94 protein-coding genes and 14 pseudogenes (2 of these 108 running past the window's edge) are annotated in these 115,343 nt (G+C 59.1%); 67 read left to right on the plus strand and 41 right to left on the minus strand.

All coding sequences use genetic code 11. From position 1 onward, the window contains the following. A pseudogene (locus G9X68_RS16990) lies at positions 1-73 on the plus strand (IS256 family transposase); it begins 795 nt to the left of the window's first position. Then, positions 66-332, plus strand: coding sequence for a transposase (locus G9X68_RS32190; RefSeq protein ID WP_280526509.1), 267 nt, complete (start codon positions 66-68; stop codon positions 330-332). Before G9X68_RS16990 ends, G9X68_RS32190 begins: the two are co-directional and overlap by 8 nt. Positions 333-447: 115 nt before the next feature. On the opposite strand, the gene G9X68_RS16995 is transcribed toward G9X68_RS32190, so the two are convergent. Then, positions 448-3,021 carry an AAA family ATPase gene (locus G9X68_RS16995; RefSeq protein WP_171603391.1) on the minus strand — a complete coding sequence of 858 codons (2,574 nt, stop codon included), beginning with the start codon at positions 3,019-3,021 and terminating at the stop codon, positions 448-450. 213 nt (positions 3,022-3,234) lie between these two features. Here G9X68_RS16995 and G9X68_RS17000 point away from each other — a divergent pair. From G9X68_RS17000 to G9X68_RS17010, 3 genes and pseudogenes are all read left to right on the plus strand, one after another. Next, positions 3,235-4,397 (plus strand): annotated as a pseudogene (locus G9X68_RS17000) (IS3 family transposase). Between the two features lie 541 nt (positions 4,398-4,938). Continuing rightward, the gene (locus tag G9X68_RS17005; RefSeq protein ID WP_164579818.1) at positions 4,939-5,112 is read left to right on the plus strand and encodes a hypothetical protein; all 174 of its coding nucleotides are present in this window, start codon (positions 4,939-4,941) and stop codon (positions 5,110-5,112) included. A gap of 904 nt (positions 5,113-6,016) precedes the next feature. Beyond that, positions 6,017-6,676: a hypothetical protein gene (locus G9X68_RS17010; RefSeq protein ID WP_171603392.1), complete on the plus strand. Its 660-nt coding sequence runs from the start codon at positions 6,017-6,019 to the stop codon at positions 6,674-6,676. Positions 6,677-6,820: 144 nt separating this feature from the next. Here the strand turns inward: G9X68_RS17010 and G9X68_RS17015 are convergent, their stop codons facing one another. The 3 genes and pseudogenes from G9X68_RS17015 to G9X68_RS17025 all read right to left on the minus strand — a co-directional run. After that, positions 6,821-7,438: a hypothetical protein gene (locus tag G9X68_RS17015; RefSeq protein ID WP_171603393.1), complete on the minus strand. Its 618-nt coding sequence runs from the start codon at positions 7,436-7,438 to the stop codon at positions 6,821-6,823. A 10-nt stretch (positions 7,439-7,448) separates the two neighbouring features. Further along, a complete protein-coding gene (locus tag G9X68_RS17020) occupies positions 7,449-7,820 on the minus strand; it encodes a Rap1a/Tai family immunity protein (protein ID WP_171603394.1) in 372 nt (123 codons plus the stop codon). A 417-nt stretch (positions 7,821-8,237) separates the two neighbouring features. Beyond that, positions 8,238-8,725 (minus strand): annotated as a pseudogene (locus G9X68_RS17025) (IS110 family RNA-guided transposase); the annotation flags it as partial. A gap of 381 nt (positions 8,726-9,106) precedes the next feature. On the opposite strand from G9X68_RS17025, the gene G9X68_RS17030 reads away from it, so the two are divergent. From G9X68_RS17030 to G9X68_RS17040, 3 genes are read left to right on the plus strand one after another with little or no spacing between them, the layout of a single operon-like run. Next, on the plus strand, positions 9,107-9,865 hold the full coding sequence (locus tag G9X68_RS17030; RefSeq protein ID WP_171603903.1) for an ImuA family protein: 759 nt from the start codon (positions 9,107-9,109) through the stop codon (positions 9,863-9,865). Further along, positions 9,780-11,297 carry a Y-family DNA polymerase gene (locus G9X68_RS17035; protein ID WP_171603395.1) on the plus strand — a complete coding sequence of 506 codons (1,518 nt, stop codon included), beginning with the start codon at positions 9,780-9,782 and terminating at the stop codon, positions 11,295-11,297. Before G9X68_RS17030 ends, G9X68_RS17035 begins: the two co-directional genes overlap by 86 nt. Next, complete coding sequence (locus G9X68_RS17040; protein ID WP_171603396.1) at positions 11,294-14,560, plus strand: error-prone DNA polymerase; 3,267 nt, start codon at positions 11,294-11,296, stop codon at positions 14,558-14,560. Before G9X68_RS17035 ends, G9X68_RS17040 begins: the two co-directional genes overlap by 4 nt. Before the next feature lie 625 nt (positions 14,561-15,185). Here the strand turns inward: G9X68_RS17040 and G9X68_RS17045 are convergent. Further along, complete coding sequence (locus G9X68_RS17045; protein WP_171603397.1) at positions 15,186-15,635, minus strand: hypothetical protein; 450 nt, start codon at positions 15,633-15,635, stop codon at positions 15,186-15,188. A 137-nt stretch (positions 15,636-15,772) separates the two neighbouring features. On the opposite strand from G9X68_RS17045, the gene G9X68_RS17050 reads away from it, so the two are divergent. The 5 genes from G9X68_RS17050 to G9X68_RS17070 all read left to right on the plus strand — a co-directional run bounded on the left by G9X68_RS17050 (position 15,773) and on the right by G9X68_RS17070 (position 21,329). Then, positions 15,773-16,396, plus strand: coding sequence for a hypothetical protein (locus tag G9X68_RS17050; protein WP_171603398.1), 624 nt, complete (start codon positions 15,773-15,775; stop codon positions 16,394-16,396). A gap of 141 nt (positions 16,397-16,537) precedes the next feature. Continuing rightward, positions 16,538-17,236, plus strand: coding sequence for an ATP-binding cassette domain-containing protein (locus G9X68_RS17055; RefSeq protein ID WP_171603399.1), 699 nt, complete (start codon positions 16,538-16,540; stop codon positions 17,234-17,236). Continuing rightward, complete coding sequence (locus tag G9X68_RS17060; protein WP_171603400.1) at positions 17,233-18,432, plus strand: ABC transporter permease; 1,200 nt, start codon at positions 17,233-17,235, stop codon at positions 18,430-18,432. The genes G9X68_RS17055 and G9X68_RS17060 overlap by 4 nt, the downstream gene beginning before the upstream one ends. Continuing rightward, positions 18,432-19,943 (plus strand): TolC family protein, encoded by a 1,512-nt coding sequence (locus tag G9X68_RS17065; RefSeq protein ID WP_171603401.1) that lies wholly within the window; start codon positions 18,432-18,434, stop codon positions 19,941-19,943. Before G9X68_RS17060 ends, G9X68_RS17065 begins: the two co-directional genes overlap by 1 nt. Before the next feature lie 54 nt (positions 19,944-19,997). Beyond that, positions 19,998-21,329, plus strand: coding sequence for an efflux RND transporter periplasmic adaptor subunit (locus G9X68_RS17070; protein ID WP_171603402.1), 1,332 nt, complete (start codon positions 19,998-20,000; stop codon positions 21,327-21,329). Between the two features lie 373 nt (positions 21,330-21,702). Here the strand turns inward: G9X68_RS17070 and G9X68_RS17075 are convergent, their stop codons facing one another. Next, a complete protein-coding gene (locus G9X68_RS17075) occupies positions 21,703-22,581 on the minus strand; it encodes a LysR family transcriptional regulator (protein WP_171603403.1) in 879 nt (292 codons plus the stop codon). 150 nt (positions 22,582-22,731) lie between these two features. Between G9X68_RS17075 and G9X68_RS17080 the strand changes: the two genes are divergently transcribed. The 6 genes from G9X68_RS17080 to G9X68_RS17105 all read left to right on the plus strand — a co-directional run bounded on the left by G9X68_RS17080 (position 22,732) and on the right by G9X68_RS17105 (position 26,400). Continuing rightward, positions 22,732-23,481: an SDR family NAD(P)-dependent oxidoreductase gene (locus tag G9X68_RS17080; protein WP_171603404.1), complete on the plus strand. Its 750-nt coding sequence runs from the start codon at positions 22,732-22,734 to the stop codon at positions 23,479-23,481. A gap of 78 nt (positions 23,482-23,559) precedes the next feature. Then, positions 23,560-23,862, plus strand: coding sequence for a DUF1330 domain-containing protein (locus G9X68_RS17085; protein WP_171603405.1), 303 nt, complete (start codon positions 23,560-23,562; stop codon positions 23,860-23,862). A gap of 827 nt (positions 23,863-24,689) precedes the next feature. Next, positions 24,690-24,950, plus strand: a complete 261-nt coding sequence (locus G9X68_RS17090; protein ID WP_171603406.1) for a DUF982 domain-containing protein — start codon at positions 24,690-24,692, stop codon at positions 24,948-24,950. Next, complete coding sequence (locus G9X68_RS17095; RefSeq protein WP_171603407.1) at positions 24,947-25,426, plus strand: DUF2243 domain-containing protein; 480 nt, start codon at positions 24,947-24,949, stop codon at positions 25,424-25,426. The genes G9X68_RS17090 and G9X68_RS17095 overlap by 4 nt, the downstream gene beginning before the upstream one ends. Next, positions 25,419-25,580 carry a hypothetical protein gene (locus G9X68_RS17100; RefSeq protein WP_171603408.1) on the plus strand — a complete coding sequence of 54 codons (162 nt, stop codon included), beginning with the start codon at positions 25,419-25,421 and terminating at the stop codon, positions 25,578-25,580. Before G9X68_RS17095 ends, G9X68_RS17100 begins: the two co-directional genes overlap by 8 nt. 49 nt (positions 25,581-25,629) lie before the next feature. Next, positions 25,630-26,400: an NAD(P)/FAD-dependent oxidoreductase gene (locus G9X68_RS17105; protein WP_171603409.1), complete on the plus strand. Its 771-nt coding sequence runs from the start codon at positions 25,630-25,632 to the stop codon at positions 26,398-26,400. Here the strand turns inward: G9X68_RS17105 and G9X68_RS32325 are convergent. The 3 genes and pseudogenes from G9X68_RS32325 to G9X68_RS17115 form a co-directional block, all read right to left on the minus strand. Further along, a pseudogene (locus tag G9X68_RS32325) lies at positions 26,350-26,520 on the minus strand (DUF6766 family protein); the annotation flags it as partial. The gene G9X68_RS17105 and the pseudogene G9X68_RS32325 overlap by 51 nt on opposite strands. Before the next feature lie 135 nt (positions 26,521-26,655). Beyond that, complete coding sequence (locus G9X68_RS17110; RefSeq protein WP_171603410.1) at positions 26,656-27,672, minus strand: ATP-dependent DNA ligase; 1,017 nt, start codon at positions 27,670-27,672, stop codon at positions 26,656-26,658. 536 nt (positions 27,673-28,208) lie between these two features. After that, the gene (locus tag G9X68_RS17115; RefSeq protein WP_171603904.1) at positions 28,209-28,703 is read right to left on the minus strand and encodes a DUF808 family protein; all 495 of its coding nucleotides are present in this window, start codon (positions 28,701-28,703) and stop codon (positions 28,209-28,211) included. Between the two features lie 418 nt (positions 28,704-29,121). On the opposite strand from G9X68_RS17115, the gene G9X68_RS17120 reads away from it, so the two are divergent. The 3 genes from G9X68_RS17120 (at position 29,122) to G9X68_RS17130 (ending at position 31,826) form a co-directional block, all read left to right on the plus strand. Then, complete coding sequence (locus G9X68_RS17120) at positions 29,122-29,520, plus strand: DUF1236 domain-containing protein (RefSeq protein ID WP_171603411.1); 399 nt, start codon at positions 29,122-29,124, stop codon at positions 29,518-29,520. A gap of 64 nt (positions 29,521-29,584) precedes the next feature. Further along, positions 29,585-30,211, plus strand: coding sequence for a BA14K family protein (locus G9X68_RS17125; protein WP_171603412.1), 627 nt, complete (start codon positions 29,585-29,587; stop codon positions 30,209-30,211). Positions 30,212-30,329: 118 nt separating this feature from the next. Further along, positions 30,330-31,826, plus strand: coding sequence for a phospholipase D-like domain-containing protein (locus G9X68_RS17130; protein WP_171603413.1), 1,497 nt, complete (start codon positions 30,330-30,332; stop codon positions 31,824-31,826). Positions 31,827-31,855: 29 nt separating this feature from the next. Here the strand turns inward: G9X68_RS17130 and G9X68_RS17135 are convergent, their stop codons facing one another. Beyond that, a complete protein-coding gene (locus G9X68_RS17135) occupies positions 31,856-32,041 on the minus strand; it encodes a hypothetical protein (RefSeq protein ID WP_244956178.1) in 186 nt (61 codons plus the stop codon). Positions 32,042-32,223: 182 nt separating this feature from the next. On the opposite strand from G9X68_RS17135, the gene G9X68_RS17140 reads away from it, so the two are divergent. Both G9X68_RS17140 and G9X68_RS17145 read left to right on the plus strand, forming a co-directional pair. Then, positions 32,224-33,666 (plus strand): DUF7125 family protein, encoded by a 1,443-nt coding sequence (locus G9X68_RS17140; protein ID WP_171603414.1) that lies wholly within the window; start codon positions 32,224-32,226, stop codon positions 33,664-33,666. Continuing rightward, positions 33,663-34,721 (plus strand): sensor histidine kinase, encoded by a 1,059-nt coding sequence (locus G9X68_RS17145; RefSeq protein ID WP_171603415.1) that lies wholly within the window; start codon positions 33,663-33,665, stop codon positions 34,719-34,721. The genes G9X68_RS17140 and G9X68_RS17145 overlap by 4 nt, the downstream gene beginning before the upstream one ends. A 107-nt stretch (positions 34,722-34,828) precedes the next feature. Here G9X68_RS17145 and G9X68_RS17150 read toward each other — a convergent pair whose 3' ends face one another. Together G9X68_RS17150 and G9X68_RS17155 are read right to left on the minus strand one after the other, a co-directional pair. Further along, positions 34,829-35,185 (minus strand): response regulator, encoded by a 357-nt coding sequence (locus G9X68_RS17150; protein ID WP_240603658.1) that lies wholly within the window; start codon positions 35,183-35,185, stop codon positions 34,829-34,831. Positions 35,186-35,208: 23 nt separating this feature from the next. After that, positions 35,209-36,990 (minus strand): sensor histidine kinase, encoded by a 1,782-nt coding sequence (locus G9X68_RS17155; protein WP_171603416.1) that lies wholly within the window; start codon positions 36,988-36,990, stop codon positions 35,209-35,211. Between the two features lie 306 nt (positions 36,991-37,296). On the opposite strand from G9X68_RS17155, the gene G9X68_RS17160 reads away from it, so the two are divergent. After that, positions 37,297-39,483: an ATP-binding protein gene (locus G9X68_RS17160; RefSeq protein WP_171603417.1), complete on the plus strand. Its 2,187-nt coding sequence runs from the start codon at positions 37,297-37,299 to the stop codon at positions 39,481-39,483. A 573-nt stretch (positions 39,484-40,056) separates the two neighbouring features. On the opposite strand, the gene G9X68_RS17165 is transcribed toward G9X68_RS17160, so the two are convergent. The 4 genes from G9X68_RS17165 to G9X68_RS17180 form a co-directional block, all read right to left on the minus strand. Then, positions 40,057-40,338, minus strand: a complete 282-nt coding sequence (locus tag G9X68_RS17165; protein ID WP_171603418.1) for a hypothetical protein — start codon at positions 40,336-40,338, stop codon at positions 40,057-40,059. Between the two features lie 194 nt (positions 40,339-40,532). Then, a complete protein-coding gene (locus G9X68_RS17170; RefSeq protein WP_342355341.1) occupies positions 40,533-40,919 on the minus strand; it encodes a helix-turn-helix transcriptional regulator in 387 nt (128 codons plus the stop codon). Positions 40,920-41,015: 96 nt separating this feature from the next. After that, entirely contained in the window at positions 41,016-41,231 is a 216-nt protein-coding gene (locus tag G9X68_RS17175) for a LuxR C-terminal-related transcriptional regulator (RefSeq protein WP_425328645.1), read from the minus strand. A 159-nt stretch (positions 41,232-41,390) separates the two neighbouring features. Beyond that, on the minus strand, positions 41,391-41,597 hold the full coding sequence (locus G9X68_RS17180; RefSeq protein ID WP_171603419.1) for a hypothetical protein: 207 nt from the start codon (positions 41,595-41,597) through the stop codon (positions 41,391-41,393). A gap of 1,099 nt (positions 41,598-42,696) precedes the next feature. On the opposite strand from G9X68_RS17180, the gene G9X68_RS17185 reads away from it, so the two are divergent. Then, positions 42,697-42,960, plus strand: a complete 264-nt coding sequence (locus G9X68_RS17185) for a DUF982 domain-containing protein (RefSeq protein ID WP_171603420.1) — start codon at positions 42,697-42,699, stop codon at positions 42,958-42,960. An 84-nt stretch (positions 42,961-43,044) separates the two neighbouring features. Here the strand turns inward: G9X68_RS17185 and G9X68_RS17190 are convergent. Further along, a pseudogene (locus G9X68_RS17190) lies at positions 43,045-44,141 on the minus strand (putative bifunctional diguanylate cyclase/phosphodiesterase). Here G9X68_RS17190 and G9X68_RS32195 point away from each other — a divergent pair. Together G9X68_RS32195 and G9X68_RS17195 are read left to right on the plus strand one after the other, a co-directional pair. Then, positions 44,037-44,255, plus strand: coding sequence for a hypothetical protein (locus tag G9X68_RS32195; RefSeq protein WP_280526516.1), 219 nt, complete (start codon positions 44,037-44,039; stop codon positions 44,253-44,255). The pseudogene G9X68_RS17190 and the gene G9X68_RS32195 sit on opposite strands and share 105 nt — an antisense overlap. Before the next feature lie 128 nt (positions 44,256-44,383). Then, a complete protein-coding gene (locus tag G9X68_RS17195) occupies positions 44,384-44,941 on the plus strand; it encodes a hypothetical protein (protein WP_171603421.1) in 558 nt (185 codons plus the stop codon). Between the two features lie 455 nt (positions 44,942-45,396). Here G9X68_RS17195 and G9X68_RS17200 read toward each other — a convergent pair whose 3' ends face one another. Together G9X68_RS17200 and G9X68_RS17205 are read right to left on the minus strand one after the other, a co-directional pair. Beyond that, a complete protein-coding gene (locus G9X68_RS17200) occupies positions 45,397-46,596 on the minus strand; it encodes an MFS transporter (RefSeq protein WP_171603422.1) in 1,200 nt (399 codons plus the stop codon). A 1,256-nt stretch (positions 46,597-47,852) separates the two neighbouring features. Beyond that, a pseudogene (locus tag G9X68_RS17205) lies at positions 47,853-48,065 on the minus strand (DUF1515 domain-containing protein); the annotation flags it as partial. A 600-nt stretch (positions 48,066-48,665) separates the two neighbouring features. On the opposite strand from G9X68_RS17205, the gene G9X68_RS17210 reads away from it, so the two are divergent. Together G9X68_RS17210 and G9X68_RS17215 are read left to right on the plus strand one after the other, a co-directional pair. Continuing rightward, positions 48,666-48,908, plus strand: a complete 243-nt coding sequence (locus G9X68_RS17210; RefSeq protein ID WP_138331622.1) for a hypothetical protein — start codon at positions 48,666-48,668, stop codon at positions 48,906-48,908. Beyond that, positions 48,908-49,051 (plus strand): annotated as a pseudogene (locus tag G9X68_RS17215) (BrnA antitoxin family protein); the annotation flags it as partial. The gene G9X68_RS17210 and the pseudogene G9X68_RS17215, both read left to right, overlap by 1 nt. Positions 49,052-49,811: 760 nt before the next feature. On the opposite strand, the gene G9X68_RS17220 reads toward G9X68_RS17215, so the two are convergent. Then, positions 49,812-50,825: an amidohydrolase family protein gene (locus tag G9X68_RS17220; RefSeq protein WP_171603423.1), complete on the minus strand. Its 1,014-nt coding sequence runs from the start codon at positions 50,823-50,825 to the stop codon at positions 49,812-49,814. A gap of 35 nt (positions 50,826-50,860) precedes the next feature. Continuing rightward, the gene (locus G9X68_RS17225; protein WP_171603907.1) at positions 50,861-51,172 is read right to left on the minus strand and encodes a class II aldolase/adducin family protein; all 312 of its coding nucleotides are present in this window, start codon (positions 51,170-51,172) and stop codon (positions 50,861-50,863) included. A 1,244-nt stretch (positions 51,173-52,416) separates the two neighbouring features. On the opposite strand from G9X68_RS17225, the gene G9X68_RS17230 reads away from it, so the two are divergent. The 11 genes from G9X68_RS17230 (at position 52,417) to G9X68_RS17280 (ending at position 63,447) form a co-directional block, all read left to right on the plus strand. Then, the gene (locus G9X68_RS17230) at positions 52,417-52,611 is read left to right on the plus strand and encodes a con-10 family general stress protein (RefSeq protein ID WP_171603424.1); all 195 of its coding nucleotides are present in this window, start codon (positions 52,417-52,419) and stop codon (positions 52,609-52,611) included. Between the two features lie 391 nt (positions 52,612-53,002). Then, positions 53,003-53,257, plus strand: coding sequence for a DUF2934 domain-containing protein (locus G9X68_RS17235; RefSeq protein ID WP_171603425.1), 255 nt, complete (start codon positions 53,003-53,005; stop codon positions 53,255-53,257). A gap of 500 nt (positions 53,258-53,757) precedes the next feature. After that, positions 53,758-55,209, plus strand: a complete 1,452-nt coding sequence (locus tag G9X68_RS17240) for a UbiA family prenyltransferase (protein WP_372353429.1) — start codon at positions 53,758-53,760, stop codon at positions 55,207-55,209. Positions 55,210-55,218: 9 nt separating this feature from the next. Further along, the gene (locus G9X68_RS17245) at positions 55,219-55,650 is read left to right on the plus strand and encodes a GtrA family protein (protein ID WP_171603426.1); all 432 of its coding nucleotides are present in this window, start codon (positions 55,219-55,221) and stop codon (positions 55,648-55,650) included. Positions 55,651-55,657: 7 nt separating this feature from the next. After that, positions 55,658-56,980 (plus strand): FAD-binding protein, encoded by a 1,323-nt coding sequence (locus G9X68_RS17250; protein ID WP_171603427.1) that lies wholly within the window; start codon positions 55,658-55,660, stop codon positions 56,978-56,980. Continuing rightward, positions 56,977-57,726 carry an SDR family oxidoreductase gene (locus tag G9X68_RS17255; protein WP_171603428.1) on the plus strand — a complete coding sequence of 250 codons (750 nt, stop codon included), beginning with the start codon at positions 56,977-56,979 and terminating at the stop codon, positions 57,724-57,726. Before G9X68_RS17250 ends, G9X68_RS17255 begins: the two co-directional genes overlap by 4 nt. Beyond that, a complete protein-coding gene (locus G9X68_RS17260) occupies positions 57,660-59,354 on the plus strand; it encodes a hypothetical protein (RefSeq protein ID WP_206679757.1) in 1,695 nt (564 codons plus the stop codon). Before G9X68_RS17255 ends, G9X68_RS17260 begins: the two co-directional genes overlap by 67 nt. After that, complete coding sequence (locus G9X68_RS17265; RefSeq protein WP_171603429.1) at positions 59,351-60,931, plus strand: hypothetical protein; 1,581 nt, start codon at positions 59,351-59,353, stop codon at positions 60,929-60,931. The genes G9X68_RS17260 and G9X68_RS17265 overlap by 4 nt, the downstream gene beginning before the upstream one ends. 461 nt (positions 60,932-61,392) lie before the next feature. Next, complete coding sequence (locus tag G9X68_RS17270) at positions 61,393-61,929, plus strand: response regulator (RefSeq protein ID WP_171603430.1); 537 nt, start codon at positions 61,393-61,395, stop codon at positions 61,927-61,929. Between the two features lie 154 nt (positions 61,930-62,083). Then, positions 62,084-62,278 carry a con-10 family general stress protein gene (locus tag G9X68_RS17275; protein WP_171603431.1) on the plus strand — a complete coding sequence of 65 codons (195 nt, stop codon included), beginning with the start codon at positions 62,084-62,086 and terminating at the stop codon, positions 62,276-62,278. Between the two features lie 230 nt (positions 62,279-62,508). Further along, positions 62,509-63,447 carry an NAD(P)/FAD-dependent oxidoreductase gene (locus G9X68_RS17280; protein WP_171603432.1) on the plus strand — a complete coding sequence of 313 codons (939 nt, stop codon included), beginning with the start codon at positions 62,509-62,511 and terminating at the stop codon, positions 63,445-63,447. A 132-nt stretch (positions 63,448-63,579) separates the two neighbouring features. Here the strand turns inward: G9X68_RS17280 and G9X68_RS17285 are convergent. Beyond that, positions 63,580-64,023 (minus strand): annotated as a pseudogene (locus tag G9X68_RS17285) (EamA family transporter); the annotation flags it as partial. 1,078 nt (positions 64,024-65,101) lie between these two features. Next, positions 65,102-66,028, minus strand: a complete 927-nt coding sequence (locus G9X68_RS17290) for a manganese catalase family protein (protein ID WP_171603909.1) — start codon at positions 66,026-66,028, stop codon at positions 65,102-65,104. Positions 66,029-66,514: 486 nt separating this feature from the next. Here G9X68_RS17290 and G9X68_RS17295 point away from each other — a divergent pair, with 486 nt between their 5' ends. After that, positions 66,515-67,054 (plus strand): sigma-70 family RNA polymerase sigma factor, encoded by a 540-nt coding sequence (locus G9X68_RS17295; protein WP_171603433.1) that lies wholly within the window; start codon positions 66,515-66,517, stop codon positions 67,052-67,054. 183 nt (positions 67,055-67,237) lie between these two features. Here the strand turns inward: G9X68_RS17295 and G9X68_RS17300 are convergent, their stop codons facing one another. Further along, positions 67,238-67,966, minus strand: a complete 729-nt coding sequence (locus G9X68_RS17300; RefSeq protein WP_171603434.1) for a Crp/Fnr family transcriptional regulator — start codon at positions 67,964-67,966, stop codon at positions 67,238-67,240. Between the two features lie 567 nt (positions 67,967-68,533). After that, entirely contained in the window at positions 68,534-68,905 is a 372-nt protein-coding gene (locus G9X68_RS17305; protein ID WP_171603435.1) for a hypothetical protein, read from the minus strand. A 425-nt stretch (positions 68,906-69,330) separates the two neighbouring features. Here G9X68_RS17305 and G9X68_RS17310 point away from each other — a divergent pair, with 425 nt between their 5' ends. Beyond that, positions 69,331-69,576 carry a hypothetical protein gene (locus G9X68_RS17310; protein ID WP_171603910.1) on the plus strand — a complete coding sequence of 82 codons (246 nt, stop codon included), beginning with the start codon at positions 69,331-69,333 and terminating at the stop codon, positions 69,574-69,576. Positions 69,577-69,633: 57 nt separating this feature from the next. After that, positions 69,634-69,896 (plus strand): annotated as a pseudogene (locus G9X68_RS31935) (hypothetical protein). A 56-nt stretch (positions 69,897-69,952) separates the two neighbouring features. Here G9X68_RS31935 and G9X68_RS17315 read toward each other — a convergent pair. The 3 genes and pseudogenes from G9X68_RS17315 to G9X68_RS31940 all read right to left on the minus strand — a co-directional run. After that, complete coding sequence (locus G9X68_RS17315) at positions 69,953-70,753, minus strand: SDR family NAD(P)-dependent oxidoreductase (protein ID WP_171603436.1); 801 nt, start codon at positions 70,751-70,753, stop codon at positions 69,953-69,955. Between the two features lie 12 nt (positions 70,754-70,765). After that, complete coding sequence (locus G9X68_RS17320; RefSeq protein ID WP_171603437.1) at positions 70,766-71,935, minus strand: zinc-dependent alcohol dehydrogenase; 1,170 nt, start codon at positions 71,933-71,935, stop codon at positions 70,766-70,768. Between the two features lie 804 nt (positions 71,936-72,739). Further along, positions 72,740-73,020, minus strand: a pseudogene (locus G9X68_RS31940) (hypothetical protein); the annotation flags it as partial. 602 nt (positions 73,021-73,622) lie between these two features. On the opposite strand from G9X68_RS31940, the gene G9X68_RS17325 reads away from it, so the two are divergent. After that, positions 73,623-74,093 carry an Hsp20 family protein gene (locus G9X68_RS17325; RefSeq protein ID WP_171603438.1) on the plus strand — a complete coding sequence of 157 codons (471 nt, stop codon included), beginning with the start codon at positions 73,623-73,625 and terminating at the stop codon, positions 74,091-74,093. A 68-nt stretch (positions 74,094-74,161) separates the two neighbouring features. Next, positions 74,162-74,391, plus strand: a pseudogene (locus G9X68_RS31945) (hypothetical protein); the annotation flags it as partial. A gap of 89 nt (positions 74,392-74,480) precedes the next feature. Here the strand turns inward: G9X68_RS31945 and G9X68_RS17330 are convergent. Beyond that, the gene (locus G9X68_RS17330) at positions 74,481-75,506 is read right to left on the minus strand and encodes a sensor histidine kinase (RefSeq protein WP_171603439.1); all 1,026 of its coding nucleotides are present in this window, start codon (positions 75,504-75,506) and stop codon (positions 74,481-74,483) included. A gap of 795 nt (positions 75,507-76,301) precedes the next feature. Here G9X68_RS17330 and G9X68_RS17335 point away from each other — a divergent pair. Further along, positions 76,302-76,854: pseudogene (locus tag G9X68_RS17335) on the plus strand (LysR family substrate-binding domain-containing protein); the annotation flags it as partial. Positions 76,855-77,261: 407 nt separating this feature from the next. Here G9X68_RS17335 and G9X68_RS17340 read toward each other — a convergent pair. Next, positions 77,262-78,296 (minus strand): LacI family DNA-binding transcriptional regulator, encoded by a 1,035-nt coding sequence (locus G9X68_RS17340; protein ID WP_171603440.1) that lies wholly within the window; start codon positions 78,294-78,296, stop codon positions 77,262-77,264. A gap of 505 nt (positions 78,297-78,801) precedes the next feature. Here G9X68_RS17340 and G9X68_RS17345 point away from each other — a divergent pair. The 9 genes from G9X68_RS17345 (at position 78,802) to G9X68_RS17385 (ending at position 90,976) form a co-directional block, all read left to right on the plus strand. Next, positions 78,802-79,914 (plus strand): mandelate racemase/muconate lactonizing enzyme family protein, encoded by a 1,113-nt coding sequence (locus tag G9X68_RS17345; RefSeq protein WP_171603441.1) that lies wholly within the window; start codon positions 78,802-78,804, stop codon positions 79,912-79,914. Between the two features lie 25 nt (positions 79,915-79,939). After that, positions 79,940-81,538, plus strand: a complete 1,599-nt coding sequence (locus G9X68_RS17350; protein WP_171603442.1) for an ABC transporter substrate-binding protein — start codon at positions 79,940-79,942, stop codon at positions 81,536-81,538. A 246-nt stretch (positions 81,539-81,784) separates the two neighbouring features. Beyond that, positions 81,785-83,401 carry an ABC transporter substrate-binding protein gene (locus G9X68_RS17355; RefSeq protein ID WP_171603443.1) on the plus strand — a complete coding sequence of 539 codons (1,617 nt, stop codon included), beginning with the start codon at positions 81,785-81,787 and terminating at the stop codon, positions 83,399-83,401. A 193-nt stretch (positions 83,402-83,594) separates the two neighbouring features. Beyond that, a complete protein-coding gene (locus G9X68_RS17360) occupies positions 83,595-86,162 on the plus strand; it encodes a hypothetical protein (RefSeq protein ID WP_171603444.1) in 2,568 nt (855 codons plus the stop codon). A gap of 115 nt (positions 86,163-86,277) precedes the next feature. Next, entirely contained in the window at positions 86,278-87,213 is a 936-nt protein-coding gene (locus G9X68_RS17365) for an ABC transporter permease (protein WP_094087945.1), read from the plus strand. Continuing rightward, the gene (locus G9X68_RS17370; RefSeq protein WP_171376628.1) at positions 87,213-88,097 is read left to right on the plus strand and encodes an ABC transporter permease; all 885 of its coding nucleotides are present in this window, start codon (positions 87,213-87,215) and stop codon (positions 88,095-88,097) included. The genes G9X68_RS17365 and G9X68_RS17370 overlap by 1 nt, the downstream gene beginning before the upstream one ends. Further along, a complete protein-coding gene (locus G9X68_RS17375) occupies positions 88,094-89,101 on the plus strand; it encodes an ABC transporter ATP-binding protein (protein WP_171603445.1) in 1,008 nt (335 codons plus the stop codon). Before G9X68_RS17370 ends, G9X68_RS17375 begins: the two co-directional genes overlap by 4 nt. After that, complete coding sequence (locus G9X68_RS17380) at positions 89,101-90,096, plus strand: ABC transporter ATP-binding protein (protein WP_171603446.1); 996 nt, start codon at positions 89,101-89,103, stop codon at positions 90,094-90,096. The genes G9X68_RS17375 and G9X68_RS17380 overlap by 1 nt, the downstream gene beginning before the upstream one ends. A gap of 82 nt (positions 90,097-90,178) precedes the next feature. Further along, positions 90,179-90,976, plus strand: coding sequence for an IclR family transcriptional regulator (locus tag G9X68_RS17385; RefSeq protein WP_342355343.1), 798 nt, complete (start codon positions 90,179-90,181; stop codon positions 90,974-90,976). Between the two features lie 96 nt (positions 90,977-91,072). On the opposite strand, the gene G9X68_RS17390 is transcribed toward G9X68_RS17385, so the two are convergent. Continuing rightward, a complete protein-coding gene (locus G9X68_RS17390) occupies positions 91,073-93,262 on the minus strand; it encodes an alpha-amylase family protein (protein WP_171603448.1) in 2,190 nt (729 codons plus the stop codon). A 192-nt stretch (positions 93,263-93,454) separates the two neighbouring features. On the opposite strand from G9X68_RS17390, the gene G9X68_RS17395 reads away from it, so the two are divergent. Further along, complete coding sequence (locus tag G9X68_RS17395; protein ID WP_244956182.1) at positions 93,455-94,543, plus strand: LacI family DNA-binding transcriptional regulator; 1,089 nt, start codon at positions 93,455-93,457, stop codon at positions 94,541-94,543. On the opposite strand, the pseudogene G9X68_RS17400 reads toward G9X68_RS17395, so the two are convergent. The 7 genes and pseudogenes from G9X68_RS17400 to G9X68_RS17430 form a co-directional block, all read right to left on the minus strand. Then, positions 94,528-95,224: pseudogene (locus tag G9X68_RS17400) on the minus strand (transposase); the annotation flags it as partial. The gene G9X68_RS17395 and the pseudogene G9X68_RS17400 sit on opposite strands and share 16 nt — an antisense overlap. Continuing rightward, positions 95,223-95,342 (minus strand): annotated as a pseudogene (locus G9X68_RS17405) (IS6 family transposase); the annotation flags it as partial. The pseudogenes G9X68_RS17400 and G9X68_RS17405, both read right to left, overlap by 2 nt. Positions 95,343-95,448: 106 nt before the next feature. Continuing rightward, complete coding sequence (locus G9X68_RS17410) at positions 95,449-96,342, minus strand: SIS domain-containing protein (protein ID WP_171603449.1); 894 nt, start codon at positions 96,340-96,342, stop codon at positions 95,449-95,451. Between the two features lie 23 nt (positions 96,343-96,365). After that, complete coding sequence (locus G9X68_RS17415; protein WP_171603450.1) at positions 96,366-97,220, minus strand: MBL fold metallo-hydrolase; 855 nt, start codon at positions 97,218-97,220, stop codon at positions 96,366-96,368. A gap of 3 nt (positions 97,221-97,223) precedes the next feature. Further along, positions 97,224-98,171, minus strand: coding sequence for an NAD(P)-dependent oxidoreductase (locus tag G9X68_RS17420; protein WP_342355344.1), 948 nt, complete (start codon positions 98,169-98,171; stop codon positions 97,224-97,226). A 3-nt stretch (positions 98,172-98,174) separates the two neighbouring features. Beyond that, a complete protein-coding gene (locus G9X68_RS17425; protein WP_171603451.1) occupies positions 98,175-99,128 on the minus strand; it encodes a shikimate dehydrogenase family protein in 954 nt (317 codons plus the stop codon). Between the two features lie 15 nt (positions 99,129-99,143). Next, on the minus strand, positions 99,144-99,770 hold the full coding sequence (locus G9X68_RS17430; RefSeq protein ID WP_171603452.1) for a glucose-6-phosphate isomerase: 627 nt from the start codon (positions 99,768-99,770) through the stop codon (positions 99,144-99,146). Between the two features lie 293 nt (positions 99,771-100,063). Here G9X68_RS17430 and G9X68_RS17435 point away from each other — a divergent pair, with 293 nt between their 5' ends. From G9X68_RS17435 to G9X68_RS17475, 9 genes are all read left to right on the plus strand, one after another. After that, positions 100,064-100,993, plus strand: coding sequence for a sugar ABC transporter substrate-binding protein (locus tag G9X68_RS17435; RefSeq protein WP_425328646.1), 930 nt, complete (start codon positions 100,064-100,066; stop codon positions 100,991-100,993). A gap of 82 nt (positions 100,994-101,075) precedes the next feature. After that, entirely contained in the window at positions 101,076-102,587 is a 1,512-nt protein-coding gene (locus G9X68_RS17440) for a sugar ABC transporter ATP-binding protein (RefSeq protein ID WP_342355345.1), read from the plus strand. Continuing rightward, entirely contained in the window at positions 102,584-103,579 is a 996-nt protein-coding gene (locus G9X68_RS17445) for an ABC transporter permease (RefSeq protein ID WP_171603455.1), read from the plus strand. Before G9X68_RS17440 ends, G9X68_RS17445 begins: the two co-directional genes overlap by 4 nt. Before the next feature lie 19 nt (positions 103,580-103,598). Further along, on the plus strand, positions 103,599-105,119 hold the full coding sequence (locus G9X68_RS17450) for a xylulokinase (protein WP_171603456.1): 1,521 nt from the start codon (positions 103,599-103,601) through the stop codon (positions 105,117-105,119). Between the two features lie 7 nt (positions 105,120-105,126). Further along, positions 105,127-105,900 carry an SDR family NAD(P)-dependent oxidoreductase gene (locus G9X68_RS17455; RefSeq protein ID WP_138331017.1) on the plus strand — a complete coding sequence of 258 codons (774 nt, stop codon included), beginning with the start codon at positions 105,127-105,129 and terminating at the stop codon, positions 105,898-105,900. Between the two features lie 15 nt (positions 105,901-105,915). Further along, on the plus strand, positions 105,916-106,674 hold the full coding sequence (locus tag G9X68_RS17460; RefSeq protein ID WP_138331018.1) for an SDR family NAD(P)-dependent oxidoreductase: 759 nt from the start codon (positions 105,916-105,918) through the stop codon (positions 106,672-106,674). Between the two features lie 88 nt (positions 106,675-106,762). Further along, positions 106,763-107,881, plus strand: a complete 1,119-nt coding sequence (locus tag G9X68_RS17465) for a glycerol dehydrogenase (RefSeq protein WP_171603457.1) — start codon at positions 106,763-106,765, stop codon at positions 107,879-107,881. A gap of 32 nt (positions 107,882-107,913) precedes the next feature. Further along, positions 107,914-108,930: a galactitol-1-phosphate 5-dehydrogenase gene (locus G9X68_RS17470; RefSeq protein ID WP_171603458.1), complete on the plus strand. Its 1,017-nt coding sequence runs from the start codon at positions 107,914-107,916 to the stop codon at positions 108,928-108,930. 20 nt (positions 108,931-108,950) lie between these two features. Next, positions 108,951-110,462 (plus strand): FGGY-family carbohydrate kinase, encoded by a 1,512-nt coding sequence (locus G9X68_RS17475; protein ID WP_171603459.1) that lies wholly within the window; start codon positions 108,951-108,953, stop codon positions 110,460-110,462. 183 nt (positions 110,463-110,645) lie between these two features. On the opposite strand, the gene G9X68_RS17480 is transcribed toward G9X68_RS17475, so the two are convergent. The 3 genes from G9X68_RS17480 to G9X68_RS17490 form a co-directional block, all read right to left on the minus strand. Next, positions 110,646-111,677 carry an aldo/keto reductase gene (locus G9X68_RS17480; RefSeq protein WP_171603460.1) on the minus strand — a complete coding sequence of 344 codons (1,032 nt, stop codon included), beginning with the start codon at positions 111,675-111,677 and terminating at the stop codon, positions 110,646-110,648. A 220-nt stretch (positions 111,678-111,897) separates the two neighbouring features. Then, positions 111,898-113,166 (minus strand): glycerate kinase type-2 family protein, encoded by a 1,269-nt coding sequence (locus tag G9X68_RS17485; RefSeq protein ID WP_171603461.1) that lies wholly within the window; start codon positions 113,164-113,166, stop codon positions 111,898-111,900. A 26-nt stretch (positions 113,167-113,192) separates the two neighbouring features. Beyond that, positions 113,193-114,803: a GMC family oxidoreductase gene (locus G9X68_RS17490; protein WP_171603462.1), complete on the minus strand. Its 1,611-nt coding sequence runs from the start codon at positions 114,801-114,803 to the stop codon at positions 113,193-113,195. 223 nt (positions 114,804-115,026) lie between these two features. Between G9X68_RS17490 and G9X68_RS17495 the strand changes: the two genes are divergently transcribed. Next, a protein-coding gene (locus G9X68_RS17495) for a sugar ABC transporter substrate-binding protein (RefSeq protein WP_171603463.1) crosses the window boundary here: on the plus strand, positions 115,027-115,343 show its 5' portion. Its footprint extends 763 nt past the window's final position; 317 of the gene's 1,080 nt are visible here — the first part of the coding sequence; it begins with the start codon at positions 115,027-115,029; its stop codon lies off the right edge, out of view.

The raw sequence follows: 115,343 nt of genomic DNA on the forward strand, positions 1-115,343 counted from the left end.
CAGCCAACAGTGGCGCAACGTCGCCGATCAGATCAGGCACGAAAGTGCCGAAAATCGCCGGCCTCATGGATAGCGCCGAGGAAGATGTCCTCGCCTATATGACCTTTCCCAAGCAGCATTGGACCAAGCTTCATAGCACGAACCCCATTGAGCGATTGAACGGCGAGATCAAGCGAAGGACAGAGGTCGTCGGCATCTTTCCCAACGACGATGCGATCGTCAGACTCGTCGGCGCGGGCTGTTCAGCGCTCGCGACACATGACACTGGAAACCATTGCTACAATGAGCCAATGAGCGATGATCCGCTTATCAACTTGCCCGCTGCAGGTTGACCCGTTCCCGGCCCTGTCCGGAAAGCTCGACGATCGAACGACCTACACCACTCCCTGGGACATGATCCCTATCTATCTTACGAGTCAGTCAGCGTTAGACGGGCCGTCGCCGCAGTTAGCGCGTATGTTCACCTTGGTCAGTCTTCATCTTCGAATGTAAGGTTTGGATGATGTCGCGCAGGGCTTCGATCACATACGAAAACCCTGGTTGCTCGCTGAGAGGCTTTTTCAGGCGCGCATACCGAGCAGCTGTGCGACGGGCCAGGCCGGCAACTTTACTGCAGGCCCAAGGCTTGGCATTGTGAGCCATCGACTTCATCGGATCTATCAAGATTCGAATGGCTTCCAAGTCGACGTCATGGTTCTTATCGGACATTTTTTCGATGAAATCAAAGAGGGGCTCGAGGTCATCCTGCAGCAGGCGGAATAGCTTGCCCGCAAGGTTAGTTATCCAATCATTTTGAAGTGTTGAGTCGAGTTGCTCGACCTCCCGCGCTAGCCATTTCCCTTCAAAATAGGCGTCCAGCGACGCTTTCATCATACTAATAGCCCGTGTCTTGTCAGTGTGAATGAAAGGCCTTGCTTGCGTTTCAAGAACCTGCCCAAGCTTCGAGTAAAACTCTGATCGATGTCGCTGTGAGAGCGATCCAGATTGTAACACCTTCCGGCAGAGGTCCTCCGCACTCTTGATTGTGTGTTGAGCGGAAAACTCGAGCTTATACCAGGCCCGAAGCATGAAAATGTCGCGAGAGTGGAGAGCAAAAGCTCGTGCAAAGTAGCCTCTCGCATCTTCAGCATTTGCTGCGCCGCGTGCCGCATAGCCCTGCCCCAAAAGACCAAGGAACTGCGGATTGCCCCATATTGAGTCACCCGTTGGAATGGCGGCCCCTTCTTCGACAATACGCTCGAAATCTGACGTGCGAGCGAGCTTCTGCATCCTAACAAGGATTGCAGCTTCATGCGCAGGTGTTCGTCCACTCTCTTGTTTAAAGTGGCTGATGGCCTTCTGCAAAGCAGGGTAGTACGGCAAGTCTGGGGAAACTTGTCTGACGAAACCTATGGCAGGCGTAGCGAGTTCATACAGTGTATCTCCATTCTCATTCTCAGTAGATTTTAGGAATATTCCTTTTGTTTGCGTCACGGCATCTCTAATCTGCTCTTCTGAATACGAAGTGATGTGCCCAATTGCAGTGATGGAGACAGGGGTTTCAATTAGGCTGAGCGCTGCAAGCATGTGCCGAGCTTTAGTAGCCGCCTCTAGTCGATCGTATTCGCGTTGATAGAGGTAGCGACGCGCCGCATCTCCTTCGCGACTTTCGTATGCTTTGAATGCCTCTTCATATGATGAGCAATTGCGTCTGAGGCCAATAATCGTCTCGATGAGGATTGGGAGGCCGGCGCTGATCTCAAATAGCCGGATCGCATTGTTGCTCGCTGGTGGAGCAACCTCGAACTGGCGACAGCAGGATTCCATAAAAGGAAAGAACTCATGCTCGAAGTCGAGCGACGGCACTTCTTTGGCAGTTTTTAGTGCATATGGTGGTGCGTAGCGCGAAGTGTATAGGATTTTGAGCCGGCCAGAAGACTGTGCTGCTTTTTGGAAAAGTAGTTCCTCGCCGGTGTCCCGGTTTCGGCGGGTGAGAGCATCAATGTCGTCGATCACGATTAGCCCAGTAAAATTTTCGACAAGCTCGTCTAGATGCTCTTCAACGCTCTCTTCCGATAGTTCATCGAGCTCAGTGCTCGCCGCAAGTCCGGCGTGGTAAAGAATTTGTCTTACTTTCTCTTCAGCTGTCGCGAAATCGCGTTGGGTGAAGTTGTTCTCCTTCTGCTGGAAGGGATCGAGCGCGGTTTCCTTGGCAGACAGAAACAGCACATAGTCCAGCATATTGCCCTTTGGAAGCGTAATCCTATAAGGCGAATGAGCTACTGCCGTAGCAAACTCATATGCCAGTGTGCTCTTGCCGCTTCCTCCAGGCCCATGCAAGTACATGCGGACATGATTGCTAAACACGAGCCAATCCCACAAGTCATGTAGGAGACCAAACCGACCGACAAATTCATCCATCGTTGATGGAGAAGGTGGCAGTGATCGGTGTACTGATACGCTTCCAACCTCGTTTCTCGAAAAGAACGACGAACGATCTCCGTACAGAAGTGGTAGATGGCGAGGTTCGGCTGTTAATACCTCGTGCCGATCGCGCACCCAGAGAGCACCTTGCGCGTATTTGAATAGCGGCCGCTTTAACCTAGCTGGCCGCTGAGCACGACGAGCAGGAACTAACACGACTTGGATTGGCAGAGCATCCGCCCCCTCTTTTAGTGCATATCGACGAAGGGAGCATTCAATTTGATTCCCACTAATGTCGGAGAGCACCCTGTTGAAGGCTTCAATATTAAATATCTCCTTCGCCAAGGAAGGCACGCCAGTGCGATCGACAACCCCGAAAACAATTAGCCCGCCGAAAGTATTGTGGAAGGAAAGCGCAAGCCTGATAATGCCAGCACCGTAGTCTCCAGAGAAATCACTTGGAATTGTTTCTTTGAAGTCGATGATTGTCGTTTCTTGAAGAAGAATCCGGCCGTTATCTTCATCAAAGAGGTCTCCGAAAAGCTCCACCAGCGTTGCCGGCAAATGGTTTTTCTGAATGGCCGCTGCAATGCCGGTGTTTTGATAGAGCAGATTCATACGTCCCTCGCGTGCCTAACAACTAAGACGAGAGTCCTCACATGTGCATGTGATTCTGCAATGAGGAAAATGGTGACCAAAGTAGTTATCCGAGGAAAACAGCCAGAAATCGCAAGCGCTGTTCTCATGAACCGCCGAGTTATACCAACTGACCTTGCCCCGTTGAAATAATCCATTTTGAAGTAAGCTCTGGCCCATTGAGAGGACCAGAGGATGAAGCGCAATCGTTTCACAGACGAACAGATCATCGGCATATTGAAGGAGCACGAGGCAGGCACGCCGGTCTCTGAGCTTTGCCGCAAACACGGCGTCAGCGATGCCAGCATCTATAAATGGAAGGCCAAGTTCGGCGGCATGGAGGTGTCCGAGGCCAAGCGGCTGAAGACGCTTGAGGACGAGAACACGAAGCTGAAGCGGCTTCTGGCGGATGCGATGCTCGACAATGCTGCCTTGAAAGACCTTTTGGGAAAGAAGTCGTGACGCCCGCGGCCAAGCGGAAAGCTGTCGCGCATCTGATGAGTCATCATGAGATGAGCGAACGGCGGGCGTGTAAAGCCATTGGTTTTTGCCGAATGACGGTCGGTTACGAGACCAGGCGCGACGATGATCATGAGCTTCGCGAGCGAATGAAGGCGTTGGCGCATGAACGTCGCCGCTTCGGATATCGACGCATTCATGTGCTGCTCCGGCGGGAGGGTCACCTCGTGAACCACAAGAGGCTCTTCCGGCTCTATCGGGAGGAGAAACTGACGGTGCGCAAGCGCGGCGGTCGCAAGCGAGCGACAGGCACGCGAGCGCCGATGCTGGTGCCGATGGCGGCCAATGATCGTTGGTCGCTGGACTTCGTGTCGGATCAGTTCACCGATAGGCGCAGGTTGCGGATTCTGACCGTCGTCGCCTGGCGCTCGTCGCCGATACATCGCTTTCCGGTCTTCGCATCGCACGGGAGCTTGACCGGATTATCGAGGAGCGCGGCAAGCCGAGGATGATCGTCAGTGACAACGGCAGCGAGTTCACCAGCAACGCGATCCTGCAATGGGCGGACCGGACCAAGGTTGACTGGCATTACATTGCGCCTGGCAAGCCGATCCAGAACGCTTTTATCGAAAGCTTCAACGGGCGGCTGCGAGACGAGTTCTTGAATGAAACTCTGTTCTCGTCGCTTGCTCACGCCCGGTCTGCGCTTTCAAACTGGCGTAGCGATTACAACGATCAACGCCCGCATTCAGGCCTTGGCTGGCTGACACCGGCCGGCTCAGACACTCAACCCGCGACGTGATGCGGTGCTGCGCAGCCGAAATGGCTCCGCACTGCAACCCGCCGCTACCGAACCAACAACAGCAACCAAAAACCGCTGGAGCGAACTCAATGGATAAAACTTGGGGGCAAGGTCAAGACCCAGAAATTAACCTGAAGCGATTCCCCTGCTATCTCCGCTGTACGCTACCGCTGTGATGGTGGGCCTGCGGTCCGGAGTACAAGCCTATGCTGCCTTCAAAGGCAAATAATGCCCATCCAAGTTGACGAAGAGACGAATTAGAAGGCCGCGCCGATCGCGGTGCTCGTGACGCTTGGGCTGATCGGCTTAGTGCTTGCCCTTGGCTGGCGATGGATTCTCTTCGTGTTCATCGTACTAGCTGCTGTCGCCGGGTGGTACTTAGGCTGTGAAAACGGCAGTTTTCCGCAAATTGGTCCCTCATAAGATTTGTTTTCGGGGGATCTGTTGATAAGCCCAGATTCGGCACAAGAATCAGCCCTTTAGCGCTAGAAGATGAAAAGCAACTGGTTATTGACATCTTAACAGAATCCCGCATGTGCTGTTCATGGCGGTTTGCGGCTATTGCAGGAATCACCTGAGCTGTAGTAATGCGTAGCAGGAGCAGGCGGCTTTTTCTTTGTTTAAGGAGAAGTACGCCCATGGAACAAAACTCCCTCGCATTTGAAGGCTTCGGCATCAAGGCAACCGCCTTAGGGACGCTGCCCGTTACCGGCCTGCTTTTATTGCTGGCGCTTTATCTGATTACCCGATCCATCATGCGGCATCGACAGGCTCCTCGCTCCAAGCGAGCCAGCAGGGTGAGCGACAAATGAACTCCTCCAGAGCGGGGATTGTGATTGGGCGGTGCTCTGCGCCTTATCATCATCCCCGCGTAAAAAAACCCGCCTCAAGGCGGGTTCGTGATGGGGTGACGGCGAAGACAACGGCCAAAGGAACCTGTCTCCCTTTTTTGGGAATCATCTGCCTCCGTTGTTGGACACGGTGGGCTGGTCCGTAGGTACGAACGAAGGCGCAGCCGCGCGCTTGATCCTCGGGAACGCCACCAACACCCGCCGCTACATGTCGAATGAAGATGGGGTGCGTTGTAAGCGCGACCTCCGCATTCTTGTAGACGAGGCCGTTACTCTCGGGAATTGTCAGGCTATCGTGGACGCCACCAACGAACTCGGTAAAGCTGGAGTTTTCCTGATGCTGTGGTTTCTCTCGATGCGCGGTTTTCCAAACCTATCCCACTGCGAAGACGCTCATCAACAAACGTATCGCGCTTGTCGGTAAAATCCTTCCGCGTTAGCATCAGGCTGAATTTCTTCTCCACTTCTCTTACTTTCGTTTTATTCTTCGCACCTGCCCCTCAAGGAACTCGGTGCGGTCTGTCGCGCTCGTACAATCGCGTTTTAGCGCTACGGCGTTGCATCAGGGGCTTTCACTCATCCACGATGAATCAAAACGCCACGCTTGGCAGCCACATCTTACCATGTGGTGTGTTCCGCATGGTATGAACGCGGGATAGAAAGCTTTAGACTCCACAGCCCTGAGCACTGTGAATCAACCGTTCGTTAACTTTCTTGAATGCTGTAATTACTAGATTATTTCTCCTGTGCCGACCAACGAGCTCACGCTCCCCGATCTACCTTGTGGATAACCTCGTTTCGGTTTATTGTATACTTTAACTTCTCGCGATGATATGTCGTTGAGAATGCGAAGGAGCCGTTAAAAATGTCCGAGATGCAAGCACTTGAAAAACGCAGGAAGGTCGTTACCGACCAGATCGTGCGCCTCCGCGAGGAGCTGGCATCGCTTGAGGCGGAACTGATGGAACTCGATGTTGCGGGATCTGTCCTGGCGCGAATCACCGGCGCGAAGTACGACCGCAAGGATGCGAGCCGCGACTACGTATCCGGTAGCTACAGCATACAGACGAAAATCCGCGCCTTGCATCATAATCGTTTTGACACCTGCTGCTTGGCTTGCGACGACAAGGTCAAACACCTCGCGGTTTATCCTCCTCCGCCAGCGGGCTTCTACGGTGGCAGTGCGGGCTGGGATATTCTCGCAAAGAAGCAGCTCTCTCTCCCCGAGAAAATTACGGTCGCGATGAGGTATGCGCATTCGCAGGCCATCGATGCCCTCGCTCCGAAGGAGATTGAGAATTACATCCTCGTCCTATTTGGCGACGTGCCGGAAAAGCAGAACGTGAACAGCGTTGCTTGGCGCATGGCGAAATCGGGCACCCTCTGCAAGGCGGACGATGCGCCGAAGTATTGGCTGCCTGCAAACGAAAAGACCGCTGACACTGCCCCCGCTAAAGGTCAGTCAGCGGCCTTCGTGTCCACTCGTGCGAAAGGGCGTCAAGCCGTTCCGGGGGGTGGTACATGAGAAGAGCATAGCTACATTCATCATGCCTGGTCGGCCTCGCTGCGAAGCGGGGTCGATTTTCTAATGTAAGGTAGCCTGGGCGTCACGTCAAAGGCGGGTACCTGGCTTTCCGTTAGCATTCTACATTGACAACAGCCTCGGCGGTCAGATCATCTCGTAGCTAATGAACCGCAGGGCTGCATCGATTTTTGCGCGCGGTCGTGCCGGTACAAGATATCCGCCACCGCCACCCTCCGCGAAAACCGCCGCCCAAAATGCCACCACCAGCTTCGGTTTCCCGTAGTGGCGGATATCCCTCAGCATTCGCTCATACTGGACGGTCGGGATCATTAGGCCAACGTAGATGGCGTCCTTGTATGTTGGGGTGTGGCCGTAATGAGTGACATATCCGCGCTTGCCATCATCGCTGGGGCGGATGTCCACGACCGCCGTTTCGAAGTCGGTTTCAAACAACTCATGGCCCCGATACGCGCCGCCGTCGTGGTTCGATACCTTGTTGGTTATTCTGAGGACATCCGAATTCTGAAGCCGTGCCTTACCCCTCAGAATGTAGGGTTCGTCCTTACTGGCAATTAGGCTGGCGGGCTCGGTGATCGTCAGTTCAGAATCGGCGTCGAAGCCCTCGACGTAACCGGTCACGGTGTATTCTGTCAGTTCTACCGAGAGACATTTCCAAGAACGCTCGAACACGAACGTGCGGCCGTTTTCGTCATCCCTATATTCGATCCTGTCTTCAGTAACCGTTGAATATATGCCACCCACCGCATTCTCCTCACTCGCAAGGCCAAGCCGCATTGTAGGCCATGAAGAGCGCTCGCGGAGCGTTTACACCTCCTTTTTCCGGGTGGGTCTCGACCCAGTCACATCCAATGCGGATAGCGCGAGCATAGTTTGCTTTCTCTGGCAGGCAAAAGCGTCCGAGCACGGTAGGGCGATACATCGCCAACGCTTCCTTATCTTTTAGGTTTGCTTCAAGCAGAACCATGGAAATCGTGTTCTCACGCCACATGTCCATGAAGCCGGTGATATACGCTGCCGCGTAATCCAGATCCTTTTCGCAATGGTTCGCTAGGTCTTTGGCATCCATCGCGTCAGCCGTGTTGGCCGCGAGCAATCCCAGCAATGTCAGTATAACCCGTCTCATTCAACCCTCACCCGTGATTGCGGGACGCTACACCTGATTCGGCTGATGAAGAAGACTAGGGCTCTGCCCTCACGCGCCGCAAGCCTCTTCCGCCCAGCTTCCTACGTGCAGCCGGTTCACCGCGAAGAGCTTGCAGCTTGCTTCCCGCTGTTCGCCACGAGGCAGGATTGCATGGGAGCAATCCGCCTTCCATTCAAAGACGGCGTCACCCCTTGCAGGGAAATGCGCCCCCACACGATTGCTGGATGGGGCTACCGGCAAGGGAGGGGGAACGCGGAGTGATCAGCATCCCTCATCCAGTAGTTGTCCGCTCGTCGGGATACTTCGCATTCTGCTTTCCGGCCCATCGCAGCTCATAGCAAGCTGCAGCCCGACGGGACCTGGATCCTCGACCAACCATCTTTGTTGAAGATCTGGCTTGATCAACGCGGCGACGTTTTGGCGACCAGGCGGACCAATGATGCCAAACTCAGCCGCATAGCTACGGATCGCGTTCGAGAGTTGCGACTTTACGCCAACCAGCCGCTCCCGAACGCTCATCAACATGCATGCGGCTTGCTGCTCACGCGACTTTATCGGGACGAAGCGCATGGAGGGTCGACTGACGGCTTCACAGAGAGCTTCAGCATCCGCAGCGTCGTTCTTTCCTCGTTTCACATATGGCTTGACGTATTGGGGTGGGATCAGGCGCACTTCGTGACCGAAGGATGTAAGCAGACGCCCCCAGTGATGTGAGCTGCCACTGGCCTCGATCGCAATCGAAGTCGGCAGCGTAGTCTCGAAAAATTTGATCATTTCCCGTCGCCGCAATTGGCGGCGTATCACGGGTTCTCAGCGTCATCAACACCGTGCAATTGAAACACGCTTTTCGACGTGTCCATACCAATTCTTACAACAGGCTTCATGGTATGCGCTCCTCTCGCTCGTGGATCCATGATCATAATGCCATGGATCGCCGAGGTCTCAGAGCCGTCCACACCAACACATTGGCAGTGACCGTTCCGTGAAACTGCGAGGATCGTAGCCGATGGACCGGTCAAATGCCAAGCGGCGCAGGTGAAGTTACGATCTGTCGAAAATATATATTCTCGCCTCTACCAAAACGCCGCAATTGGCCCATGGCCATGTTTCGCAAAGCGAATCTCTTGGCTTTGTTAAAGTTGAGAGATAATATTCCTATTCGTGGTTGCTTGACTCTTCGGCGACGTCGGAACAGATAGAGAACATCTGCATTCGAACGACATGAAGTCGAAACTCCAACACGGCCTTCAAGGGACGCGTGAATGATGACTGCTGCCCGCAACAGGGTAATTGCCGATCTACGCGATCGCATCGCCTCCCTCGAGGGCGGTTCGGCGAGAAAGGTCGGCTGCCTTGCTTTTGGGGTTTCCGAAATAGACGCGGTGCTTCCAGGCGGGGGTCTCGCCTATGGTGCCTTGCACGAGTTCGCGGGTGGCGGGTCCGGAACGGTCGATGGTGCCGCCGCCGCCCTCTGTGTGGCGGGGATCGCTGCGCGAACCAAGGGGCAGATCCTTTGGTGCATGACGCGGCCGGACCTGTTTTTCCCGGCGCTGGCTTTGGCGGGTCTTCATCCCGATCGCGTGGTCTTTGCCGAAGCCGATAGGGAAGAGGATGTCCTGGCAACCATGGAGGAAGGTCTTGGCTACGGCGGCCTGGGCGCCGTGGTCGGTGAGCTTGTCCGTCTACCCATGACCGCGTCGCGCCGGCTTCAGCTTGCGGCTGAGAAGACCGGAACGATTGGGCTGGTCGTGCGACGATGGCGGCGGCAGACGGAGGCATCGGATTTTGGCCAGCCGACGGCGTCGACATCAAGGTGGCGCGTCAGCGTACTGCCATCGGAAGAGCTACCGGTTCCAGGCGTTGGGCGGCCACGATGGCTGCTGGAGCTGATGAGAGTGAAGGCGGGCGAGTGCGCGGAGTTTATTGTAGGAGCGTGCGATGCCACGGGTCGTATCCATTTATCTTCCGGATCTGGCGATCGACAGGATCAGGCGGGCCGATGGCGCGGGAATGCTCACCGCTGAGCGGCCACTTGTCGTCGTCGCGAAGAGCGGTTCCAAACGCTGGATCGCGGCGGCGGATGAAACAGCCCGATCCGCGGGTCTTCATATTGGCATGCCGGCTGCCAAGGCGCAGGCCATCGTCCAGGGTCTGCAGATGGTCGACGCCGATCCGATCGCGGACACCGCGGCCCTCGAACGCCTCACGCTCTGGGCGTTGACGCAGTACACGCCGATCGTCGCAATGGATGCGCCCGACGGCATCGTCATGGACACCGAAGGCGCCGATCATCTCCAGGGTGGCGAGGATCTGATGCTGTCCGGCATCGTCAATCGCTTCCGTGCCAAGGGGCTGACCGCGCGGGTTGCGATTGCTGACAGCTGGGGCGCGGCGCATGCGCTGGCACGGGTGAGCCCGCGCGATACCGTGATCGCTGCACGGGGCGAAACATCGCGTTTCGTCGAGCGGCTGCCGGTATCATCGCTACGGTTGCCAGCGGAAACTGTGGTTGGCCTGCGGACCCTCGGGTTTCAGACGATCGGCGAGCTGTCGGCCACACCACGCGCGCCGCTTGCCCTTCGCTTCGGTCCCGAAATCGGCCGCCGTATCGACCAGATGTATGGGCGGCTGCCGGAGCCGATCGATCCAATCCGTCCGATGGATGTCATCGAAGTCAGCCGCGCCTTCGCCGAGCCGATCGGCGCTCCCGAGACCATCGCCAAATACGTCTCGCGGCTGGTCGTTGAGCTCTGTCAAGCGCTCCAGCAGAAGGGCCTCGGCGTTCGCCGCGCAGATCTTCTCGTGCACAAGGTCGACAATACCATGCAGGCGATCCGCGCCGGCACGGCGAAGCCCGCCCGCAATGTGGCCTGGCTGACAAAGCTCTTCAAGGACCGGATCGAGAAGATCGAGCCGGGCTTCGGCATCGAGAAACTCTCGCTGGTGGCTGTCATCGCCGAACCGCTCACCGAGGTGCAGAAAGCGTCCTCCCTGATCGAGGAAGAGATCGTGGATATCGCGCCGCTGATCGACGTGATCGGCAATCGCGGGCAGCGTGTCTATCGCATGGCGCCGGTGGCGAGCGACGTGCCCGAGCGCAGCGTCAAGCGTGTGAGTGCGGTTGCCGGGGAGACCGGTGCGTCATGGAGCTTGCACTGGCCTCGACCCGTTCGGCTCCTCTCCCGTCCGGATCTGATCGAGGTGATCGCGCTCCTGCCGGATCATCCACCCGTGTCGATGACCTGGCGCGGCAAGCGACGGCGTGTGAAACGCGCCGACGGCCCGGAGCGGATTTTTGGCGAGTGGTGGACGAGGAACTCCGAGTTCGATGCGGTACGCGACTATTTCGTGATCGAGGACGAGGGCGGCGAACGCTTCTGGATATTCAGATCTGGCGATGGCATCGATGCGGCGACCGGCTCGCACAAATGGTTTCTGCACGGGATTTTCGCATGAGATATGCCGAGCTCCAGGTGACGACACATTTCTCATTCCTGCGCGGCGCATCGTCGGCGGATGAGCTGTTTGCGACCGCCAAGGCACTCGGCATCGAGACGCTCGGCGTCGTCGACAGAAACTCGCTCGCCGGCATCGTCCGGGCTCTGGAGGCGTCCCGCGCCACAGGCGTTCGCCTCGTGGTCGGTTGCCGTCTCGATCTGCAGGACGGCATGTCGATCCTGGTCTATCCCACAGATCGCGCCGCCTATTCGCGCCTGGCCCGGTTGCTGACGCTCGGCAAGGGCAGAGGCGGCAAAGCCAACTGCATCCTGCATCTCGACGACGTGGCCCTCTATGCCGAAGGCCTGATCGGTATTCTGGTTCCCGATCTGCCCGACGAGACCTGCGCCGTGCAGCTCAGAAAGATGGCGGAAATGTTCGGGAACCGGGCGTATCTCGCCCTTTCCCTTCGTCGGCGGCCAAACGACCAGATGCGGCTGCACGAGCTGTCGAACATGGCCACACGCTTCAAGGTGAAGACCGTTGTGACGAATGACGTTCTTTTCCACGAACCGTCGCGCCGTCAGCTGCAGGACGTCGTCACCTGTATTCGCACCCGCACTACGATCGATGACGTCGGTTTCGAGAGGGAGCGTCATGCGGATAGATTCCTCAAACCAGCCGAAGAGATGCAGCGGCTGTTCCCCCGTTACCCGGAAGCATTGGCCCGGACGATGGAAATCGCCAATCGCTGTCGGTTCTCGCTCGAGGAACTAACCTATCAATATCCCGAGGAGGCGATCGTGCCAGGCAAGGACGCGCAAGCGTCTCTCGAGCATTATGTCTGGGAATGCGTGCCTGCGCGCTATCCGGAAGGTCTGCCGGACAGCGTTTTGAAAATCATTCGACATGAGCTCGACCTCATCCGGGCCATGAAATACGCGCCCTACTTCCTGACCGTGTTCTCGATCGTCCGATATGCCCGCAGCCAAGGCATACTCTGCCAGGGGCGGGGATCGGCCGCCAACTCTGCTGTCTGTTACATTCTCGGCATCACGTCGATCGATCCCGAGACCAATGATTTGCTGTTCGAGCGCTTCGTTTCCCAGGAGCGCGACGAGCCGCCGGATATCGACGTCGACTTCGAGCACGAGCGGCGCGAGGAAGTCATTCAGTGGATCTACAAGACCTACACCCATCAGAAGGCGGCCCTCTGCGCGACCGTTACACGATATCGTGCGAAAGGTGCGATCCGTGATGTCGGCAAGGCACTCGGTCTGCCGGAAGATATGATCAAGGCTCTGTCGTCGGGCATGTGGTCCTGGTCGGCCGAACTGGTCGGCGACCGGAACCTGCGCGAACTCAACCTCAATCCCGACGACCGTCGCCTCGCACTGACGCTGAAGCTTGCCCAGCAACTGATGGGAGCCCCCCGGCATCTCGGCCAACATCCCGGCGGTTTCGTGCTGACGCATGATCGGCTCGACGATCTCGTGCCGATCGAGCCGGCATCGATGGCCGACCGGCAGGTGATCGAATGGGACAAGGATGACGTCGAAGCTCTGAAGTTCATGAAGGTCGATGTGCTGGCGTTGGGGATGCTGACCTGCATGGCAAAAGCATTCAAGCTGATAGAGGAGCATAAGGGCGAGACGATCGATCTGGCGAATATCGAGCAGGAGGATCAGGCCACCTATGCGATGATCCGAAAGGCCGACACGCTCGGCACCTTCCAGATCGAAAGCCGGGCTCAGATGGCGATGTTGCCACGGCTGAAACCGCGGACCTTCTACGATCTCGTCATCCAGGTGGCGATCGTCCGGCCCGGGCCGATACAGGGCGACATGGTGCATCCGTATCTGCGCCGCCGCGAAGGCAAGGAACCGGTCGTCTATCCGACGCCCGAACTGGAAGCGGTGCTTGGAAAGACGCTCGGCGTGCCTCTCTTCCAGGAGTCGGCCATGAAGGTGGCGATGGTCTGCGCCGGCTTTACCGGCGGCGAGGCCGATCAGCTTCGCAAATCGATGGCCACGTTCAAGTTCACCGGCGGCGTCTCAAAGTTCAAGGATAAGCTGGTCTCCGGCATGGTGAAGAATGGATATTCGCCGGAGTTCGCGGAGAAGACCTTTTCGCAGCTTGAAGGTTTCGGCTCCTACGGCTTCCCGGAAAGCCATGCCGCAAGCTTCGCGCTCATCGCCTACGCCTCAAGCTATGTGAAATGCCATTACGCCGACGCGTTCTGCGCGGCCTTGATCAACAGCCAACCCATGGGTTTCTATGCGGTCGCCCAGATCGTCGGCGACGCCCGCAACCACGGTGTGGAGATCCGGCCGGTCTGCATCAACCGCTCTCGCTGGGACTGCACGCTCGAGCAGGTCAAGGGAAACGAGCGCCGCCATGCCGTCCGCTTGGGGATGCGTCTGGTGCGTGGACTGGCCGCAGTCGATGCGGCACGCATCGTGGCCGCCCGTGCCGATCAACCCTTCGACAGCGTCGATGACATGTGGCGGCGCGCGAGCGTTCCGGCGGCATCTCTGGTCGAACTGGCGGAGGCAGATGCTTTCCTGCCATCGCTCGAACTTCAGCGACGAGACGCGCTGTGGGCGATCAAAGCTTTGCGCGATGAGCCACTGCCACTCTTTGTTGCTGCGGCCGAGCGCGAGATGAAGACGATCGCTGAGCAGCAGGAGCCTGACGTCAAACTCCGGCAGATGACAGATGGGCACAACGTCATCCAGGACTACAGCCATACCGGCCTGACCCTGCGCGAGCATCCGATCGCGTTCTTGCGCAAGGACCTTGCCGCTCGAAGCATCGTCACCTGCGGAGAAGCCATGTCGGCTCGAGATGGTCGTTGGTTGATGACCGCGGGCCTCGTTCTGGTCCGTCAAATGCCCGGATCGGCAAAAGGCGTGATGTTTCTGACGATCGAGGATGAGACCGGTCCGGCGAACGTCGTCGTCTGGCCGAAACTTTTCGAGCGGCGTCGGCGCGTCGTGCTCGGATCGAGCATGATGGCGATCAATGGCCGCATCCAGCGGGAAGGGGAGGTCGTGCACCTCATCGCCCAGCAGCTGTTTGATCTGTCGGGCGACCTATCCGCCTTGGCGGATCGTGATGGAGAGTTCAAACTGCCGACGGGTCGCGGTGACGAGTTTGCTCACGGTGCGCCGGGAAGTCCGGATTCCCGGGATCGAGCGCCGGGGGTCAAGCCGCGGGATATTTTCACACCGGATCTTCATATCGATACGCTGAAGATCAAGAGCCGGAATTTTCACTAAGGAATCCTGCGCGACAGCTTCTTCGATGGAGAATGCAGCGGTTCGAATCCCGTCAAGGTCTGAACGCCGGGCCGTCGAAAGACGCCCAAAGATGAGCGTCTAAAGGTGGGGACGACGTCGACACTTTGAATCGGCGCGGACTGGACAACAGGACAGCGGCGGCGAAGATTGCGACCAAAGAAGCAATCTCAATTACGGTTCGAAATCCGTGGGCTCCGTGCTATTACCCGTGCGGTGGGGCCGGCCAACCCGCCGCTGATCATCATTGTATTTCAATGGATTGCCGTTGCGTAAACCGGGTGAGCTTCGACTTACGATTGGACGAAGCTGATACCAAGGCTGGCATAAGGACGTAGTCCAGCCCCTTGCCGCACCGACAACAACTGCGGATAGGTCTGGACCAAAGCCAGGATATGGATGGTAGCGAGCAAACAACGCTGTGGCGGTCTGGCGTCAGAATCCCAAACCGGCCGAGTGCTGCCTATGCCCTGCGCCTCGCATTTGCGCCAAACTTTTCTGAATCGTCATTTAAAGCAAGCTCCACGCATGGTTGGGCGATCATTGTAAGTACAACGAAAGGAAGAGCAGGTCCGCTCAGAAACGGACCTGCCAGAGTAAGGTATCCTCAGTTGGCGACGAAAGAGAGGTTCCACAAGACTTTGCCACCGGAGATTGTCGGGGCGGAGGTCTGCGTGCAGGTAGGGGCCTGAGTTCCGCCTGAAATGGCGACCCAGGCCGGCGTTCCGGCAAGCGACAGCGCCTGGCCGGTCGCAGGATCATAGTTGACGCTCAACGAGGCCCTGCACGTCCGAGCCGGAACGACACCTCTGGTCACATCGAAGCGAAACGTCATGAAGCCATCGATGGTGTTGCCTTGCGCCGTAAAGACAACTGACGCTCCATTAGAGATGCTGGAGGGGAAGTTGGGCGTGCAGCCGATGCAACTGATACTGCCGACATTCGCAGTACCGGATGTGCTGTTGTTTTTGATTGTCACCTCAGTCGTGGCAGCAAGAGCCATAGCAGGAATTGCCGCTGCCATGACGGCAGCGAGAATCAATTTTCGAAAAAGCATGGTCATTTCTCCAAGATATCGGCGGGTTGCCGACGTGAGATATAAACACGCTTAACGAGAGGGCGCACCCTACAAATTGAATGGTCATAAAAAATTCGTCCAATCGTTGTATTTCTTCAAACCATGGTGAGGCAGTTATGCAGATCGTATCAAGCACAACCCGTCAACTGTCGGCCGATTTGGCGCTGAAATTCCTCAGGTCCGGATCAGACAGCGCTGTCTCCAGCCAAGGCGGGAACGAAAAACAGTCCGGACAATCGACCTCCTCTTCCGCAACGGCAATCGAGGCTTCGAAAAGCCACGCAAATGTTGCTGGGAGTTGGATGCAGAGTCTCGCTGCAGAGATTGGCTTGCCAGCTGGAACGGAACAGGTTTGGACGCAGACCCCCCGTCTTGATATGACGAGCTCCTCATTCAAAGACTATCTTAGAGATACGCAGGAAGCTGCGAAGGGATGGTCACCCTATGCAGGTGAGGTCATCGATGCGCTGAATGCTGGAACCCTCACGATCGAAAGTCCCGAGACCAACGCCTGGGACATTGCGTTCTATGACGCGGATGGGAACGCCTCCGGGTCTGCGATGAAATATGACGATGAGGGATGGATGGACTTTCTCAACGATCATCTAGCAAGGGACGACAGCGGGAACTACTTGCGCACGGCATCTGGCGCCTACGTTGACAAGGCGACGGGCCAGAGTGCCGACATGGGTCAAATCGGCGGCAATTGCTACTATTTGACTTGGCCTACGCCGAAATAACGCATGTTCTTAGCTCCGCAGCGGCGGGGGCAAACTTAGCCTCGACAATTTCGGCGCAATTCCTCCATTGTAAGTTGCGAAATAGGGTGCAAGCTTGCTATGGTTTAGCCTTTACTAGGCTGGCTTGACCTCGGGGGCCCCGTGCTTGCAATCAATGATGTCAGCAAGATATATGGCGGGCGAAATGCTACTTCCGTCCTCCGAAACATAACCCTTTCTATCGAAACTGGGGCGTTTTGCGCGCTGACGGGGTCTTCCGGGTCCGGCAAGACAACTCTGATGAACCTCATCGGTCTCCTCGATAAGCCCACGGCTGGGGAGATAGAGATCGCTGGGATGAAGACATCAGGCCTGTCCACCGACGCGGCCGCCGACATTCGAAACCGGATGATTGGTTTCGTCTTCCAATCGTTTCATCTGCTGCCTCGCTACACGGCACTCGACAATGTTGCGCTTCCACTTGTTTACCGCGGCATCGGAAAACGTCGGCGGCGAGCGATGGCGGCAGACGCACTCAACCGCGTCGGTCTCGCAGAACGCATGCTGTATCGCCCGGACGAGCTATCTGGCGGTCAGCGCCAGCGTGTCGCGATCGCCCGCGCGCTTGTCGACGATCCAATATTGCTGTTGGCAGACGAGCCAACCGGCAATCTTGATAGCGAAACGGCTGCTGAGATCCTGTCGCTATTTCTTCAACTGAACGCCGCTCTCGGGCTGACGGTCCTGCTTGTCACCCATGATCCAACGATCGCGGCGCGCTGTCCGCGTCGAATTGTCATGCGCGACGGGAAGGTCCTTGACGACAATTCCGCCACCCTCAAGAGCGTCGAGACGGCATGATGCGCAGCGGGAGCGGCATAGCAATCGAGATCATCCGGGAAACCATCGAAAATATTCGGACGGTCAAGGGCCGTGGTGTGTTGGCTCTGGTCGGCATCGCCATCGGAACTGCGGCAGTGATCGCCATGCTGCACGTTGGACACAATGGCCGGAAGGCGGCTTTGAGCCAGTTCGAGACGCTGGGAACCGACCTGGTGATGATGCAGCCGCAAGCCTCGGGGTTTTCGACGGCGCAGGTGTATGTCGGCGACGTTCTCGATCTACCGAAACGAAATATCGGCCTTTCGGAGGTATCGGCGATGGTCCAGAGCGGAGGCAATATTCGGGTCGGACGGGTCGATCTGCAGGTGACCATCATCTCCGCGACGGATCGAATCTATTCGCTTGCAAAGGCGCGCCTTCAGCGTGGCCGTGTCACCTCCGATCTCGACGGCTTCGCACCCTTTGCCGTGGTCGGAGCGGGGATCGCTGCCGAAATCGAGGCAACGGCCGGAAGAGCCGTCGTGGTTGGCGATCGGATCAGTTTCGGTGACCAGATCCTCACGGTGGTTGGTGTGCTGAACGATACGCCGGCCAATTTCATCCTGGGTATCGAACTCGATCGGTCGATCGTAGTCCCCTTCGCAGCAGCACGGCGGATCGTGGCAAGTCCCGCTATCACCAACATAGCCGGTAGGCTGGCGCCCGGCGCAAATGACCTCCAAACCGCAGAGGCGACCAAGGCATATTTCAAGGACAAGATCCAGGGGGGCACCATGCAGGTGACCACGGCGCGCGAAGTGATCGCCAGCATTGATGCACAGATGCGCATCTATGCGAGCCTCATTCTCGGCATTGGCGCGGTCTCGCTTGTGGTCGGCGGCGTCGGTATCATGAACGTGATGCTGATGAGCGTCATGGAGCGACGGCAGGAGATCGGGTTACGCTTGGCGCTCGGGGCTCGGCGCAAGGACATTCGGCTGATGTTCCTTTCCGAAACCCTCATCCTTGCGGTCATCGGCAGCGCGATCGGCACGGCAATCGGCTACTTTGCAGGCTGGATCTTCGCCGATGGCACCGGTTGGCAGTTTGAAGCCGCACCCTTGGCGCTTCCGCTGGGGGCGGGCATGGCACTGATCGTCGGCCTGTTCTTCGGCATTTATCCGGCAAGCAGAGCGGCCAGGCTAGATCCCGTTGCGGCCTTAAGGAGCGAGTAATGTACCGCGTTTCTATGATCGCTCTCATGATGATCAGTGCCTTGGCGTTTCCGCCAAGTGGGGCGCGAGCTTCTCGCAATGTGCCTATTCCAATTCCGCGACCAGCTCAAATGGATGCTAGCGCAGACATCGGGCAAGCCAGTCGGTCGGCCGCCGCCAGCCCAGTACTTTTTTCCGGAGCGCGCTTGACACTGGAGGATGCCGTCTTTCTCGGGTTGCGGAATAACCGCACGATCCGCAGCGCCTACATCGATCGAGCGTCGGAAAAATTCGGTCTCTTGGTTGCGGAAGACCGCTTCAATCCGCAATTCGGAATATCAGGCAATGTTAGTCGCCAGCGGATCGGCGGCGTCGAGTCCTCCACGGTTGAAGTTTCTCCCGGTGTTTCGCTGCTGACCACGACGGGTGCGGCTATCGACTTTGCCTGGAACACGACGGCGAATTGGCAGGACACGGCAAACGGCTTTAGCTCGGCGGCACAGATCGGAATAGAGCAACCCTTGCTGCGGGGAGCGGGCGTCGACGTGAATATGGCCCCGGTTCGGTCAGCTCGGCTTGGCGAGCTGGTGAACAAGCTTCGCCTGAATGCTACCATCTCGGAAACGATTGCTACGATCATCCTTGCGCATCGGGCGCTTTTATCCACCCAGCAGCAATTGCAGTTGGCCCAGGCCTCGCTCGACCGAGCCGAGGATCTTCTCACCCTCAACAACGCACTGATTGCCGGTGGACGCATGGCAGCGATGGAAGCCGTCCAGACGCAAGCCGATATCGAAAGTCAGAAGCTCGCCGTCCTGCAGGCCCGGCAGATCCTCGAAACCAGCCGCCTGATGCTCCTCGATCTCCTTGCATTGGATCTCGGCACGAAGGTCGTCGCCGTTGAGAGTATCGATCCAAAGAAGGCCAATACTATTATTGCCAGATTGTTGCCGATCGCGCTCTCGGAACGCCAGGACTATATCGGCCAAGCTTATGTCATCGAACAGAATAAGCTTGGCATCACGGTGGCGAAAAACGAGCAGCTTTGGGATGTTTCCCTATACGCCAATGCCCGGTTCGGAAGCCAACATAGCGAGGGCATGGGCTCGGACCGCATTGCCAATGTGATGGCGGGCTTGAGATTCACCATTCCGATCAACGATCTCGGCCGCCAACAGCAGCTCGTCGATGCCAACACCAGCTATCAGAATGCAACGCTGCAGCTTGAGGTGATCCGTTCCGGCATTGAGATGCAGATTCGTGGAACGGCGTCGCAGATCGATCTTCTGTGGCAACAGATTGCCATCGCCGAAAAGTCGCGCGATCTCGCGTTGCAGGCAGTGACAGTAGAGAAGGCGAAGCTCAATGCCGGCCGCTCGACAACCTTCCAAGTCCAGTCGTTGGAAGGGAGTTTGCGCGACAGCGAGACTCAACTGCTGAGCGCGCGGATCGGTTACCTGAACTCGCTGACACAACTCGACCTGCAACTCGGCACGACACTCGCAACCTGGCACATCAATCTGAAGGACTGATATATGACGCACCCAAGGAAAGATCAGCCAGGACCTGTAGACGAGGCAAGGCATGTGGAAAACCAATCCGTCGAAGCTCAAAACTTGCTGATGGAGCCACTTGGTCGTCCTCGTCGCGCGCGACTTTGGACCTCCCTGGCCGCAGGCGCGGCAATCCTCGGGATTGGTTCTGGTGCGTTGCTGTGGCAACCTCGCGAAAGCGAGACCCAAAGCATCGGGAAATCCACGCCTTCCGAACGGACGATCGTCGTGGAATCGCAGGCAGTGTCGCGACAGCTCGATATCGTCGGTACAATCGCGGCGGGGAAGTCCGTTGCAATCGTTGCTCCTTTCGACGGGGTGATACGGGAAAGGCACGTCCAGCTTGGTGATCCCGTCCGGGTTGGCGACGTACTTGTTGTGATGGACACGAGCGACATTGCCAGCCGCTACCGTGATGCCCAATCGGTCTATTTGAAAGCGGCAATGGCGGCCGATGCGCTGGAAAAGTGGGTGAACGGTCCCGATATGTTGCGGGCAAAACGAGCGCTCGATGTTGCACAGGGTGGCCTTGCAACACTCGATCGGCAGGTCGGCGAACTGAAAGTGTTGCTCGATCAGGGCATCGTCTCCCGGAACGAATTCGATAACCTTGTGCAGCAGCGAGACACTCAAAAGAACACGGTCGATGGCACCCGGGACGAACTGGACGCCACGCAAGCGCGCGGCAATGATGATAATCGCAAGCTCGTTATGCTAGAATTGGAGAATGCGCAAAGTCGCCTCAACGACCTAAAGCAGCAAATGGCGGGCGCGAAGGTGGCAACCGCAGTTGCAGGCATCCTGACGCGGCCGCCTGTCAACGCCAGCAATCGGGAAGTTATCTCAGCCGAGCCTGGGGCAAGCGTCACACGCGGAGCCGCATTGTTCGCGATTGCCGATACGAGTAGTTTTATGGTCACGGGCGTCGTAGATGAAATCGATGTCAATCGCATTAAAATCGGACAGCCGGTCACGATCGCAAGCGATGCTTTTCCCGATCAGGCACTGCATGGTAATATCGTGTCTGTCAGCGCAGAGGCGGACACGACAGCTGGCGCCAGAAGTCCACCGAAATTTCAAGTGAGAGCGTCTTTTTCCGCGCCGGGGGAAACGCTTCGAACGTCCATCAAAATTGGCATGTCTGCTCGTATGACGGTCGAGACCTATTTCAATCCAGCTGCGCTTCTCGTGCCAACCGACGCGGTCTCTCGCAACGGCGATCAGGCTGTCCTAACCGTTGTGGATAACAAAGGACCGGCCCTTGTGCCTGTTATTCTGGGTGAGACGTTCCCTGCTGGGATAGAGGTGATTTCCGGATTGAATGCCGGCAGTACTGTAAAAGTGCCGGGTACCACTAGAAATTAGCTCGGGCATATTGATTTGTGACGGCCTTATGCTCCGCGGGCGTTGCACCAGCGCCGAACCGTGAAGGATCCCAAGGGCCTGGAGGGGGACCTGCATTACCCTGCTTTGCTTTCTCTAGAGGCCGGCCTGGGCAGAAGATCGACGGGCTGGGTCACAATGCTGGCCCAGCGCAGTTGCCGCGACGCTATCCGATGGACCCTGGCAAGGGCCACCAGTGCTTCGCACCGATTTTAGGGGGCGAACGATCGTCCACCCGGGTTGCTGTTTGACCCTGGTTGAGGCAATGACGGGTCTTCAGTTCGAATCCGTTCAAGGCGGTCACTGAAGACCACCCTGGGGTTCGGGCCGGAAAACTGAGCCAGCGTCGCATCTACTATTTAGCCAGGATGCCTCCTACGAAGTCGGCAAACGCGCGCGCCTTGGCGCTCGCCAAGCGGCCTGACGGGTAGACGGCCCAAAGATCAATCGTTGGAAGCGTCCAGTCTGGCAGCAGTCGCTGCACCTCACCGCTTGCCAGCTCCGGCGCGAACATCCAATCAGATGTGACCGCTAAGCCCATGTCTGCAAGAACGCCGGCTCGGATCCCCTCCGCAGCGCTAAGCCTAACGCGGCCACGGACAGTCACGGAGGCTATCTCTTCCCCTCGCCGAAATGCCCAAGTGTCGTCGATCTGGCTGTAGACCAGGGCGTGATGATTCACCAGGTCCGCTGGTATTTTCGGCATGCCCGTCCGCGCCAGATAATCCGGAGTAGCGACGACTGACCGGGCGCCAGTCGCAAGCTTTCGTGCGACAGCTGTCGAGTCTGCCAGTGCACCCATGCGAAGCGATATGTCGATCCCTTCGGCGACGACATCGATAACGCGATCATCGAGAAGAATGTCGACATCGAGTGAGGGATGTTGCGCCAGGAACTCCGGCAATCGCGGGACAATCATCAACCGAGCAAAGGTAGTCGCCGCCGAGACCCGCAGTCTCCCCGACAAGCCCGCGCCAGCGCCACGAGCCTCAAGCTCAGCTTCATCGACTTCTTGGATAGCAATGCGGGCGCGCTCGTAAAAACGCAAGCCGGCATCCGTAGGCGCGAGCGAGTGTGTCGATCGTATCAACAGGCGCACCTGCAGCCAATCCTCAAGCTGCGCGACGGTCTTTGACACCGCAGGCTGCCCAATGCGCATCTGCCGCGCCGCGCCCGAAAATGAGCCAGTTTCGACGACGCGCACAAAGGTCGACATTGCCTGCAGCCGGTCCATCATTCCTCGCCAGAATAACCATTATCTCCTCAAGCAGTCTGACGCGTGGCCCCCGGAATGGCAATATTCATTTCATAAGCGACGGCGAAGTTTGCTCGATCGCTTGATGAGGTCAACCAATCCGCTGTCAGCGGTTATAAGGAGCATCCAATGTCGAGTCTCGAAGGTAAGATCGCAGTCATCACCGGTGGTTCGAGCGGTATCGGGCTGGCGACCGCCAAGCGGTTTGTCCGCGAAGGTGCCCACGTCTTCATCACCGGTCGCCGGGAGTCTGAACTTGCCAAGGCCAAAGCCGAAATCGGCAAGAACGTCTCGACGGTACGGGGAGATGTGAGCAGCCTCGCCGATCTCGACCGGCTATATGCAGCGGTCAAAGCCGAAAAAGGAGTCGTCGACATTGTGGTCGCAAACGCAGGTTTTGTCGAACACGCCAAGATCTTCGACCTTTCGGAAGCCCACTATGACAAGACGATGGACATCAATGTGAAGGGGGTCGTCTTCACCGTGCAGAAAGCCTTGCCGCTCATGAACCGTGGAGGATCGATCGTCGTCATCTCGTCGATCGTCAACGTGAAGGGTATTCCCGCGCATGGCATCTATACTGCCACCAAGGCGGCCGTCCGTGGCCTTGTCCGGGTTTGGGCACAGGAGCTCAAGGAGAAGGGCATTCGCGTCAACACCCTGAGCCCCGGCGCAACGGAGACGCCGATCATTCGTGGTCAGTTCGACAGCGATGAAGCATCGGAAGCCGCCAAGGGCGTCTTTGCCTCGATGACGCCTCTTGGCCGCCTCGGCCTTCCGGAGGAACTTGCAGCCGGCGCGTATTTCCTGGCGTCAGACGAGTCGTCTTACGTCACCGGTATCGATCTCCCCATTGACGGAGGTCTGGCCCAAGTCTGACGACGAACCACGAGCAGTGCCTGCGGACTGATGGGGTCCGCAGGTAGAATGCCTCATCATCAATGAAAGATTCAAACCATGTCCGCCTATTTCGTTATGATCCGTGAGCAGACAACCGACCCGGCATCTCTCGCTGAATATGGACCCCGCGCAGCGCTCGCCGCCCAAGGTCATTCCTTAAAACCACTCGCTGCCTATGGCGCATTGGATCAAGTTGAAGGCGATGACGTCGAAGCTGCAGTTATCCTTGAATTCCCGGACATGACAGCCGCCCGTGCCTGGTACGAAAGTCCTTCTTATCAAGCCGCCGTCAAGTTTCGGCATGCCGGATCAAAATCCAAAGCCTTCTTTGTCGAGGGCGTTAGTCTCGGAAAATCGTAGCCGTAAGCGCCAAGACCAACCGTTGATGTTAATGGTGCGTTCGCTTAGAAAAAGAACGGCCAACGGCTTGCCCAGGGTCTGAAAATGCTCCCAAAGGGCCGGGCCATCGGGGCTTCTTGGTCCGTGTTCGGCACACGGTCTACAGCTTTTTGCGCCAATAGCTATCCGATGTGCCCACCTTACTGACGAGCCGTCAGATCATGGACCAAGTCGCGCACCCAGCGATGGCCCTGATGCCGCTGGTACGACCATTCCATGCTATTTGGACCGACCAAGCCGCGAGGGGTGGGTGATGGCAGCTAGGTTCAGACTATGCCCGGCAAGGGTTGGAAAACGCTGGTACGGTTCTACTGTCTGCTCGGACCTTTCTTTGCTAGGCATGGCGGCCGACCGAGATAATGTTGGGCGAGAAGTAGGTAGCGAGAGGTTGGTGCGAACCGCAGCAACGTTGGCATCATATTCGCAATGAACTAAACGCATTGCGCCACCTGGACCTCTCCACCAGACACCTTGGATGTCCGCCTCCGATTGCCTGCCTAGGAGCGGGCAGTCTCTTCGAGTAACGGCGTCGGCGGCCCATATCCTCAAGAGCCTAGCTCTTCGAAACCTTCGCGCTCAACCGCACCGACTAATCTCGGAACACGTCGCTTCTCGCCCTCCGCCCAGATCCCCCTGGCCAATCTCCTGACCGACAAGCTTTTGCTACGCCAGGAAGTTCGTTGCTCGCGGACATGGCGCAGCTAGTTTGATTGCATTTAAGTCGGGGAGGCTAGGGAACTTGCATCCCGCGCGGAGGTTTGTCCGGACGAATTGAAGAGAGGTCATTTATGGACAAGGTCATCGATGTCAATTTCTTGGTGAAGTGGCAATCGCCCGTCTTCGTCCGGATTGGCAACGGCATGCGGGAACGCATCGGCGGGCCGGACGCGGCATTGGCAGCGCTTCTCCATCGCTGGCCATCGAGCAGTCAGTCGGAATACGGCGTCGCCAAGCGCCGTTGCGTTGACGCGATCGCCAGGCACGGTAGCCCGGAGCTTGCCCGCAGCGCATTTGTTGAAGCGGCGGTCTCGGCCAAGGTACTCGCATGATAAGATTGGAACGGCCCACTCGAAGCTTCCCGCTGTCCGCCGGGCTGCTCTTAGGCTTGGGCCTCGGAGGCTTTTTCGACGGCATCGTTCTTCATCAGCTTCTGCAATGGCATCATATGCTGAGCTCCTGGTACCCGATCACCTCGATTGAGAACCTTGAACTCAACACCTTCTGGGACGGTGTCTTCCACTCTGGTACCTACGTCTTTGTCCTTGTCGGCCTCTTTATCCTCTGGCGGTCCGGTCGCCGCAGCCATTTCCGCTGGTCGACGGGCGAACTTATCGCGACGATGCTCATCGGCTTCGGTGTGTTCAACCTCGTCGAAGGCGTTATCGACCACCAGGTGCTCGGCTTGCACCACGTCAATGAAACCGTTCCTCGTGACGAGTGGCTCTTCTGGGACCTCGGTTTTCTTGCCTGGGGTGGCGCGATGGTCGTCATCGGCGCGATGACCATGAGGAGACGGCATGGTTGAGATGCTGCGTGAAGTCCGCACGGCGATGATTTGGGCAGCTTTTGCATTGGGCCTCGTCTTCGCGACGCGGCCGGTATGGTCGTATCTCCTATTCGGCCCAAGCCTTACGCTTGAAGACCTGCTTTCACTGCGCTGCTTCGGCCTCCCGACATGACGCATGGTCAGATAGGCGACATCCGGGAAACAATCGACGGAGCCTGAGAATGACTTTGAATAGCGACCGGCCTGGTTTTTACGCTGAACAACGTATCTCTCGCCATATCGTCATCATCGGCGGCGATTTCGGCGGCTTCGCTTGTGCGATCGAACTCGGCAATGTCCCAGGGACCAGCGTTACGGTCGTTGACCGCCGCAATCATAACCTGTTTCAGCCGCTGCTGTATCAAGTCGCGACCGCGGCCCTGTCGCCGGCAGACATCGCCGAACCGATCCGCAAGACACTTGCCCGTTTCAAAAACATCAACATGATCATGGCAGAGGTGGTCGGTATCGACGCGTCGTCGCGCACGGTGTCACTGTTTGATGGTGGTCTGCTTTCCTACGATCAACTCGTCATCGCCACCGGTTCCGACTACAATTATTTTGGACACGAGGAATGGCGACAGTTCGCACCCGGCCTGAAAAGCATTCACGGGGCGCGGCAGATCCGTCATCGACTGCTTCTGGCATTCGAGCGGGCGGAGCGAGCGAAGAGCGAGGCTGAGAAGCAGGCGTTGCTCACCAGCATCGTTATCGGTGGTGGACCGACGGGCGTCGAAATGGCAGGCGCGATCTCCGAACTCGGTCGCTTCATGATCAGCCGCGATTTCCGAAACCTGCGGCCCGGACAATCTGAGAGTGATTCTCGTGGAAGCGGGACCACGCATATACTCGCCGCCTTTCCCGAACAGCTTTCCGCGTACGCGAAGTCCTACCTCGAGAAGATCTGCGGAGCCGCGCTGGAAGAGGAATGCGGTCAGCATGCCGTATGCTGACATCTGCAGAAACTCGCTTTCCCAGTTCTTGAAGATGGCGGACAGGAAGTGGCCGGAAGAAGCGTAAGCAAGGAGATCGAGTTGCCGGCCATCGTGCTCGACCAGTTCTTCACCGCCAATGGTCAGAAGCGAAAAGGCGACCAACACGAGGGTCAGCCCATTATCTCGAATAATACGCAAAGCATCATCCTGTCGTTTTAAGGGTTGTCGCTTAGGCGCGGGGATGGGGCAAAACGGCTGAGATCCGCGGATAGCTCATCTCTCAATCTGCTCCAGTTTGCACTGGGTCGGCCGCTTGTCGGGACGCCATCGTAGAAGCTTGGTTCCATGTCGGAAGCGGTGGCCTGTCACCTGGTCGAAGCGAACCTCAACCACCATCTCCGACTTGAGTGGCTCCCACTGCGACGAGCGTTTGGTGCTCCATCGGCTCGGGCCACCAGGCGCTTTGCCGGTAAAGCCAGGCTCACCACGCAAGGCTTCCAGTTTTGCGGTCAATTCCGGTCTCTCCGCATCGCTGATTGTGGCGGTAAAACCGACATGATCGAGATCTCCCTGATTGTTGTAGAGGCCGAGCAGAAGGGATCCGACGAGCTTGCTGTCGCTCTCGTACCGGAACCCGCCTACCACACAATCGGCGGTTCGCAATCGCTTGACCTTTGTCATCGCGCGCTCGCCCGGAAGATACGGACCGTCGAGGCGCTTGCACACGACGCCGTCGGTATCACCTCCGGATGCTGACAGCCACCGCATCGCTTCATTGTAGTCACGCGTGTAGGGCGACAAAATCAACCGACCAGGCTGCACGGCCTCTTTTGCGAACACCTCCAGAGCAGCGCGACGAAACCTCAGATCGCGGTCAAGGATCGGGTTGCCATCGGCAGCCATGAGCATGTCGAACATCACGAGCAGCACCGGGGTTTCGCGGGACAGTTTTTTGATGCGGCTTTCGGCCGGGTGCAACCGCATCTGGAGTGCATCGAAGGACAGTTTACCGTCGCGATCGATCACCAGCTCGCCGTCAATGACGAACCGTTCGACGTCCAGCTCGCTCAGAAGCGCAACCACCTCTGGAAAATAGCGCCCCAGCGGCTTTCCGGACTTCGCTCGCAGATCGACCCTGCTACCGTTTTTAAATGCCAGGCAGCGAAAGCCATCCCATTTGGGTTCGTATTGCCAACCTTCATCTGCCGGCAAGGCGTCGGCGGACCGTGCCTCCATCGGTTCGACCTCGATGGACAGACCGAAACCCGTGTCAGCAGCTTTACTCGTCATTTTGCTGCTGCCCTCGTCCGTGCGATCGAGGTCAGGAGAGGCTGGGAAAGCTGGTCGTCGGTCATGATTATACCTTGCCTGGTTACGGTCAAAAGAAACGCGCAAGTAGGTCAAAAGATGCGGGGCCGAACCATGTGATCGTGTGTGAAGAAGTGACGCGGAGAATATGGGAGGAATTGGAAGTCTGCTATGCTCCATCGTCCTGACCAGCGCACAAAAAAGATCCAGACCGACTGATAACGACGTATTTCTTAAAAGCCTTTGCCCGCCAAGTGTTAGAACTACCTACATTGGCCGTCTAATACAGGGGCCGAGGGCTGCCGCGAGGCGGATATTGTGGTTTTAACGATGCTGCCCGGCGGCGCGTGCATCCTGCTGATTGGAGCGCCGATCGGGAGCGCGACGCCAACGCCAGCCTGGCGGCTAGATGGGATGGCGACAGGCTTGCGGTGCGGCACCCGACGCATTGAAGACCGATGCCGAGCAGCTCGAAACGACCGAAGAGTTGGCCGTCGAGGACCACGCCTGCGCGGCGATCAGAATTCCTCCCAGTTTTCCTTGACCGCCGTATTGCCGCCGAAGGCCTTGACCACCCCAATCGCGACGGCCCCGACAACGACGCCGAGGCACGCCTGCACCATTGAGGTTGCCAGCCAGTTGATGATCGCCGGGAAAACGATCACAGCGTGTTCGACACTTTTTGCGAAAGCTTCGATCAGATGCTCCGGCCGGTGGTAGCCCAACCCGTCAAGGCTATGGACGATGATACCGCCCCCGACCCAGAGCATGGCCGCCGTCCCGACGGCAGCGAGCGTCTTCAGAAGTACCGGGACGCCTTTGACCAGTCCAAATCCTGCCCTCCTGACTGCCGCTGATGTGCTTCGCGTGAGGTATAGGCCGATATCGTCGGCTTTGACGGTCAGGGCGACGACGCCATAGACGGCAGCTGTAATCAGTATGCCTAAGGCGGCAAGTACGGCGGCCTGAGTATAGGCATTCGAGGTGGAGACGCCTCTCCGGGGCGGACGAATTGATCAGCCATGCTGACAGGACCAAGCTGATCAAATCAGCCCAGAACGCGTTGGATGAGGTCCTCGATACCAAAAGGTTCTGGCGCTGACAGACGGCGAAACCGAGGCCGGCCAGCGCGATCTCGATGGTTCGATGGCCCGGCAGGAGATGCCATGCAATCGACTGTCGGCCACGTCTTCCGGGGCGCAGGTTGGAAGGCGGCGGCTCGTTCTCCGAAGGCTCTTTCAGCAATTCAGCAGTCGGTCGATTATGAACTTTGTGATTTTGGCTTCAGCACGACGAAGGTTGCCTTGCTTCCCCGCAGGGTAACGACCACAGGCCGAGTTGCTCTCCGACCAAGGTCCTACCTGCGGAACAGGCCTCGAATTTATCCGTTATTCGGGCACGGTCTGATGACCGTTTTAGATGGAGGTTCAAATGCTTCGCAAGATTATCGCAGGTGCGGCTGTGTCCGCAGCATTAATGTCGGGCTCGGCGTTCGCACAGTCGTCTACAGTCAACGGTGCTGCCGGCGGCGCGGTCACTGGCGCCATCGTCGGTGGCCCGGTTGGAGCGGCTGTCGGTGGCGTTGCCGGGGCAGTCGTTGGCACGGCGATCGATCCGCCGCCGCAGAAGGTTGTCACCTATGTGCGGGAAGCTCCGGCTCCCTCGACGCGTGTCGTCGTCAAGGAAAAGGTCGTTGTTGGCCAGCCGCTCCCCGAGACCGTCGTTGTAACGCCCATCCCCGATGATCCGAAATACGCCTATGCGGTCGTCAACGACGAGCGGCTCATCGTCGATCCGTCTTCGCGGAAGGTGATCCAGGTGATTAAGTGAGGCGAAAAGTAGCAGGTGCGGCCACTGCCGCGCCTGCTGGCCAAGCCGAGATTTGGATTCTGTCATGAAGGCAATCGCAACATTGACATTTGGCATCGCGAGCTCCGTCGGCGCCTGCATCGCTGCTGCATCATTCGCCTCCTTCGTGATGGCGGATCCACAGCCCCAGAAGGTCGCGAGCCTGCACGCGCCAGACTTGTGGACAACCTCCCCCGTCCGCGTCGACCCTAGCAGGCAGCACTACCAGCGCCTGCCAGCTGCCTACTCGAGCTACGTGACGGAAGCGCCGAAAGTGGCTGTCGAAAATCGCCGACCGGACCCGATGCACGCGAAGCCCGAGCCAAGCCGGCCCGTCCTGTCGACGGCGCATCTCCAGTGGTGCTCGCAACGCTATCGCTCCTTTGATCCGGCGACCAATAGCTACCGCTCCTACAGCGGGGAGACACGCAGCTGCAAATCACCATATGGCGCATCGCAGCTGGGTGAGGATAGCCTCGTAGCAAATGCGAATGATCGCGACCATGGAGCATCCACGTTGGACCATGCCTATGCTGCCTGGTGCGCCGCTCGGTATGCATCCTATAGGGAAGAGGACAACAGTTACCAGCCCTACGATGGTCCACGCCGCAAATGCGTTCCTCCTTCGCATGCAGTTATAGCATCGGCGCAAAACGAAATCCGCCGATATTAATCGGCTGTTCGCCGGGGCCCAGCCTCCGACGATAGTTCCTGGACGACGCCCTTGACGCAATCTACGTCTGGTCCTTCAAGAGCGGTCGTGGCGAGACGTTCATAATGAGGAAACCCCTATGCCGGAACTGCTTCAAACGTCGTCCAACGTATGGCGCGCGGAGCGGGCTGACGAGTTTGCGATCATAATCGACGCGGAAGATTATTTCGCGGCGGCCCGGGCGGCGATGAGATCGGCCCGAAAGTCGATTTTCCTCGTCGGTTGGGATTTCGATGCGTCGATCACCCTTGGCCGCCCTGGCGAATGTTTTGAGGGGCCGGCCCACGTTGGCGATTTTCTACTGTGGCTAACCCAGGAAAACCCGAACCTGGAGATTAGGCTTCTCCTCTGGAATCCCGGTTTCCTGTCGAATTGGATGAAACTGTCGAATCTTCCGTATCTTTTGCGATGGAAGCTCCACCGCCAGATCAACGTCCGCCTTGACGGCAACCATCCGGTTGGCAGTTCGCATCATCAGAAGATTCTTGTGATCGACGATGCGATCGCCTTTTGTGGGGGTATCGACGTCACGGCGGGTCGGTGGGATACGCGCAAACACCTGGACAACGATCCACTTCGCAAGCAACCGAATGGGACGGCCTACGGTCCTTGGCATGACGCTTCGAGCTTCTGTGCAGGACCGTCTGCGAAAGCGCTTGGCGACCTCTGCCGCTCACGATGGCTATCCGCGGGCGGGGAGCAACTGGTTCCGGTCGATATTCCGCATGAGCCGCTGTCCATCAAAGGCGCCATTTCATTCGGACCTTTGACCCTCGGAATTTCTCGCACAAGTCCCGCCTATGGCGACGAGAAAGGCGTTACCGAGATCGAACAGCTCTATGTCGACATGATCATGTCGGCTAAGCGGGCCATCTATGCGGAGAGCCAGTATTTCGCGGCCCGGGTTGTCGCTCAGGCGCTTGCCAGGCGGCTTTCCGAATATGATGGCCCGGAAGTCGTCCTCATCAATCCGGTCAAGGCAGACAACTGGCTTGGTGAACTGGCGATGGACACAGCACGAGCAAGGCTGACGGAAGCCCTGCGCCTTCATGATCCGCATGGAAGGTTTCGTATCTACCACCCTGTAACGACCGATGGCGTGCCTATCTACGTTCATTCGAAGTTGATGATCGTGGACGATCAAGCGATGCGCGTCGGCTCCTCGAACTTCAACAATCGATCCATGCGCTTCGACAACGAGTGCGACGTTGCCTTCGAAGCCGGACAAGACCGCCATCTGTCTGGCAAGCTCGTTCAGCTGCGCGATAGTCTCCTGGCCGAGCACCTCGGTGTCGACTCCGATGACGTCACGTTGACCATTGAGCGGACGAAATCGGTCATTGAAGCGATCGAGGCTCTGAGAGAGATCAGAACGGAGGATCAACCTGGAAGCAGACCCACCCTCGTCCCCTATCGAACTCCGGCAATATCAGATCTGGAGCAATGGCTGGCCGACAACGAGATCCTCGACCCGGAAGGTCCTGAGGCAGTAATGGAGCCGATTGAAAGTCGAGGATTGTTTCGGGGGCAGCTGTCGATCCCGTCAAGGAGAAAGTTCAGGCCGGCGGAACGATGAACTTTGCCCTTTGGGGCATGGCGCTAAGGCTATGCCGCGTCCGGTCGGTAGGCAAGCCTGGTTTCGAGTTCCCGCACCAGGCGGAGTAGTGCCTCCCGCTCGCGCTGCCGCTCAGCTTCCACCGCCTCCAGCTCTTTGAGTAGCTGCTGGTTCATGATGGTGAGCGATCTGATTTCTTCGATCACGTCGAGAATGTTAGAAATCGTGCTACCCATTTTGAGATCCATCCAACACCTTACAAAAATCGTGATTGAGGTGCTCCCTTGGGGGCCGGTTGGGCAGTCCATTGCTGTTGATGTTTTGAGAAACAGAAATATAACAGCAACTGCGTCTCTTCCCAGGACGATGCGCGCCATCAGTCTCAATCTGCGCAACACAATCCCAGCGAAAGACGAATATGACAAAACGGAAAGCGGCCTCGATCGTCAGCACCGGTATTGGTGGACTTGACGAAATCCTGCGCGGCGGCCTGCCCGCATCGAACCTCTACATGCTGCAAGGGGCCCCGGGCTCAGGCAAGACAACGGCCGCGCTGCAATTCCTGCGCGCCGGCGTTGAGGCGGGCGAAAGTTGTATCTATGTGACGCTTTCGCAGACAGCCGCAGAACTCGAAGCCATTGCCGTCTCGCACGGCTGGACGCTCGACGGCATCCGCGTCGAAGAGCTGTCCACCTCCGGTACGGTCAACGAGGCCGACGACCAGAGCATATTCCTGACCACCGATCTCCGGCTGGACGAGACCAGGAAAGCCATTGAAGCCGCGATCGAGAAACACAAGCCTCGCCGCCTTGTCTACGACTCGCTACTTGAAATCCGCTTGATCACTGGCGACTCCCCGCGTTTCCGTCGCGAGTTGATCGGCTTCAAGTCCTTCCTGGCAAAACAGGATGTCGTGGCCCTGTTGCTGGACACCCAGACAGCCGGCAACGACCGTAACGGTGAAGAGGTCGAGGGGCTGGCCCACGGTGTCATCCGCTTCGACAAATCGCTGGAAGAATATGGGGGCGTGCGCCGCCGCATCGAGGTCTCCAAGATGCGTGGCATACCGGTGGCTGATGGCTACCACGACATGGCGATACGTGAAGGTGAGGGTGTCGTTGTCTTCCCTCGTATCATGCCGAGCACCGCACCGGAAATTGCCAAGCCACAGCTTATCAAGTCTGGCGTCGCCGAACTCGACGAGATGTTCGGCGGTGGTCAGGAGGCCGGAACCACGACACTGGTGATCGGACAGTCCGGCACCGGCAAATCGACTATGTCATCTCTTTATGCGACTGCCGCACTGGAACGAGGGGAGAATGTCGCCCTGTTTCTGTTCGAGGAGCGGTTGGAGACGTTCTTCCGCCGCTCCGAGGGCCTGGGCATGGAACTGAGGCAATTCCATAAGGATGGCAAGCTGGTCCTTCGTGATTTCAATCCAAACGAAATTTCGCCCGGTGAATTCGGTCAGATCGTTCAGGAGGCGGTCACGCAGAACAAGTCGCGGGTCGTGGTGATCGACAGTTTGACAGGCTACCTTAACTCCTTGCCGCATCGGGACAAGGCCGTTCGGGATATCCAGTCCCTTCTGAAATATCTCGCCCGGTCCGGTGTCCTCACCATGCTGATCGTCGCCCAGCACGGCCTGCTCGGCCAAAATGTTGGCATCGATGTCGATGTCAGCTTTCTCGGCGACACCGTCCTGCTGCTTCGGATCATGGAGCATGAAGGGCGCCTGCGCCGAAACATCACAGTTGTTAAGAAGCGACATGGACCGCATGATCTTAACGTCCGTGAACTGCTGATCGAGAGCGGCAGTGTAAGTGTTGTGGCTTATAATCCACTGCCTGATCCGAAATGAACACCATTACGACCGAAAGCGAACTGGACTGGGTTCTCGTCCTCGCTCCTTTTCGCAAGGACGCCGAGTATATAGCGGCGTCGCTTCGTGAGCAGGCGATCGAGGTCAAAGCAGTGAAGGCGGACGAGGATCTGGTCCAGCATCTTGCCTTGTCACCCGGGATCATCGTCATTACCCACGAGGCGCTAAGTTCCGACGTCGTAGGCAAAATTGCCGAACATCTCGCCGAGCAGGCTGGCTGGTCTGAAGTTCCGATCTTCATCTTGTTGGAGCGTTCTGCGCCTGTCGCGAGAATACGCAACCGACTACAGGCTTCCTGGCCGGATGCTCGCCTGCTGTTCCACACGCGCCCGATCGCACCGTTGGAATTCGTGAACGCGATCCAGTCGAATTTGCTGGTGCGACTGCGCCAGCGTCAGGTTCGCGATTCCATCGAACGGGAACGAGAGCTGCGTCTGGAGCTTAATCACCGGGTAAAGAACATCCTGGCAAGTGTCAGTTCAATATTCCAAATGACCCGGCGCGGAACGGTATCCGTCGACGACCTGGCCAGCGATTTTACAAACCGCCTTCAGGCGCTTTCCAACGTCCATACTGCTGTCTTCGAGGCCGGCGGAGAGGAGGTCTCGCTGACCGACGTCGTCGGCCTGACGGTCTCTCCGTACAACAGTGATGGCGTGAGCCGCATCAATGTTAGCGGCCCGGAGATCACGGTCAGCCGGGAGGCCGGAACCACGATAGCACTGTGTTTGCACGAACTCATAACAAATGCGATCAAATATGGGGCACTGTCTGAGCCCGATGGAACGGTCGAATTCGTTTGGACGATCGCGGAAGCGGGCGGGCCCCATTTATTCTTGAACTGGATTGAAGCGGGCGGTCCGCCGGTGCGTGAACCGACGCGGCAAGGCTTTGGCACCAGATATGTGCGCTCAGCGTTCGGATCGTTGTTCGGATCGGTTCCCGACATCACCTTTGCCCCAGACGGGTTTCGATGCAGGGTGAGGGGTCCGCTATCGCGTATTACGCCGCAAAAGCATGTGACCTCAGTTTAGCCTCTGCTCAGGCAGCACTCTGCCGGCGCCGTCCGTGTGAGGCAGATTAGCACCTCAAGCGGTCTCGGCGGCACCCGCCCGCGGAGGACGCCGGATGCCCCGAATGTCTAAGGCGACGGGTGAAGCGCTCTAGCAAGAACCTCGCTCAGTTCACGCGCCGAAAACGGCTTCGCGGCGACCGGGACTGCCCGAAGATCGTGCCGGATACCATCGGCCCCATATCCTGTTGTAAAGGCGAACGGCATCTGCCGAAGCAAAAGCTCCTCCGCGACAGGGAAGACCTTTTCGCCACGGAGGTTCACATCCAGCAAAGCTACATCGAAATCGTCTTCACGAACGCGCGTCATCGCGTCCTCGAGGTTGGAAGCGATTGAAGAAACTTCGAAGCCAAGATCAATCAGCATGTCCTCGGTCAACATCGCGACCATTGCTTCGTCCTCGACGATGAGGACGCGGATTTTCACCCGGCCGTCTGCGATGGGGGACCTCAAGGAAGCGGGAACTCCAGTTCGCAACGGAAGCCGCTGGCGGGGAAGTTGACTTTGACTGAGCCATCGAGATCGTCCGTGATGCTTCGTTCGATCAGGCGGCAACCGAACCCGTGCCGCGACGGCACCGTCACCTCCGGACCTCCATGCTCAACCCAGCTCATTTGCAGGCGACTCGGGCCATCTTCTGCTTTGGAAAGCGTCCATTTTAGCCGAACGACGCCCGACTCTCCCTGCAGCGACCCGAATTGCCGTGCGTTGGATGCCAGTTCGTGAAGAACCATGCCAAGCGCCAGACCGATTCTGGGAGAGAGCGTTATTTCCGGGCCGTCGAGCACCAGCCGGTATGGGTCCGGTCCAACAAATGGGCCGACTTCCTGATCGACCAATTCACCAAGGCTGACACCGGTCCAGCGCCGCTTCGTGAGAAGATCATGGGCTTTGGCAAGAGCTATGATCCGATCTTGGAAGTTGGGGGCGAATTGAGTCGGCTCCGGTGTCGAGCGCAACGTCTGGGCCGAGATGGACTGCACCGTCGAGAGGGTGTTCTTCACTCGATGATTGAGCTCATCGATCAGGATCCGCTGCTCTCTTTCCGCGTCTTTAAGCGCGCTGATATCGACCAGCATGTTGATGCCGCCGATGACTTTGCCATCGGCATCGAATAGAGGGGTCGGGTATGGCATGAACGGCACAAGGCTGCCGTCCGGTCGTTCCGCGATCGCTTGAACCCCTCGAATCGGCCTTCCCTCCCTGAGGGACACTGCCATGGGGCATTGGTCGTGTGGCAGCGGGGTCCCATCTGCCTCGTAAAGCCGCCACGTCACGCACCACTCGTCGGTCCCGATCACGGGTGTTCTTCCGGAGAAGGCGACCGCGGCCTGGTTGAAAAAGGTGACGCGGCCTTCAGCATCGGTGGTGTAAATCGCCGCGGGAAGCGCCTCGAGCACTTCGCGCGCGTTCTGTTCGGTTGCCCGTGCGGCAGCGGCGGTCTCGAACTGATCACTGACATCGACGGTGAAGCAGCGCGTATTCTTGAAGCCCTGCGCACCGAAATTCGCGTTCGAGGTGATTTCGACATGCCTGATCGATCCATCCTTGGCTTTCAGCCTTGCGGGATGACGATGCAAGCTTTCTCCTAACGACAGACGCCGTAGGATGTCTTCGATGACATCCCCGTCGGCGTGAAAGCGAGCAATGGGCTGACCGATATATTCTTCTTTCTCGTAGCCAAGCAGTTTCAGTTCAGCCTGGTTGGCGCGCAGTATGACGCCCTCGGAAGAGACAAGGTGCAATCCGACCGCGCCGTTCTCGAAAAAATCTTCGATGTCCTTTTGCTGAGCTAAGGCTGCCTCGGCCGCAAGTTTCGAGTCGGTGACGTCGCGAAGGCAGGCAATGGCCCCAGTCGCGGCGAAGCTGCTTTCGAACAAGGGCTCGATGTCGGCGAGGAGCGCCCGTCGAGCTCCATCGGGGCTGACGAGCGTTAGCTCCAACCCGTAACGAGGCGTAGACTCAGCGATTATGCTGCGCGCAAGACTGCCCTGCGCCGGTCCACTGTCGTCCGCAAGAGCAAGGTTCACCGCCGTGGAGTTGTCGACGTGGGGTGGAAGATGCAGGAGAACCGACGCGCTTTTGTTAAGCCGGACGATCCCGCCAAATCTGTCGAATACCGCAATAGCGATAGGGACAGCGTCCAAGACATCCTGATCAACCGCAGCCAATGCCGAAAAGCCGCTCGCCGGTTTGCGCGCGGGCCGCGGCTGCAAATCGACCACTGTCATGACGATGTCCACGCGAATTCTACCACTGTACCCCCTTGCGGCGCTTGGCGGGGTCGAATCAACGGACGCCCACTCGCACGACCCGCTATAACGCAAGGAAGCTCAAGAAGTTCCTGAACTTCTGAAAATGAGATCAAGGACGATAACGCTCTATCGAGAAGCCCTTGGAAGCGTTTAGGTGTCGGTAGTTCGAGCCCGGCGTCTTTCACTCATTTGTTCCGCCTCGTGTGAACCGTCTCATGAACTCTTCCGAGGCTTCTGCGTTGTGATAGCTTCTGCCGCAATACAGGCCAGCCAAGAGGCACGATGAAATCCCCAATCCATTTTCCCGCCGAACGCCTTCAACAAATCCTCAACAGCGCCATCGATACCGGGATCATAACCCTCGACGCCGAAGGCAATATCACCAGCTGGAGCAAAGGTGCCGAGAGGCTGCTCGGATGGTCGCAGGAGGAGATGCTCGGAAAGACGCTGATCGAAATCTTCCCAAGTAACGAGGGCGCCCCCGATTTGCTGGCAGCTGAGCTCGCCGATGCTCGCCTGAACGGGAAAGGAGGAGGCGAAGGCTGGCGAATGCGCAAGGACGCGGGACGGATCTGGGCCGTTGGAGAGACAACGCCTCTCTTCGGTGGCGAGCAAGAGTTGGTCGGGTTCGTCAAGATTCTGAGGGATCGCACCGAGCAGAGGCAAACTGAGATCGCCCTTCGGGAGCGCACCCGCGCGCTGGAGATCCTCAATGGTGCCGGCACAAGTCTCGCTCGCGAGAACGACCTGGAGAAGGTCGTTCAACTTGTGACCGACGCCGGGGTCGAGCTGACCGGGGCGCAGTTCGGTGCCTTCTTTTACAATGTTATCAACCAGGCCGGCGAGAGCTATATGCTCTACACGCTCTCAGGCGTCCCGCGCGAGGCGTTTTCAAAATTTCCGATGCCTCGCAACACCGAAGTGTTTGCGCCGACGTTCCTCGGCCAAGGCATTTTGCGTTCAGACGACATCACAAAAGATCACCGCTACGGGAAAAACGCCCCTCGACGTGGTATGCCGGAAGGCCACCTTCCTGTCCGAAGTTACCTCGCGGTTCCCGTCATTTCACGGACGGGAGAGGTAATCGGCGGTCTGTTCTTCGGCCATGCCGACACGGGCGTGTTTGATGAGGAGTCGGAGAAGGGATTGGCGGGCTTGGCCGGAGAGGCGGCGGTCGCCATCGACAATGCGCGGCTGTTCGATGCGGCACAGGGCGAACTCCAGGAGCGGCGGCGCGCCGAGGAGGCTCTGAGGCAACTCAATGCCAATCTCGAAGATCTTGTCCGGCAGAAGACAGACGAGCTTACCCGCAACGCGGACGCTCTTCGCCAGGCCCAGAAGATGGAAGCGGTCGGGCAGTTAACGGGTGGCGTCGCCCACGATTTCAACAACCTCTTGCAGATCATCGTCGGCAACCTGGATACGCTGATGCGAACTTTGCCGCCCGAAGCTGGCCGCCTGCGTAGAGCAGCCTCACAGGCGATGAACGGTGCGCGGCGCGCCGCAGCGCTAACGCAGAGACTTCTGGCTTTCGCTCGGCGACAGGCGCTTGATCCGAAGCCCGTTGATGCGAACGCCCTCATACGAGGCATGTCGGAAATGCTGCACCGGACAATTGGCGAGATCTACCAGATCGAAGTGGTGTTAGCCGGTGGCCTCTGGAGGACAGAAGCGGATCCGAATGAGCTTGAAAGCGCCTTGCTAAACCTGGCGATCAACGCACGCGATGCGATGCCCGATGGGGGGAAACTGACGGTCGAGACGTTCAACGCCCACCTCGACGAAGCGTATGCCGCGATGCATGCCGAAGTCATTCCCGGCCAGTATGCAGCAATCAGTGTTTCCGATACTGGAACGGGTATGGACGCCGAAATCCTTTCTCGCGTTTTTGAGCCTTTCTTCACGACCAAGGATCAGGGTAAAGGCACAGGCCTCGGGCTCAGTCAGGTCTATGGTTTTGTCAAACAGTCAAAGGGTCATGTGAAGATCTACTCAGAGGTCGGAGATGGCACGACTGTCAAAATCTATCTCCCCAGGTTGATCGCCGAAGGCGCGGAGGACGAGGTTGCCGAGAGCGCGCCGATCCCGGAGGCGGCGGACGGCGAATTCATCCTTGTCGTCGAGGATGATCCGGATGTGCGGGCATATTCGGTCGAGTCACTGCGAGAGCTGGGTTACCAAATATTGGAAGCCAAGGACGGCCCTACTGCCCTCCAACTGCTGGCGGCCCACGGACCTGTTGATCTGATCTTCACCGACGTCGTCCTTCCCGGGGGGATGAGCGGTGCGGATGTCGTTGCTAAGGCAAGAGAACTGTATCCAGAAATGAAAGCGCTGTTCACTACCGGCTATTCTCGCAATGCCATCGTGCATCATGGCCGCCTGGATAAGGGCGTTCATCTTCTGACAAAGCCATTCTCGTTCGAAGACCTGGCGGTACGGGTAAGAGACATTCTTGACCTGAAATAGAGTTCAGTATGCTGGCGCTGTTGCGCAGCAGCGAGCGGAACCTTCGCCGTCACCCGCAAGGCTCCGAGTGCATCTTTGTTGGAGAGTTGATGTACACGAACAACGACTTGGTCTGACGCGGCGGGTGCCCTTCGTCATCGAGTCGGGCGCGAGGAAGAAAACGAACTGCGCCACGTGTAACCGCCTCGCAATAGCCGCACGCCCTCCACCAGAACGGCGGGGTGTCTACGCACGGCTTCGGCGCAGCGGCTTCAAAAGGTGGCTTCACAGCACAATACCCTGAAGCCGACGCCCAGACTGGCCTCAATCTCATACCGCACCGATTTCCACAGAGGTTGAGATTGAGATCTCGGGCAAGGGCGGGGCGAAGCGCGAGCTGGATGTGCTCGCCCTCGAATCGTCATCGGTCTCGATCGCTGTGTCTACGATTGGACGGCGGCAGATCGGAAGAGCTAAGGGCGTCCCCACACTCCGATCGCGGCCACATCTCACCCCTTCCGAAATGCGGTGCCAACGATCGGACAGGAGATATAGTCGACCAACGCTCCGGCTATTCGGCGCATTGGTGGCCGTCTACGGAGACTTTCGCAAATGAGCCGCGATCGGCAATGCCAGGGAATAGCCGGCAGGACCAGTTTTGACCTCGCCATCGGCAAGGAGCCTCGAAAGGCCGATCTGGAGGATGATTTCCATGTCCCTTCTGAGTTCCTGACATGAAAGCGCGTAAAAAGAAGGCGACAAATTGGGGATAACGGTCATATGCTCAAAGGAGCAAATTGCCTTGTCGCGGACAGTCTGCAGACCTACGGCCCATGCCCGAGAGAATATTTGTGGCGCAAGGCTTTCGGGTGACATCATCGCCTCCAGCAAAAAATCAGCTCGATGTCGACCATCTCAGAAAAAAGGGTGGTTCGAGCGCGATGAACGCTCGAACCGAGCGAGGTTGGTACCTCATATTCACGTTCCTGGATGGACCCGTCATCATCCGATCGGGTGAGTTGTGCTGATGTTTAAGGCCGTAGCAGGAACATCGGACCATACGCCCCAGGCTACGCCGGAATGGAGGCGATGAAGCGCGCTAGATTAGGTTGCGCTCGGACTCCGACCTTTCCGAAGCAACGGGCAGCGTGCTTTTTGATTGTATTCGGCGACACGCCGAGCGCTCGGGCCATATCATGACGGTTCATCCCGCTGCCGATCAACGCTGCAACCCGCGTCTCTGCATTCCTCAAGCCGAACATCGTCTGCAACCGTCGAGCCTGCAGCCGGGTCTTTGTTTCGGGATCGACAATCTGCAAGAGAACCCGTCCCCGGCTATCGGTCGCGTCGCATATGGCGGATGATGATTGCGCCAGCGGAGTGATTATCGCGAGGTGAGGAGGAAGGCTGATGGCCGGACTATGGAAAAGCTCCATCGAAAGGCGTAGCGGCGCCATCCGCGGCCGTCAGTGGCTGTCGAGATCGTGTACCAATCTTCGCCTCCACGGGTATCCTACGGTCAGGAAGATGGCGTAGATCCCATGCTGTCCCTGCTAAAGGGTAATCTGTTTGGTCGACGTTCGCCGCTCGCCAATCAGGGCTCTCCGGCGAGAGCGGGCTGGGGTCGAACGCCGGTTTTTCCAAAACAACGGGCTGTGTGTGTTGACCGTGTTGGGGGACACTCCAAGCACTCGAGCGATCGCATGCAGGCTCATTCCGCTACCGATCAACGTCGCCACTCGGGTTTCGGCGTCCGTCAAGTCGAACATGGTCTGCAGGCGTCCGGCCTGAAGCCGAGCTTTGGCTTCAACGTCCACGATCTGCAACAAGATCCGCACGCGGCTATCGGCCGTGTTCTACCGCATCTCATGACGGGTACCGCAAACGCCGCGAAAATATAGTCCGCCACACATGCTAAAGGGTGTGGCTCATTGCGGTTCTAAAAGAGACCTAAATTGCGACGGGTTCCTGATTCCAACCTGGAACCACTCGGCGATTAAAAGCCCTGCATAAGCAGCCTCCTCACTGCCCATCGCAACGCCTTTTTCGCGCAGCCAGGCGTCGAGGACACCCCGCAGAAGCGTAAGGTCCTCGCCCGACAGTGAAAAGTCCGTTTCGAAACTGAACGGCGTCATTGTCTCTACTCCGTGCACACGCATTATGCTCCCCCTTGGCAGGCATCACAAGCATTTGTTGCATCCTCGAGTCGCTGCAGACCGCCCAAGGGTCAACATCTTATTCAGCTGCCGCACGAATACGAAAAGCATGTTAGGTTGCCGATGCGGCGGCCCTGACGACGCCTCGCCATAGAGGCATGGCAACCCGACGTCACGTCTATCCCATTTCGCGAGGTTGCCGCTAATCGTTGCGTTCATATCCATTACGGTCGTCCGTGAAATGCTCACCATGCAGGCGGGCCTTTCGGTCTCGTAGTCGCTCTGGGCATCATGAGCCTGGCGTTGACACGCGGACGCTAGGGCGTCCGCGAACCAAGAGCAGTGCTTTATGCAGTGGGCACAGGGATCTTCATCGCCGGATATACGGTCGTTGACGGTTTAGGCGCTCGTCTTGCCGAAACAGTTGAAAGCTACACTTTCTGGTCTCACCTCCTCCAACGGAATCCCGATAACATTGGTGACGTTGCATCTACGAAAGGGTCAGGTCCGGGTCTCGCTGAGCAAAGGCTGAAGGTCGGGGTGCTCGGGAATCCAGCATGGTGTTCGCCGTGCTGTTTGGTGTCTTTTTCCTCAGAGAGCCCCTCGACATGGCGAAGCTGGCCTCAATTGGCGTTACATTGATCGGGACCCCAATGCTCAAGATGTCCAAGTAAATGCGCCTGTTTGCCTATGTTCTCGTTTTTTCACCTGTGTAATTGGCCATGCTCATGCTGCGCCTCGGCAGCAAGTCATCGTGCCGACAGACCGGCGGAATTCTGGTCGAGAGCTTCGGGAATTGCGCGAACGCAACTTGCCCGCCTTCCATTCCCTTGCGGTATCTCCGATCTATGACGCGGATGGCCGCATCGTCGGCGCCTCGAATGTCGCTAGAAACATTACCGCGCGCAAGGAAGCGGAGCGAGTCCAGGAGGATCGTCATTGGTGTCGCGCATATCCCTCAACATCCTCGTTTCGCCCTGCTCCCCGCAATGTCATTGCTCCTTGCGATAGATCGCGCGTGCGCGGCACGCCTTTTGCAAGGTTACCGGTATGCTAACATGTGTTGGGAACAAGAGTAATGAAATGGGACACTTCGGCGTCGTTTGATCCGGTGATCCTTGTTTTCAAGGACAGTGACAAGCGGATGATTGTCCGGACTGCCGGAGACGCGGCCAACGCTCTGATGAAGGACTGGCCCTCTGACGATGGTGAGGAATTTCTTGTCGCAGTCAAAGCTTGCCTGGACGTCATGACCGGGAATATAGAAGCCGACCAATTGCGAGAGGCCATAATTCGAGCTGCAATGGAAGCGGGCGTAAAAGCTATCTCTGTCCTTCACTGACCTCTACCGCAACTCGGCAGGCGCCCGATCACAAATTCGAGCCGAACGCGTCACGGGTAGGTTACGCCAAGAGATGGGCATGCATTAGGCAGCGCTTGTCAAGCGCCCGCGTATGAGGTCATGGACACTGCTGAGAGGAAGAGGTTTTCCGAACAAATAGCCCTGAATTTCGCCACACCCCTGCTCTCTGACTCGACTGAGCTGATCTGTCGTCTCAACGCCTTCTGCATTTGTCGTGATACCGAGACTTGCGCCCAGATCGACGACCGCTTTCACAATCGCCGCACAATCCTTGGAGCTGCCAAGTTCGCGAATGAAGGATTGGTCGATCTTGATCTTGTCGAAGGGAAAGAGCCGCAAATAGCTCAGCGACGAATAGCCGGTCCCGAAGTCGTCCATGGCAATCCGCACTCCAAGGCCCTGATGTGATGAAGCGTTGCCAATGCTGTCTCGTTGTCGGTGAGGAGAACGGATTCCGTAATCTCCAGCTCAAGGCGAGAGGCTGGCAGCCCGGCATCGCTCTGGGCGGAAACGACCGTATGCGCCAGCGTTTGGCTCCTGAACTGAAGAGGGGAAAGATTGACGGCGACACCGATATCTGCGGGCCAACCCGCAGCGTCTCTGCAGGCTTGGCGCAAGACCCGCTCCCCAATCGGCACGATCAGTCCGGTTGGTGAAACGAGACCTCGCTCAGGGTGGTGCCAACGCAAGAGCGCCTCGAAGCCGACAACCTGTTCGCTAGCAGCGTCGACCTGCGGCTGATAGTAAATTTCAAATTGATTGGTTTCCAAAGCCTGCTGGAGGTCGAGCTCAAGTTTGCGGCGCTCTTGTCGGTCGGCATCCATCGCGGTTTCGAAAAAGCAAAAGGTGCCGCGACCGTTCGATTTTGCTTTGTACAAAGCAGTGTCGGCATGCCTCAATATGGAATCGGCGACGTCGCCATCGTCCGGGGCAATCGCAATGCCAATGCTGACGCCGATGCGAATGGACTTCCCATCGATGATGAAAACCTTACCAACAACCTCGACAATCCGTTGAGCCACGGACGATGCTTGTTTCCTGCTTGGAATGTCCGCTTGAAAGACGACGAATTCGTCGCCGCCCAGTCGCGCGATGCTATCCCCTTCGCGCAAACAGTCTGTCAACCTATCCGCAACCGCCTTGAGCAGAAGATCACCCACGGCATGTCTCAAGGTGTCGTTTACTTCCTTGAAGTGATACGACTGCGCAAGCTTCTGGCTGAAAAACTTCGCGGTGAAAATGCCGATCTGCGCAAACGGCTCAAGCTCGATTGATATAGCAGCTGGTCAATCGCTGGCCGCATTTCTATGTTTATGGAGACATACATTTTGGCGGCGGTGAATGCTGCTGCCGGAATTAGAACTCGCAGCCTGCTTGCGGGACAAAACGCGAGGTCAGATAGATGGCGTCTCCATGGAAATTTCTTGCCCGACTGATCTCACCGGGACGCGACCAAAAGAGAGAAAATGGCTCGACCGATGAGGTTACGCCGGACGCGTTGGGTATTGCCGATCCGACTGAAACACCTGCCGTGGATAGCTTGAATAGCGCTGATCGACCGGCAAGCGAAGAGCTACATCGTCACGATCAATCCGCGGCAATTTCTGCAGAGCCTGTGCATTTCGAAGAAGCCGAAGACGATGGCCACGATAAGGTCGACCGCGAAGACGCCAAAATCTTGGAGGCCGCTGATCCAGCTTTATTCGGCGGTACTAGTATCGCCGCTGCACGTGATGTAACGAAGATCAAGCGAACCGTCGAGGTCGAGCTGCGCAAACAAAGACGTCGCGGCACGGAAAGGGTAGCGATTGCGAACGTTTCCCAGGTCTTCCAGGGCGTTCACACCGGAGTCGAGATGAACCTAGATGAAGAGATCAGAGTGCTCCGGGGCCAGCTGGCCAGAAAGCTAAAGCTGCAAAATGCGCAGTTAAGAAAAATGCTGGAGCGGTTTGAACGGTGAACATGTCGCGCTCCCTATCTTCGCTTCCAGCACCTGAACCACGGCATCGCCGTTCGAAAATTCAGGAGCTCGACCTTCCAGACACCTTGGGCACCGTTGCCACCCAGGTATATTGTACTACTGGCTTCGGCACTCATGGTGTGTTCAGGCCATAAGAGGGAGCGACGATAGGGAGTATCGCCCGGGCCACAGGGCAACTATATCCATGATAAATGAACATTCTCATGGATATAGTTGGCGGTGCGGGTCGACGGTTCGATCCCTTTCAAGGCGTACGCTTGTGCCTTTGCTGATTTGGGCCTTGCGCCAATTGTGCGAGTCCAGACTTTGGCGGGCATACTACACGTGCCGGGGAGCCTGACCCTCTCCGAAGGAGCCTTCACACGCGAATGGTGGGCCGGTGCGCTGTCGATGCCAAAACGGATATCCCGCTCGGCTTTTTTCTCTGGGCGTCTCTAGGCCGCGAGTGTCCCCCCGGCCGGCCGCCGGCCGCGCAGGAGGCAGAGCATGACGGTCGCCGATAGCGAGCAAAACAGGCAGAGCGATAGCACGGCGCCATTGCCGTAGTTGCTCATTAGCCAGATGAGGATCGGCGGCGAGGCGGCGGAGATCCAGTTGAGCGGCAGGGCGATCCGCGACAGCGCTCTTGCGAATTCGCCCTTATCGTAAAACCCCAGCGGGATCGTCGAGCGCGCCACGGCAAGCGCGCCGCTGCTCGTCCCGTAGAGGACCAGGAAGATCCCGACGGCGACGGGCGAGCCCTGAACCGCAAGCAGGATCATGAGCGACATGCAAAGCATTGCCGAAGAGCCGATGCCGATCGCCACGCCATCCCATTTGTTGTCGCCGATCAGGTTCACGCCGCGTGCAACGATCTGGATGATGCCGAGTGCCGAGCCGAAGGCAAGCGCCTGCGACGGGCTCAGCCCTTCGCCCTTCAGCAGCTCGATCAGCACCGAGCTGAAGCCATAGGTGATGAAGGCATTGAAGACGATCGCCGCCACAATCAGCACAAAGGTCCGGTCATAGCTTCGTGCCACGACAGGCGCCGCCACTGCCCCGGGTTGCGCGGCTCTAATGCCTCTGCGTGGCAGGCCGAAAAAATAGAGTGGCAGACAGACCACAGCCATGGTCAGCGCATAGACTTCGCAGGCGGCCCGCCATCCAATCTCTGCCTGCAGGAATGAGGTAAGCGGCCAGAAGATCGTGCTCGACAGGCCCGTCACCAGCATCAGCGTCGCAATCGCTCGCGCCGCCTTGCGCCCGGCAATCTCATTGAGCAGAATATGTGCCGGCATGGTCAGGCTGGCGCCGCCCGCCGCCCCTACGATCATCCACCCAAGGAAATAACTGACCGGCGAATGCGCCAGCGACAGGATGACAAGCCCGGCCGCTGAACCTGCCGTCCCAGCAATCATCACCACCCTCGCCCCGAGGCTGGCAAACACCCGCGACAGCAACGGCGAACACGCCCCCATCATCACATAGAAGATCGTCGTCCCGGCAAACACTGCGGGCATCCCCATATGAAGATCCGCCGCCATCAGCTGGGCTGCGACGGCCGGGAAGCCAACGGCGCCCCAGGCGATCAGCTGGGCAATCGAGAGGACGATGAGAGGGAGAAGAATTTTTGTCTCAGTCTGCTCTTGGGTCATCAATGCTATCCGATCTGCAATTGCGAACCATTAGCAAGTAAAATGTATCGGCTTGATGACAAGACGGGTGGGCGAGGGACGCAGAGGATCCCAGTAACGATGGGCCTGACGGATGTCGCGGTTTTATAACCAGTCGGCAATCCCTCGACGGCATCAAGCGCTTCAACCGCGTAGCCTGCCCGTCTGGGGATAGTTGGAAACTGAGCGGGCAATAGGAGTAGCGCTAAACGTCCGGTCTCGCGTCAAGGGCATCTACGCCATGCTCTCTTCAATGCTGGATCGCACAGGAACCCGAAACTCTCTCGTATTGAGACGGACCGGTCCGATACCTCGGGCATGTTCTGGCGGTACATCGCTCGGAGAGCGGCGACTAATCCATCCGATACCGTGTTGCCTGGAATGGGAGACAACGTCCCGGGAGGCATGCCGGAGTCGAGGAGCACTACGAAAAACTGTTAGGATTACATGGCCGGCCGAAAGGCCGATAAAGAAAATCTGTCGGGACGGGAACAATTGGCTGCGCCGATCGTAAGGGGTCGGGCCGTACAGAGATCGTTATGGCAGCCTACCATACACTTCAATATGCGGCCCGCCGAACCCAAACTAGCCCCGTCCTATCAAAGGCGGGGCTTTTTTGGCATTGGCGTTTCGGTCCACCTCCGGATCGACATTAAAAATTCTTCCGCCCCAGGGAACAAATGGCGGGTGTTGATCGTAAGAGCGTTAGGCCGCGCGGAGATTTTTTACAACTCCAGTCTAACACTTCGCCCTCAATATGTGAAAACGGCGCTTTATGGACGACGCTACACCGACTCCAGCAAAGAACAACCTGAAATAGCCGAAGCGGCAGAACGACCGGGGTGATTGAGTATACTTCCCTTTCTCAGTTGCCACACAATTGATCCGCAGGATGGATGGTCGCTTGACGTCGATAATACTCTTACTGCGCAGTATCGTATCGGAACTATTGTCACACAAAAGTGTTACTTGGGCCGGAGCGGATCGCGCAGTGGAGTCTCCTGTCTCCAGCAGCAACCCCTTGCTATCTTCGCGATCCGCTCTCCTGTCCGTTAGGAGCGATTAGTGGTCCGGAACCCAGGAACTTTTTTGGCAATCTCACGTTAGGCGGCGAGGATCGCACAGGCGCCCCACGCTGGGGTGTCCGCTTCCCTTCCTTTCCTGTGCGGTCCGTTCTTTCCAGAAACTGCCCCGTTTCGGCGGGGCTCTTTTTATCCCAAGCGCAAAATCGCGAGCAATCAATGTATCTTCAGCAAATGCCGAAGTGCCGCTACCGCGCCATCGCTTGCATAGGCAATGATGCCGCCGATCGTCAGGCCGGCGAAGGCAATGAGCCCTGAGATGCCATAGCCGACAGTCTTGAGCCGCTTCCACTCCTCAAGGGTTGGCTGGACCGCTTCATGGTTACTCTCCACGGTTCCCTTTAGCCCCTTGATCTCTTCCCGGATCTGGCCGGGAGGCCGGAGCAATCGAAGGGTCCATTAGAGTTTTCCTTGTTGAGGCGGACGCGCAGTCAGCTCCAGGTATCTTGCAACCGACGGCGACTTTTCTAGTTCACTGCGGGGATAGCCAACTTGGGAGGATGAGATGAGGCTGGTGCCATTCCACTACGCAGGCCACAACGATCCAATCGTCTTCAGCAATCCGGAGCATGTGGCGCCGTTAGGGCGTTTACCAGCAGCACCCACATCTATGTCTGCGTGTTGGGGAAAGATGCCTCGCCGAGTTATTATCCAGTCAGAGAAACGATCGATGATGTCGTTAAGCAGCTAACCGGCTAGTTTGCCGAACGGCGGGAACTTCACTACTTCATTGATGTTGGGGTGGCATGAGCAACACAGAGAAAAAAGCCACGAAAGGCATGATCAAATTCGTGCTGACAATCTTCGTTGTCGCGATGATCTTAGCGTTGGCGTATTTGGCATTCTTCACGCCCGGACAAGCGTAAGCTGAACTGCCCCAAGTACACCGTGCGCTGAGCGGCCACCAACCGCAGCAGATCGCCCTGGCACCGCAGCCGGATGGCTTTGACTCCATAAGGAGTAGGCGAGATGAGCCAGAACTTCAGCGCTAGGGAGACCTTCGCCATATACGGTGAGAGTGAAACCACGATCACAATTATTCGCGATGGCTTCTCCACCGAGGAGAAGACCTTCCCGATGATGTCAGATGCCGTCGACTACCTGAAGGCATTGGACCCTATCCCACGTGAGATAAGTCTCCATATTCGTGCTCACGGTCGCGACATACCATTCGACCGTGATAACATAGCAAAGCTGATGCGGGAGCTTTGATTATGACCAAGTATTCCTCGAAACACCCTCTAACCGCTGAGGAAGAGGCTGAAATCCAGAAGATGATCGCCGCGGACCCGGACAGCCCTGAACTCAGCGACGAAGAGTTGGCTAAGGCTCGGCCGTTTCGGGAGGTCTTCCCGTCTCCTCGTTGACTATCACCGTCTGGGGAAACTGACGCCGATTCAAGAAGTTCCAACGAAGCCTTCACGGCGCGAGACATTCCTCGCAGATGCCGCAACCGTCCTCGTCGAGGAAGGATCGCGACCGGCCGCAACAGAGACATGTCGACATTTCGTCGCGGTCATCTCCGCTCGGGCGGCAGTATTTCACCGTCGTGGGCGGCGATTAGTTCTACTGGAAGGTTTTCCATCTCGAGGCTCCAAATTCGAGGGCACATCTGAGATAGTGAGGCTACTGCGACGGACAAGATGGCGGGCCAACCCTCCTCCATCAGATCGCGCTAGCGGCGAAAATAGCGAAGGCAAGGCATACTTTACGGCATTGCGGGACTGGACAGCTTCCAAACTTGTTGCAGGAGAGTGAAATCAGCAACGAATTCTGTAAGCCTTCATCTGCCGACCCAATAAGACACGCGCCGCGCAAAAGGGCCGTCTGGATGGAGCGAAACTCACCATCGTGCCGGCGCCACTGAGAATGGTGGTCACCCCTTCTTCAGTAAGCCTAGTCAATGTAGCGGACGGCCGTTTCGACGACCATCGGGAGCACCGCAGCATTAACACGCGACAACTCGCTTCGAACTCGATGATCGTCGACTCAATGCGTTCCATGGGGCGATGGCGAGGAAATGGCATAAGACAGGGCAAGGGCAGTGACTGCTAAATACGGCGTGGCGGTAAAGGGACGCATTGCAGCCGCGCAACAGTTCAACTTCTCGCAGGTTCAGCCTTTGAGCCCGAACAGGGTTTCGGCATTGCGGAAGCAGATCTTATCCATGTCTTCCTTCAAAAGATCGAGCGAATTCAGGATTTTCAGCGTATCGCGGATATAGCCGGCACCCTTTTCCGGGTCGAATGGGGAGTCCGAGGCGAAGAGGATGCGGTCGCTGCCGTAGAATTCGAGGCCGCAGATCGTCGCCGCCTTCGATCCGAAGACGGCGGTATCGGCGTAGAAATCCTTGAAATAGTCGAGCGGACGCTTCTTCAGGCGCTTCAGCACAAGCGTCAGGTCTTCATCCGTCGTGCGCTTGCCAAGCTGATCCCAACCCGGGCCGACGCGGCCTTCGAAATACGGAACCATGGCGCCCATATGATGGGCGAGGACCTTGAGGTCCGGCAGGCGATCCATGAAGCCCGAAAAGACCAGGCGGGCCATGGCGGCGCTGGTCTCGTAGGGCCAGCCGAAGGTCCACCAGATTTCGTATTTCGATTTGTCCTCGGTGGCATAGTCGGTCATCGAGGCATTGCGCGAGGGGTGTAGCAGCACCGGCTTGTTGTGCTTGGCGGCAACTTCGAAGATCGGGAAGAAGCGTTCCTCGTCGAGCGGCGCACCGTTGACGTTGGTGTGGATCTGCAGGCCGTTGGCGCCGAGCTCGGTGAAGGCGCGTTCGGCTTCGCCCACGGCGGCTTCGGGCGCATTCATCGGCAGGGCTGCGACGAAGCCCGCGAAGCGCTCCGGATATTTCTCGACGAGCTCGGCCTGGCCGTCATTGGCGATGCGGGCCAATTCGGTGGCGAGCTCCGGGCCGCCCATGGCTTCCAGCGGCGGCATGCCGAGCGAGATGATCTGCCGGTAATCGGGAAACTCATCCATGACGCGGAAGCGGGTCTCGAGATCGTAAATGCAGGGAACACCCTGCATGCGGCGGCCGATATCCTTGCCCGCGCCTTCGAGCTTCTGGATCCTATCCCAGAGTGCTTTCGGGAAGAAATGGTTGAACGCATCGATATAATACATTGGGACTCCTTCTCAGTCGTATGTGTCTGGCCGCGTCAGCTGCGCTTCAAGCGGCGGACGAGATAGGCGAAGGTCGCCTTGAACATCTCTTCGCGGAACATGTGCTTGCGCTTGGCCTTGATATCCTCGGGCTTTCCGAGCGCCTTGGCGCCGCCGGCAGCCTCGACCCAGAGCTGCATCATGCAAGCGTTTTCGAGCGACAGCGCCAGGTAGATCGCCTGTTCGATGCTTGGGCCTGCGGTGACCAGCCCATGGTTCTGCAGCAGCATGGCGCCATGCTCGCCGAGGCAGGCGGCGACCGCCTTGCCGCGCTCGGCCGTGGTGATGAGTTCCGTGGTAGGCCTCAGCGCCGAGCGCGAGCGGAAATAGGACCGGAGCTTTAAAAATCAGTTTATCGCTTCGAGTGCGGTTTATTTGGAGGTCTCGGCGCATTTGCCAAGGAGAATCAAAGCGTATGGGGCAAGGCCTTGATGATGCGGGGCAATGCCGGAATTTTCATCCCGCAATGCGGATAAAACTGCGGCCGTTATCAAAGCTCTCAACGTCGCCGAGACGGTTCAGAGATATTAGGACATCCTGAATTTGTGGGCCGACAAGCTTCGGCTCGCTGAACTCTCCAGCGATCTCGATCGCGGTGAGAGGCATTTGCTGCGCCCGCCGGCGCAGCCGCCACGGTCCTAGCGGCCGAAGGTGGAGAGGTGGCCGATGAGACCGGGAAGGGAGCGCGGAAGGGTAAGCGGGCCATGAGCATCGCAGGCGCCGCGATGAGCGAAGCCGCGCACGCCGCGATGGACGTCGTCAGAAGCACCGCGAACGACGCCCTTCCTAAAAAATTGCGGAAAGACGCCGATGACCACCCGCGGAGGGGCGCGGTTCACTAGGCGCCGCGCCCTCTACTGAAGAGGCAAAAACCGGAAGCTACTTCGAGCGCTACGCGGTCGAGCGGCTGGCGCGGACGGGCGTGGAAAAGGCCGCGATTGCGGGGTTGGCGAGGATGACGGCTCGTTTGATAAGAAGGCACCCGCTTATTGCCGCTGAGCTGTTCCTTTCCGGTGCTGGCCGCGCGGGTGAAGTTGGATGGCAGGAGATCGCCAAAAGATTCAAACAACCGCGGTCGCCAAAAGAAAAAAATCTTGCACCCAGTCCCCATAATTCCTCTGCAAAAAGTGCCTTGAGCGACGTCGCTAGGATCTCGCTCCGCCGAATTTTCATTCGCCAGCACAGAGGCCGCTGCCGCCGAGTTGGTGGTGTCGACGCTCAAATCGTTCGTAGCGCGAGGAACCGGTTCAAGTCTTTCGAGGTTTGTCGAGGCTGCGAACGGTGGTCTTCCTCAGGCGGAACGACATTGACACGCTGTTTCACCACGACCTTGAAACGGGAGTTTCCTTTATCTCGAAAACCCGCATCGCGGTTGGAGCTGTTGAGGCTTATCGCCTGAGAAACGCGACTCGATAATCCGCCGGCGGGGGCAGAGCAGCCCTCGTCTGAAAGGCGTTCCAGTCGGCTCTGTACGGTGTAAGACCAACAGGAAACCTTATCGGGTATTTGAGGTTCGCTTACCAGGGAATGACCCTGAGTAAGGAGAAATAGAATGGCAAATCAAAGTGGAAGCCGCTCCGGCGGCGATACGTCCAACCGCGGCTTCGCGTCGATGGATGATGAAAAGCAGAAGGAGATTGCCAGCAAAGGCGGCCAGTCATCAGGCGGCAACTTCAAGAACGATCCGGAGCGCGCTTCCGAAGCCGGCAAAAAGGGTGGCGAAAACTCCAGTAGTGGCAATCGCTAATTAACCTGTTCCTGGCGTATACGATCCAGGGGCCGGGCTTTGCTCGGCCCTTTTTACCACCAGTGGCCTTAGCCGGTCAGAGGCCCGCAAAAGGAGAAATGAGAAATGTCGAGCGAAGGTCATGGATTGAAACCGTCTTTTCCGAATCCCGCTGTCGTGCAGGACAAATCAAGCGAGGAGTCCCTTGATCTCAAGAACATTGATGTGACTCGACAGGGCACCCAGAATGACGCCGTAGTCTCCAAAGGCCCAGCGAGCACTTTCGTGTCAAAGCTTCCATCGCGCAGAAACCGATGATTGGCCCGGCCATCGAATTATGAAAATCGCGCTCGGTTGGAACAAGTAGCTCTCGATCGGGTTTGAGCACCTCGCATTACTGAAGGAGAATGCCATGGACATAGAACAGATCAGGCGCCGGGCGCAGGAAATATGGGAAGCCGAAGGCAAGCCGGAAGGCGAGCACGAGCGGCATTGGCAGCAGGCGGAGCGCGAACAAGCGGGAGATAGCGAGCTTCCGCAGACGTCGTCTCCGTCTCATCACAGCGCCACGACCGTCCCGGGCGAAACGAGTTCGGAGTCAACTGCCGAAGGCGGCGGCTCGGGTGAAAGCTCCAAACCGGCCGAACTTGCTTCCGAAAACAAGTAATTGCGGATTCCGAAGTCAGTCGGCGCGCCTTTCATGCTATTGAGCGAAGCGGGGGTACCCCGAATGACACAAGCGCATCGCTGCCGCGCGCGCCGACGCCTCAATCAACGCGGCATCTGGATGGCCCAAGGCGGACTGGGGTGCATAACCGTCCTGGGCAAATGCGAGAAAGTCAGAGTTCGTGCTCGGCCGATTGAGTTCTACCGTTCAGACGTTCCGCGGCAGCCGACCGCTGCCCGGTTCATTGATGCGCCGTCAGTCTCCCTTTCGCTCAAATAACGCAGGCGTTTTGCTCAGGCCGTTCCCGGTCAAATCAGGATCATATCATCCACGGCGGAGCTAACCCGTTTTAGTGATGGAACTAAATCGCTCAGCCGTGGTTGAGCTCCCACGGTTTCAAGCAAAAGGGAAATCCTTTGAGCGAGCTGCATCGTGAATTCCCGCTGCGACGAGACTTTTTGCCGAGAACCCGGGAGTGGTACGCGCCCGGGCCAGCGAGAATGTCGGAAGCCGGTTCATCAAAACCGCTGGAGCCGCTGTCAGCTTGCCCGCTAGTGGTCGATCTTGATGGCACCCTCGTGCGATCGGATCTTCTGATCGAAACGGCCTTCTCGGAGCTCAGCCGCCGGCCTTATTCCATCGTTGATCTCACCAGGGCGCTATACGGCGGAAAAGCGTGTCTGAAGCACCGCCTTTCCCAGCCTGCGGATTTCGATCCGTCTATCCTTCCTTATGATGCCGAAGTGCTGAACGTAATCAAGGCCGCGCGGGAAAAAGGACACTCGGTTTATCTCGCGTCTGCAACCCACGAGCGCCTCGTTCGCGCGGTTGCCGAACACCTCGGCCTTTTTACCGGGTGGTTTGCGACCAGTGAGACGACGAACTGCGCGGCCGAGGTGAAGGCGAAAAAACTTGTGGCCGCCTTCGGCGAGGGTGGCTTCGACTACATCGGCAATGACGAGGCCGACCTGCCGGTCTGGCGCCACGCCGCGAAGTCTTACGCGGTCAGGACATCGGCCGCAGTTGCACGAGAGCTTTCGCGCCAATGCGACGACGTCGAGCATCTCACTCACGAAAAGCCGACTTGGCGGATTTGGGCGCGCTCGCTGCGGGTGCATCAATACGTCAAGAACGGGCTGGTCTTTATACCACTCCTGACGAATAAGATGTTTGACATCACTAGCCTTGTAAGCACCGGCTTGGCTTTGGTTGCCTTTTCGCTTTGTGCCTCGGGTGTCTATTTACTCAATGACTTGGTCGATCTTCAGGACGACCGCCGCCATCGAACCAAATGTCGCAGACCTCTTGCCTGCGGCGACATCCCGCTGTCGCACGCCGTCTTGGCAATCCCGATCCTGCTTTTGCTTTCGCTTGCCGTCGCCTTCATGGTGTCGCCCGCCTTCGCGGCGGTACTTGCTGGATATTTTGCCCTGACCACTGCCTACTCGTTTTTTCTCAAACGGAAGATGATACTGGATGTGGTGGCTTTGGCTTCTCTCTATACCGCGCGAGTGATCGGAGGGGCAGCTGCCATCGCGGTGTGGCCGTCCCCCTGGCTGCTTGCCTTCATGATGAGCTGGTTCCTTTCGCTCGCCTTGGTCAAGCGTTACACCGAATTGATTTCACGCCGCGCCGCGCACCTGCCGGACTTGAAGAGCAGAGACTACCGGAAGGTGGATATCGGCATGGTGGGCGCGTTGGCAGCGGGCGCTGGGATGAACGCACTTACGTTATTTGCCCTTTATGCGGCAAGCGACAGCGCCCAAGTTCTTTACAGCCGGCCAGGAATGCTGTGGCTGGTGGGGCCAATCCTCGCCTGCTGGATCGCCCGCATCCTCATGCTCGCGAACCGGGGACAGATGCACGACGATCCTGTGATCTTCGCCATTAAGGACAAAGTCAGCCTCGCCACCCTTGGCGCCGCCGGCGCATTTGTCGTTGCCGCGATGTGAGGTGCCGAAATGGGCTTCAAGTCTTCGCAGCAGGGCACCGGCGCCGGCGTCGCAACTCGCTACTGCGCCTTTGCGATGCTCTCCACTGCCGCCAATTTTGCGGCCCAGGCTACCGTCATTCAGATGGCGCCTTCAACGAGCCTCATGCCTTCAATCCTCACGGGCACCGCTGCCGGCTTCGGCCTGAAATATTTCCTCGACAAAAGATGGATCTTCTTCGACCGCATCTCGTCGCACGGCGACGAGATGCTCAAGGTGGCGCTTTACGGCCTGTTCAGCGTGCTGACGACGCTCATCTTCTGGGGTTTCGAAATTGCCTTCTGGACGATATGGAAGACCGAATTTGCCAAATACACCGGCGGAGCGATCGGCTTGGCCCTCGGCTATATCGCCAAATACGCTCTCGACCGGAAGTTCGTATTCAAACCAGAGGGGGCATGACGAGCCAATGGAGGGCTGGGGACGCTATCCGCGCCATGACAGCGAGGTGATGGACTGCCGGCTGCCGGAAAAGCTGTCGGAGAGCGTCGCATCCCGCGCAGGGCTGATCGCGCGGGGCAATGGCCGATCTTACGGCGATGCGGCGATCGGCGAGCGTTCCACCTTGATGTGCAGTGGATTGAACCGGATGACGAGCTTTCACTCCATCGATCGCTCCCTTACCGTAGAGGCCGGCGTTTTGCTCTCTGACGTTCTGCGCGCTTTCGTCCCCAGAGGCTATTTTCCGCCCGTGGTTCCTGGAACGAAGTTTGTCACGATCGGCGGGATGGTCGCATCAGACGTTCACGGCAAGAACCATCATCGCGACGGCGGGTTCGGGGATCACGTCAGCGAGTTGAAATTGGTGGTCGCCGGCGGGGAAATACTCACCTGTAGCCGCACGAGCAATCCCGAGCTTTTCTTCGCGACGGTCGGTGGCATGGGCATGACGGGCATCATTGCCGAAGCGACCTTCGCCTTGAGATCGATCGAATCCGGCTGGATCGCCCAAAGGACGATTGCCACGGAAAACCTTGGCGACGCCTTGAAGGCGCTGCAGCAGACCGAGGGTGCCACCTATTCGGTCGCCTGGATCGATTGCCTTTCGCAAGGCGCTTCGCTTGGACGCTCGCTAATCTTCGCAGGCGAACATGCGACGCTGGACCAGGTCGGTGGAATGCCCGAAGCCGATCGCTTTTCTGTAAGGAACGCGGCAAAGATTTCACTGCCATTCGATCTGCCACAGTGGGCGCTCAACAGGACGAGCATAGCAGCCTTCAACGAGCTTTATTTCAGGGCGGGAACGCGAAAGTCGGCTCAGACGTCGCTCGTCCACTGGGATAAATACTTCTTTCCTCTCGACGGCATTCTTGAATGGAACCGGCTTTATGGAAGGCGAGGTTTTCTGCAGCATCAGTGCGTGGTTCCAGCCCGGGACGCGCTGCCAGTCTTGAGCGGCATCCTGGAACGCTTCGCGCGCTCGGGCAAAGGTTCCTTTCTTGCCGTTTTGAAGAAGCTCGGAGCAAGCAGTGGAATGCTGTCTTTTCCGATGCCGGGTTATACGCTCGCACTCGACCTCCCGGTCACGCAGGGTGTGTTTCGGCTGCTCGACGAAATCGACGAACTGGTTGTCAAGGCAGGAGGGCGGCTCTATCTCGCCAAGGATGCGCGACAGTCACGCCACACATTCGAAGCCGGTTACCCACGATTGAATGCTTTCAAAGAGCTGCGCAAGGTAACTGGCGCCGATCGTCACTTTGAATCCCGCTTGGCAATGAGGCTCGGCATATGAAGGGGATCGGCAAGACACTGCTCCTGATCGGCGCCACCTCGGATATCGGTCGTGCGACCGCGCTGATTTATGCCGAGGCGGGGTGGAACGTGCTTCTCGTCGGACGAAGGCGCGCCGCCGTGCAACGCGAAGCCGACGACATCAGCGTTCGGACCGGCGCTAGTGTCTTGGTTCATGAGCTTGATATCCTCGCTACAAACCGTTTCGAAGAGTTCATCGGTATCGTTTCGCCACTGCCTGACACGGCGGTCTGCGTCGTCGGCGAACTGGGGCAGCAGTCTCGGGCCGAACAGGAACTCGAGCACGCCGCCACGGTCATGCGGACAAATTTTGAAGGACCAGCTTTGCTTCTCGGTCTTCTGGCCGAACGTTTCGCGGAGAGAGGATCAGGTACCATCGTCGGCATAAGCTCCGTCGCCGGCGATCGCGGACGCGCGTCGAACTATGTCTATGGTGCCGCCAAAGCCGGCCTGACCGCCTTCTTGTCCGGTCTGAGGAACAGGCTGTCCGGATCCGGGGTGCGCGTGCTGACCGTGAAGCCGGGTTTCGTCCGAACACGCATGACGGATGGCATGAAGCTTCCGCCGCTTCTCACCGCCGAACCCCAGGAGGTCGCACAGAAAATCTTTGCTGCCGCCGAGGGCGGCAAGGGCGGAGACGTCGTCTACGTCAGGGGAATATGGCGACCGCTCATGACGGTAATCCGGTCGATTCCCGAGCCGATCTTCAAGAGGTTGCGGCTGTGATGGAACCAGGCAACCAAGCCGCCGGCGCGGCCATCGGAACGAGCGCTGGTGAGCACAAGCGACCGGCGGTCGGGATATGGCGCCGGCTGTCAGCAGAAGGCGCACTCATGCTGGTCGCGTTGGTCTGCGCGGCCATGCTTGCGCTGCCCGGGAGGACCATCAACGCTGCTTTCATCAATGACGTGCTAATCTTCATCGACGGCGTGCACCGTATCACGTTCGGTCAGGTACCAAATCGCGATTTTCACACGGCGCTCGGGCCGCTTGTCTTTTATATTCCGGCTGGGGGATACCTGCTGACAGGGAATTTCGGCGCAGCAATACCCGTGGGAATGGCGATTGTCATCGTCGCCTTCCTCCCTGCGATGATCCGAATTCTTCTGTCGCGCTTCAGCCCTTTATTGGCTGTTGCGCTCGGCATATTCCTCATTCTCATTCTCGCAGCTCCGATCAATCTCGGCAGTTCCATCCGATATCCCTCTTTCGCGATGTTTTACAACCGCATCGGTTGGGTCGCTCTCGGCCTGTTGGTGGCGACATATCTGGCGCCGCAGTCCCCGAACAGGCGCAATGACATCGCCGATGCTCTCGCAGCCGTCTTTCTTCTGCTTGTCTCGTTTTACACGAAGGCGACCTACGGTTTGGCCGGGGCCGGCTTTCTCATTTTCATGCTTTCAGACCGTCAGCAGCGCCGCTGGATCATGGCGGCCCTCCTCCTGACGGGAGCGGCAATGATCGCGATAGAGTTCTTCTGGCGCGGCACGGTGGAGCACGTAGAGGATCTGCGGGCGGCGGCACGCGTCAGTGGGGGTCATGATCTTCCAAGTGTTCTGAAAAATGTACGGGAAAACCTATCAGACCTCACCGTGTTTGCGGCCTTCGCTTCGCTTGCTATCTGGCAAAGCCGCAGCCTGCGAGACCTTGTCTTCTGTGGGTTCTGCATGGGCGCCGGCCTGGCGATCATCAATCAGAACGCCCACAGCTGGGGCATCATCACGCTCTATTGCGGGGCAGCCGTCCTGGCGCAGAAATCCGCCTGGCTTCAGCCAGTCAATGGAGGAAGGGCAGGACGCCAGGCTCTTCCCGCCGGCGTCTTGTCGCTGCTCACGACGTTATTCCTGTCGCCGCCGATCGTGCACCACACCGCAGCTCTCATTCTGCATGCATCGCTTGCAGTGGACAAAGCCGGGCAATCTCTGGGGCTGCCGCATTTTGACGATGTTCGGGAAGTCGATCCGCCCGGCGGCGAGCCTGACTTCATAAGGCGCTATCTCGACGACATTGTAACCGGCGGAGCACTGCTGCAGGCATTGCCGGTGCCGCCGGAACGCGTTTTCGTGCTTGATTTCGTCAACCCTTTTTCTGCCGGCCTCGGCATTCGCCCTCCTACCGGCGACGCCGCCTGGTTTCATTGGAACCGCAATATCAACGAGAAAGCCTACATCCAACCGGAGGTGCTTTTTGCCGATGTCAAGATCGTCATGGTGCCGAAAACAGGCATCAACAGCCTGCCGTTGCAGGAGCTCTACGGCCCATTTCTTTCGGCACGCTTCGAGGTCGTTCAGAAGACACCAGAGTGGACGATCTACCAATGGCGTCAGGGGAAGGCGCAAAGCGAGGTGCCGTGACGGAAACAGGTAGGTCGGTGCTAGCGGAAAGCGCGTCGGCCCCGGTACTACAGCTGATTTGGTCGCGGGCCCTCATCGTCGGCATGGGTTGCGTTCTCGCCGGCCTTCTCGCTCTGCCCGGCCGAACGGCCACGACAAAGTACGTCAACGACCTCTTCGTTTTCCTGGATGGTGCTCATCGTATCGCGCACGGCCAGGTACCGAACGTGGATTTCCATTCGTCGCTCGGACCGCTGACATTCTATCTTCCCGCGGCCGGCTATGGCTTGTCGGGCAATATGGGCGGCGCTATGCCGGTGGGGATGGCGATATTGGTCCTCCTGCTTGCGGTTGTTGCCGCGGAGATCGTCGGTCGCCGGATGCATTGGCTAGTCGGCCTGCCGCTCGCAATGTTCCTGCTCCTGATTGCCGCGGCTCCTGCAAATCCAGGTGAGAGGGTGGGGGAACTAACCTTTGCCATGTTCTACAACCGGGTGGGATGGGCAGCGCTCGGCCTTCTGCAGGTGATGTATCTGCCTCGCCTTCCGGGCGCTGGGGGTAGCAGAGGGGTGGACGCGGCATGCGCCAGCTTCCTCGTGGTGCTGACGCTCTATACGAAGATCACGTATGGCGTCGTGGCACTCGCATTCCTGTTTTTCATGCTTTTCGACCGTCGTCAGGTGGCGTGGGCGGCGCTCGCTTTTGGCATTATCGCCGCCGGCATCTCAGTGATCGAAATCGCCTGGCGCGGTGGGGCCAACTACCTTGCTGACCTCAGCCTTGCCAGCATAAACAGCGGCGGCCTTCCGACATTGACCGCCCTCAGTCACGTCACACGCAACAACCTCGCTGACCTTCTCGCCTACCTGACGATCGCGGTCGTTCTTCTTATCCTGACGCCAAGCTATCGGCATCTGCTCTTCACGGGTTTTTGCGGCGCAACCGGAATCCTGCTGATCGAGCAGAACTTCCAGATTGTGGGTATTCTGACACTGGGTGCGGGCGCGGCCGTCATGACGGAAAGCGTTTTTCGTGCGGAGCTTCACTCTCAATACGGAAAAGCGCGCCTCGCCTTGCCGCTGCTCCTGGCCTTTTTGCTTCTCCCAGGCGCGGTCGGCAACGCTGGATCGCTTCTGATCCACTCCTATTACGCGGTCGGTAGCCGAGGCAAGCCTATCCCGCTGCCGGCCTTTTCCGAAATCCGGCTCGTCCAGATGTGGAGCGCCGGCCAGTACGAATATTTCGAGGACTACAACAGGACGCTGGTCGACGCTGCTGCGGCGCTCTCGCAAATTCGAACCGGAGACGAGCGCGTCGCGGTACTGGACTTCGTCAATCCCTTCTCCGCCGGCCTCGGGCTCACGCCGCCCGTTGGTGACAGTGTCTGGTATCACTGGGGACGGACCCTTGGGCCGGACTATCATCCGGCTGCGGAAGAGATGTTCGCCGAGGTCGACTTCATCCTGGATCCGAAGTGGCCCATCGAGATCTGGACGGGCAACGGACTGCGCGATCTTTATGCCCACTATATAGCCCGCCACTATGAGATGGTGCGAGAGACCGCCGATTGGCGCATTTATCGCAGAAGGGCTTCCTGAGCCCGCGAAGCCTGTATTTCCGCTATACGGCGATCAGCCGATGGCATCAGCACCAGCGCTATGCTTAGACCGATCATGCCGTCAGCTGGGTCGGAAGGGGGACCCAAAGTATGACAGGGACGGGGTCGCCAGGCTGCTACCAGGGCACTCGATTTCGCTAATCAGTTTCGACACGGACGGTATATCCGTCTCCGCGCGCGCTGCGGCTCGCCCCGACTGGTCTTGCAAGCTCTCAGCCCGCACGCCGCCTCCTACGATCCACGCGGCGAGTTTTCATTCGCCAGCACTGAGGCCGCCGCCGAGTCCGGTTGCTGTCGACCCTCAAAATGTTTCGCAGAGCGAGGAACCCGTTCAAGTCTTTCGAGGTTTGGTGCGAGCGCCGTTGGTGAGACCGCAGAAACCGGCATGTGCTTTTGCAAATCATGTCTCGCTGGAGCACTGTGATGAGAGGACTAGGGACGATGACCGACAACGCTACCGAATGGATCGCAACGCGGGCTTATGCCTTGTGGGAACTGGCGGGCCGCCCATTCGGGGCGGATGAAATGCACTGGCAGCAGGCCGTGCTGGAGCGGCGCCTCCTGGAGGAGACCAAGGCCTCTACCGACGGCCAGGAAGTGATTGAGCGCACGCGGGCCGACCCGTTGAGGGCCCAAAGCAGTTCAAACATTCTGGTCGTTGAGGACGAACCTATACTTCGCTACGATACGGTCGATTTTCTCGAACGGGCTGGGCACCGGGTTCTCGAGGCTGCAAACGCGGACGAGGCTATGGTCTTCCTCAGGCGGAACGACATCGACACGCTGTTCACGGACATCGATATGCCAGGTTCGATGGATGGCCTAGGCCTTGTCAAGAGGGTCAGAGCTGATTGGCCGTCTACCAAGGTCATTGTCACTTCCGGCCTTATCGCGCTGTCTCACGACGACCTTGAAACGGGAGTTTCCTTTATCTCAAAACCCGCATCGCGGCTGGAGCTGTTGAAGCTTATCGCCTGAGAAACGCGACTCGATAATCCGCCGGCGGGGGCAGAGCAGCCCTCGTCTGAAAGGCGTTCCAGTCGGCTCTGTACGGTGTAGGACCAACAGGAAACCTTATCGGGTATTTGAGGTTCGCTTACCAGGGAATGACCCCTGAGTAAGGAGAAATAGAATGGCAAATCAAAGTGGAAGCCGCTCCGGCGGCGATACGTCCAAGCGCGGCTTCGCGTCGATGGATGATGAAAAGCAGAAGGAGATCGCCAGCAAAGGCGGCCAGTCATCAGGCGGCAACTTCAAGAACGATCCGGAGCGCGCTTCCGAAGCCGGCAAAAAGGGTGGCGAAAACTCCAGTGGTGGCAATCGCTAATTAGCCTGTTCCTGGCGTATACGATCCAGGGGCCGGGCTTTGCTCGGCCCTTTTTATAAGCGTCGGTAATGATCGCTCTTGCCAATTTCAGTGCGGAGATGACGCGAGCGGCAGCCGAAGATTTCCGAGGCATCGCGAGTTGTTGAGCGATGTGGAACCATTGCCGTTTGCTCGGGTTGGCCATGCCGTCCAACACTGGCGAAATCGCGGCTGGAGCAACAGGATGCAGAATGGCATTGACGACGAACGCATTTGAAGACGAAGTGAATGACTGCGTGGTCATTGGGGGTGGTCCGGCCGGCCTCACCGCGGCGATTTATCTGGCCCGCTTCAATCCTTCGGTAACGGTCTTCCACGATCACTCCAGCCGAGCTTCCATGATCCCTATGTCGCACAACTACGCCGGATTCCCGGACGGCATCAGCGGCATCGAGCTGCTGGCGAGAATGAACGCCCAGGCTAAGCGGTACAGGGCAGCCATTCGAAGCCGGACGATCACGACGCCGCGCAAAGTCGACAACATGTTTGCGGCGGAATTCGAGAACGGCAGCATCCGCTCTCGGACAGTTCTTTTGGCTACCGGCGTCGTCAACCGCCGGCCCGCGATGCCAAAGGCAACCCATGATGACGCCGTGGCTCGCGGCCTTATACGTTACTGTTCCGTCTGTGACGGCTTTGAGGTCACCGACAAGTCCGTTGGCGTTATTGGAACTGGAGGAAAAGGGTTCAGGGAGGCCATTTTCCTGCGAAGTTACACAAGGGACCTGACGCTAATATCGCCCAAGAGCGTACATGATTTGTCCGAAACCGAGGCGCTGTCGCTAGCCCAACATAGAATAAGAGTTGTGGCAGGTCCCGTTGCCGCGATCGAGCCGGACAACGATACGATCCGCATTACTACGCCGACGGCAACCTACTCATTCGCGTCCATATATCCGGCTCTCGGATCCGACGCATGTTCGACCTTGGCATCCCGTATCGGAGCGAGGCTCTCAGACGAAGGATGTGTTCGCGTTGATGGTCATCAAAGAACCACGGTGTCAGGATTTTTCGCCGCTGGAGACGTCGTTGCCGGTCTTGACCAGATCAGCCATGCCATGGGGCAGGCAGGGGTTGCTGCCACGAGAATTCGTAACGAACTTGGCGAGCGAGCGACCCTGGTGCGTTGATGACCATCGGAACGTCGCGGCTCCGAATTCACCATTCACGAGCCGTTGCTTCGGTTGGTGGCGTTCCGACATGGCGAGGTAGGCGCCACTCAGCATGACGATGATGCCAACCATATCGGCGACGGTGACTTGTTCGGCGAAGAGAGCCGCGCCCAGGGCGACAGCGGTCACCGGCGACACGAAGGCATAGCTGCCGGCGCGGGAGGCGCCGATGTCGCGTAGCAGGCGCATGAAGGTCGTGTAGCCGATCAGAGACCCGAAGATCACAAGGAAGAACCAACCGAGCCAGGCGAAGGTGCCCCAGTCGCCGGCGAGGGCGGATATAGCTCCCGGTTCGAAGGCCAAGGCTGCAACTAGCAGCACGATGCCACCGAACAGGGTCGTGAAGCCTGAAACGAACAAGGCAGGATATATTCGCAGGAGTGGGCGGGCCAGTACAGAGCCGTAGCCGTAGGTGAAGGCTGCGGACGCAACCGCCAAGGCGCCCCAAAGGCTCGCGCCTGGGAAAGCGTCAGGGGTCGGTGCGGACTCACGCAAGGGGTCTGGCCAGAAAAGGACGATGAGTCCGGCCTCCAATTACTCAGCGATTCTGTCTGCTGCCGTACACGTCACCGCGCATGCTTGAGGAGCTCCGTCGACAATCCATCTAAAGAGAGCCACCCCGTAACAGGACCGACCGTCCGCGTGACCCGCCGTCGCGCGTAGATAGTCGCGTGCGGGGTGAGAGGGCGTTCCCGGACAAAAGGTTGAGCGCCCTCGGAGAAGATGCGTGGTGCCTTGGTATGGACTAACAGCCAACGTGCTCGGCATGGATGGCGGTCGCTGCATTCGGAAACACCGTCGGAGCGCGATAGCTGGAAAACCGCTGGCAAGATTTCGGCTCCTCCGTAGATTGAGTTCCATACCCCGACCCGCGCGCTGACGCCGCCGCGTTTAGAACGAGCGCGCTGGCCGCCGCCAGCACGTCGGGTGATAAGACCAGCGCCAGTGCTCATCGTTTCGATCCACGCGGTGCCTCGAAACTGCCCCGCATCTCGAACTCTTTATCGCGAATGCAGGGTCTTCGACCGTACCATCCCCTGCGGGCCGGAACTCCCCATGGAGAGCGAGGTTAGGCGCAGAGAAAAAAGGGAGGTTATCATGGACGGGTCACACTGGGCGATGCTAAATCGGGACGCTTGCGCTCGCGTCATGGATGACAGCCGGACTGGTCGCTGTGCTTGGAGCCTGCCAGGAAATTAAGAGAGGTGGAGCGAGCCGTAGAAGCGAATTTGTTTCGCTCGCGCTGGCGGGTGCAGGCGTCGTCCTCGTGATCGTCATGGCCGGCGGTATGGTGCTTTTGTGACGCGCCTAAACCGCGGAACGTCTCCATGCACGCATGAGTATCGCTTTTATTAGACGCTGCCACGCGGTGCGAGATCGTACCGATGGCAGCATCGAATTTCCCGCGACTCCACGCTCGTCCAAAAGCATGGACCTTCGAAGCGAGGCTGTCGGCTTTGCCTTAAACTCGTGAGGCGCCTAGCAAGGCGCGGAACGCGTGAGCATTCCATCAACGCCCCCGCTTGGAACGTGGAAAGACGGCCGGGATGGAGACGGGCCTGCCTGAAATCGGCCTCATCAAAGCCGATATCGTTAGGCCCGTCTGGATCCGTCAGCGAGACTTCTTGTAGAGCTTCTCTGCGATCTCGAACATTTCCTCCGGCGCATAGTCCGGCGTGAATGCCGAGGGGACGCCGACGAGCTGTTGGATCTTACCGCCGTCCGGCATGCCGTCGACGACTTCGAGCTCACCCGGAGGATCCCCTGGAAGGGCGACCTCGTCGTTGCTCCATATGCCTGCGATTTCCTTGTAGTCGTTCGGGCTCCAGGTGTAGAGCCGGCGATGCGAACCTTCATCGAGGTATTGCTGGCATTCCGGAATGTTTACGAGCGGAATGTTCGGGCAAGGCAGGAACCTTTCGATCTCGACGCCCGTGATCTTTTTCAGCGCAAGGGCGTAGGCATGGGCATGGACGGAGCCGCGAACCAACAGATAGCCGCACACCGCACGTCCGGTTGGATCGGTCACCGTCTCGTAGACGCGCAACTTGTGGAGCCGGGCGCCACATTCGAGGTGAAAGTTGTGCAGCAGGTCTAGCACGACGTTGCCCGTCGTTGTGATGAAGTCGTTGTTCCAGGATACGCCATTGCTGTTAACCGGCATGGCGCCGCCGCCGCCCGACAGGAAGCTGGCGGCCAGCCGGATATCCTTCATGTCTTCGAACGGTGCAACGGAAATGTCGCCGCCGTCTCTTGCATCGCCGTCTGGGAGGTCGGGCCCGTTGTTCAGCATCGCGACGCCGTTGCTAACGAGCTCAACGTGTCCAAGTTCCTCCGCCGTGATGCTTGCGACCAGGCTGTAAAAGGGCCGCAGTTTGGACTTCGAGCGAAAATTGAAGCTCTGAAACATATAGTTTCCAAGCGTGGACATCTCGCCGTATTTTCCGCCCAGCAGTTCCTGCAATGCTGCGGCGGCGTTAGGATCTGCGGCCATCGGTGGCGGCAGTTCCGCCTGCAATTGGTCGACACGCATAAACATCGGAAGTCTCCTTTTTGATGGTAACAGCCGCCAACCTCGGCGTACTGAAGTTGTTCCCCAAAAAAATTGGCAATCCCAAAGTTTAGAATGCGTGGCCAACACCTCGTCTGCGGGCGCGCCGTGAGTCGAGGAGAGATGATTGTCTTGTCCAGCTCGACGCTTGCAATGGCGGGTCCGACTTCAACAGCCGATCCAAGCCAGAGGGGCCGGTCGCGGTTAAGATCTGGGGTGACCCGTCAGTGTGCAGTCGAGCGGATGGCGAACTGGACGCGCTGGTTTCAGAGGCTCGTTCAACGATCCAAGATGCGCTCTTTCTCGTCCATTGCCATCTCTCCGATGGCGGCAGGCTTATCGAAACAGCGGCGCCCGGCTGCGAATTCTTGCGGCCAGCGTGGTCTGACGATCGACTAAAATGCCTGTCCGTTCGATAGCGTACAGCAACGAATAGAATGGCATGAGCTTTCCTTACATCTCAGGAAAGAAAAAATGACAACTTTATATGCACAACGCGCTGCGGCGGAAACTCGAAAAACGTCTGCCGACCACGCTGCCACGGAAGCCGAGATGGTCGAACTTACACCCAGGTTGCGCGCTTTCGCCCGAAGGTTCCTGCGCAGCGATGACGACATTGACGATCTGGTGCAGGAAACCTTGCTGAAGGCGCTGAATTCGCTTCACCTCTATCAACCAGGCACCTCCCTGAAATCCTGGCTGTTCACCATCCTCAGAAACACGTTCTGCACAAATTATCGCAGGCGGATACGGGAGCCGGTTGGAATGGAGGCTGCTATCGAACAGCTTTCGATCGCGCCGGCCCAGGAATGGGCGCTCCGGGAGCGCGAAGTGCAACAGGCGTTGACGCTTCTTTCCGATGACATGCGCCGAGCCCTGACGCTGGTGGCGGCCGGAACGAGTTACGAAGACGCGGCCAGAATTTGCGGTTGCCAGCTGGGCACGTTGAAAAGCCGTGTCAGCCGCGCCCGTCAGTCGTTGGCCCTATTGTTAGGAAACGGCTTCATCGACTGATCGTATCCTGCCAGGCTCTATAGGGCCCAAGGACGTCATAGCCATGACGTGCGAAAGTCACACCTTTCCGCGGGCAAACCCATCCCATTTATCGAGATCTTCGATGGATCGCCGCGGTCGCTCACTGGCTCTGACCTTCGACCTTGCGCCAGGTTACAGTAGGAGGTTCCGGTTGTCGCGGATCTACAGCCTCGATTTCCTCAGAGGTCCGATCAGCCGCTCATATTCTTCCTCGGCCTTGCCGTAGGCATCGGCGGCAAACTCCTCCAGGCCAGCGCGATCTCTGATAATCAACAGGCCGCGGACCGAGCGGATGAAAAGTTTGCCCTCAAGCACATGCAAGGCGGTGGTGACGCTCGGCCGCCTTACTGCCAGCATCACGGAGATGAACTCGTGCGTGAGGGCGAGCTTGTCACCGTCGATCCTGTCGTGGCACATCAAAATCCAGCGCGCCAGCCGCTCATCGACCTCGTGGACCGCGTTGGAAAGTGCGGTGAACCCTGCTTGGATCGCCAGCACATGCGCACTCTTGTGGAGCAGGCTGGCGAAAACAGGCTGGGTTTTCATCAGATCCAGCAATTTCCCTTGCGGAAGCCGGTAGGCGAAACCCGGTACCTGAACGACGACCTGGGTGATGCTGATGCCCGCACCGATCGCCGCCGCCGTCGGTGCAAATCCGTCGCGTCCGAACAATCCGCCTTCGACACGATTGCCTTCAGGCGAAATGTTGACGATCGAACCCACTCCAGAGCAGGGAAAATACGCATGGTCGATCGGCGCACAAGCCTGGACGATAACGAAGCCACGAGGAGTCTCGCAGGGTTCAAGATGGCAAGCGACAGCCGCATACTCGTTCTCCGGCAAGAGGGCCAGAAGATGGTTCTCGCTAGGCTGTATGGTTGTTTGTGCCATCCTGCACTCCGACCCGGGCGGCGCGCCACAGCCCGGCTCGCCATCGCAACTCGCAAATCCGCGTTTGGTTCCCGCGTCCGGCCTGGTTAGCAAAAGATGTCGTTGCAGCACTCACCGGGATTTGCCGATGACGGCTAAAGCCCATTTTCCCCTTACCGCGATGATGAGAAATCTGGTGCAGCGACCGGTTTTTCGCCTCCTTCCAATTTGCTGCGAAACAGCGTAGCGGTCCGTGGATCTCAGGCGTCTGCGCCATCCTTGGGCAACTTCTGACGCGTCGAGATGATTGGCAGCGCGGGCTCAGCGTGCGCTCACCTTCAGGCCGTTGCGACATCTGTTCTGGCGTATGCAGCCATTCGCCTACGCATGCGGGGCAGTTGGTCAGCTGGCAGCACCGGCCGCCGGATGTGTTTCGGACCGAAACCTTCCTGGCAATCCCTTTGTCGTTTGGTCGCTTTCAGGTTTCGTCGAGAGAGCTCTTACCGATGGCAAAAATCCCAGCCCCGGCCTGGTGAGAGCCTATCCCGGTACAATCTTTGTTCTCCCAACTCTTCGAAAGCGGACAGTTCAGTGAAAATAGGGCAGGGTCGGACCGAACAATGTTGCGACAATGGCGGTCATATCGGAAGAACGTCCGCTGAGGACAAAGCCCCCAGGCAGCGCTGCCGACCGCCGGTCACGGGCAAAGATGAAAGGGACTTGCCGTGTCTCCAGCCATTCGTTCACCCAGAGCATCGCCTCGTCGGGGATGGTAATGTCGATGATTACGGCGTCGAACAACTGCTCCCCCGTCAAGCACTCCATCGCGCTGGAGACAACGACTGGCCCGATCACCGCTGCACTAAGCGCAGCAAGCGCATCTCTCGCGTCGTCGGGAAGGAAGTCAGCCTCACCGATAATTAGGATCTTTTTGCCGGCGACCTGGCGGAGCAAATTCATGACAGACGCCTAGATTCCCGGTTTGATGGTGATCATGCTCTTCTAGCCATTCGATCAGGTTTGCCCACGGCTAGCCAGTGCGTACCATGTCCAAGTACCGCGCGCGAGTGTGTTTCCTGCCGAAGCGGAGCGCGCAAGGTTGGTTTCCTTGTCAACCGGATGCCATCTTTTCCCGAGGGTACGCTTCCGCACCAGGCATTGAAATTGGAAATCCGAGTTTTAGGATCAGGCGGCTTAGGGGAGGAATGTGGATGATCCAGCATTCGGGAATCACGAAACCCGCGCTCCGGCCTGATGATCTGGCTATGTTGACGGCTGTCCTGGAGGGATGGTGCCGTGAAAAGTCATGCGAAATCGTCCGTCCGGCAGCCAGCTATGGGGCCACCTGCCGCGGGCCACGGCGATATCGTTTTCCTGAGATGTCCATGTCTACGATCCCAGTCGTCAACGAACCGGTCGAAGACCTTGCCTCCCGACTTGAGGCGATGACTGACGATGAGTTGTTCGTGATTATGAGCGCTTTGGAAAAAGCCAGCGACACTGCCGAGGAGGACACATTAGAGGAGATTCTTCCCCGGATTGCTTTGACCGAAAGTGAGATCGAGCGGCGCTATCCCGGCGACCTGCTCGCACCTTATCGTGACTGGAAGCAAAGACAACTACTGCTGTGACCGCTTTGGCCACGGAGCGATAGCAAAGCGAAGGCGTAAGCCGAGATGGAGGCTTCAATGAGCAGGTCTCAGACAACGACGGACCACCAGGCGATCCGGAAATGGGCAGAGGCAAGGGACGGCAGGCCGGCGGTTATTCGGACTGGCGGCAAAGGCGGCGTGCTGCGCATCGATTTCGGAGAAAAGGAAGAGGAATTCGAGGAGATCGGCTGGGACGAATTCTTCAAGATTTTCGACAAGAGCAAGCTTGCCTTTCTTTTCCAGGACGAGACCAAGAGGGAAAGAAGAGCCGCTTCAACAAATTCGTCGAGCGCAGTTAGACCGCTCGACGCGAGGGTGGCGATCCGATCGCCGCGTGGCCCCTGGAAGGCGACCTCTATTTGGTGCCCGAACCCGGCTCGGCCATCTTTGAATGCTGGTGGGCGAGCACACTTGCCGGAGTGACATTGGCAACGGCTGCCTGCAATTTGTTCTTCCAGCCGCTGACGACGTCGCCTTTGCCGTCCATCAACGCGTCATAGCCGATCCGCGCGACGTCGGCGGCATCGTCCTTCTTCGCCTGGCCGATCGCGGTGTCCATGAGATCGGCCCGCTTGAAGAACTCGGTCTCCGTCGCCCCCGGCATGAGGCAGCTGACGGTCACACCTGATTCCTTCAACTCCTCACGTAACGCAAAGGAGAAGCTGTTGATGAAAGCCTTAGTGCCGTTATACACGGCCTGGTAGGAGCCTGGAATGAAACCTGCGATCGAGCCTGTGAGCAGAATGCGGCCTTCGCCGCGGCTGCGCATCTGGTTACCGATCTCATGGATCAGATAGATCGTCCCTGTGACATTGGTATCGATGACCTTGCGCGCCTCGCCGAAACTCTGGTCGAGGAAGCCCTTGGCGAGGCCGCGGCCGGCATTGGCCATGAGCAGATCGACCGAGCGGCCGCTGGCGGTTATGCGCTCGACGAGCCGATCCACGCCTTCGAGCGTTGATAGGTCGGCTTCGACAGCGTCCACTGTCGTGCCGAACTCCTTGAGATTCGTGGCTACCAGGTTGATGCGCTCCTCGTCCGCGGCAATGATGAGGTCATAGCCGTCCTGCGCTGCACATTTCGCCAGTTCGAGGCCGATGCCGGTGGATGCGCCGGTGACGACGGCGAGGCCTTTACCTGTTTGATGGGTGGCCATGATGCTTCTCCTTTAAGGTTTCAGAACGACCTTGATGCATCCGTCCTGCTTGTCGCGGAACGTCTTGTAGAGAGCCGGGCCATCTTCCAGCGTACCGCGATGGGTGATGACGAAGGACGGGTCGATTTCCCCGTTCTGGATACGCTCCATCAATATCGGCAGATAGTGCTGGACCGGTGTCTGGGCCATCTTGAAGGTCAGGCCGCGATTGATCGCCGAACCCATGGGGACTTTGTCGAGGAAACCGCCATAGACGCCGACGATCGAGACCGTGCCGAAGTTGCGGCAGCAGTGGATGGCCTGGCGCAGCACGTGTGGTCGGTCGGTTCCCATGAACAGCGCAACCTTGATCCGGTCGAGGCGCGAATCCCAGCTGGCAGCTGCTTCGGCTTCGGTTCCCACGGCGTCGATGCAGGCATCGGCCCCACGACCATCCGTCAATTCCATGATCTGATCGTAGATATCCTTGTCCATGAAATCGAGCGCAATGGCTCCGGCCGCTTGCGCAAGTGCCATCCGCTCAGGCACCGCGTCGATGGCGATGACTCGCTCCGCCCCAAGCAAGAAGGCCGAACGTATCGCCATTTGCCCGACCGGTCCGCAGCCCCAGATCGCTATCGTGTCGCGGGGCTGGATATTGCAGAAGTCGGCCGCCATGTAGCCGGTCGGGAAAATATCCGAAAGGAAAAGCACCTGCTCGTCGGAAAGCCCGTCCGGCACCTTGATCGGCCCGACATCGGCATAGGGCACGCGCAGATATTCGGCCTGTCCGCCGGCATAGCCGCCGAGAAGATGCGAATACCCGAAAAGTCCCGCCGGTGAATTGCCCCAGAGTTTCGTGACCTTCGAGCGATCGGGGTTGGAGCGCTCGCAGCCGGAATAGAAGCCACGCTTGCAGAAAAAACATTCGCCGCAGGAAATGGTGAAGGGGACGACGACTCGATCACCTACCTTGAGCTTGGTGTTGTCCTTGCCGACCTCCATCACTTCGCCCATGGTCTCATGGCCCATGATGTCGCCACTGTGCATCTCCGGCATGACGCCATCGTAGAGATGCAGATCCGATCCACAGATCGCGCAGGCGGTTACCTTGATGATGGCGTCACGCCCGTCCTCGATCCTCGGATCGGGGACGCTATCACAGCGGATATCATGCTTGCCGTGCCACGTCAGAGCTCTCACTAATCTTCCTCCTCACGGTTCGTCGATGGCGCTTCAACATCGGCTTTGAAGAAATGTTCCCGTCTATGCCGGTCTTTCCCACCGCCCGAGCGAGCGGCATTGTCGTGCGGACGGTAACGTCGCCGACGATTGGGCGCTCGACGTGATGGATACGGGTATTCGTATGCCCACTGCAGGCGCATCCCGTTGCCCACGCTGAGTATATGGCAGCTGATTTCAACCAGTGGCGAGCGCGGCCACCGCCGAGTATTCGCGCGATGGCGCCGATCGTCAGGACGGTGAATTCAAGCATCCTCAACACAATTCAGGCGCGGGAAGACTCCGCGCCTGTTCACCTGCTCAACAAGGACGAGAGCCCCATAAGGCAGAACTCGTCTACTTCGTATTTTTGTGGCTCTGCTCGCCAGCTTTTACGTGCTGCTCGTGGCTACCGCCCTGCTTGCCGGAGGAGCTCGAAGCCTTTTCCGACGCGCTCTTGCTGCTGCCGCCCGACTTCGAGCCTCCCTTTGACTGTGATCCACTGGTAGATGGCATGTTACACTCCTCGGTAAGAGATCGGCTTGATCTCGGGCAGTCAACTTCCATCCCGTAAAAGTGTTCCCGGTGCGTCCCCCATCGAAGGCGGCGCTTTTCTGACCGTCTCCTTGCTCGCCTAGCGAAAGCGCACGGCCGCGAGAGACCGGAAATCCGAGTTCCAAAAAGAGATAGGTTCCAGGGGACGGAGGCTCGAATCCCCCGAAGCGGAAAAGCTTCAACCCTCCCGCAACGTGCGAGGAGGGTTGAACTCAAGGCTGGATAGATGGCTGTCGGCCGATACCGATCGCGCTCTTGCGCGATCTGCTCAGGGGCATTTGGATCGAGCGTGTGGTCGAACCGGGTCCATCCCTGCTCGTTATAGGCACGCCGACGTTCGACCGGGTCGACCCAGCAGAACCCTGGAGGATAGCCTGCGCCTCGGAGGCGCGCGCATCGTCGACCTTGGCTGTTACCAAGCTGCCACCGCGGCGAACACCTTCCGCATAGAGGTGAACATCATCTTCCGAGACGCCGGAGTCGGTGAGGGCACCGATCAGCCCACTAGCGACGGCGCCGCAGCTTGCGGCACCACGGGTCCGACACCAAGGATGGCCTCAGTGCAAGACGGAGGTCTTCGCCTCGCGGTCAACAAGTCGTTCCACCGTGCCGATGAGGCGCGCTGCGCGCCTCAAGACTTCGATCCCGTCATCGCTCAAAGCAATATCGTCGCTCATTCGCTCCATGAAACGCGCGACTTCGATAAGTTTGGCTGCGAGGTCCGAATGGCGGACCTGTTCAGCACTTCGCGCAAGCCGTCGAAGACACTCGGAGTATCTCGACGCAAGAACGAGCCTGTCCCTCACAATGTCGGCTTCGGAAGGGGAGGGCGATTGCAGAGTCTTCTGCTGCATAATCCTGTCCTCCCTATCCGACCATAGTGCGGATTGCGCTGCGCGGCCTCTCCGGCCTGCTCATGACGAAATCCCAGCGAGTCCCATCCAGTGTCTTCAGGGCGGAGCGGGCAGGCCTTAAAACTTTTTCTGACTTCCCTTGAAACGTGAAAATAGGAAGACCAAATCGATGTTCGCCGGCAGCCCAACGGGAGCCGGAAAGCCGGGGACGCTGTTTCCGACGCGTCTCCTTTCCAACTCGCTTTACGGAGGATTTGGTTATGAGAAATGAGTTCGACTTCGCACCGCTCTATCGGTCCAGCGTCGGCTTCGACCGTGTCTTCAATCTTCTCAACAATCCGCAGCGTCTGCAGGCCATCGACACCTGGCCGCCCTACGACATCGTCAAATCAGGCGAGGAAGACTACCGCATCCAGATGGCGGTGGCGGGTTTCGCCGAGAGCGACCTCGAGATTACCCAGGAACGCAATGTGCTGATTGTCAAGGGACAGAAAAACGAGAACAAGGAGGGCGAGTATTTGCATCGCGGCATCGCTGGCCGTTCCTTCGAACGCCGGTTCGAACTTGCCGACCACGTACGGGTTGAAAACGCCTCGCTGACGAACGGTCTTCTCACAGTTGATCTGAAGCGCGCGATCTCGGAAGCGATGAAGCCGCGCAAGATCGCCATCGGCAATTCGACAAGCGGCCAGTCGCCGCTGCAAATCGAGGGCGATAAGCAGGTGGCATAGGTTACTGCATGGGAAGGCCGGCGCCGTCGAGCGGCGCCGGCTCTTGGACGCAATAAAACGATCAACATTCGGAAACGCCAGCATTCGACGGGCGCGATCTTGCCGCGTGCCAGCCGGTCTTCGACACTCTGCTACGCGAAGCCGGGGTGACAAGAGATTCGGAAGAGCCGCCCGGATCGCTGCCATCGTCGTCGAACTTTATCGGCAAGGCGTCCGCGACCCTGACCATCTTCGTTCGATGGTGGAAGGGGCCCGAGGGCTCTTCAGGCGAGCGGAGATAAGCGGCTTCGCAGCGTAGTCTGCGCTGGTTGTCCCCGATACCCATACGCAGCGCGCGGTCGGCGGCGCCGCGCTTTGGGCGGGGGGCGGGTTCTCGACTGGCTCCAGTCATTCCTCAGCGTCGGAATAGGTTTTGTATTGCAGCTTCTCGAGCGACGCATCCAGCTTCAGGATGAGCCCTGTCGGTGCGTAGTCGACAACGATTTCTCCGAACGAACTGAGGCTGGAGTTGATTAGCCGGCACCCGAACCCCTTCTTTCTTGGAGCTTCCACCGCGGGGCCTCCCGCCTCCCGCCAACTGAAGCTCAGGCGCTTGTCGCCCGACTCCTCGCGCACGGACCATTCGATTTTGATAGTCCCGGTATCTTGCGACAGTGCGCCATACTTGTTGGCGTTGGTGACGAGTTCGTGCAGCACGAGCGAGAACGCGAGCGCCGCTTGAGGACCCAGCTCAACCGCGGGACCACTTGCTTTGAAACGTCCGGACGTCTCAAGTCCGAGATTAATCGCTGTCGCCTCGATAATCGTCGCCATGGTCGTCCCCAGCCAATTCTGCTGCAGCAAAATGTCATGTGCTTTCGAATAGGCATTGATGCGGGCCGAAATCGCCTGTTCTGCGTCCTCCATGGAACTGGCGTTTCGGAAGGATTGAGTGGTGATGGCCTGTACGACGGCGAGCGTATTCTTGATGCGGTGAGAGAGTTCATGCATCAGAACACGCTGTCGCTCCTCGTTCTCTCTCTGGTCGGTCTGGTCTCTGAGTATCTTTACGAAGCCCTCGACTTCGCCCTCGTCCGAGGTCAATGCCATCATCTGGCCCGAGGCCCAGAACAACGAGCCATCCTTGCGAACATGCCAGCGCTCATCGTTGCCGTGACCTTCGGCCAACGCGGCGGCCATCTCCCCCTCAAGAATTCCCGCCTGCAGGTCTTCCTGCGTGAAGATTACTGCTGCGGGCTTGCCGACAATCTCAGCTTCATCCCATCCGAGGATCCGTCGCGCACCTTCATTCCACGTGGTCACCAGGCCACTCAGATCCATCGAGATGATCGCATACTCGATCGCGCTCTGGAGGATGGCTTCGAGAAAACGCTCTCGGGAGCGGCTGGAATTGGAAAAGAGTTTCATGATCATGTGATTGCGCCTGATCCTTTCAGGGCCTGGTGGCGGAAAGGGCCTCGTCCTATTTCTATACCGGGCGCCATTCGTTGGCAAAGGTCGCAGCCGTGACACGTTGCCCGGCACATCCCGATGGAGGCGCGGCTTATCTGATACGCACGGCCATTCCGGAAACAAAGGAACGCGAGCCGCGTTAGCGGGCGACGTCACACGAAGTGTGGATGCATGACAATCCGATTAACGAAAAAGCTCCATGGGGACTTACCCTCCGTCCTGGGGCGGACGGTCGACCTGGAGAAGGATGGCTACAAGCTCATTCCGCAAGCGCTGCCAGTCGAGTTGTTCGTGTGTTAAGTTTCAGCGGGATTTGAGCCAGTTTTCCATTTGGCGTGCCCACGAAATCTGATGTAGTGAACTGTCCACAAGGAACTTTTTTCGGTCTGAGTGGATCACGGCGAATTGGAAAACCGGCTCAAATTGATCCGAAAATCAACAGACGAACTCAAGTTCCGTTACGCGCTAAGGGCTAGTCGGTTGCGCGGAACCACTGTCGATGACCGGAGCGCCCTGAGCGACGATAAATCGCTTTTACGACATCCGGGGTCAAATCGTTCACGGCTCCGAGCCAAAGTTGAAGCCGGGCTAAACAGTCGCTGCGATTTGCGATTAAATTGAGGGTTTGATCGAAGAGCTTGTTTTGCACTACCGGGAAATCCGAGCCTTTCCAAACTGGGAGAAGATTGAGTTGGAGTAGGGTGAAGGTTTCAAGCTTGGCTGCATACCCTTCGACGCCAGCGAATAAGAAGGCCAAAGATCGCCCGCAAGTATCCGGATATCCGCATCCATATCTCAAGCGGCAATACCGGTGACATCATCCGCGCCCTGGAAAACGGCCAGATCAATCTCGGCTTCATCAGACCGGTTGAACATCGGCTCCTTGCGCTTCTCCTCGATCGCCCGTGAGCGCTATCTGCTGGCGGTGGCGAGGACAAACCCACTGGCGGAGCAGGCGGAGATTGCCATCGACGACCTGCGCTCTGAGAAGATCATCGCCTTCAATCGCAGAACCTCTCCTACACAGAGGTACTTCAACGAGAAGTTCGAGGAGTACGATCTGACCCGCAATATCGCCTATAGTTGCGACGATACCTATTCGCTGGTGTCGCTGGTCTCGGCCGGCCTTGGCATCGGCTTTGCGCCGGAATGGACCGAGGGCCTGCCGAACCGGGCTTTCGAACTGAAGGCGGTGAGGGGCATCGACTTCCGGATCGGGCTTGGTGTCGCCTGGAACAAGGAGGATCCAACCGCCTCTCGCGACGACATCGTCGATATCGCCCGGTCATTGGGACGGCCGGGCAGGTGAGGCGAGGGGGCCACGGGTGCGCCCCAAGCGGAACGGCTTGCCGGGGCAGTCGGTCCCGGGGTTCCGCTCGTTGCGAGCGGCGCTCCGCTAAGCCCTCTGCGGCTACCCTTTTAACCGGTCAAGCCGTGCGCGAACTGGCGCCGGCGCGGACGCGCCTTCGCCTGGTATGCGATGGCAGGCGGAGCTGGGAGGAGACACGAATTACGGTGGTTTTTTCGCGATGAAAAGAGTGCAAGCCTGATGGGCGGAGCCTCGCCGATGGCCCCGACGAGCGTAGATCAACCCTGCGATCATAAAACCGATAATGGTGTCACCACGAACAAACGCGATATCATCCAATGAACCAACAACGGCCTAGAGCGACGCTACGCACGCTCGCGTACATCTCGGTGTTTCCGTCACTACGGTCAGCCGGGCATTGCAGAGCAGCCATGATGGGCTGGGGCGGTCGATCCGCGTATAACAAGCTCGCCGGACAGGCGCTTGACGATAGGTGGCTTGCCGGGCGCACAGGAGCCCTCTTCGACCATCTGGACAACGACCCGGACCATTTCATCGACCGGCTGGCGGAAGGTGGTGAGGTCATAGTGAGGCCAGCCGGCAATGGCGATATCGTCAAAGCCTGCAATGGCAATATCTTCGGGAACACGACGCCCGGCCTGTTCTTTCAGCGCGTCGATGCCGCCGATGGCAAGAATGTCGTTCGCGAAGAAGATCGCATCGGTCTTCGGCGCGTTCTCGACCACCTTCATCGCCGCTCGGCGACCAGCATCATAACTATATTCGCTGCCTTCGATCTGTGTCGAAAGAACCATGCCGAGTTCGGCAACGCGGGTGATGAAGGCGTTCCGGCGCTCGCTGTTGGTGCTGGTATGGCTGAGACCGGCGACATAGGCGACGTGACCGCGTCCGAGCGCATGGAAATGGTCGGCAACAGCCCGTGCGCCCTGGGCATTGTCGCAGGCCACGCAGCTCAGATCGACATCTTCGATGATCCTGTTGATCAGGATCGCCGCCCGGCCTTCCGTCGCCCAGAGGAGTGTCTGGGCGGAGAGGATCGTCGCCGAGATGACAATGACAGCGTCTACGTTGTAGCGGCGCAACGCCGAAAGCTGATCCTCGAGATTGGAGCCTCTGGCGATGTTGAAGAGTAGGCTCTGTTGCCCGATCTCCTGCAGTGCGCGTGAAAGCTTTTCGATGAGCGCCGGATAAAAGGGGTTCTGCATATCGGAGACGACGATGCCGATGATATTCGTCCTGCTCTTTGAAAGCATGCTCGCGATGGCATTCGGGTGGTAATCCATTTCGGCCGCGTGCTGCAGAATTTTTTCCCGCAGATCCGCGGCGATGCTGGCGCCTGGCGTGAAGGCGCGCGAAACGGCGGACTGACTGACGCCGATCATGCGAGCAAGCTCGCGCGCCGTGATAGGCTTGCGTTTCATACCGTCATCCGGCGATCCAGCCTTGCGCAGTGTCATCTCTCCTGACCGCTTTCCTTCCGAGACCGTAAGTTGTCCGTTCTGGTATTTCAACGGACCACGTCTCACCCATGATGTTGCATGCGCATTCATTTTTTTCAATGATTCAATCGAATGGTGAGGATGTGTATAAAGCGGGGAAATGACGTACAAAAAGTGCAGGAAAGTCTGTGAGATAGCGTGAATTTGAAGCCACCTTCCGCGCAGCCGTCAGTTTGAGGTCAGAGATTCGCTCCACAAAGAGATATTTAAATTTCCTGTTGCATACGGATGCAAAATGCGTAATCTCCTCTCGAACGGCCCCGAGGAACGTATCTGTCCGCGGCTGTTGGGAGGATATCGCGAGGATAGATGTTGCGCGGAGGCGTGGCTCCGATCCCTTTCGCATGTCCTTCGCAAGACGCGGCGTTAAAGCCGCCGGTAGTTGGCGCTCAGCCCGCTGCTGCATGTAAGAAGACAAGGAGTGAATGTGTCCAAGCCGACCGTCATAAAATCCGTGGAAGCTTTTCAAGTCAGCTGGGAAGCAAACGATGCGCCGGGACGGCGCACGGCGTTCATTCGTGTGGTGACCGAAGACGGCATCGTCGGCCACGGCGAGGCTTCACCAATGATGGGCGGCGAGCACTCCCTGGGTGTGATCAGAGATTTCGCCCCTTCGCTAATCGGCTCCGATGCGCTCGATCATTCAATCCTCTACGACCGGCTTCTGCACAAATACGTCAAGCTCGGTCCGGAAGGTGCTGTAACCGGCGCACTCGCCGCGCTCGACATTGCCCTTTGGGACATCAAGGGTAAGTATTTCAACCTGCCGATCTACAAGCTGCTTGGCGGCGCGTGGCGAACCGAAATTCCTTTTTACGCCTCGATCGGAAACAATTTTGGCCGAACCGTCGAGGAGACCGTGCGGGTTGTCGAGGCGCGGCTAAAGGCCGAGACGCCGGCAGCCATCAAAATCCGCTGGGATGGGGATCGCACCTGTCAAGACTATGATATCCCCGGCGATATCGCCAAAGCACGGGCCGTGCGCGAGCTCGTCGGCGACGATTTCCCGCTCGCGTTCGACGCCAACAACCAATATTCGGTTGGCGGCGCGATCCGTGTCGGACGAGCGCTGGAAGACTTGGGCTATATCTGGTTCGAAGAGCCGGTACAGCATTACAATGTCCGGGCCATGGGTGAGGTGGCGCAACGACTGGATATCACCGTTTCGGCCGCCGAACAGTCCTACACAACCCAGGCTGTTGTCGACATGATCAATGCCGGCGTGCGCATGGTGCAGCCTGATATCATCAAGATGGGCGGCATCACCGGCCTCATGCAATGCGCCGCGATCTGCTCCGCGCACGGTGTCGAGCTGGTGCCGCACCAGACGCAGCCGACCATCGGCCATGCCGCCAACCTGCATGTGCTTGCGACCATCATGCATATGACGAAGCCGGCTGAATTTGCCGATCCGTCAACGCGTATGCATGTCGCCTTCGCCAATCCGCCGAAACCGTCAAACGGCAAGTTCACGGTGCCGTCCGGCCCCGGTCTCGGCCTTTCCGTCATCGATGCTGAACTTGACAGACGGCGCGTGTAACGCCGACCCCCGGGAGGAAAAGGAAATGAACCTGAAGAGACGCCAGTTTCTTGAAGTTGCGGTGGCTTCCACCGCGCTAACGATGACGGGCATTAAGGGCGCGCGCGCGGCCAGCGATTCCAGTGTAATCCGCATCGGCATCGCCGCCGGCGGACCGCGCACCAGCGACCCGAACCTGACGACCCAGGGCGGCGACAACTGGGCGACGGAGCAGATTTACGAGCAGCTCGTTCGTCCCGCTGACGGCACTTTCGCGACGGCTCCCGACCAGTACCTGCCGACGCTCGCCACCGAATGGAAGATGTCTCCGGACGCCAAGAGCTGGACTTTCAAGCTGCGCGAAGGCGTGCAGTTTCACAAGGGTTACGGCGAGATGACCGCCGATGATGTGGTCTTCTCGTACAAGCGGGCGATCGCCGGCGGCACCAACATGGCGATCCTCAGCAATATCGCCGACGTCGTCGCTGACGGCCCCTATAGTGTGACGGTCTCGCTGAAGACGGCCGATGTGAACTTGCTCGGCACGACCATCTTCTCCAACAACACCTCGATCGTTTCCAAGAAGGCCGTCGATGCGATTGGCGCTGAAAAATTCCAGACCGATGCCGTCGGCACCGGACCCTACGAGCTGACACGTTTCGATCCCCAATGGGGGACCGCGATGAAGCGCCACGAAGCCTATTGGGGAGACAAGGCAAAGACGCCAAATGTCGAATGCGTCTATATGGCGGACACGACGTCGCGCACGCTTGCGCTTCTGTCCGGTGACGTCGACATGATCGAGGCTGTACGCGCGCCGGGGTGGGTGGATTCCATGTTGCAGCGTGATCCGACCCTGATCATCGACATGACATCGCCGGGCTCCTTCAACACGCTGCATGTCAACCTGAACCGCAAGCCTTTCGATAATCTGAAGGTGCGCCAGGCGCTGATGTATGCGATCGACCGGCATGCGATCGCCGATGCGCTGAAGCCGATGGGCGGTTTTACAGCCGGACTGCAGCCCGATTTCTTCCCGGCCGGGTTCAAGACCGAAGACCTGCCACCGGAACTGCAATACAAGCCGGATCCGGAGAAGGCGAAGGCGCTTTTGGCGGAGGCGGGATTCCCGGATGGTTTCGACTTCGACAGCAATTGCAGCCAGCGCGAGGATTATTCCTCGATCATGCTGATCGTGCAGGAGCAACTGCGCGCCGTGGGCATGCGGATGAACCTGAAGATCGGCGACCATACGGCCTATCACGCAGACAACAAGATGGACAAGAATACGCTTGCCCTGCATTCGTCGAGCTATCCCCCGATCCCGACGCAGCTCTATTTCCAGCAGCTTTCGGTGAAGTCCGAAGTGAAATCTGATAGTTCCGGTGGCCTGAACTACAGCCATTACGGTGTAGCGATACCCGGCATTGACGACATCCTGGACAAGGCGCTGCAGTCGACCGACTTCAACACCTATGTGGACAATTGCAAGAAGATCGAGCTTCAGGTCCTGCGCGACCTGCCGCTGATCGGCTTGGCGAGCCTGTCCTTCACGGTGGCGCGCAACGCTCGTCTCGACCTCGGCTACAAGGTGCAGAGCGGCTATGCACGCTGGCGGTTCCATCGTGCCGCGAAGACGGCGTAAAGGCGATGAAATCGTTGTGGCAGCACGGAAAACGGCTGGCGGTTGGCCTTATCCGCCCTTTGAGTTTGCGGGCTGCCGCATCAATTTTTGCACAAGTGAAGTTCCAGTTTCACACGAATAACTGCCTTGCCAAAACTTGACCAAGGGTAGGTGGTAGCGCTACCATCTTTGGGCAATGTCCAGCCGTTCCGGATCTTGGGAGCACGCTGGAATAGGCAAAGCGGCTCGATAAGGGAGGATCGAAGCATGGCGATTAGCAGACGCAGATTCATTGGAAATTCCGCCGCCGCGATGGTCGGCGCAGGCCTAATGACGACGCTGGGCACAAAGGCCTTCGCGCAAAGCCAGGATACGCTAAGGCTCGCTTTTGCCGCCCGCGGCGTGAGGACGATCGACCCGGCGAAATCGATCCAGGGCGCCGACGAATGGGCAATCATCCATATTCACGACCTGCTGGTGGAGCTGCCGCTCGGCCATTTCCCTGAAAACATCAGCGAGGTTCAGCCGAGCCTTGCCGAAAGCTGGACCATGTCCCCCGATGCAAAGGTCTGGACCTTCCAGCTTCGCAAGGGCGTCCAGTTCCACAAGGGCTATGGCGAGATGACCGCCGACGACGTGAAGTTCACGTTTGACCGGCTGCGCGATACCAAGGAGATCAGCGCCAACCGCGTCCTTTTCGACAACATCGCCGACGTGAAGACAGACGGGCCGTATAAGGTAACCTTCACGCTATCGCAGCCGGATCCGCTATTCCCGATCGGGCCGCTCAGCCACTATTCGGCCAGCGTCATTTCGGCCAAGGCTTACAAGGAAAAGGGCAAGGAAGCGATCGAGAAGGATCCGATCGGCACGGGGCCTTACCAGCTCGAAAGCGTCGAGAGCGACCCGTCTCAGGGCGTCAAGCTCAAGGCCAATGCGGATTATTTTGGCGGCGCGCCGAACATCCCGAACATGCAGGTCATGTATATCGCCGATACGACGGCGCGCACACTGGCCTTGCTTTCGGGTGACGTCCACATGATCGAGGGCGTGCGCTCTCCGGGCTGGGTTCCCTCCATGCAGCAGCGCAATTCCGCGCTTCTCTTCGACGTCGCATCGCCTGGAAGCTTCTTCACCATCCAGATGAACCTGCAGGTAAAGCCCTTCGACGATATCCGTGTCCGCCATGCCGTCGCCTATCTCATCAACCGCGACGAAATCGCCGCTGCGATGTCGCCGGTCAGCCAGCGGACCTACGGCATCAATCCGCCCTCCTATCTGGGCGGCTTTACCAAGGACAGCATCCCCGAAGAAGTTCGCTACGACTACAATCCGGAGAAGGCCAAGCAGCTTCTCGGCGAAGCGGGCTTCCCGAACGGCTTCAGCTTCACGGCCGACACCTCTCAGCGCGAGGACTATTCCTCGGTGATGCTGATCATTCAGCAGCAGCTTCGCGCCGGCGGCATCGACATGAAGCTGAACATCAAGGACCACACGGCCTTTCATGCCGACCAGGGCAAGGGCACCAATACCATGTACCAGCGCTCGGCGGCCTATCCGCCGGTTCCGACTCAGGCGATCATCGAACAGCTGTCGGCCAATGCCGAGGTCAAGTCGGATGGATCAGGGGGCCCGAACTTCAGTCATTACGGCGTCGCGATCCTTGGCATTGACGATCTTCTCGGCAAAGCCATGGACGAGCCCGATCTCGGTAAGCGCATCAAGCTGGTGCAGGAGATCGAGGTGAAGTTCCTCAGCGACATGCCGCTGCTGCCGATCTCGGACAACGGCTATCTGGTCGTTCGTTCGCCTTCGGTCGATCTCGGCTACGAGCTGAAGTCGGGTTATGCGCATTGGCGCCTTACCAAGGCAAAGTTCGTCTGAGACGCGACTAGCGGTCATCCGCGCCTTTCATCCGCCGCTCTGAAAGATCCCCGGGGCTGTTTGTTCCGGGGGAGGGTGGTCGTGTCACTCCCGCTCGCGGCGGGGGCGAGGCTTTGCCCGAGGGTCAAGCCGGCTCGAATCGAACGGAGGCGCCAGGCCTCCATCAGGTCTAATCGCAAAGGATTTGCAGGCAATGACTTATGCATCGGTCACCATCGCCCTCCCGACAGGAGCATCAGATTCTGTCCGCTGGGCCGCCTCGGAATTGAGGGCGGTCCTGAAACGCCGCGGCGTTTCTTCGACCGAAGGCAGCGCGACCAATGGGGGCACGCTGGTCGAGGTGGTTAGCGGAAATGGCAGGCCGTCGCTGAAGTCGCCGGTCGAATTGCCGGAGAAGGAAGAGTCCTTTTCGCTCTATCGCGAGGGCGCGCATGTTGTCGCCTGGGGCCGCGATGACCGTGGTCTCGTCTTCGCTCTGACGGAGCTCGCCGACCGGGCCCGCTATGCGCAAGGCGAGGACGTTTTCGAGGGAACCTTTCCACTGGTTGAAAGGCCCTCGGCGCGCATCCGCAGCATGGCACGTCTCTTTTGCAGCGAGGAGGAGGACAAGGCCTGGTTCTACGACAAGCAGCAATGGCGCGACTATCTCACCATGCTCGCTTCGAACCGCTTCAACCGCTTCTCGCTGACGCTCGGCATGGGATACAACTACCCCTATCACAATCCGTGGATCACAGACGTCTACTTCTACTTCCCCTATCCCTTCCTCATGAAGGTGCCGGGCTTCGAGGTCGAGATCGTCGAGCTTTCCGAAGAGGAGCGCGACACCAATCTGGAGATGCTGAAGTTCATCGCCCGCGAGGCGGCGAAGCGCGGACTGGAATTCCAGCTCGCGCTATGGACCCAGCGGTATGACTTCGACGATGTGCCACGCGCCAACTACACCGTGGCGGGCGTGACCGACGCCAATCTGGCACCGTATTGCCGGGCGGCGCTGACGCAGCTGCTGACTGAGGTTCCGGAGATCACCGGTCTGACTTTTCGCGTCCATGTGGAAGGCGGCATTGCAGAAGGCGACTATGGCTTCTGGAAGGAAGCCTTTGCGGGTGTTGCCGCCGCCGGGCGGCCGATCGAGATCGACATGCACGGCAAGGGCCTCGACCACACGATGCTGCAGATTGCCCGCGAAACCGGCATGCCTTTCGCCGCTTCGCCCAAATATCTGGCCGAGCATATGGGGCTGCCCTATCACCAGTCCGCTATCCGCGACCGCGAATATCCGCCGGAAGTGGCGCGTAGCGAGCGCGAGAAGCTGAGCGAAGGTTCCCGCAAGTTCCTGCGCTACAGCTACGGCGACCTCCTGACCAAGGACAAGGACTACAAGGTCATCTACCGCATCTGGGCCGGCACGCAGCGCGTGCTCCTCTGGGGCGATCCCGATCTTGCCGCGGGTTACGGCCGCAGCTCGATGTTCGCCGGCTCCGATGGCGTGGAGTGGTGCGAGCCGCAAAGTTTCAAAGGCCGTATGGGCACCGGCATCCCCGGCGGCCGTTTCAATTACCAGAAACAAGGCATGGCGACGCGCTATGACTGGCAGAAATACGACTACCAGTACCGCGTCTGGGGCCGCCTGCTTTATTATCCGGAAGCCCCGCGCGATAGCTGGATGCGCTACCTCGCGCATGAATGCGGCGATGCGGCCGAATATTGCGAAAAGGGCCTGTCTTTTGCCGGCAAGGTGCTGCCGCTCGTCAGCCTCACCCACGGCCCCTCGGTCTCGAACAATCACTACTGGCCGGAGGTCTATACCAACCTGCCGCTGATCGAGGGTACGGGGCAGCGCGCTTATGGCTTCGACATGGACGGGCCGGTTCGTTTCGGCAATGCGCCGACCTTCGATTCCGCCCTCTTCGCGACGGCGCGCGAATATGCGGAATTGCTCCTTGCCGGCAAGGCGTCGCACCGCTATACGCCGCTCGACATCGCCGACTGGCTGGAAGAGCTTGCAGAAGGCTGCGACCAGGCCGTGCTCGACGCCAAGAAGACGGCCAGCTTCGCGACCCCGGCCGTGCAGCGCATCGTTGTCGATGTCGAAATCTGCGGCGGGCTCGCTCGCTTCTTTGCCGAGAAGTTCCGGGCTGCCTGCTGGGCGGAACTCTTCGTCGCCACCAAGGTCTCATCGCTGGTGGAGCCGCTTCTCGATCACGCGCGCCGCTCCGTCATGGCCTGGGAACGGGTCGCCGACATCTCGCGCGATTTGTACCAGGACGATTTGACCTATGGGCCACAATCCTGGCTGCGCGGCTCCTGGCACACGCGTCTGCCGCAGATCCAGGCCGAGCTTCTCGATCTTGAATCGCTGCGCGGCGGCGGAAAGTATGAATCCGTCAAAGCCGACGAGACGGTTCAAGCGGCTATCGATGCCATCAAGGCACGCCGGGCCGTCGTCGCGGGCAGTCTGGAAGTCGAGGCGGCCTTGTCCTTCAATGCCGGCGCCGGGTTCGATGTCCGCGTCAGCGGCGAAATGGACGGCGAACCGATCCTGCACTACCGCCACGTCAATCAGGCCGAACGGTGGAAATCGACGACGATGTCGCGAACCGGCGAAGGTTACGCGGCCTCAATTTCCGGCGACTACACCCAGTCCGAGTTCCACCTGCAATATTTTGTCAGCTCGAAGAAGAACGGACAGGCCGTGCTGACGCCTGGTCTCGATGGCAAGCTGGCCAACGAGCCATACTACACGGTCCCGCAAAGCTGAGGTTCGCGGCCAGGTGGCCGCGCCTTCACCTCTCCACGTCTACAGCCTGAAGCAGCAGACGTGGAGAAAACGAAATGACGCCGCCGATCGCGGCGGAAACGGAGGAGAGCTCTACATGGCCCGATACCTGTTGCTCAGGCTGGCTGATGCCATCCCGACGATACTGCTGGTGCTGACGCTGGTCTTCATTGCCATGCGCATCCTGCCGGGCGACCCGGCGATTGCGGCGCTCGGCGACATGGCGACGGCCGACCAGCTGGCTCTGTTCCGCGAAAAGATGGGCCTCAACGTGCCCCTCTGGCACCAATATATCAACTTCGTCATCGGGGTCTTCACGCTCGATCTTGGCAAGTCGCTGATGACGGGCCAGAGCGTCCTCGGCCTGATCGCCTACAATCTGCCCTATACGATCGAGCTTACAATCGTCGCCATGGTGATGGGTCTTGCCGTCGGCGTTCCCTTCGGCGTCTATGCCGCGACGAACCGCAACAAGACGCCGGACTCGGCCATGCGTGCCTTCTCGCTGGTCGGCTATGCCATACCGGACTTCTATCTCGGCGCGCTGCTTTTGATCGTCTTCTCGCTCAATCTCGGCTGGTTCCCGATCAATGGCGGCGGCACGGGTTTCGTCGATCGGATGCACCATGTCTTCCTGCCGGCACTGACGCTCGCCTTTGTCAAAGCCGCCTTCATGGGCCGCCTGACACGAACATCGCTGCTCGAGGTGCTCGGTCGCGACTACGTGCGTACCGCCCGTGCCAAGGGTGCACGCGAGACGCGCGTGATCTATCGCCACGGTTTGCGCAATGCCTTGCTGCCGCTGACGACAGGCATGGGACTGAGCATGCTGGCGACGCTCTCCGGCTCGGTTGCCATCGAATTGGTCTTCAACCGCCCAGGCATCGGCAAGCTTCTCATCAGCGCCATCGCCGAGCGCGACTATGCCGTGATTCAAGGCGGCGTGGTGGTCTTCGCAATGCTCGTGGTGCTGGTCAACCTGCTGATGGACCTCCTCTACATCGTTGTCGATCCGCGAATTCGGGTGAAGTGATGACTACGACATTTGAACCAACTCCCCCTGTCATTGCAGATGATCATCGTCTGGCGGATGCCATAAAATGGATTCTCTACGGCCGAATCTCCACAAGCTTTGCTCTTGTCATCGTTGTCTGCTTTATCTTCGTGGCGGTCTTTGCGCCGTGGCTGGCGCCCTACGACCCGCTGGCCCAAAGCATCCTCGCGATCAACAAGACGCCGTCCATGCAGCATTGGCTCGGCACCGACCAGTTCGGCCGGGACGTACTCTCTCGCATGATCTACGGTTCGCGAAATTCGCTGATCTTCGGCATCACCTCGCCGATCCTGGCGGCGATTTTTGGCACGATTCTCGGCGTCGTCGCGGGCTATTTCGGCGGTATTACAGACCGCATCATCTCGCGCGTCATCGACCTGCTTCTTGCCTTTCCGGAATTGCTGCTCGCAATCATCATCGCGGCCGTGCTCGGCGGCGGCTTCTGGAACATCATCACCGTTATCACCGTCGCCTTCATTCCGGGTTTTGCGCGCGTGGCACGCGCATCGACGCTCGCTGTCAAGCAGGAGCCCTATGTCGAGGCCGCGATCGCCGTCGGCGTGCGTACGCCGGTCATCATCTTCCGTCACATCATCCCAAATATTGCCGCGCCGATCGTCGTGCTGATGACGCTCTGGGTTGCCTCTGCCATCCGCCTCGAAGCCTCGCTGAGCTTTCTCGGCATAGGCACACAGCCCCCGAACCCGAGCTGGGGCAATATCATCCGTGATGGCCTCAACAACCTGTTCGGCTCCTCCTGGCCGGTCATCGGTGCGGGCATCGCCATCACCTGCGTCGTGCTAGCCTTCAACCTGCTGGGCGATGCCGTGCGGGACGTACTGGACCCGGAGACCGCCCAATGACCGCACCCTTGCTGAAAATCCAAAACTTGACGGTCGATTTCGGTCCCCCGGCCAATCCCATTCGCGTTGTCAACGGCGTCAGCCTGGAAGTCGAGGCTGGTGGCGCGGTCGGCATCGTCGGCGAATCCGGGTCGGGCAAGTCGGTCACCTCGCTTGCCATCATGCGCCTGCTGCCGGAGATCTGCCGGATTTCCGCCGGCAGCGTGGAGTTCAACGGCACCAATCTCCTGACGCTGCCTGCGCGCAGCATGCCGCAGATCCGCGGCCGCGACATCGCCATGATCTTCCAGGAGCCGATGAGCTCGCTCAATCCGCTCATGACGATCGGCGACCAGATTGGCGAAGCGATCAAGCTGCACGAAAACATCAGCCGGGAGCAGCGCCGCGCTCGCGTGATTGAGCTCCTGAAACTCGTCGGCATACCCGACGCGGAAGGTCGCCTCGGTGCCTATCCGCACCAGTTTTCAGGCGGCATGCGCCAACGGGTGATGATCGCCATGGCAGTCGCTTGCAATCCAAAGCTGCTGATCGCCGATGAGCCGACCACCGCTCTCGACGTCACGATCCAGGCGCAGGTGCTCGACCTGATGCAGAAGATCCGCCGCACACTGAACACGGCCGTGCTGCTGATCTCGCACGACCTCGGCGTCATCGCCGAGGTCTGCGACCGGGTAATCGTCATGTATGCCGGTCATGTCGTTGAAGACGGCGACGTCCGTTCGATCTTCGCCTATCCCAGCCATCCCTATACCCGGGGATTGCTGCGATCGATACCGCGCCTGAGCGACGAGGACGGCGGCCAACTCTACCAGATTCCTGGCTCGGTCCCGGCCGCCGGCTCGGTGAAAGTGGGGTGTCCTTTCTATACGCGCTGCCCACTTCGCGTCGAGAAATGCTCGCGCGAGATGCCGCCGATGTTTTCCTTCGGCGCCTCGCACAAGGCCGCCTGCTGGGTCACCGGAGAAGCAGCGGCGCCGTTGCAAGCGATCGGGGAGAAAATGTGATGACGGCTATCCTACGCGCCGAAAATATCCAGAAGGTCTTCTCGAGTGGCGGAGGCCTTTCATTCGGACAGCCGAAGCAAGAGGTGAGGGCCGTTGACGACGTCAGCCTGGAAGTGATGAAGGGCGAGACGTTGGCGCTCGTCGGCGAATCCGGCTGCGGAAAATCCACGTTCGGCCGCCTGCTGTTGCGGCTGATCGAGCCGAGCGCCGGACGTGTCGTTTTCCACGGAACCGACCTCACCACGCTCTCGCATGAGAAGATGCGGGCGATGCGCCAGAAGCTGCAGATGATCTTTCAGGACCCCTATGGCTCGCTCAGCCCCCGCCGCAGCGTCGCCGATATCATCGGCGAGCCTCTCGATGCTTTCGGTCTTACCCGATCCAAGCGGGAGAAGCGGGAGCGCGTCGCCGACCTCCTGAACCAGGTCGGTCTGTCACCGAGCGCCATGGACCGCTATCCACGCCAGTTTTCCGGCGGCCAGCGCCAACGGATCGGCATTGCCCGGGCAATCTCGCTTGAACCAAGCTTCATCGTCGCCGATGAGCCGGTCTCCGCGCTCGACGTTTCCGTGCAGGCGCAGATCATCAACCTGATGCAGGATCTGCAGAAGAAGAAGGGCTTTTCCTTTCTCTTCATCGCCCATGATCTTGCCGTGGTGCGTCATATCGCCGATCGTGTCGCCGTCATGTATCTCGGTCGCATCGTCGAGATCGGCCCGAAGCGCTCCGTCTACAACGCTCCCCAACATCCCTATACGCAGGCCTTGCTTTCGGCAGCTCCCGAGCCCGACCCGGATCGCAAGGCCAGCCGCATCGTGCTCCAAGGGGATGTGCCGAGCCCAACGCGCATCCCAACCGGCTGCAGTTTCCACACTCGCTGTCCGATTGCTCAGGATATCTGCAAGGTCGAGCGCCCACCGCTTCGCGAGGTCGCCGCCGCCCAGTTCGCCTCTTGCCATTTCGCCAGGCCCAAACCGATTCCGGTGCCGGCGTGAGACGGCGGATGCGCCGCTTGCCGTCGTTATTAGTAACGACATCAAATCCTTGAGCTCGGTCTGACACAGGAGAATGAAACCCGTGGAAGAGAAGGATTTTCATGGCCGCGTCCAGTCCGTCGATCGCGCGATGATGTTGCTCGAAGTGTTGGGCGAAGATGAGGAGGGCAACCGCCTCAGCGACCTTGCCAGCCGCACCGGGCTGGCACCTTCGACGGTTCACCGCCTGCTGACGACGCTCGAGCAACGCCAGTTCATCCGGTTCGATCCGGCCGGCCGTCTCTGGCATATCGGCCGACAGGCCTTCGCTATCGGTTCCGTCTTCGCGCGCCAGCGCAATATTGCCGCCACGGCTTTGCCGTTTCTGCGCCGCCTGCGAGATCAGAGCCGCGAGACCGTCAATCTCGGCATTGCCGATCGAGGCGAGATGCTGGTGGTGAGCCAGATCGAAAGCCGTGAGATCGCCCGTGCCGCCGCCCATATCGGGGGCAGGGTGCCGATGGCGGCTTCTGCCATGGGCAAAGCCATTCTCGCGACCTATGCGGACGAAGACGTCACGGCGATCCTCGCGTGCCACGGCTTGCGGCGCCTGACGGCAAATACGCTCACACGCCGTACCGGCCTCGTTGCAGAGCTTGAGACGGTCCGCCGGAACGGTCACGCCGTGGACGATGAAGAGTGCCAATCAGGATTGCGTTGCGTCGGCGCCACCGTCTACGATCACCAGGGAGAGGCACTATGCGCCATTTCGGTCTCGGGTCTTGCCACGCGGATCACCGGGGATCGCATTGCAGTGCTCGGGTCGCTGGTCGCCGAGGCCGCCGGCCGCTTGACGCTCGGTCTCGGTGGAATTCTGCCTGGTCACATTGCGGCCGAGTGAGTGACACCGTCTTCGGTGCCGTTACCCTTTCGGATGGTGGACGGCCCGCATCGCCCGCCCCGGTGGCGAAACGGGCCGATCCTTTCGCGTCGGCGATCAGCCTACGACGATGACCTCATGATCGAGCACCTGGCTGATCTCGATCACCAATTCCTCGCCTTCGACCTTGACCTTCGGCTGAAGACCACTGACCCTCAGGGCGACCTCAGGCGCGGCGCGCGAAGCCGTCTTTCGCCGTAGCCGCAGCGTTACCGGGCCGATAGGCACGAGTTCCGCCTGCCGGCCGGGGATACGCGAGGTGAGGATGCGGTTGTTGAGATGGACAATCTGCCGTTCACCCTGCCGATAGGCCGCGGCTGTGATGAACCCATGGCCACCCTCCAGCGCGAGAAACGCGCGATCGGCCAGGATCCACTTGACTGCATTGGCAATCAACCGGCCATGCTCGAACTGCTCGTCGCGTGCGAAGCACCGATCGAGATCGGCGACGAACCAGACGAAACTGCTTCCATTCGCACCCTCTCGGACGGTGATCGCCGGCAGGTCAGTATGCGGCTTGCGCATCCAGGATGTTTCCGGCGGATAGATCGGGAAATCCGGGATAAAGGTTGCAAGTACCGTAACATCGCTTTCGGCAGCGACGACCGGCAGGAAGCCTCCGAAGGGCAGGGTATCGGTCTCCTCGAAACCGGCGAGAACCGGATGCCGCTCCCCTGAGGCCTTCGGCGCCGTTTCGTCTTTCGGTCCGTGCACGCCGGCGCGAAGCTCAGGTGAAAGCCGCAGATAGGTATGACGGGCGCTGGTCTCGATATCGGCATTGACCAGTTCCTGTCCGCCAAGGCTGGCGCCCTTGCTATGCAGGCCGAACAGATCGCCAAGCGCAAAATCGGGGCGCTTGTCGCCATACTGGTTGTAGAGACTGGTTTCCGATGAAGCGATCACCGACCCGCCCTGCGCGGCAAAGGCCCTGATGGCATCGGCCTGTTCGTCTGAGATGGCGGCGAGATTGGGCAGGATCAAGACGCGGAAGCGACTGGCCGCCTTGGCAATGTCGTCGGCATGCACCGGAAGATGAGGGATGCCGGCTCGGTCGAGTGCCCTCAACGCGCCGCGATAGGGGTTCATCGTCCGGTCGTTGGCATAGTCGCGTCCGTGGAAGTCGTGGTTCGTCTGTGACCAGACGACGCCGACATCAGCTTCCGGCCGGCGGTTGAAGAGAACGTCTTCGTTCGCTTCGTGCCAGGTGAAGATCGGTTCGGCGGTCGTGTATTGCCGGCGATCTTCATGCGAAGAGCCGATATGGTGCCACCATGGCTGGATACCACCTGCAAAAGCTGCCGATGACCAGAGCCTGACTTCGGCAACCGGCATGCTGGCAAGCCGGAAAGCAGGCGAACCAAGTTGATATTGCGGCGTGCTTTCCGGGATGAGTTTGTCCCAACCACCGACCTCGTGGAGCCGTTTGCCAGCTTCTGTGTTGCCTTCGAAGCCGTCGACGCCGTTCCGGCGCTGATGGTCGAGCATCACGATCGGACTGCGGCTGAGGATAGCCGGCAGGTCGATGAAGCGATTGCAATTGTTGAGCACGTCGCCGCTGATCATGCCCATCCAATGGCAGTCCCTGCCGCCGGCCTTGGTCGTGACCCGGTTGTTCAGCTCCCAGAGATCTGTGCGTCGCTGGAAGTTCCAGCGGATCCAAAGCCGGTAATTCTCGTCGACCCAGTCGTGGCGGCGCGGCAGATCAACGCCCGATGAGGTGAAGAACTTCTCCTCGCAATACCGGCAATAGCAGATGTTCTTGCGCGGAATCCCCGCCCAGCTGTTGTCGGCGAAACCATCTGGCCGGCTTCGCTCGATGATCTCTTCCATGATCAACGGAAGATATTCGCTGTAGTATGGCGAGTTTATGCAGGTGACGTATTTGTCGGCCTGTCGATATGGCTTACCCTCGATGTCGAGGCAGATCCAGTCCGGATGGGCGCGGTAGAAATCCTCGGCCACGCGATTGGAATCCATGCGGGCGATGACATTCAGGCCCTCCTTGCGGGCCGCTGCGACGATCTCGCCATAGAGGTCGCGTTCGCCGAGCGCCTCGGCACGGTGATGCAGCGGGAATTTCGTCGGATAATAGCTGACAATACCGCCGGCATTGACGATCACGCCGTTGATACGCGTGCGGCGCCAGTGTTCCCGCCACCAGTCGCCATCGTAGCGTGCCGGGTCGATCTCCACCAAGTTGGTCTGGCCCCAACGTCTGGCCGTGCGGTACCAAGGTTCCGATCCCATACGATAAATGCTTTCTCTTCGATTGATCTGCCGACAGGTTAGAGAATTTCCGGCTCGCGTCTCGGTTCTTCGGCGAGAATTCCACGATGCGGAAAAGTGTATGGGCTGCTCCTACCCTTCCGGTTGACTCCGCCAGGCTTTCTTGGGAAGGAGCGATCAGGCCGTCGACTGCACGTCACGGGGGGAGATATCTTGCGCAGCCGCCGGACAGATGGACGTCCCACGATCGCCGACGTCGCACGCCTGGCCGGCGTCGGCGCGATCACTGTCTCGCGTGCGCTGCGCGATCCGTCGCTGGTGTCGGCATCCTTGCGGGAAAGCATCGACAATGCGGTCCGCCAGTTGAACTATATTCCCAATCTCAGCGCCCGCGCGCTTGCCTCGATCCGAACGGACGTGATCGGCGTGCTCGTTCCCTCGCTTACACAGAACATTTTTTCCGACGTGTTGCGCGGTATCTATGACGGCGTCGAAAGCACCGAGCTCCAGGTCCAGATCGGCAATACCCGCTACTACCAGGAGGAGGAGGAGCGGCTGATCGCTCAGATGCTGCGTCAGAAGCCGGCCGGCATGATCATCTCCGGTGTCGACCAGAACGAGGCCTCGCGACTTATGCTGAAAGAGGCCGGCTGTCCGGTCATCCAGATCATGGATCTGAGCGACGATCCGATCGACACGATCATCGGCTTCTCCCACTATCAGGCCGGCCGTGCGATCACCGAGCATCTTCTCGAATCCGGCTATAGCAATATCGGCTTCGTCGCCGGCTGGATGAATGGCCGATCGCTGTCGCGCCTTTCCGGCCTTCGCGACGTGCTGACCGAAGCCGGCCTTTTCAATCCTCGTCTCATCACACCGATCGACACGACCCATCAGCCACGTGGCGGTGCAAGTTCCGAAGCGCGCCGCTTTGTCACGCCGCTCGCCGCACGCCGACTGCTAGCGGACATGATCGAGGCTGAGCCCGAAATTGATGCCGTCTTCTGCAACAACGACGTAATGGCGCTCGGTTCGCTCTTTGAATGCATGCAACGCGGTCGGCGCGTACCTCAGGACATGGGGATCGCCGGGTTCAACGATTTCGAGGTCATGGAGGCCGCCTATCCGGCGATCACCAGCGTGTATACGCCGCGCTGGGAATGCGGCTACGAAGCTGTCATGAGGCTCCGTCGCCGGCTGGATGGCGACAATAGCGGCGAAAAGATCGTCGATCTCGGTATTAAAGTCAAAACGCGCGAAAGCACCGATCGGAACGGCAAGCTACCGTCTTCACCGCGATAGCTGTGACGCGGATCAAGCACCGACACATAGCGCGAGAAGGTCTCGATCACGGTCAGCACCCGCAACTTCTTTCCGGTCGCCAGCCGGTCGTGACCGAAGTCCATGGCCCAGACATCGGTCCAACCGCCATTCGCCGATCCTCCCGCAGTTTGGCTTTGACTCGGCGCTTTGGCGTTTTGTTCCGCAGTTGAAGGCCCAAGTCTCTGTTATAGGTTCTCTTGATGTTGGTGCCCCAACCCTCACGCTCTAAGAGCACATGCACCCGACGATCGCCGTAGATCACTTAGGTTTCGCAGATCTCGCGAATACGACGTTCCAGGCCGGCCTGATCGGCACGGCGAGAGGTGTAGTGGTCGCTTGAACGCGAAGTTCAGCGCCCCACAAGCACGCCGGATCGAGATCGCCCAATCGCGGCACATGGCCTTCACCACCTCCCGCTTGCGAGGCCTTAGAGCTTTCGGCGAATGACGTCCTGCACATCTCGCGGTCGAGTGTCAGGTCCGCGACGATCTTCTTCAGCCGTGCGTTCTCGTCCTCGAGTTGCTTCAGCTTCTTCATCTCCGGCGGCAACATGCCGGCATATTTCTTCTTCCAATAGAAGTAGGTCGCCTGGCTGATTCCCGCCCTCCGGCAGATCTCCGCCACCGGGGCACCTTCATCACCCTGCTTCAGAACAAACACTCAGCAAGTTCTCTACCATCCGCAGGCTGAGAGGGAACCGGAAATAGAGCCACATAGCGTGGGCGATGATTTCGACGGGAAAACGGTGGCGGCGATAAAGCGGATCACGGTTCGTCATGACCCGTTATCTTATGTCGATGTCCGTCTTTCGTTTAAGTTGATGCCGTATTCGGAGTTCCTCGCAAGTTCCCTCAATCAGACGGCAAGACGAGATCGCGGTACGCTTACGACGTTTTCACTGGGCCGTTCACCCGCTGGTTTCTAAGCAATTGCTTCATGTTTTCAAAGCGCTTGCCGTGTTCGGCATCTCGACGCAATCCGACAGCCGAACAGAGGATATCGACGACGACGAGGGCCGCGATGCGTGAGATCGTCGGCGTATAGATATCGGTATTGTCGAGCGTCTCGACCAGGATCGCCACGTCGCAATGGTCGAGCAGTGGCGAGCGTGATCCGGAAACCGCGATCACTTTGGCGCCGCCATCCTTGGCCACCTTGGCCACCTCAATCATTGCGATCGTGTGCCCGGTATTGGAGAAGATCACCGCAACGTCGCCGGCCTGCATCATGGATGCCGTCATCAATTGCTGGTGGGTGTCGGCCTGTGCGCCGCAAGGGACGCCGAACAGCGGAAACTTTTGCTGCGCATCGAGCGCCACGATGCCGGAGGCACCGAGACCGAAGAACTCGATACTCCGAGCCCCGCTAAGCAGGGCGATGGCTTCACCCAGCGCCTGCGTATCGAGATGGCTGCGCGCCCAATCGAGGCTGGTCATCGTATAGCCGAAGATCTTCTCGACCAGTTCCGCAGTGCTGTCATTCTTCGAAAGCACGGAATGGGTCGCGGTCGTACCGAGCGCCAAGCTATGGGCAAGCCGGAGCTTGAATTCCTGGTAGCCGCTGCAGCCGATCGCCACGCAAAAGCGGATCACCGTCGGCTCGCTGACATCGGACAGTGCCGCAGCCTCCGCCAGCGCGGCGTTGAGAATGCGGTTGGGATCCTCCAGCACGCGGTTGGCCACCTTGCGCTCGGATTTGCGAAGACCAGGCAGTGCCTGCCGCACGATTTCGAGTATGTTTTGCCCGGGATTGCGGCTGGATATCTCTTCATATGCCATCTGAGATTTCCTGCCACCGTGCACTACGCACCGTCAAGACGAAACTCGATGCCGTAGCGGGCGCGACGAAGCGTGATGGGTGCTTGCTCAGCCGCATTGTCGATCTCATCGGGCGCGATTGTGTTGAATGCGAACATGCCGTAGTGATGGGCGATTAGCGCGGCGATGGCGCAGCGACCGGAAAGCGTAATCGCTTCGGTAAGCGTCAGGTTGCCTGCAAAGCCGGACGTTCTCAGCGCCTCCGAGCGGCCATTGACCGGCAGAAGTGCCAGATCGGGCGCAAAGGCCTTGATCTCCTCACTCTGCCCATCGAATGGTATCGTATCGCCCGAGTGGAAGATTCTCACATTGCCGAAGCCCATGCCGTAGCCGAGAAACCGGTGTTTTCCTGCCTCGTCGCGCTCCAGGGTTTCGTGCGCGGCACGCATGACATGGAGCTCCAGGCTTCCAATCGTCTTACGATCACCGGCATCGACCTCGATCAATCGGCTGGCATCGAGACCGATCCGCTGCATGACGAACTCGCGCGAAGCAGAGGGCACCACGAAGTTCAGCTCAGGCAGGCGTTTTGCCAGCAAGCTCAGCGTCTCGCCGTCCATGTGGTCGGTGTGATGATGCGTGCACAGCACAAGATCGACCGGCCCGAGCTGATCCTGCGTCAGTGGTGCAGGGGCCATCCTCTCATGCGAAAAAACAGCACCGCGATATTTGACCGCAAGCGAATCCGAGAGATAGGGATCGATGACGATGCGCCAGCCATCCGCATCGATCACGAAACCGGCCTGTCCGAGCCAGTAGAGCGAGACGCCGTCGCCCGGCCCCATCTCGAGCCTAGCCGCGAGCGGTTCGTCGAAGGGGATCGTGCGAAGCGTGATCATGGGTCAGGCCGTCAGGGCATGCTGTTTCAGGCCGAGCGATTCCATCAGGTTGAAGACCGCCATCTCGGTCGCGCGGTTGACACTTTCCTCGGTGTAGCCCCCGATATGCGAACTGGCGATGACGTCCGCCCGCGAGGCAAGGCCGGGAAAAGCGGGCGGCTCGGGATCGAACACGTCGACGCAATAGCTCCGCAACTGCTTGGCGTCGAGCGCCTCGATCAACGCGGCCTCATCGACCAGCGAGGAGCGGGCCGTGTTGACCAGGATCAGGCCCGGCTTCACCGCCGCCAGCATTTCGCGATTGACCAGCGCGCGGTCCTTGCTCGGTGGGCAATGCAGCGTCAGGATATCGGCTTCCCGGAAAATCTCGTCATGCTTTGCCCAGCGAAAACGTGCGGGATCGATGCCAACGTCGGGACGGGCGGGATCGAAAGCCATCACGTGTGCGCCCATTGCGGCCGCCAGCCGGGCAACCGTGCCGCCGACCGCGCCGCAACCTATGATGCCGATCGTGCGGCCGAAGAATTCGATGCCGCGTCGGCGCGGCCAACTGCCGGCCTTCAGTCCCTGATCCGTATAGGGCAGATGGCGCATGGCCGAGAAGATCATCGCGATGGCGAGCTCCGCCACCCCCCGCGCATTGGCGCCGTCTGCCGTGCGGACTGCGATGCCGCGCGATTTCAACTCGCCGAGCGGCAGGTTGTCGAGACCAGTGCCATTGCGGCTCACGACACAAAGCCTCGACGCAGCGGCGATCACCTTCGGAGACACCGGCTCCACACCTGCAAGCCAGCCTGTGACATCAGGCACCAGCCGCAGCAATTCCGCTTCATCTGGCAGCTTGCCGGATGTCGCATAGACGATCTCGACGCCCTGGCGGGCCATGCCCTCGATTGCGGGATGCGGCGCTTCGGTCAGCGAGCGCGGCGTGACGAGCACTTTGTGGCCCACGGTTCAGCCTTTCGTAACATCGATCGCGATCTTCGAGATCGCGTCGAATTCCGGTCCTCTTTGCGGTATGTCGATATGGAAGACTTCCGCGATCACCTCCGTCCAGCCGTGGATGAAATAGACCCAGCCATCTTCTATCTGGAGGTTGCGCGCCTTCTCCTGCGCCCGAGCCTGGTCGAGAAAGATCAGCTCGCCGCGATAGTTAAGGTCCCAGGCGACGCCGTTTTCGGGAAAAACCACGGCATTCGTCAGCGGCGAACCGGGCGCATCCTTGCCGAGACCGGTGGCATTGATCACCACGGAGCCCGGCTTCAATCCGGCCACGATAGCGTCATTGTCCGAGGGCTGCGGCGCCAGGACATATTCGACCGGCACGGTCCTGCCCATCGCATTGTGAATGCGCCTGATCTCCTCGATACGGTGCTGGCTGCGATTGGAAACGATGATGCGCGATGGTCTGTCGCCCGCGCGCCGCTTATGCATCATGTGCCATGTCAGCGCGATCGTCGAGCCACCCGCACCGATCGAGAAAAGATCGGCGCCGGTGCGCTCGAAATAGCCGTCCCGCAGAAAGGCATCCATCGCCAGGCCCGATGAGATCGGGTCCTTGGCGTGGCAGATAAGCTTGCCGTCGCGCTTGGAGATGCAGCTCGTCTCGTCCATCAGCCGCGCATTCGGGTCGATCTCGTCGAACATATCCTTGCAGGCATTGAAGAGATCGATCTTGTGGGTGGTCACCAACGCGCCCAGCGACATCGGATCGTCGCGGATGAATGCGACGGCCTTGCGATAGGCTTCGGGTTCGGCATGCAAGGGGAAATCGATGCCCCTGATACCAGCGTCTTTCAGCCCGAGATGATCGGCCCAGGCTGGAAACACCTTCATGATCGAACTCTTGCCGGTGGTCACGCCGATGAAATAGAGCGTCGGCCGGGTTGCCGTAGCATAGAAGTTCATCGTGATCCCCCTCGATCAGTCAAGCCTAGCCATGATGCTGTCGATCAGCGCCTGCGGCCGGGCCAAATAGGCGGTGTTGTCGATGGCCTTCCATCCGCCCTTGCCGTCATCGACGATGCGGCTCTTCATGCCGCCTGCCTTCGCGATGACGTCGTAATCCTGGCCGGAATCGGCGGGATAGGCGAAGGTCATGACCAGCGGCTCGCTGCCAACATTGACAGAACGATGAATCCAGAATGGCGGCACATAGCACATCGCCTTGGGGCCGATCTCGATGGTGCGGATATCACCTGCCGGGCTTTCGAGCAGCATGACGCCGAGCCCGCTTTCACCGTAATACATTTCCGGCCGGTTCGGCCGTGCATGGATATGGCCGCGCGTCATGTAATATTCTCGGCCCACCTTGCCAGGTTCCATGCGGGTGACGCCGATGATGATGTCGCCGGCATTTGCCGAAGGTTTGTAGTCGGTAACTTCATAGGCAACCTCATCGCCGCGCGCGGCGACGATCGCCGCAAACGCTTCGGCGTCCTCGTAGAGTCCTTCCAGATCGCGGAACGTCTTCACATAGCGGTTGGTGGCGCCTTTCAGCTGTCCGGCTGCGATGTCGACATATCCGATGCCCGGCTCAAACAAAGCCATTGCTATCCTCCAATTCGTTTTCGGTAGTTATACTACATAACGGCGATTGAAGCGCAAGTGATAGAGCCCGCCAAACCGCCTCATTTTTGATGGTTGCGCCGCAAAATGTCGGTTTGCACCGCAATAAGGTCACCATTATGCGCGTAGTTCACTAAAGTGGGGGAGGCGGCGGCTTGACGCTGCGAGAAAAATGTATTTTAACTACAAAAAGGAGGCCGCATTGCTTCCATGTCATGGAATCGGAGGAGAAACCCATGAAGATTACCCTATCAGGATGCGTGCTGGCTGCTGTCATGAGTGTTGGCTCGTTCGGCGTTGCACAGGCTGCCGATTGCAAGGTCGGCATCGCGATGTACACGCTCGGCGCTCCCTATTTCGCCGCACAGGTTGCCGCCGCCGAGGACCAGGCCAAAAAGGCCGGTTGCGACGTGACCAGCGCCGACGGTCAGAACGACATGGCCAAGCAGATCGCCGACGTCGAAGACATGGTTGCCAAGGGCGTCAATCTGCTGATCCTCAACCCGCGTGATCCGGAAGGTCTCGTTGCCGCCGCTGATGCTGCCACCACTGCCGGCGTCAAGGTTGTGGTCATGGATTCCTCGATCAGCACGAAGGCCAATGTCATCACCCAGGTTCGTTCGTCGAATGACCAAAACGGCTACCTCGTCGGCCAGTGGCTTGCCAAGACCATGCAGGGCAAGCCGATGAAGATCATCCTTCTCTCGGGCGACAAGGGCAATGAAGTCGGTCGAGATCGCCGTCTCGGCGTCTTCAAGGGGCTCGTCGAAGGCCAGTTGGTCAACGACGGCAAGGTCAGCTTCGAAGTCGTCGGCCAGGGCTGGGGCGGCTGGGCCCATGAAGGCGGTCTCGCTGCCATGGAAGACTTGCTGACCGCGCATCCCGACGCCAATGTCGTGCTCGGTGAGAACGACTCCATGGTGCTTGGAGCGATGAAGGCGCTCGAAGCCCAGGGCAAGACCGACGTGCTGGCGCTCGCCGCTGCCGACGGCCAAAAGGAAGCGCTCGCCCTGATCAAGGATGGGAAATACGGCGCGACCGGCCTCAACGATCCCGATCTCGTGGCCCGCACAGCGGTCGATATCGGCCTTAAGGCAGTGAAGGGCGAACTGCCGGACAACTTCCCGAAGCTCAACCTGACGACTCCCGACGTTATCACCAAGGACAATGTCGACAAGTACTATCGCGCTGACGCTGTCTTTTGATGCCTTTCCTCCCGCAAGTCGCGAAGATGAGACGGCGGGGCCAACCTCCGTCGTCTCATTGCCTTCTGTCCGGAGAGCCGCAGTGACTGAACTCGTCAAACTCAAGTCCATCTCGAAGTCGTTTGGCGGCATCCATGCCCTGAAATCGGTGGATTTCGATGTCCGGCCCGGCGAAGTCCACGCCTTGCTCGGCGAAAATGGCGCCGGAAAATCCACCCTGATGCGGGTTCTCGGCGGCGAGATGCTCCCCAGCCATGGCGAAGTCGTCATCGACGGCAAGCCTGTCGTCTTCCGCGATCCCCGCGACGCGCGCGCGTTGGGCATCGTGGTCATCCATCAGGAGCTGGCGCTGGCGCCCGACCTGACGGTGGCGGAAAATATCTTCCTGGGCGAACTGCCCGGTGTCATTTCCCATGCCAGCCTGCGCAAGCGTGCCAAGGAACTTATCGATCGCCTCGGCTTCAAGATCGATCCCGGCCGCATAGCCGGCACGCTCGCGGTTGCCCACCAGCAGGTGGTCGAGATCGCCAAGGCGCTGTCGCAGGATATCAAGATCATCGTCTTCGACGAGCCGACAGCCGTGCTCGCCGCGCAAGATGCGATGAAATTGCATGAGATCATCCGCGGCCTTCGCGATCGGGGCGTCGGCATCGTCTATATCTCGCACCGCCTCGACGAGGTCTTCGACATTGCCGACCGCATGACCGTGATGAAAGACGGCCAGACTGTCGGCACGGTTGCCACCAGCGATGTCAAGATCGACGACATCATCCGCATGATGGTCGGCCGGCCGATATCAGCCATGTTCCCCGAGCGCGGCAAGCGCGTCATCGGCCAGGAAATGCTCAAGGTCGAACATCTCAATGCTGGGCGCATGGTGCGTGATGTGAGCTTTTCAGTCCGCGCGGGCGAGATCGTCGGCCTCGGCGGCCTGATCGGTTCAGGCCGCACGGAGGTTGCCCGCGTCATCTTCGGAGCCGATCCGCTCGAAAGCGGCACGATCACATTCAAGGGCAAGGTGCTCAAGCCGAGGTCGCCGAAAGATGCCGTCGAGGCCGGTATCGGCCTGGTGCCTGAGGACCGAAAGCAGCAGGGCGTCATTCTCGACAAGCCGATCCGAGTCAATTCCACTATGGCCAAAATGTCGTCGGTCGTGAATGCCTTCGGTTTTCTCAAACGCAGCAAGGAACGTGCCGATGTCACCGCACTCGGCAAGAGCCTCAGGTTGAAGGCCTCGAGCGTCGATGTGCCGGTCTCCAGCCTCTCCGGCGGCAACCAGCAGAAGGTCGTGCTGGCCAAGTGGTTCCATGCCGACGGCGATGTCATCATCCTTGATGAACCCACGCGCGGCGTCGACGTCGGCGCCAAGAGCGAGATCTATGCGCTGGTCAACAAGCTCGCCGAGGATGGCAAGGCCGTGCTGGTGATCTCGTCGGAGCACCAGGAACTGTTCGGTCTCTGCGACCGCGTGCTCGCCATGGGGCAGGGTCAAATCCGAGGCGAACTGACGCCTGAGACCTACAGCGAAGAAAACCTGCTGGGCCTGTCGATGACAGGCGGCGCACTAACAGCAAATCAGGGTAGCCAGGCATGACAAGCACGACAGACACCGCCAACCAGCCTGAAGAAAAGATCAAGGTTGATTATCGCTCGATCATCCAGCGCTTCGGCACGCTCGCTATCTTCCTGGTCCTAGTCGTGGTCGCGACCATGTGGTCGGAAAACTTCCTCAGCCGTGGCAATATCCTCAACGTGCTGCGCCAGGTGGCTTCCAGCGCCGGCATCATGGCGGTCGGCATGCTGTTCGTCATCCTGACGCGCGGCATCGATTTGTCCGTCGGTTCCGTCATGGCGCTCGGCTCGGTCCTCACGGGATATTTTTGCGCCATATCAGGCTATGGAACCGCGCCAGCCATTCTCATGGTCCTCGCCTGTGGCGCGCTCTGCGGCCTGGTGACCGGCGGCTTCATCGCCTATCTGCGGCTCCCGTCCTTCGTCATGTCGCTGGCGATGATGGCGATCGCGCGTGGCCTGTCGCTGATCATCTCCGAGGGCAGGCCGATACCGCTCGATGAAGCGGGTGCCGCCTTCAGCCGGTTCGGCTCCGGCTTCCTGTTCGGCATCCCGCAGCCGGTGCTCCTGATGTTCGCCGTCTTCATCGTCGCCGGCGTGGTGCTCAATTTCACCCGCTTTGGCCGCATCATCACGGCAATCGGTTCCAACGAGGAGGCCGTCCGTCTCTCCGGTATCGCCGTGCCGCGCTATATTCTCGCTGTCTACATGATCTCCGGCGTGCTGGCCGCTGTTGCCGGCATCATCTCGTCGAGCCGCACCGGTGTCGGTTCGGCGCAGGTCGGCGTCGGCGCCGAGCTCAATGTCATCGCCGCCGTCGTCATCGGTGGGGCCAGCCTCATGGGTGGCAAGGGTGGGGTGATCAACACACTGCTCGGCGCGCTGGTCATGGGCATCATCGCCAATATCATGAACCTCGCCGGCGTGCCGGGCTACCACCAGCAGGTTTACATGGGCGCCATCATCGTCGTTGCCATGCTGCTGCAATACAGCACCGGTTCACTGAAGCGCTGAAGCCGGAGAGGCAACCCACATGATTTCCGCCCTCACGCTCGCCATCGATGTCGGCACGGGAAGTGTCCGCGCCGCCCTGGTCGATGGGAAGGGCAGGATCGTGACGATCGCTGCCCGCGAGCACGACCAGATCGTGCCGCGTTTCGGCTGGGCCGAACAGCGACCGGCGGATTGGTGGGCGGGCGTCGTGGCGACGATCCGCAGCGTGCTCGCCGAAGTGCCCGACGCGAAGAGCCGCATTTCCGTCGTCGTCGCCTGCGGCCAGATGCACGGCACGGTGCTGGTCGATGCCGATGGCCGCCCGACGCGCGATACCGTGCCGCTGTGGAATGACAAGCGCACGATCGACCTCGTCCGTAATTTCGAACGGGACAACGCGCCTATCACTTATCTCGCCGAAAGCGGCAATCCGCCGACGCCCGCCTGGCCCGGCTTCAAGCTCGCCTGGCTGCGCGACCATGATCCTGAAGCCTATGCCAGGGCTGCCCATGTCATCATGCCCAAGGACTACATCAATCTCCGGCTGACCGGCGAAATCGCCATGGACGAGGGCGATGCCTCCTGTTCGTTTCTGATGAATCCCGGCACGCGGGCCTGGTCCCCTGAAATGGTGAAGCGCCTCGGCCTCGACGCATCGAAATTGCCGCCGATCCGCAACCCACTGGAAATCCTTGGAACTATCACCGAGACCGCTGCCGCCGAGACCGGCCTCGCCAGCGGCACGCCGGTGCTGGTCGGCGGCGCGGATTATCCCGTGGCACTTCTCGGTTCCGGCACGTCGCGACCCGGCCTCGTCTCAGATGTGACCGGCACATCCTGCATCCTGACCCTGATCGCCCGCGCACCGCTGCTCGACCCCGATATATCCAATGTTGCGACGGTCGAAGGCAATTGGGGTCCCTTCGTGCTGCTCGAAACCGGCGGTGATGCCATGCGCTGGGCACGCCGTGCACTGCACGAGGGCAAAGAGAGCTACGACCAACTCGTCGCCCGCGCTGATGCTGCGCCCGTAGGCTCCGACGGCCTGCTCTTCCTGCCCTTCCTGACCGGCGAACGGCTCGGCGCGCATCGCAATGCCCGCGGCCAGTTCTTCGGCCTCGGTGCGGCGCATGGCCTGAGCCATCTCAATCGTTCCATTCTCGAAGGCGTAGCCTTTGCCGGCGCCCGCCACCTGAAGATCATGGAAAACGCATCCGACCAAAAGATCGAACGCGTCATCGCATCCGGCGGCGGTGCCAAAACCGAACTCTGGCTCCGCATCAAGGCCAGCATCTACGGCGTGCCGATCGTGGTGCCAGAGGAACAGGAGTGCGGCATCCTCGGCTGCGCCGCGATGGGCGCGGTCGCCATGGGCGCAAGGTCTTCGCTCGATGAAGCGATCTCCGTCTATGTCCGCTATACCGACGAAATCCGGCCCGATCCAGCCTGGCAGGAGCGTTACAGCCGGATGCAGCCGATTTTCGACAAGCTCTATTTCAACAGCCAGTCGCTCTATGATGATCTCGATGCGCTGGCCGATCCATCGTTTCAGGACGGGTGAGGAAAGCATGTATCTCGAATTGTTCAGCCTCAAGGCCAAGACGGCGGTTATCACGGGTGCCGCGCGCGGCATTGGTTTTGCCACGGCCGATGCCCTCAGCGAGGCCGGCGCCACGGTCATCATCACAGACATGAACGGAGAGGCGGCCACGAAGGCGGCCGAGGAACTCCGCGCCAAGGGCCGGTCGATCGACAGCGAAACGCTCGACGTCACCGATCCCCGCGCGGTCGAACGCGTGCACGCGGCGATCGTCGCAAAACACGGTCGCGTCGATATCCTCGTCAACAATGCCGGCATCGCGATTTCCAACCGTCCGGCCGAGACCATGGACGACCCGACCTGGCTCAAGGTCATCGACGTCAATCTCAACGGCCTGTTCTGGTGTTGCCGAACATTCGGCAAGGCGATGCTGGAACAGGGTGGCGGCAACATCGTCAATGTCGGCTCAATGTCCGCCGAGATCGTCAACCGGCCGCAGGAGCAGGCACAGTACAATGCCTCCAAGGCCGGCGTGCACCACCTGACGCGCTCGCTCGCCGCCGAATGGGCGACGCGCAACGTACGCGTCAACGCCGTGGCCCCGACATACATCGAGACCGAACTGACCCGCTATGTCTATGACGACTCCGAAATGATGAAACATTGGGTCGGCAACACGCCGATGAACCGGATGGGCCAGCCGCCGGAAGTCGCCGCTGTCATCCTGTTCCTCGCGTCCGACGCGTCGAGCCTGATGACCGGCTCGATCGTGACGGCCGATGGCGGCTACACTGCCTGGTAATTCAAGGAGGATTTCATGAAAGAGATATTGGATACGTTCCGCAAGGATCTCTATGCCGGCAAGAAGGTGCTGGTCTCGGGCGCCACCAGCGGCATCGGCCTGGCGATCGCACAGGGCTTTGCCGGCATGGGTGCAGACGTCATTGCCACCGGCACGTCGCAGGCGAAGCTGGACAAGATCAAGAACGATCCCGCGCTCTCCGGCATTCGCTTCGAACTTCTCGATGTGCGTGACCGCGCCGCGATCGACAAATTCGTCCCGGCGCTCGGCTCGCTCGAAGTCCTCGTCAATGCCGCCGGCATCGTCAAGCCGGACGAGGAGTTCAACGAAGACGCCTACCTCGAAGTGATCGACATCAACATGAACAGCGCCATGCGACTGGCCATGGCAGCGCACCCGCTACTCAAGCAATCCAAGGGCGCGATCATCAATACGGCCTCGATGCTCTCCTATCTCGCCGATGACCGGGTGCCGGCCTATTGCGCGAGCAAGACGGGCATCGTCGGCCTGACACGGGCACTTGCGCACAAGTTCGGACCCGACGGCATCCGCGTCAACGCCATCGCGCCCGGCTACCACAAGACCGCGATGACCCAGGATCTCTGGTCAGTGCCGGAATATGCCGGCAAGATCGAACATCGCACCGCGCTCAAGCGCTGGGGCACCGTCGATGACCTCGTCGGCACATGCCTCTTCCTTGCATCGCCTGCCGCGCTCTACGTCACCGGCACCACGCTTCCCGTCGATGGCGGCTATGTGAACGGCGGCTGGTAAGCGCCAAAACTGTGGGCGTGGGCGAACCGCGTCCACCTGCCTACAAATGTAAAGTTCATGCACGATTGTGCATAAAGGAGTGATCTCCATGGCTAGTGAAAACGCTGGTGGCCGATCGTTCGGCGGACCGAACACATACATCCAGCGCGCTGGCGAACTGACCCGGCTTGGCGAGCATGTATCAGGACTTGGCGACAAGGCATTCCTGCTCGCTGATCCGTTCGTGCTCGATCAGTATGGCCCGACTCTCAAGGAAAGCATGGAGAAGGCAGGCCTCGCCTACCAGCTCGAACGCTTCAATGGCGAATGCTCGCAGGGCGAGATCGATCGTGTTACCGCACTGGTGAAATCCTCCGGTGCGGGTGTCGTCGTCGGCATCGGCGGCGGCAAGACGGCAGACACCGCCAAGATGGCCGCAATCGCCACTGGTGGCCGCATCTCGATCGTCCCAACCATCGCCTCCACCGATGCGCCCTGCAGCGCCATCGCCGTCCGTTACAGCGATGAGGGCGTCTATCAAGAAGCGCATTTTCTCGGCCGCAATCCCGATATCGTCGTGGTCGACAGCGCCGTGGTCGTTCGCGCGCCGGTGCGTTTTCTGGTGGCCGGCATCGGCGACGCCCTCTCGACCTGGTTCGAGGCCCGGTCCAATCTCGACTCGAACTCGAACAATCTGGTCCGGCCCAATATGCTGCCGCCCGCCGCCGGCATCGCCATCGCGCGCGCTTGTCATGACGTGCTGATGCGTGATGCGCTGGCCGCCAAGCTCGCGGCCGAGAAGGGCGCGCTGACATCAGCCGTCGAAAACATCATCGAGGCCAACACGCTGCTCTCCGGTCTCGGTTTCGAGAATTGCGGCGTCTCGGCGGCCCACGGCATCCACGACGGCCTGACGGTGCTCGATGAGACCCACGGCTTCTTCCATGGCGAAAAGGTCGCCTTCGGCGTGCTTTGCCTTTTGATGCTCGAAGGCCGGCCGCTCGCCGAGCTCAGCGAGATGACAGCATTCTGCCGGGCGCTCGGACTTCCCACCCGCCTCGCCGATCTCAACCTCGCTAATGTCAGCCGGGCCGACATCGAGCGGGTGGCGGAAGCGGCCCTCGCCGAGGGTTCGCCGACTTGGAAAGTAGCGGTGCCGCTCTCCGTAGCCATCGTCCGCGATGCGATCATCGCCACGGACGCCTTCGCCAGCAGCTTCAACGGCTGACCGATATTCTTGGATAAGACAGGATCATTCCCATGCGCGCAGCCGTCATGTATTCACCCGGCGACATCCGCCTCGAAGATATCGCGAAGCCCGAACTCAAGCCCGGCCATGTCATGCTCCGGGTTGCCGCCGTCGGCGTCTGCGGGTCCGATATCCCCCGCATGCTGATCAAGGGCGCCCACAAGGTGCCGATCGTCTGCGGCCATGAATTTTCGGGCCACATCACCGAAGTCGGCGAGGGCGTCGAGGGCTACGAGGTCGGGGAACTGATGGGTGTGCCGCCCATGCTGCCCTGCTACAAATGCGACCAGTGCATGACCGGCAATTTCTCCCGCTGCCGGGACTACGACTATTTCGGCTCGCGCCGCGATGGCGCCTACACCGAGTTCGTCGCGGTCCCCGTCGGCAATCTGCTGCGCGCGCCTGAAGGCATGGACCCGCGCGCTACGGCGATGATCGACCCGGCCTCGATCGCGCTGCACGCCATCTGGAAAGCCCCGCCGACCGCAGGCCAGCGCGGTGCGGTCATCGGCTGCGGCCCGATCGGCCTCTTCGCCATCCAGTGGATGAAGCTGATGGGCTGCACGGAGGTCATCGCGATCGATATCTCTGAGGAGAAGCTCGCCCAGGCACGGGAAGCCGGCGCCGACCGGACCTTCCTCGTGACGGATCAAATTCCGGCCAATCTCAAATGCGATATCATCGTCGAGGCGGCCGGGCATAATTCCTCGATCAACGTCGCGGCCAAGCTTGCCGCACCCGGCGGCCATGTCGTCTTCATCGGCATTCCGGTTGGCGACATCACGCTAGAGAATAAGACCTTCCAGCATTTCCTGCGTCAGGAAGTTTCGCTACGCGGTGCATGGAATTCCTTCGGCGCGCCCTATCCCGGCAAGCAATGGACGGTGACGCTTGACAGTCTCGCGAGCGGCAGGCTCAAGTGGGAGTTCATGATCACCCACGAGCTTGGCTTGGAGGCGCTGCCGGGAATGTTCGAGAAAATCAAAAACAAAAGCGAATTCTTCTCGAAGATCATGTTCCGGCCGTAAGCCAAGGGAGTCCCGCGCATATGGCCAAACTCCTCGGTCTGGATTTCGGCACCGGCGGCATCCGGGTCGGCGTGTTCGATCTCGAAACGCGCCGCATGCTGGGCGAACGCGAGGAGCAGTACCGGACCGTCTATCCGCGGCCCGGCTGGGCCGAGCAATCGCCGCTCGACTGGTGGGAGGCACTGGGCCGGGCCTGTCGCGCCCTGATGCGCGACCTCGGTTCGCCCGGGATATCAGGCATCTGCGCCGCCACCACCGCATCGACCGTGGTGGCTTGCAAGCGCGATGGCGCGCCGCTTCGCCCCGCAGTGCTCTGGATGGATTGCCGCGCCGCGGACGAAGCCGAGCGTAGCAGCCGGTCGAAGAACCCGGTCATGGATTATGTCGGCGGTGCCAATGCCTCGGAATGGCTGATCTCCAAGGCCATGTGGCTGGCCGGTCACGAGCCGGCGGTCTATGCCGGTGCCGACATTATCTGTGAATGCCTCGACTATATCAATTTCATGCTGACGGGCCGCTGGGTCGGCTCGCGCATGAACGCCACCTGCAAATGGAACTACGATTCCGTCCAGAGGCGGTTTCCCGCCGAACTCTATGCCGAATTCGGCGTCGTGGGGCTGGAGGCGAAATTGCCGCCCGATATCTTCGCTGTCGGCGCGCCGGTCGAGATCGTCAGCGCCGCCGCCGCCGAACATCTCGGCCTTGCGAACCGCCCGATCCTGTCGCAGGGCGGCGTCGATGCGCATATCGGCATGGTCGCCGCCGGCACCATGAAGCCCGGCGAGATGCTGATGATCGGCGGTACCTCCATCGTCCAGCTCTTCCAGCTCGACAGCCAGCGGCCGATGGATGGTTTCTGGGGTCCATATCCGCATGCGCTGGTCGATGATCACTGGCTGGTTGAAGCCGGCCAGGTCTCCGCCGGATCGGTGCTGACCTGGTTTGAGAAGAACCTGTTCGAACTCGATGCGGCTGGTAGTGCAGCACTCCGCGAGAAAGCTGCCGCAATACCCGTCGGCGGCACGGGTCTCGTGACGCTCGATTATTTCATGGGCAACCGCACGCCCTATCGCGAGCCGCTGCTGCGCGGCGCCGTCATTGGCCTGTCGCTCGGCCATGACAGGGCGAGCCTTTATCGCTCGGCGATCGAAAGCGTGGCGCTCGCCTCGGCCAATGTTCTCAAGCGCGTGGCTGAACTGGAGGTCCCTGTCGAACGCATCGTCTCCTCCGGTGGCTATGCCAAGAATCGGCTCTGGCTGCAGGCAACGGTCGATGCGATCGGTATGCCGGTCGAGCTGCCCCGCGAGGCCAATCTCACCATCATCGGCGCGGCTGCAGCGGCTGCCACCGGCGTCGGCCTCGTACCTGATCTCTTCGCGGCGGCCGAAGCAGTTCAACAGGAAGCGACGGTCATCGCGCCCGATCTCGCGGCGCATGAAATCTACAAGCAATTGCTCGGCGAATATCTTGAGGCTACAGAACTGCTGATGCCGCAATCGCGGCGGCTGGCGGCCAGCCAGCTCAGGGGGTAGGCCGAATGAAACCCGACTGCATCGAACGCGACTTCGAGCCCCGCTCGCTCGCTACCGGGTAGCTCGTTTTTCTTCGTCACATGAACGGGCAGCCATCTCTCAAGCGTCATGGCGCGCCGATTGCCTTTATGTGGGGCTCGGGCTTGCAACCAGTACTTATCTCCTAAAGTCTATGCCGGCTTCTCAACTAGGCAGCGGCGCTGCCGGGTCGATGAGGTTCTCTTCCCTCAGCTCGGACCATAGCGCTGTCGGGATAGGCCATCGCATAAATTCGAGATTTTGCTCCAATTCGGCGACGGAACGCGCGCCCGGAATGACGCTGACGACTTGCTTGTGCCCCAGAGGGAACTGAAGTGCGGCAGCGGGGAGGGGAACATTGTGCTTCTCGCAAACAGCATGGAGGCGGGCGACGCGATCCAGGACCGCCGGGGGGGCGATTTTGGTGTTGAATGTCGCATCCTTGACAGGCCCGGTGACAAGAATTCCGGAATTGTAGGGTCCGCCGATGACGATTTTCGTTCCTTTCCTTTCGCAGGCCGGAAAGAGGGTCGCCAGCGGCTCCTGTTCAAGCAGGGTGTAACGCCCGGCCACAAGAAAGTAGTCGAAACGGCCTGCTTCGACGAAGTCGGACAGCATCTGCCATTGGTTGATGCCGACGCCTATCGCCTTGATGACGCCTTGGGATCGCAGGTCATCAAGCGTCGGATATGCTCCTTCCATCGCTTCCTTGAAGCGGCTGCGGGCAAAGGGGTCTTCGCCCGGCTGAAAATGGATTGCTTCATCGGGATCATGGATGGCGAGCATATCAATGTAATCGGTCTGCAGGCGCTTCAACGACCCCTCGATGGAGCGCAGCACCGCATCACGGGAATAATCGAAATCGGCGCGAAATGGTGGTGCCCCATCCCACAGGACCGGCTTTACTTCACTATCGGGAATAGGGACCAGATCATAGCCGACCTTTGAGGATATGACGATCTCCGAGCGCGGAAGGCTCTGAATGGCGTCGCCAAGACGGGCTTCGGCCAAGCCGAAGCCGTAGACGGGAGAGGTGTCGAAGTAACGCAGACCATTGTTGAAGGCGGCATGGACCGTATCATGCGCAGCCTTTGGGTCGGTGGCGCGATACATGTTGCCGAGGCCAGTTCCTCCCAACCCCATTGTGGTGATCTGCAATCCCTGGGCGGTCACCGCTCTCGTCTGCATCTTCGACATTGATCTCCTGCCCCTTCTTTTTTGTACGGCTTGGGTTTCTGTTTAAAGACCCGCCACGGCCCATAGCGATCATCATAGATGTAAACTACTTGTCGTACAACACTGTAACCATACACATTGCGCCGAGCCGTTCTTGTAAATCGCGGTGGGTGTTACGGAAATAGGAGGTCGGCTGGTTGAGCGTACCGATGAAGAGTAGATGTTGCATGGCCGCTATCGACTAAAGGATCAGGGTCGCCCTGAAGTCGTTGACATTGGTCCCGGTGGGCCCTGTTTCGAACAGGTCGCCGATCGCCTTGAAGCCGGAATAGCTGTCATTAGCATCGAGAATGTGACGCGGATCGAGACCGGCGGCGCGCAGCCGCTTGACGGTCGAACCGTCGGCAAAGGCTCCGGCATTGTTTTCCGAGCCATCGATACCATCCGTGTCGGCTGCGAGCAGATGGATATCGTAACCGTCGAAGGCAAGTGCTGCTGCCAGCGCGAACTCCCCGTTGCGTCCCCCCTTGCCGCCCTTTGAGCGCAATGTCACCGTGGTCTCGCCGCCGGAAAGGATGACGACGGGCTTGGCGAACGGCCGGTTGCGGCCGGACACTTCCTTGGCGATGGCCGCATGGACGAGTGCCACGTCGCGGGATTCACCCTCGATCGCGTCCGACAGGATCGCGGCCTCGATGCCGCCCGCGCGGGCAAGCGCGGCTGCGGCCTCGAGCGATACACCGGCCGAGGCAATGATGTGGTGACTGTTGCGGGCAAAGGTCGGATCGCCGGGAAGCGGTGCGTCGGCTGCGGCCGAATTGAGGTGATCGATTGCTGCCTGCGGCAACTCGAGGCCGTACTGGGCGATGATCTCAAGTGCTTCGTGCCGGGTCGAGCGATCCGGCACCGTCGGCCCCGATGCCACATGGGCGGGGTTGTCGCCCGGGATGTCGGAGACGATCAGGCTGACGACGCGGGCCTTGGTCGCCGCCGCCAGCCGCCCGCCCTTGATGGTCGAGAGATGCTTGCGCACGAGATTCATCGCAGAGATCGGAGCGCCCGAGGCAAGCAGCATCTCGTTCAGCGCTATCTCGTCTTCGAGCGTCAGTCCTTGCGGCGGAGATGGCAGCAGCGCCGAGCCGCCGCCGCAGACGAGTGCGATGACGAGATCATCGGCGGAAAGATCCTTCACCGTCTCGACCAGCCGCTTCGATGCGGCAAGGCCTGCTGCATCGGGCACAGGATGCGAGGCTTCGATGATCTCGACGTGTTCTGTCTCGCAGCCATAGCCGTAGCGGGTGACGACGACGCCTTCGAGCGGGCCGTCCCAAATGCTCTCCAAGGCCCGGGCCATCTGCGCTGCCCCCTTGCCGGCGCCGATGACGATGGTTTTGCCTTTCGGCCTTTCCGGTAGATGCGCCGCGATCCCGGTCAGTGGATCGGCTGCCTTGACGGCAGCATTGAAAAGCGAGGTCAGGAATTCGCGGGGCGACGGGATGGAATGGGTCATGGAATGATTTGCCCTGGGAAGGATCGTCATGCGTAATCGTGCCGCGGTTGCCGTTGCAGGACGCCTTTGAGAATATCGGCTGCCTTTTCGGCGATCATGACAGTTGCGGCATTGGTGTTGGAGGAAATCAGCCGTGGCATAACGGAGCTGTCGCAGACCCTGAGATGATCTATGCCGCGCACCTTGAGTTCCGGGTCGACGACGGCGTCCTCGCCGCCACCCATGCGGCAGGTCCCGACGGGATGATAGGCGGAGCGGCCGTACTGGCGCGCGAACTGGCGGTATTCTTCCTGCGTGCGGATATTGCCGTCAGGAAGATGCAGCCGTTTGACGAAGTGCCGGAATGCCGGTTGTGAGAGGATTTCCTGACTGATCTTGATGCCGTCGACAGCGCGTTCGAGGTCGTAGGGCTCAGCAAAGGCATTGGGATCGATCGCAGGAGGAACGGCCGGATCTTTTGACCGCAGCGACACATGCCCGCGTGAGCGTGGGCGCACGTGATAGGAATTGAGCGTGCAGCCGTTACCACCTGGCACGCTGCCGATACCTTCCTCGACACCCGCGCCCGGTAAGAAGTGGAACTGCAGGTCGGGCGTCTTCTCCTTCCGGTCACCCCACCAGAAGCCGCCGCCCTCGACGATGTTGGATGCAATAGGGCCTTTGCCGAACAGGGCATATTCGATACCGGCGGCAATCTGCCAGTGGCGTTTTTTGTAACGATCAATGCCGTGGGAACCGCTAAGCTCGGCGAGAACATCGACATCCATATGGTCTTGCAAGTTCTTTCCCACTTGCGGTAGGTCTCTGACGACATCGATATCGAGTGCTCGCAACTCATCGGCGGGACCGAGGCCTGAGAGCATCAGCATCTTCGGCGAACCGATGGCGCCTGATGTCAGGATCACTTCACGCTCGGCGCGCAACAGCACCGGCCGGCCGTTCTCGATGATCTCGATGCCGACCGCACAACCGTTTTCGATGACGATGCGATTGACGGCGGTATCGGTGCGCACCGTCAGGTTCTTGCGGTGCGCGGCGGGCTTCAAATAGCCGACGGCCGTGCTGCTGCGCTTACCGTTTTTCGTCGTCGTCTGATAGAAGCCAGCACCGGCCTGCGAGCCCGCATTGAAGTCTGGATTGAAGGGAAGGCCTGCTTCCTGCGCAGCACGCACGAAAACGCGCGTCAGGGGATGCGGCGTCTGCGAGCTGACACCGAGCGGGCCTTCGGTGCCGTGATGGGCGCCGCCGAAGGTGTCGTTGCCTTCGGATTTGTGGAAATAGAGGCGAACGTCCTCATAGCCCCACCCGCTGCACCCTTCGAGATCGCGCCATCCGTCATAATCTTCGGGGCAGCCCCGAGTGAAGACCTGGGCATTGATCGAGCTGCCGCCGCCAAGCACCCGGGCCTGCGGATAGACCATCTTGCGCCCCGCAATTTCGCGCCCTGCGACCGTCTCATAACCCCAGATCAAAGGGCCTGCGGTCATCTTGAAGAAGCCGACAGGCAGATGAATATACATATTGCTGTCGCGCGGACCTGCCTCCAGCAAGGTCACGGACACATCCGGATCCTCGCTCAGGCGCGCAGCTAGCACGCATCCCGCCGAGCCGCCCCCGACGATGACATAATCGGCCATTCTCTCCTCCGTAAGATTCTAAAATGACGCCGTGCTCTCCTTGTTGTCTCGGCATCAATTCACCACCACAATCTCAAGTCTCTTGCTCCCCGTCAAGAGAAAGGGTACGGTTATAGTCTTGAAGGGTTGTCGTACAAATGGTATTGGCAATATCACTTCAGATGGAGATGTCGGGGAAACAAGGACGGCATCGCTATTTCGTCATTCAACGGGAGGTTTTCGAATGATCGATAAGATAAATCCGCATTTCGGCAGCATGAACCGCAGATCGTTTCTTGCCACGGTGGCAGCGGGTGCGACGGTCGCCGCCTTGCCCAAACAGCTTTTCGCTGCCGACAAACCGACGCTGGTCACGTCCATCCGCTCTCTTTCCAATCCTTATCATGCCGTCTGGAAGACTGGGGCCGAGGCCTTCGCCTCCGCCATCGGTCTCGACCACGTTACGCTTGTTTCCGAAGGCAATAGTGAGAAGGGTATCGCCGACATCAAGGCAATGCTGGCCAAGACCGGCGGCAACATGGTGCTAAATTCCGACCCCAA

The sequence above is a fragment of the Rhizobium changzhiense genome, assembly GCF_013087625.1.
Classification (GTDB): Bacteria; Pseudomonadota; Alphaproteobacteria; order Rhizobiales; family Rhizobiaceae; genus Rhizobium; species Rhizobium sophorae.

What these genes read in the sequence shown, in the direction of transcription:
- G9X68_RS17240 (WP_372353429.1), top strand. Translation starts at nt 53,758, where the DNA reads ATGTCGGAAGCCGGTTCATCAAAACCGCTGGAGCCGCTGTCAGCTTGC.
- G9X68_RS17290 (WP_171603909.1), bottom strand. Translation starts at nt 66,028, where the DNA reads ATGTTTATGCGTGTCGACCAATTGCAGGCGGAACTGCCGCCACCGATG.
- G9X68_RS17125 (WP_171603412.1), top strand. Translation starts at nt 29,585, where the DNA reads ATGAAGGCAATCGCAACATTGACATTTGGCATCGCGAGCTCCGTCGGC.
- G9X68_RS17460 (WP_138331018.1), top strand. Translation starts at nt 105,916, where the DNA reads ATGAAAGAGATATTGGATACGTTCCGCAAGGATCTCTATGCCGGCAAG.
- G9X68_RS17310 (WP_171603910.1), top strand. Translation starts at nt 69,331, where the DNA reads ATGTCTACGATCCCAGTCGTCAACGAACCGGTCGAAGACCTTGCCTCC.
- G9X68_RS17185 (WP_171603420.1), top strand. Translation starts at nt 42,697, where the DNA reads ATGAAATGGGACACTTCGGCGTCGTTTGATCCGGTGATCCTTGTTTTC.
- G9X68_RS17040 (WP_171603396.1), top strand. Translation starts at nt 11,294, where the DNA reads ATGAGATATGCCGAGCTCCAGGTGACGACACATTTCTCATTCCTGCGC.
- G9X68_RS17380 (WP_171603446.1), top strand. Translation starts at nt 89,101, where the DNA reads ATGACGGCTATCCTACGCGCCGAAAATATCCAGAAGGTCTTCTCGAGT.
- G9X68_RS17210 (WP_138331622.1), top strand. Translation starts at nt 48,666, where the DNA reads ATGAGCCAGAACTTCAGCGCTAGGGAGACCTTCGCCATATACGGTGAG.
- G9X68_RS17425 (WP_171603451.1), bottom strand. Translation starts at nt 99,128, where the DNA reads ATGAACTTCTATGCTACGGCAACCCGGCCGACGCTCTATTTCATCGGC.
- G9X68_RS17475 (WP_171603459.1), top strand. Translation starts at nt 108,951, where the DNA reads ATGGCCAAACTCCTCGGTCTGGATTTCGGCACCGGCGGCATCCGGGTC.
- G9X68_RS17235 (WP_171603425.1), top strand. Translation starts at nt 53,003, where the DNA reads ATGGACATAGAACAGATCAGGCGCCGGGCGCAGGAAATATGGGAAGCC.
- G9X68_RS17230 (WP_171603424.1), top strand. Translation starts at nt 52,417, where the DNA reads ATGGCAAATCAAAGTGGAAGCCGCTCCGGCGGCGATACGTCCAACCGC.
- G9X68_RS17160 (WP_171603417.1), top strand. Translation starts at nt 37,297, where the DNA reads ATGAAATCCCCAATCCATTTTCCCGCCGAACGCCTTCAACAAATCCTC.
- G9X68_RS17325 (WP_171603438.1), top strand. Translation starts at nt 73,623, where the DNA reads ATGAGAAATGAGTTCGACTTCGCACCGCTCTATCGGTCCAGCGTCGGC.
- G9X68_RS17195 (WP_171603421.1), top strand. Translation starts at nt 44,384, where the DNA reads ATGGCGTCTCCATGGAAATTTCTTGCCCGACTGATCTCACCGGGACGC.
- G9X68_RS17035 (WP_171603395.1), top strand. Translation starts at nt 9,780, where the DNA reads ATGCCACGGGTCGTATCCATTTATCTTCCGGATCTGGCGATCGACAGG.
- G9X68_RS17220 (WP_171603423.1), bottom strand. Translation starts at nt 50,825, where the DNA reads ATGTATTATATCGATGCGTTCAACCATTTCTTCCCGAAAGCACTCTGG.
- G9X68_RS17270 (WP_171603430.1), top strand. Translation starts at nt 61,393, where the DNA reads ATGACCGACAACGCTACCGAATGGATCGCAACGCGGGCTTATGCCTTG.
- G9X68_RS17455 (WP_138331017.1), top strand. Translation starts at nt 105,127, where the DNA reads ATGTATCTCGAATTGTTCAGCCTCAAGGCCAAGACGGCGGTTATCACG.
- G9X68_RS17250 (WP_171603427.1), top strand. Translation starts at nt 55,658, where the DNA reads ATGGAGGGCTGGGGACGCTATCCGCGCCATGACAGCGAGGTGATGGAC.
- G9X68_RS17315 (WP_171603436.1), bottom strand. Translation starts at nt 70,753, where the DNA reads ATGGCCACCCATCAAACAGGTAAAGGCCTCGCCGTCGTCACCGGCGCA.
- G9X68_RS17165 (WP_171603418.1), bottom strand. Translation starts at nt 40,338, where the DNA reads ATGTCACCCGAAAGCCTTGCGCCACAAATATTCTCTCGGGCATGGGCC.
- G9X68_RS17430 (WP_171603452.1), bottom strand. Translation starts at nt 99,770, where the DNA reads ATGGCTTTGTTTGAGCCGGGCATCGGATATGTCGACATCGCAGCCGGA.
- G9X68_RS17170 (WP_342355341.1), bottom strand. Translation starts at nt 40,919, where the DNA reads ATGGCGCCGCTACGCCTTTCGATGGAGCTTTTCCATAGTCCGGCCATC.
- G9X68_RS17020 (WP_171603394.1), bottom strand. Translation starts at nt 7,820, where the DNA reads ATGAGACGGGTTATACTGACATTGCTGGGATTGCTCGCGGCCAACACG.
- G9X68_RS17350 (WP_171603442.1), top strand. Translation starts at nt 79,940, where the DNA reads ATGAACCTGAAGAGACGCCAGTTTCTTGAAGTTGCGGTGGCTTCCACC.
- G9X68_RS17300 (WP_171603434.1), bottom strand. Translation starts at nt 67,966, where the DNA reads ATGGCACAAACAACCATACAGCCTAGCGAGAACCATCTTCTGGCCCTC.
- G9X68_RS17255 (WP_171603428.1), top strand. Translation starts at nt 56,977, where the DNA reads ATGAAGGGGATCGGCAAGACACTGCTCCTGATCGGCGCCACCTCGGAT.
- G9X68_RS17435 (WP_425328646.1), top strand. Translation starts at nt 100,064, where the DNA reads ATGAGTGTTGGCTCGTTCGGCGTTGCACAGGCTGCCGATTGCAAGGTC.
- G9X68_RS17140 (WP_171603414.1), top strand. Translation starts at nt 32,224, where the DNA reads ATGACAAAACGGAAAGCGGCCTCGATCGTCAGCACCGGTATTGGTGGA.
- G9X68_RS17340 (WP_171603440.1), bottom strand. Translation starts at nt 78,296, where the DNA reads ATGAAACGCAAGCCTATCACGGCGCGCGAGCTTGCTCGCATGATCGGC.
- G9X68_RS17200 (WP_171603422.1), bottom strand. Translation starts at nt 46,596, where the DNA reads ATGACCCAAGAGCAGACTGAGACAAAAATTCTTCTCCCTCTCATCGTC.
- G9X68_RS17450 (WP_171603456.1), top strand. Translation starts at nt 103,599, where the DNA reads ATGATTTCCGCCCTCACGCTCGCCATCGATGTCGGCACGGGAAGTGTC.
- G9X68_RS17175 (WP_425328645.1), bottom strand. Translation starts at nt 41,231, where the DNA reads ATGTTCGACTTGACGGACGCCGAAACCCGAGTGGCGACGTTGATCGGT.
- G9X68_RS17445 (WP_171603455.1), top strand. Translation starts at nt 102,584, where the DNA reads ATGACAAGCACGACAGACACCGCCAACCAGCCTGAAGAAAAGATCAAG.
- G9X68_RS17005 (WP_164579818.1), top strand. Translation starts at nt 4,939, where the DNA reads ATGGAACAAAACTCCCTCGCATTTGAAGGCTTCGGCATCAAGGCAACC.
- G9X68_RS17280 (WP_171603432.1), top strand. Translation starts at nt 62,509, where the DNA reads ATGGCATTGACGACGAACGCATTTGAAGACGAAGTGAATGACTGCGTG.
- G9X68_RS17330 (WP_171603439.1), bottom strand. Translation starts at nt 75,506, where the DNA reads ATGATCATGAAACTCTTTTCCAATTCCAGCCGCTCCCGAGAGCGTTTT.
- G9X68_RS17080 (WP_171603404.1), top strand. Translation starts at nt 22,732, where the DNA reads ATGTCGAGTCTCGAAGGTAAGATCGCAGTCATCACCGGTGGTTCGAGC.
- G9X68_RS17260 (WP_206679757.1), top strand. Translation starts at nt 57,660, where the DNA reads ATGGCGACCGCTCATGACGGTAATCCGGTCGATTCCCGAGCCGATCTT.
- G9X68_RS17365 (WP_094087945.1), top strand. Translation starts at nt 86,278, where the DNA reads ATGGCCCGATACCTGTTGCTCAGGCTGGCTGATGCCATCCCGACGATA.
- G9X68_RS17370 (WP_171376628.1), top strand. Translation starts at nt 87,213, where the DNA reads ATGACTACGACATTTGAACCAACTCCCCCTGTCATTGCAGATGATCAT.
- G9X68_RS17075 (WP_171603403.1), bottom strand. Translation starts at nt 22,581, where the DNA reads ATGGACCGGCTGCAGGCAATGTCGACCTTTGTGCGCGTCGTCGAAACT.
- G9X68_RS17135 (WP_244956178.1), bottom strand. Translation starts at nt 32,041, where the DNA reads ATGGGTAGCACGATTTCTAACATTCTCGACGTGATCGAAGAAATCAGA.
- G9X68_RS17490 (WP_171603462.1), bottom strand. Translation starts at nt 114,803, where the DNA reads ATGGCCGATTATGTCATCGTCGGGGGCGGCTCGGCGGGATGCGTGCTA.
- G9X68_RS17130 (WP_171603413.1), top strand. Translation starts at nt 30,330, where the DNA reads ATGCCGGAACTGCTTCAAACGTCGTCCAACGTATGGCGCGCGGAGCGG.
- G9X68_RS32190 (WP_280526509.1), top strand. Translation starts at nt 66, where the DNA reads ATGGATAGCGCCGAGGAAGATGTCCTCGCCTATATGACCTTTCCCAAG.
- G9X68_RS17485 (WP_171603461.1), bottom strand. Translation starts at nt 113,166, where the DNA reads ATGACCCATTCCATCCCGTCGCCCCGCGAATTCCTGACCTCGCTTTTC.
- G9X68_RS17065 (WP_171603401.1), top strand. Translation starts at nt 18,432, where the DNA reads ATGTACCGCGTTTCTATGATCGCTCTCATGATGATCAGTGCCTTGGCG.
- G9X68_RS17295 (WP_171603433.1), top strand. Translation starts at nt 66,515, where the DNA reads ATGACAACTTTATATGCACAACGCGCTGCGGCGGAAACTCGAAAAACG.
- G9X68_RS17090 (WP_171603406.1), top strand. Translation starts at nt 24,690, where the DNA reads ATGGACAAGGTCATCGATGTCAATTTCTTGGTGAAGTGGCAATCGCCC.
- G9X68_RS17360 (WP_171603444.1), top strand. Translation starts at nt 83,595, where the DNA reads ATGACTTATGCATCGGTCACCATCGCCCTCCCGACAGGAGCATCAGAT.
- G9X68_RS16995 (WP_171603391.1), bottom strand. Translation starts at nt 3,021, where the DNA reads ATGAATCTGCTCTATCAAAACACCGGCATTGCAGCGGCCATTCAGAAA.
- G9X68_RS17410 (WP_171603449.1), bottom strand. Translation starts at nt 96,342, where the DNA reads ATGGCATATGAAGAGATATCCAGCCGCAATCCCGGGCAAAACATACTC.
- G9X68_RS17480 (WP_171603460.1), bottom strand. Translation starts at nt 111,677, where the DNA reads ATGTCGAAGATGCAGACGAGAGCGGTGACCGCCCAGGGATTGCAGATC.
- G9X68_RS17355 (WP_171603443.1), top strand. Translation starts at nt 81,785, where the DNA reads ATGGCGATTAGCAGACGCAGATTCATTGGAAATTCCGCCGCCGCGATG.
- G9X68_RS17110 (WP_171603410.1), bottom strand. Translation starts at nt 27,672, where the DNA reads ATGACGAGTAAAGCTGCTGACACGGGTTTCGGTCTGTCCATCGAGGTC.
- G9X68_RS17145 (WP_171603415.1), top strand. Translation starts at nt 33,663, where the DNA reads ATGAACACCATTACGACCGAAAGCGAACTGGACTGGGTTCTCGTCCTC.
- G9X68_RS17245 (WP_171603426.1), top strand. Translation starts at nt 55,219, where the DNA reads ATGGGCTTCAAGTCTTCGCAGCAGGGCACCGGCGCCGGCGTCGCAACT.
- G9X68_RS17010 (WP_171603392.1), top strand. Translation starts at nt 6,017, where the DNA reads ATGTCCGAGATGCAAGCACTTGAAAAACGCAGGAAGGTCGTTACCGAC.
- G9X68_RS17030 (WP_171603903.1), top strand. Translation starts at nt 9,107, where the DNA reads ATGACTGCTGCCCGCAACAGGGTAATTGCCGATCTACGCGATCGCATC.
- G9X68_RS17120 (WP_171603411.1), top strand. Translation starts at nt 29,122, where the DNA reads ATGCTTCGCAAGATTATCGCAGGTGCGGCTGTGTCCGCAGCATTAATG.
- G9X68_RS17085 (WP_171603405.1), top strand. Translation starts at nt 23,560, where the DNA reads ATGTCCGCCTATTTCGTTATGATCCGTGAGCAGACAACCGACCCGGCA.
- G9X68_RS17415 (WP_171603450.1), bottom strand. Translation starts at nt 97,220, where the DNA reads ATGATCACGCTTCGCACGATCCCCTTCGACGAACCGCTCGCGGCTAGG.
- G9X68_RS17060 (WP_171603400.1), top strand. Translation starts at nt 17,233, where the DNA reads ATGATGCGCAGCGGGAGCGGCATAGCAATCGAGATCATCCGGGAAACC.
- G9X68_RS17105 (WP_171603409.1), top strand. Translation starts at nt 25,630, where the DNA reads ATGACTTTGAATAGCGACCGGCCTGGTTTTTACGCTGAACAACGTATC.
- G9X68_RS17470 (WP_171603458.1), top strand. Translation starts at nt 107,914, where the DNA reads ATGCGCGCAGCCGTCATGTATTCACCCGGCGACATCCGCCTCGAAGAT.
- G9X68_RS17045 (WP_171603397.1), bottom strand. Translation starts at nt 15,635, where the DNA reads ATGCTTTTTCGAAAATTGATTCTCGCTGCCGTCATGGCAGCGGCAATT.
- G9X68_RS17390 (WP_171603448.1), bottom strand. Translation starts at nt 93,262, where the DNA reads ATGGGATCGGAACCTTGGTACCGCACGGCCAGACGTTGGGGCCAGACC.
- G9X68_RS17375 (WP_171603445.1), top strand. Translation starts at nt 88,094, where the DNA reads ATGACCGCACCCTTGCTGAAAATCCAAAACTTGACGGTCGATTTCGGT.
- G9X68_RS17155 (WP_171603416.1), bottom strand. Translation starts at nt 36,990, where the DNA reads ATGACAGTGGTCGATTTGCAGCCGCGGCCCGCGCGCAAACCGGCGAGC.
- G9X68_RS17465 (WP_171603457.1), top strand. Translation starts at nt 106,763, where the DNA reads ATGGCTAGTGAAAACGCTGGTGGCCGATCGTTCGGCGGACCGAACACA.
- G9X68_RS17100 (WP_171603408.1), top strand. Translation starts at nt 25,419, where the DNA reads ATGGTTGAGATGCTGCGTGAAGTCCGCACGGCGATGATTTGGGCAGCT.
- G9X68_RS17050 (WP_171603398.1), top strand. Translation starts at nt 15,773, where the DNA reads ATGCAGATCGTATCAAGCACAACCCGTCAACTGTCGGCCGATTTGGCG.
- G9X68_RS17180 (WP_171603419.1), bottom strand. Translation starts at nt 41,597, where the DNA reads ATGACGCCGTTCAGTTTCGAAACGGACTTTTCACTGTCGGGCGAGGAC.
- G9X68_RS17305 (WP_171603435.1), bottom strand. Translation starts at nt 68,905, where the DNA reads ATGAATTTGCTCCGCCAGGTCGCCGGCAAAAAGATCCTAATTATCGGT.
- G9X68_RS17095 (WP_171603407.1), top strand. Translation starts at nt 24,947, where the DNA reads ATGATAAGATTGGAACGGCCCACTCGAAGCTTCCCGCTGTCCGCCGGG.
- G9X68_RS17275 (WP_171603431.1), top strand. Translation starts at nt 62,084, where the DNA reads ATGGCAAATCAAAGTGGAAGCCGCTCCGGCGGCGATACGTCCAAGCGC.